This window comes from Aeromonas sp. s12 (assembly GCF_040907925.1).
Classification (GTDB): Bacteria; Pseudomonadota; Gammaproteobacteria; order Enterobacterales; family Aeromonadaceae; genus Aeromonas; species Aeromonas veronii.
On sequence record NZ_JBFOCT010000022.1, the window covers coordinates 230,405 to 312,000 of the forward strand.

Annotated in this window: 68 protein-coding genes and 1 other annotated feature (1 of these 69 cut by a window edge); of the genes, 27 read left to right on the forward strand and 41 right to left on the reverse strand. The window is 59.1% G+C overall.

Going from position 1 to position 81,596, the window contains the following annotated elements:
- The 4 genes from AB5Y67_RS10775 to apbC form a co-directional block, all read right to left on the reverse strand.
- Positions 1–216 carry the 5' end (the start) of an inorganic phosphate transporter gene (locus AB5Y67_RS10775; protein ID WP_021230067.1) on the reverse strand. 1,254 nt of this gene lie to the left of the window's left edge, so only the first 216 of its 1,470 coding nucleotides appear in the window; its start codon is at positions 214–216; the stop codon falls past the left edge of the window.
- Positions 217–593: 377 nt separating this feature from the next.
- Complete coding sequence (dcd, locus tag AB5Y67_RS10780) at positions 594–1,175, reverse strand: dCTP deaminase (RefSeq protein WP_005336719.1); 582 nt, start codon at positions 1,173–1,175, stop codon at positions 594–596.
- Positions 1,176–1,237: 62 nt separating this feature from the next.
- On the reverse strand, positions 1,238–1,882 hold the full coding sequence (udk, locus tag AB5Y67_RS10785; protein ID WP_005345570.1) for a uridine kinase: 645 nt from the start codon (positions 1,880–1,882) through the stop codon (positions 1,238–1,240).
- 110 nt (positions 1,883–1,992) lie between these two features.
- Positions 1,993–3,075 carry an iron-sulfur cluster carrier protein ApbC gene (gene apbC / locus AB5Y67_RS10790; RefSeq protein ID WP_139733261.1) on the reverse strand — a complete coding sequence of 361 codons (1,083 nt, stop codon included), beginning with the start codon at positions 3,073–3,075 and terminating at the stop codon, positions 1,993–1,995.
- A gap of 186 nt (positions 3,076–3,261) precedes the next feature.
- Here apbC and metG point away from each other — a divergent pair, with 186 nt between their 5' ends.
- A complete protein-coding gene (gene metG / locus AB5Y67_RS10795) occupies positions 3,262–5,295 on the forward strand; it encodes a methionine--tRNA ligase (protein ID WP_041202234.1) in 2,034 nt (677 codons plus the stop codon).
- 137 nt (positions 5,296–5,432) lie between these two features.
- On the opposite strand, the gene AB5Y67_RS10800 is transcribed toward metG, so the two are convergent.
- Positions 5,433–6,299, reverse strand: coding sequence for a CHAD domain-containing protein (locus AB5Y67_RS10800; RefSeq protein ID WP_150389077.1), 867 nt, complete (start codon positions 6,297–6,299; stop codon positions 5,433–5,435).
- Between the two features lie 15 nt (positions 6,300–6,314).
- Entirely contained in the window at positions 6,315–6,587 is a 273-nt protein-coding gene (locus AB5Y67_RS10805) for an acylphosphatase (protein ID WP_005336733.1), read from the reverse strand.
- A gap of 82 nt (positions 6,588–6,669) precedes the next feature.
- Here AB5Y67_RS10805 and AB5Y67_RS10810 point away from each other — a divergent pair, with 82 nt between their 5' ends.
- Positions 6,670–8,100 carry a methyl-accepting chemotaxis protein gene (locus AB5Y67_RS10810; protein ID WP_199427965.1) on the forward strand — a complete coding sequence of 477 codons (1,431 nt, stop codon included), beginning with the start codon at positions 6,670–6,672 and terminating at the stop codon, positions 8,098–8,100.
- A 129-nt stretch (positions 8,101–8,229) separates the two neighbouring features.
- On the opposite strand, the gene AB5Y67_RS10815 is transcribed toward AB5Y67_RS10810, so the two are convergent.
- Entirely contained in the window at positions 8,230–9,798 is a 1,569-nt protein-coding gene (locus AB5Y67_RS10815; protein WP_190973241.1) for a flagellin, read from the reverse strand.
- 295 nt (positions 9,799–10,093) lie between these two features.
- Between AB5Y67_RS10815 and AB5Y67_RS10820 the strand changes: the two genes are divergently transcribed.
- Both AB5Y67_RS10820 and AB5Y67_RS10825 read left to right on the forward strand, forming a co-directional pair.
- Positions 10,094–11,287: a class I SAM-dependent methyltransferase gene (locus AB5Y67_RS10820; protein ID WP_199427966.1), complete on the forward strand. Its 1,194-nt coding sequence runs from the start codon at positions 10,094–10,096 to the stop codon at positions 11,285–11,287.
- 348 nt (positions 11,288–11,635) lie between these two features.
- The gene (locus tag AB5Y67_RS10825; RefSeq protein ID WP_199427967.1) at positions 11,636–12,820 is read left to right on the forward strand and encodes an acyltransferase; all 1,185 of its coding nucleotides are present in this window, start codon (positions 11,636–11,638) and stop codon (positions 12,818–12,820) included.
- Between the two features lie 34 nt (positions 12,821–12,854).
- Here AB5Y67_RS10825 and AB5Y67_RS10830 read toward each other — a convergent pair whose 3' ends face one another.
- On the reverse strand, positions 12,855–13,283 hold the full coding sequence (locus tag AB5Y67_RS10830; protein ID WP_150389073.1) for a GNAT family N-acetyltransferase: 429 nt from the start codon (positions 13,281–13,283) through the stop codon (positions 12,855–12,857).
- Positions 13,284–13,688: 405 nt separating this feature from the next.
- Here AB5Y67_RS10830 and selD point away from each other — a divergent pair, with 405 nt between their 5' ends.
- From selD to AB5Y67_RS10845, 3 genes are read left to right on the forward strand one after another with little or no spacing between them, the layout of a single operon-like run.
- Positions 13,689–14,726 carry a selenide, water dikinase SelD gene (selD, locus tag AB5Y67_RS10835; protein WP_064336017.1) on the forward strand — a complete coding sequence of 346 codons (1,038 nt, stop codon included), beginning with the start codon at positions 13,689–13,691 and terminating at the stop codon, positions 14,724–14,726.
- Positions 14,723–15,838 (forward strand): tRNA 2-selenouridine(34) synthase MnmH, encoded by a 1,116-nt coding sequence (gene mnmH / locus AB5Y67_RS10840; RefSeq protein ID WP_199427968.1) that lies wholly within the window; start codon positions 14,723–14,725, stop codon positions 15,836–15,838. Before selD ends, mnmH begins: the two co-directional genes overlap by 4 nt.
- A 22-nt stretch (positions 15,839–15,860) precedes the next feature.
- Positions 15,861–16,505 (forward strand): MBL fold metallo-hydrolase, encoded by a 645-nt coding sequence (locus tag AB5Y67_RS10845; RefSeq protein ID WP_199415807.1) that lies wholly within the window; start codon positions 15,861–15,863, stop codon positions 16,503–16,505.
- An 809-nt stretch (positions 16,506–17,314) separates the two neighbouring features.
- On the opposite strand, the gene rnd is transcribed toward AB5Y67_RS10845, so the two are convergent.
- From rnd to AB5Y67_RS10880, 7 genes are all read right to left on the reverse strand, one after another.
- On the reverse strand, positions 17,315–18,427 hold the full coding sequence (gene rnd / locus AB5Y67_RS10850) for a ribonuclease D (RefSeq protein WP_058059758.1): 1,113 nt from the start codon (positions 18,425–18,427) through the stop codon (positions 17,315–17,317).
- Between the two features lie 108 nt (positions 18,428–18,535).
- A complete protein-coding gene (fadD, locus tag AB5Y67_RS10855) occupies positions 18,536–20,212 on the reverse strand; it encodes a long-chain-fatty-acid--CoA ligase FadD (protein ID WP_085942148.1) in 1,677 nt (558 codons plus the stop codon).
- Between the two features lie 198 nt (positions 20,213–20,410).
- Positions 20,411–21,289: an alpha/beta fold hydrolase gene (locus AB5Y67_RS10860; protein ID WP_199427969.1), complete on the reverse strand. Its 879-nt coding sequence runs from the start codon at positions 21,287–21,289 to the stop codon at positions 20,411–20,413.
- Between the two features lie 8 nt (positions 21,290–21,297).
- Entirely contained in the window at positions 21,298–21,813 is a 516-nt protein-coding gene (locus AB5Y67_RS10865) for a Slp family lipoprotein (RefSeq protein ID WP_021230054.1), read from the reverse strand.
- A 119-nt stretch (positions 21,814–21,932) separates the two neighbouring features.
- Entirely contained in the window at positions 21,933–22,634 is a 702-nt protein-coding gene (tsaB, locus tag AB5Y67_RS10870; protein ID WP_180349466.1) for a tRNA (adenosine(37)-N6)-threonylcarbamoyltransferase complex dimerization subunit type 1 TsaB, read from the reverse strand.
- Positions 22,635–22,724: 90 nt separating this feature from the next.
- A complete protein-coding gene (locus tag AB5Y67_RS10875) occupies positions 22,725–24,644 on the reverse strand; it encodes an ATP-dependent DNA helicase (protein ID WP_139461532.1) in 1,920 nt (639 codons plus the stop codon).
- Between the two features lie 67 nt (positions 24,645–24,711).
- On the reverse strand, positions 24,712–24,957 hold the full coding sequence (locus AB5Y67_RS10880) for a hypothetical protein (RefSeq protein WP_005352171.1): 246 nt from the start codon (positions 24,955–24,957) through the stop codon (positions 24,712–24,714).
- A gap of 187 nt (positions 24,958–25,144) precedes the next feature.
- Positions 25,145–25,269 (forward strand) — a sequence feature (His leader region).
- A gap of 28 nt (positions 25,270–25,297) precedes the next feature.
- On the opposite strand from AB5Y67_RS10880, the gene hisG reads away from it, so the two are divergent.
- From hisG to hisIE, 8 genes are read left to right on the forward strand one after another with little or no spacing between them, the layout of a single operon-like run.
- Positions 25,298–26,194 carry an ATP phosphoribosyltransferase gene (gene hisG / locus AB5Y67_RS10885; protein ID WP_151285979.1) on the forward strand — a complete coding sequence of 299 codons (897 nt, stop codon included), beginning with the start codon at positions 25,298–25,300 and terminating at the stop codon, positions 26,192–26,194.
- A gap of 12 nt (positions 26,195–26,206) precedes the next feature.
- Positions 26,207–27,532 carry a histidinol dehydrogenase gene (gene hisD / locus AB5Y67_RS10890; RefSeq protein ID WP_199427970.1) on the forward strand — a complete coding sequence of 442 codons (1,326 nt, stop codon included), beginning with the start codon at positions 26,207–26,209 and terminating at the stop codon, positions 27,530–27,532.
- Positions 27,529–28,599: a histidinol-phosphate transaminase gene (hisC, locus tag AB5Y67_RS10895; protein WP_199427971.1), complete on the forward strand. Its 1,071-nt coding sequence runs from the start codon at positions 27,529–27,531 to the stop codon at positions 28,597–28,599. Before hisD ends, hisC begins: the two co-directional genes overlap by 4 nt.
- Before the next feature lie 15 nt (positions 28,600–28,614).
- Positions 28,615–29,724 (forward strand): bifunctional histidinol-phosphatase/imidazoleglycerol-phosphate dehydratase HisB, encoded by a 1,110-nt coding sequence (hisB, locus tag AB5Y67_RS10900; RefSeq protein WP_199427972.1) that lies wholly within the window; start codon positions 28,615–28,617, stop codon positions 29,722–29,724.
- Positions 29,724–30,365, forward strand: a complete 642-nt coding sequence (hisH, locus tag AB5Y67_RS10905; protein ID WP_199427973.1) for an imidazole glycerol phosphate synthase subunit HisH — start codon at positions 29,724–29,726, stop codon at positions 30,363–30,365. Before hisB ends, hisH begins: the two co-directional genes overlap by 1 nt.
- 5 nt (positions 30,366–30,370) lie before the next feature.
- Positions 30,371–31,132, forward strand: coding sequence for a 1-(5-phosphoribosyl)-5-[(5-phosphoribosylamino)methylideneamino]imidazole-4-carboxamide isomerase (gene hisA, locus AB5Y67_RS10910; protein ID WP_199427974.1), 762 nt, complete (start codon positions 30,371–30,373; stop codon positions 31,130–31,132).
- Positions 31,132–31,905 carry an imidazole glycerol phosphate synthase subunit HisF gene (gene hisF, locus AB5Y67_RS10915; protein WP_199427975.1) on the forward strand — a complete coding sequence of 258 codons (774 nt, stop codon included), beginning with the start codon at positions 31,132–31,134 and terminating at the stop codon, positions 31,903–31,905. Before hisA ends, hisF begins: the two co-directional genes overlap by 1 nt.
- Positions 31,898–32,548 (forward strand): bifunctional phosphoribosyl-AMP cyclohydrolase/phosphoribosyl-ATP diphosphatase HisIE, encoded by a 651-nt coding sequence (gene hisIE, locus AB5Y67_RS10920; protein WP_199427976.1) that lies wholly within the window; start codon positions 31,898–31,900, stop codon positions 32,546–32,548. Before hisF ends, hisIE begins: the two co-directional genes overlap by 8 nt.
- 39 nt (positions 32,549–32,587) lie before the next feature.
- On the opposite strand, the gene AB5Y67_RS10925 is transcribed toward hisIE, so the two are convergent.
- Positions 32,588–34,078 (reverse strand): P-loop NTPase fold protein, encoded by a 1,491-nt coding sequence (locus AB5Y67_RS10925; RefSeq protein ID WP_368207716.1) that lies wholly within the window; start codon positions 34,076–34,078, stop codon positions 32,588–32,590.
- 354 nt (positions 34,079–34,432) lie between these two features.
- On the opposite strand from AB5Y67_RS10925, the gene AB5Y67_RS10930 reads away from it, so the two are divergent.
- Complete coding sequence (locus tag AB5Y67_RS10930; RefSeq protein WP_199427978.1) at positions 34,433–35,722, forward strand: sensor domain-containing diguanylate cyclase; 1,290 nt, start codon at positions 34,433–34,435, stop codon at positions 35,720–35,722.
- Positions 35,723–35,808: 86 nt separating this feature from the next.
- Here AB5Y67_RS10930 and AB5Y67_RS10935 read toward each other — a convergent pair whose 3' ends face one another.
- The gene (locus tag AB5Y67_RS10935) at positions 35,809–37,431 is read right to left on the reverse strand and encodes an acyl-CoA synthetase (protein WP_199427979.1); all 1,623 of its coding nucleotides are present in this window, start codon (positions 37,429–37,431) and stop codon (positions 35,809–35,811) included.
- A 667-nt stretch (positions 37,432–38,098) separates the two neighbouring features.
- Between AB5Y67_RS10935 and AB5Y67_RS10940 the strand changes: the two genes are divergently transcribed.
- Entirely contained in the window at positions 38,099–39,625 is a 1,527-nt protein-coding gene (locus AB5Y67_RS10940) for a YfcC family protein (protein ID WP_199427980.1), read from the forward strand.
- A gap of 62 nt (positions 39,626–39,687) precedes the next feature.
- Here AB5Y67_RS10940 and AB5Y67_RS10945 read toward each other — a convergent pair whose 3' ends face one another.
- Entirely contained in the window at positions 39,688–39,876 is a 189-nt protein-coding gene (locus AB5Y67_RS10945; protein ID WP_005345660.1) for a hypothetical protein, read from the reverse strand.
- A 501-nt stretch (positions 39,877–40,377) separates the two neighbouring features.
- Between AB5Y67_RS10945 and AB5Y67_RS10950 the strand changes: the two genes are divergently transcribed.
- Entirely contained in the window at positions 40,378–40,917 is a 540-nt protein-coding gene (locus AB5Y67_RS10950) for a glycine zipper 2TM domain-containing protein (protein WP_199427981.1), read from the forward strand.
- A gap of 116 nt (positions 40,918–41,033) precedes the next feature.
- On the opposite strand, the gene xdhC is transcribed toward AB5Y67_RS10950, so the two are convergent.
- The 11 genes from xdhC to mocA form a co-directional block, all read right to left on the reverse strand.
- Positions 41,034–41,519: a xanthine dehydrogenase iron sulfur-binding subunit XdhC gene (gene xdhC, locus AB5Y67_RS10955; protein ID WP_064338009.1), complete on the reverse strand. Its 486-nt coding sequence runs from the start codon at positions 41,517–41,519 to the stop codon at positions 41,034–41,036.
- Positions 41,516–42,394, reverse strand: coding sequence for a xanthine dehydrogenase FAD-binding subunit XdhB (gene xdhB / locus AB5Y67_RS10960; protein ID WP_064338010.1), 879 nt, complete (start codon positions 42,392–42,394; stop codon positions 41,516–41,518). The genes xdhC and xdhB overlap by 4 nt, the downstream gene beginning before the upstream one ends.
- On the reverse strand, positions 42,387–44,705 hold the full coding sequence (gene xdhA, locus AB5Y67_RS10965; protein ID WP_368207719.1) for a xanthine dehydrogenase molybdenum-binding subunit XdhA: 2,319 nt from the start codon (positions 44,703–44,705) through the stop codon (positions 42,387–42,389). The genes xdhB and xdhA overlap by 8 nt, the downstream gene beginning before the upstream one ends.
- 393 nt (positions 44,706–45,098) lie before the next feature.
- Complete coding sequence (locus AB5Y67_RS10970) at positions 45,099–46,400, reverse strand: NCS2 family permease (RefSeq protein WP_180343373.1); 1,302 nt, start codon at positions 46,398–46,400, stop codon at positions 45,099–45,101.
- Between the two features lie 396 nt (positions 46,401–46,796).
- Positions 46,797–48,113, reverse strand: coding sequence for a guanine deaminase (gene guaD / locus AB5Y67_RS10975; protein ID WP_151285969.1), 1,317 nt, complete (start codon positions 48,111–48,113; stop codon positions 46,797–46,799).
- Between the two features lie 52 nt (positions 48,114–48,165).
- A complete protein-coding gene (locus AB5Y67_RS10980) occupies positions 48,166–49,689 on the reverse strand; it encodes a nucleobase:cation symporter-2 family protein (RefSeq protein ID WP_151285968.1) in 1,524 nt (507 codons plus the stop codon).
- Positions 49,690–49,784: 95 nt separating this feature from the next.
- Positions 49,785–52,682 (reverse strand): molybdopterin-dependent oxidoreductase Mo/Fe-S-binding subunit, encoded by a 2,898-nt coding sequence (locus tag AB5Y67_RS10985; RefSeq protein WP_270819650.1) that lies wholly within the window; start codon positions 52,680–52,682, stop codon positions 49,785–49,787.
- On the reverse strand, positions 52,679–53,455 hold the full coding sequence (gene ygfM / locus AB5Y67_RS10990) for a molybdopterin-dependent oxidoreductase FAD-binding subunit (RefSeq protein WP_270819649.1): 777 nt from the start codon (positions 53,453–53,455) through the stop codon (positions 52,679–52,681). Before ygfM ends, AB5Y67_RS10985 begins: the two co-directional genes overlap by 4 nt.
- An 80-nt stretch (positions 53,456–53,535) precedes the next feature.
- Positions 53,536–54,864, reverse strand: a complete 1,329-nt coding sequence (gene ssnA, locus AB5Y67_RS10995; protein WP_270819648.1) for a putative aminohydrolase SsnA — start codon at positions 54,862–54,864, stop codon at positions 53,536–53,538.
- Positions 54,865–54,894: 30 nt separating this feature from the next.
- Entirely contained in the window at positions 54,895–58,005 is a 3,111-nt protein-coding gene (gene ygfK, locus AB5Y67_RS11000) for a putative selenate reductase subunit YgfK (RefSeq protein WP_270819647.1), read from the reverse strand.
- Positions 58,006–58,324: 319 nt separating this feature from the next.
- Positions 58,325–58,972 (reverse strand): molybdenum cofactor cytidylyltransferase, encoded by a 648-nt coding sequence (gene mocA, locus AB5Y67_RS11005; RefSeq protein WP_223849298.1) that lies wholly within the window; start codon positions 58,970–58,972, stop codon positions 58,325–58,327.
- Between the two features lies 1 nt (position 58,973).
- Between mocA and yqeC the strand changes: the two genes are divergently transcribed.
- Together yqeC and yqeB are read left to right on the forward strand one after the other, a co-directional pair.
- Positions 58,974–59,822: a selenium cofactor biosynthesis protein YqeC gene (gene yqeC, locus AB5Y67_RS11010; protein WP_150389053.1), complete on the forward strand. Its 849-nt coding sequence runs from the start codon at positions 58,974–58,976 to the stop codon at positions 59,820–59,822.
- Between the two features lie 27 nt (positions 59,823–59,849).
- Positions 59,850–61,442, forward strand: a complete 1,593-nt coding sequence (gene yqeB, locus AB5Y67_RS11015) for a selenium-dependent molybdenum cofactor biosynthesis protein YqeB (protein ID WP_199427987.1) — start codon at positions 59,850–59,852, stop codon at positions 61,440–61,442.
- A 71-nt stretch (positions 61,443–61,513) separates the two neighbouring features.
- On the opposite strand, the gene AB5Y67_RS11020 is transcribed toward yqeB, so the two are convergent.
- Positions 61,514–62,437 (reverse strand): DMT family transporter, encoded by a 924-nt coding sequence (locus AB5Y67_RS11020; protein WP_157160733.1) that lies wholly within the window; start codon positions 62,435–62,437, stop codon positions 61,514–61,516.
- 262 nt (positions 62,438–62,699) lie between these two features.
- On the opposite strand from AB5Y67_RS11020, the gene AB5Y67_RS11025 reads away from it, so the two are divergent.
- The 4 genes from AB5Y67_RS11025 (at position 62,700) to AB5Y67_RS11040 (ending at position 67,021) form a co-directional block, all read left to right on the forward strand.
- Positions 62,700–63,821: an ABC transporter substrate-binding protein gene (locus AB5Y67_RS11025; RefSeq protein ID WP_199416310.1), complete on the forward strand. Its 1,122-nt coding sequence runs from the start codon at positions 62,700–62,702 to the stop codon at positions 63,819–63,821.
- A 99-nt stretch (positions 63,822–63,920) separates the two neighbouring features.
- Positions 63,921–64,973: an iron ABC transporter permease gene (locus AB5Y67_RS11030; protein ID WP_199427988.1), complete on the forward strand. Its 1,053-nt coding sequence runs from the start codon at positions 63,921–63,923 to the stop codon at positions 64,971–64,973.
- On the forward strand, positions 64,966–65,742 hold the full coding sequence (locus AB5Y67_RS11035; protein ID WP_199427989.1) for an ABC transporter ATP-binding protein: 777 nt from the start codon (positions 64,966–64,968) through the stop codon (positions 65,740–65,742). Before AB5Y67_RS11030 ends, AB5Y67_RS11035 begins: the two co-directional genes overlap by 8 nt.
- A 55-nt stretch (positions 65,743–65,797) precedes the next feature.
- Complete coding sequence (locus AB5Y67_RS11040) at positions 65,798–67,021, forward strand: MFS transporter (protein WP_199427990.1); 1,224 nt, start codon at positions 65,798–65,800, stop codon at positions 67,019–67,021.
- A gap of 153 nt (positions 67,022–67,174) precedes the next feature.
- Here AB5Y67_RS11040 and arcC read toward each other — a convergent pair whose 3' ends face one another.
- The 5 genes from arcC to ygeW form a co-directional block, all read right to left on the reverse strand.
- Positions 67,175–68,107: a carbamate kinase gene (gene arcC / locus AB5Y67_RS11045; protein ID WP_199427991.1), complete on the reverse strand. Its 933-nt coding sequence runs from the start codon at positions 68,105–68,107 to the stop codon at positions 67,175–67,177.
- Between the two features lie 56 nt (positions 68,108–68,163).
- A complete protein-coding gene (gene hydA, locus AB5Y67_RS11050; RefSeq protein WP_199427994.1) occupies positions 68,164–69,585 on the reverse strand; it encodes a dihydropyrimidinase in 1,422 nt (473 codons plus the stop codon).
- Between the two features lie 114 nt (positions 69,586–69,699).
- Positions 69,700–70,917: a YgeY family selenium metabolism-linked hydrolase gene (locus tag AB5Y67_RS11055; RefSeq protein WP_199427992.1), complete on the reverse strand. Its 1,218-nt coding sequence runs from the start codon at positions 70,915–70,917 to the stop codon at positions 69,700–69,702.
- Positions 70,918–71,027: 110 nt separating this feature from the next.
- Positions 71,028–72,227, reverse strand: a complete 1,200-nt coding sequence (gene dpaL, locus AB5Y67_RS11060; protein WP_064338026.1) for a diaminopropionate ammonia-lyase — start codon at positions 72,225–72,227, stop codon at positions 71,028–71,030.
- 137 nt (positions 72,228–72,364) lie between these two features.
- The gene (gene ygeW / locus AB5Y67_RS11065; RefSeq protein ID WP_042080838.1) at positions 72,365–73,552 is read right to left on the reverse strand and encodes a knotted carbamoyltransferase YgeW; all 1,188 of its coding nucleotides are present in this window, start codon (positions 73,550–73,552) and stop codon (positions 72,365–72,367) included.
- Positions 73,553–74,164: 612 nt separating this feature from the next.
- Here ygeW and AB5Y67_RS11070 point away from each other — a divergent pair.
- Positions 74,165–74,758: a hypothetical protein gene (locus tag AB5Y67_RS11070; RefSeq protein WP_064338028.1), complete on the forward strand. Its 594-nt coding sequence runs from the start codon at positions 74,165–74,167 to the stop codon at positions 74,756–74,758.
- 41 nt (positions 74,759–74,799) lie between these two features.
- On the opposite strand, the gene AB5Y67_RS11075 is transcribed toward AB5Y67_RS11070, so the two are convergent.
- Positions 74,800–75,804 (reverse strand): Wadjet anti-phage system protein JetD domain-containing protein, encoded by a 1,005-nt coding sequence (locus tag AB5Y67_RS11075; RefSeq protein ID WP_064340037.1) that lies wholly within the window; start codon positions 75,802–75,804, stop codon positions 74,800–74,802.
- A gap of 212 nt (positions 75,805–76,016) precedes the next feature.
- On the opposite strand from AB5Y67_RS11075, the gene AB5Y67_RS11080 reads away from it, so the two are divergent.
- Both AB5Y67_RS11080 and AB5Y67_RS11085 read left to right on the forward strand, forming a co-directional pair.
- Positions 76,017–77,258, forward strand: coding sequence for a triacylglycerol lipase (locus AB5Y67_RS11080; RefSeq protein ID WP_064338029.1), 1,242 nt, complete (start codon positions 76,017–76,019; stop codon positions 77,256–77,258).
- A 479-nt stretch (positions 77,259–77,737) separates the two neighbouring features.
- Positions 77,738–77,941, forward strand: coding sequence for a hypothetical protein (locus AB5Y67_RS11085; RefSeq protein WP_005352285.1), 204 nt, complete (start codon positions 77,738–77,740; stop codon positions 77,939–77,941).
- Between the two features lie 79 nt (positions 77,942–78,020).
- Here AB5Y67_RS11085 and AB5Y67_RS11090 read toward each other — a convergent pair whose 3' ends face one another.
- The 5 genes from AB5Y67_RS11090 to AB5Y67_RS11110 form a co-directional block, all read right to left on the reverse strand.
- Complete coding sequence (locus tag AB5Y67_RS11090) at positions 78,021–78,851, reverse strand: hypothetical protein (protein WP_064338030.1); 831 nt, start codon at positions 78,849–78,851, stop codon at positions 78,021–78,023.
- 49 nt (positions 78,852–78,900) lie between these two features.
- Positions 78,901–79,404, reverse strand: a complete 504-nt coding sequence (gene def / locus AB5Y67_RS11095; RefSeq protein ID WP_064338031.1) for a peptide deformylase — start codon at positions 79,402–79,404, stop codon at positions 78,901–78,903.
- Positions 79,404–79,886, reverse strand: coding sequence for an N-acetyltransferase (locus tag AB5Y67_RS11100; RefSeq protein WP_064338032.1), 483 nt, complete (start codon positions 79,884–79,886; stop codon positions 79,404–79,406). The genes def and AB5Y67_RS11100 overlap by 1 nt, the downstream gene beginning before the upstream one ends.
- Positions 79,887–80,025: 139 nt before the next feature.
- Complete coding sequence (locus AB5Y67_RS11105) at positions 80,026–80,523, reverse strand: DJ-1/PfpI family protein (protein ID WP_368207726.1); 498 nt, start codon at positions 80,521–80,523, stop codon at positions 80,026–80,028.
- Between the two features lie 20 nt (positions 80,524–80,543).
- Complete coding sequence (locus tag AB5Y67_RS11110; protein WP_019706001.1) at positions 80,544–81,491, reverse strand: IS30-like element ISAs2 family transposase; 948 nt, start codon at positions 81,489–81,491, stop codon at positions 80,544–80,546.
- Between the last annotated feature and the right edge of the window lie 105 nt (positions 81,492–81,596).

Sequence of the window (81,596 nt, forward strand, 5' to 3'; positions counted from 1 at the left end):
CACACCCAGACCGCCGAACATGACGCCAAAAAAGTTGAAGATCCCCGATGCAACGACCGCCAGGTGAGCTGGCATCGCCTTGGTATAGATAACCGTTGCTACCGCGTTGGCGGTATCGTGAAAGCCGTTGATAAATTCATAGGCAAGCACAAAAAAAACGGCCAATACCAAACCGATTGACCACCACAAACCCAAACCACTAAACATTTCAAACATAAAAAAAAGCCTGTTTATGAGTTGCGGCGGATTATGCCAGATGGCGGCCAACACCATAGCCACCATTGAAATATTTCAGCCATAAAAAAAAAGAGCTTTTTGGAAAAAAATATCCTAGAGCCAGTCTTCATGCGGCTTGCCATCGATTAATTAAAGCCATCAATGATTGCGGGAAAGGGCAAAAATAGCTGGCAATTAAGCCAATAATTTCTTTTTTATGACGTTTTTATGACAGAAAAACGGGCAAAAGTGGTGATAAAACGTCCCAGCCTCACCAATCTCATCCGACCAGCACCATCAACCCCATATCCGTTTGATTCCAGATGCAAAAAGGGAGCACCTTGTGCTCCCTTGAATCGTTGCCGTGTTGCCAGTTATCAGTCCTGATTGATGCGGCTGGCAACGGCGCCCTGCTGGCTCTTGTACTTGGCATTTTCCCGCTTGTTGTAGGGGCGGGCCGCGACGCCGGAAAGCATCTCGAAGTTCAAGGCGCCGATCTTCATCTTCGGGCGCAACGCCAGCGGCAGTTTGCCGCCGTTGTAGAACTCCAGCACGATGCGACCGGACCAACCCGGATCGATCCGGTGCGCCGTCACGTGCACCATCAAACCCAGGCGTGCCAGTGAAGAGCGGCCATCCAGCCAGCCGACGATATCGGCCGGCAGGGTGACGGATTCGTAGGTCACCGCCAGGGCCAGCTGACCCGGGTGAAGGTAGAAGGCTTCGCCATCGGGGATGTGGATCTCGTCACTCATCACCCGATCGATGGCATCGGCCATCTCGCTGCTCGGGCCGCTCAGGTCGATATAGGGCGCGGTATGATCGCGAAACACCCGAAACTCGTTACCCAACAGCACATCGACACTGACACCACTGATCCGCTCTACCCCGGGCCGTGGCTCAATGACGATCTTGCCTTCATCCAGATGGCGTTCAATATCGGTATCACACAGACGCATGGGCGACTCTCCTGACAAATTGTGCTTTTAAAAAAGCCGGGCATCACCCGGCTTGTTTCATCTTAACCAATCAACATGTGGCGAATACGCGCCTTGAGCATGTCGATGGCGATGCGATTCTTGCCACCACGGGGCACGATCACATCGGCATACTGTTTGGACGGCTCGATAAACTGCAGGAACATCGGACGCACTGTCTTCTGGTACTGCTTGAGCACGGAGTCCATGGTACGGCCACGCTCCTGCACATCACGCACCAGACGGCGCAGCAGGCAGATATCGAGCGGGGTATCCATAAAGATGGAGGCATCCATCAGATCCCGCAGACGGCTATCAGTCAGCAGCAGGATCCCTTCCAGAATGATCACCCGGCGCGGCGCAAACGGGGTCACTTCGCTCATCCGGGTATGTTCGGTGTAGGAGTACTGGGGAATGGCGACCGCATCACCTTTGACCAGCTGGCTCAGGTGCTGTACCAGCAAGTCGTGATCCAGCGCGTTGGGGTGGTCATAGTTGGTCTTGACCCGCTCTTCCATGGTCAGGTGGGTCTGATCACGGTAGTAGCAATCTTCGGTGATCACACCAATCTGACCTGCGCCCAGTTCGGCCACCAGCTCTTCATAAATGGTCTGGGCTATAAGACTTTTGCCAGACGCAGATGCGCCCGCAATACCGATGATCACACACGAATGTTGAGTATCAGACATGACAAATACCTAAAAGAGAAGAGCAGTGGGGATGGTTTAAACCGATCCATTATATAAAAAAGGGTGGGTCATGCCCACCCTCAATTCCCTTTCAAGTGACCGACCGCCGATTATTCATCCAGCGCCATGGCATAGAGGGGGGTCGCAATCGGTTTTGCGCTGAAAAAGAGTTCAGCACCAACCCTGCGCGCCAGCTTCAAATAGGCCTGAGCCAGGCTCCCTTCCGGTGCGCCGAACACCGTCGGACAGCCATCATCCATGTGTTGGCGGATGTCGATGTGCAGCGGCAACTGGCCAAGCAGCGCCACTTGATACTGCTCTGCCATCTTCTGACCGCCACCGGTACCGAACAGCGGCTCATGGTGACCGCAGGCGCTGCAGACGTGATAACTCATGTTCTCGATGATGCCGAGCACCGGCACATTGACCTTGTTGAACATGGCGATCCCCTTGCGGGCATCGGCCAGCGCCACATCCTGCGGGGTGGTGACGATCACCGCCGCCGAAGTCGGCACCTGCTGGGCCATGGTGAGCTGGATATCGCCAGTGCCCGGCGGCATGTCTACCACCAGATAATCCACCTCGCCCCAGCGGGTCTCATGGAGGATCTGCGCCAGCGCCTTGCTCGCCATCGGGCCGCGCCAGATGGTGGCATCCTGCTCGGAGACCAGATAGCCGATGCTGTTGCTCTTGAGGCCGCAGGCCATCACCGGCTCCATCAGCTTGCCGTCATGGCTGACCGGGCGCTCTGTGAGGGTGCCCATCATGGTGGGAATGGAAGGGCCATAGATATCGGCATCGAGAATGGCGACCCGCGCCCCCTCTCTTTGCAGGGCCAGCGCCAGGTTGACCGCAGTGGTAGATTTGCCCACCCCCCCCTTGCCGGAAGCAACCACGATGATGTTGCGAATGCCCTGCACGGCATTGAGGCCCTGCGCCCGCGGCATGCTGGCGACGTCAATCTCCAGTGCCCAGTCGATACGGGCGGCGCCGGTGGCGCTGCGCAGCCTGGCATCGTAGTTCTCTTTGAGCTGATCGAGCAGCGAGAGACCGGCAAACGGCAATACCAGCCGGATAGTAAGCCCCTGACCCTGATTGATGATCTCGCGAACGAATCCGGCATCCACCAGATCCTTGTGCCAGCCTGCTGGCTTAAATTCGGCGAGGATCTGTTTTACTGAATCAATCACCATTAACTCCTCATTATCTTGTCATTATCTTGAGGTGAACGGTTACCGCACACAAATCAGTGGCTTGCCTGCCATCATAACGGCAGGTGCTGCCAAGGTTGGCATAGCCACAACCCTAGGCAGGCTACCCCCAATTCGGGTAACATGCACGGCACTCTATCATCCCAACAAGCACATCAAGAACGTAATATGGCAACTGATCCTCGTAAAATGCTGGTAACCTGCGCCCTCCCCTATGCCAATGGCTCCATCCATCTTGGCCACATGCTGGAACATATCCAGGCCGATATCTGGGTTCGTTATCAGCGAATGCGCGGTCATCAGGTGCACTTCATCTGTGCCGATGATGCCCACGGCACCCCGATCATGCTCAAGGCACAGCAGATGGGAATCACCCCGGAAGAGATGATTGCCGCTGTCTCCAAGGAGCACCAGGCCGATTTCGCCGGGTTCAACATCAGCTTTGACAACTATCACTCTACCCACAGCGACGAAAACCGCGAGCTGGCGGAGCTGATCTATGGCCGCCTGAAAAATGGTGGCTTTATCAAGAGCCGCACCATCTCCCAGCTGTTCGATCCGGAAAAATCCATGTTCCTGCCGGACCGTTTCGTCAAGGGAACCTGCCCCAAGTGCAAATCTCCGGAGCAGTATGGCGACAACTGCGACAGCTGCGGCGCCACCTACAGCCCGACTGAGCTGATCGATCCGAAATCTGCCGTCTCCGGCGCGACTCCGGTAATGAAGGACTCCGAGCACTTCTTCTTCGACCTGCCGCAGTTTGAAAAATGGCTCTCAGAGTGGGTGCGCGGCTCCGGCGCCATTCAGGAAGAGATGGCCAACAAGATGCAGGAGTGGTTCGAAAGCGGCCTGCAGCAGTGGGACATCACCCGTGACGCCCCCTACTTCGGTTTTGAAATCCCCGGCGCCCCGGGCAAGTACTTCTACGTCTGGCTGGATGCCCCCATCGGTTACATGGCCTCTTTCAAGAATCTGTGCAACAAGCGTGGCGACATCGACTTTGACAGCTACTGGAAAGCGGACTCCGACGCCGAGCTCTACCACTTCATCGGCAAGGACATCGCCTACTTCCACTGCCTGTTCTGGCCGTCCATGCTGGAAGGTGCCAACTTCCGCAAGCCGACCAAGGTCAACGTACACGGCTATGTGACCGTCAACGGCGCCAAGATGTCCAAGTCCAAGGGCACCTTCATCAAGGCATCCACCTACCTGAACCACCTGGATCCGGAGTGCCTGCGTTACTACTACGCCGCCAAGCTCAACAGCCGCATCGACGATCTGGACCTGAACCTCGAAGATTTCGTGCAGCGGGTCAACGCTGACGTGGTCAACAAGCTGGTTAACCTCGCCTCCCGCAACGCCGGCTTTATTGCCAAGCGCTTTGGCGGCAAGCTGGCAGCAACCTGCGCCGAGCCAGAGCTCTACGCCGAATTCGCCAACGCCCGTACCGCCATTGCCGAGGCTTATGAGAGCCGCGAGTTCAGCCGTGCCATCCGCGAAATCATGGCGCTGGCCGACAAGGCCAACCGCTATGTGGATGACAAGGCTCCCTGGGTCATCGCCAAGCAGGAAGGGGCTGACGCCGAGCTGCAAGCTGTCTGCTCCGTCGGTATCAACCTGTTCCGCGTACTGATGGCCTACCTCAAGCCCGTCATGCCGCTCTTGGCCGAGCGTGCCGAAGCCTTTCTGGCCGAAACCCTCAGCTGGGATGGCATCGAGATGCCGCTGGTCGATCACACCGTGGCACCGTTCAAAGCCCTCTTCTCACGCATCGAGCCGGCGAAGATTGAAGCCATGATCGAGGCATCCAAGGAAGACTTGGCCAAAGAACAGGCACCGAAAGTGAGCGGCCCGCTGGCTGATGATCCCATCAGCGAAACCATCACCTATGACGACTTCGCCAAGATTGACCTGCGCGTCGCGCTGATCAAGAAGGCCGAAGCGGTACCGGAAGCCGAGAAGCTGCTCAAGCTGCAACTGGATATCGGCGGCGAAACCCGTCAGGTGTTTGCCGGTATCAAGTCCGCCTACAACCCGGAAGATCTGGAAGGCAAGCTGACCGTGATGGTGGCCAACCTGGCGCCGCGCAAGATGCGTTTCGGCATGTCCGAAGGCATGGTGCTGGCTGCAGGCCCGGGCGGCAAGGATCTCTGGATCCTGGAGCCGCAGGAAGGCGCCCAGCCTGGTATGCGCGTCAAGTAAGCGTATCGCTGACTGCGACCACAGCCAGATAGAAGAAGAGAGGCCAAACGGCCTCTCTTTTTATGTCTCGCATTTGTGGCTTGGAGAATTTTGTAGATGCTGGTCGTGGATAGCTGCCGCAGATTGCGGCCTCGGGGCTATCCACCACCGGGATTCGCGGGCGATACATTTTGTTCTGAATACCTGATCACCCGACTTGGCATGTCATTCATGTTGTGGCCTGCCTGCATCGCCAGTTTGAGCGCCACCAGCTCCGCCTGCTGGCAGTCCAGTTGACGCAAACGGGCGGTGATCTTCCCCTTCAACTGCTGCCGCAGTTTCGTCTGCTTGCGGGTGTTCCCCTGCTCTGCTCGCAACCTCCGCCGCCATTGACGCCAATCCTGCAACTGGCCAAGTCGCTCCTGCCAGTGAGTCAGGGTGCTCAACCAACCGGGATCCCCACTCCCCAGATCCAGCAACAGTTCCACGCCATAACGGGCCTGCTTGATCTCGAGGCGCAGCCGATGCCAGCGGCGCAACTGTTGCTGACGGGAGCTGGCAGATTTCCCAACGCAGGGAATAGGTTCATCGAGAGCGCTCTGCGCCTCATCAAGGCGCAGGGCCAGATGCTGCTGATAGAGGAACGCCAATGCCCGCGCATCCAGCACCTGCGCCACCGCCGCAAGCCAGCGGGCCAGTCGCCTCGACAACAGGGGCACGCGACAGGCCGATTTGTGGGTATTGCCCGTACTGGCAGGCGGCTTGCAAAAACGCTCGGCGTAGACCTGCGCATCCCGCAGCGCCGAAAGCCGCCCGACCGAGCGCAGCAGACGCCGCTCCAGCTCGGGATGATAGGTGAGTGGCCGCCACAGGGCGAGCAGCGCCAGCAAGCGGCGCGCTGCGATACGGTAGCCATGTACGGCCGGTTCGCTGGCCTCTTCGCGCACCGCTCGCGCCGCCTCCTGATAACGGGCGACCCAGCTTGTTGCCTGAGTCAGCAACAGACCTTCCTTGTCAGCGTCCATCTCGTCTCCGCCCCTTCAGTTGGTGTGAAAGCCCTGACCGGTGGGCGGCAGCGCCTCTTCATACTCCATCCGGGTCACTCTGGCGGTGCGCGGGCCATGCTCCAGCCAACCCAGCATCATCTGCACCTCCTGCGCGGGGCCGCTGATGAGGATCTCCACCGAACCATCCTCCAGGTTGTAGGCATGGCCCCGCAAACCCAGTTGCAGCGCCCGCTCACGGGTGAAATAGCGAAATCCCACCCCCTGCACCTGCCCCCACACCCGAATGACAAACGATTGCTCTCCCATTTCTCACACCTTCTGCTTAAGAAAAAAATTCCCGAGACGATAATGTGCCCGACACTCTATCTCTGCAGGATGCAGCTCCATTATGAAAGAAGTTAAATTCCGGTGGGTTGACCGCTATCTCATTCACCTCACCATCAGTGAAAAATTCCATATCGCGTTCTGGTTACCTCTCTTCATCATCGCCTTTCTCAGCTGGTATATGCTGGCGGCCAGCCATCAGCAGGAGATCTCCCTGCGGGTAGCGCAGTTGCAGCAACGGGTCGAGACCACGGCGCAGCTGGTCAGCCAGCAGCCAACTCTGGTGTTGCCTGCTGACCTGCGTCTGACCCGGCAAGGCAGCAACGGGTTGCAGCAGCAAGGAGATCACTACCTCTTTAGCGCGCCAGCAGGTCAGGCAGGCTACGTCACCGGTGAGCTCGATACCGGCAACCTCTCCATGTGGGAGGGTCAGGGCTCGACCCTGCTCCTCATCGGCGCGCTGGCCGCCCTGATGGCGCTGGTGATCCACTACATGATGACCTTTGTCTCCGGTGCGCTCTACTCCACCAACAAGGCGCTGCAAACCGTGGCGGACGGGGATCTCACCTTCCGACTCAACTTCTTCCCGGTGCGGGACGAGTTCTCCACCCTGGCGGGCAGCATCGACCGATTTACCGACCGCCAGCACCAGATCGTCAAACTGGTGGAGGAGTCTGCCGAAGCGCTGACCCTGGCCGCCGACGAGTTTCGTGACCATGCCCGCGAAGGCGAGACCATGGCGCGTTCCCAGCGCCAGCACATGGATTCACTGGCCACTGCCATGGAGCAGATGTCGGCAGCGATCCGCGAAGTGGCGCGCAATGCCAACGACACCCTGCAGCAGACCCGCCAGTCGAGCGAAGAGGCAGCCAATGGCGCCAACCGGGTAGCCCGCACCATCGAAGCGATCCGTACCCTGGCCGACGAGATTGGCAACGCCTCCGGCGCGGTCGAGCGGCTCACCCACAACGCCAACCGGATCAACGAGGTGGTCAACGTCATCAACGCCATCTCCCAGCAAACCAACCTGCTGGCCCTAAACGCCGCCATCGAAGCGGCCCGTGCCGGTGAGCAGGGTCGCGGCTTTGCGGTGGTAGCTGATGAGGTGCGTACCCTCGCCAGCCGTACCCAACAGGCGACGGTAGAGATCCAGCAGATGATCGAAGAGCTGCAGACCGGTACCGGCGCGCTGAACGAGATCATGGAAAAGACTGTAGGGCGCGCTGCCAGCAGCCAGCAGCTCATCAGCGAAGTGGGGCTCGATATCGAAAAACTGAGCAACCACAGCGATGCGGTGCTGGAGATGAGCACCCAGATCGCTACCTCGAGCGAAGAGCAAAGCTCGGTTGCCGCCGAGATCACCCACAATCTCGATCAAGTGCGCCATGAGGCGGCGCAGGTGGAGGAGTCGGCCAGCGCCTCGGTGGCCGGCACGCAAGGGCTCAAAGCCACCGCCAGCGAGCTGACCCAGGCACTCAAGGGGATCACTCTCTGACGCTGCCGAATAGCATCCGGCAACAAGAAGCAATAAGAAAAGAGGCCACCCATTGGGTGGCCTCTTTGTCTTTATGGATAGTGACCATGAATGATAGCGACCAATTGCTATGCCGGCTGGCAGTCCCGCTCAGGATTGCAGCAAACTCAGGGCCGCATTGGGGCGACTGTTTGCCTGACTCAAAATCGAAGCACTCGCCTGCTGCAAGATTTGGGTGCTGACCAAGCGCGCCGATTCCACAGCCATGTCGGCATCCCGGATCCTTGAGCGGGCAGCGCTGAGGTTCTCATTGGCATTGGCCAGATTGCGTACCCGTGAATCCAGCGCATTGGCTTGGGCACCGAGCCGAGCGCGCTGAACACCCAGCTGTTTCATACCCACATCCAGGGTTTTGATGGCCCTGCTGGCGTTGTCTTCACTAAGAACATCAATATTATCAACGGTATATTTCTTCTTGTCCTCTTGATAAAAGCCAAGCGCATGCAAGCTGGATCCCTGCATATCAATATTGGAATACTTGTCGCCTGATGAGCGCAGCTCCATCTGACCGATATACGTCGTCGATGTAACATCGGGTAACAGAGAGCTCAGAGAGGAACTACTGATCACCGGAGGCGCCGGTGGTGCTGGTTGCGGAGGGGGGGTTGTGCCATTGGCCAGCGCAAGGCTGTTGCCCTGAGCGCTATGCATGGTCAATGAATTGCTGGCGGGATTGCTGTTGTTGGAGGCACTCACATAAAAACCCAGACCTGCCGATTGCGCAGTACTGTTGATGCGTTGAACCACGGTTGCCATGATGGCACTATTTTTTGCTGTCGGATTGACCGGATCCCATCCGGTCATATCAATGCCTGTGGTCAAATCCACAGAGTGACCCGCCACATCGATATAGGAGGGTAATGCGGATAAATCGACCGCGGAGGCGACAGAAAATGGCAGTTGTTGCGCTTGTACCGGCCCCTGATTATTGGGAAAGGTGGTGCCATTAATATCTGCCACGAACGCTTCCAGGGTTGAATAGTCCTTGTCAAAAGTGACGCCATTAAGGGTGATAGGCTGAGATGAAAGCTTGAGATCAGCAATGTCATACGCCCCTGGCTTGCTTCCTGCCGGACTGCGCGCTCGCCACTCCATCTCCCCCAGATTTTTGGTCTGGGCATTGAGATCGGTAATGACGGTATTCTGTCCTGCATAGGCACCGACCAAGAAGATACCTTCGTAACTCCCCGCCAGCAGATCCTGTCCGGCAAACCGGGTACCTGTGGCAATCCGGTCCATCTCCAACTGCAGTTGCTTGAACTCAGCATTCAGGGCTACGCGATCCTCTGCCGTATTGGCACCGCTTCCCGACTGCAGTGCCAGGGTGCGCATCCGCTGCATCAGGTTCACCGACTCATCAAGCGCCCCATCGGCGACGTTGATCACCGAGATCCCATCATTGGCGTTGCGAATAGCGGTGTTGGTCCCGTTCACTTCACTGGTGAGGCGATTACTGATCTGCAAGCCTGCAGCATCATCAGCGGCACTGTTGATGCGCAAGCCGGATGAGAGTCGTCGATATACCGAATCCAGCATGTTGGATGATTGACCAAGATGGCGAGAAGCATTGAGGGCAGAAATATTGGTAGCGATGGAGAGGGACATGGACAGCTCGATACAGGAAAGATTCAAAATGGTCTTCCCCACTATCGACATCATCAAATGACTCTTTAGCGAAAATCACTATAAAGTAAGGTTAAAACGCTTTATTGACTACATTGTGCACACATATCGACCAGGGCTGAACAAAAAAAACAAGCATAACCAACTGTGGCATATAAGATAAACAGCGTGAAACGCCAACATTGAGATTCTGCAAATCTTGCATATGCAACACTCGGGCGTTGTCCAGACGTACAATTCGTCACTCTGCCATATACCAGCAAAGGCTGGCTTAGCCGCAATATTGCACATAGAATGTGGCCCCTTTTCTTTCTACCATCGGCAAACATCCATGAGCGCTTACATCTATCTCATCAAAGGCCGCGAAAAATCCCTGCTGCGTCGCCACCCCTGGATCTTCTCCAAGGGGATTGAGCGGGTTCAGGGCAACCCCATTGACGGCGATACCGTCGAGATCTATGCCAACGATGGCAAGTGGCTCGCCCGTGGCGCCTGGTCAGGCAGCTCCCAGATCCGTGCCCGGGTCTGGACCTTCGACAAGGATGAGACCGTCGATCTCGACTTCTTTATCCGTCGTCTCAAATATGCGCAGGAGTCTCGCGATCCGCTGATCAAGCGTCAGGGTCTCACCGGTTATCGCCTCTGCGCCGCCGAATCCGACGGCCTGCCGGGTCTGACCATCGACCGTTATGCCGATTTTCTGGTGTGCCAGATCCTCTCTGCCGGTGCCGAGTTCCAGCGTGAGCTGATAACGCAAGCACTGCGAACCCTCTACCCAGAGTGCAGCATCTATGAGCGCTCCGATGTGGCAGTGCGCAAGAAGGAAGGGCTGAAAGAGCGCACCGGTGTCATCTATGGCGAGACCCCGAACGAGCCGGTGGTCATCGAGGAGAATGGCGGCGTCAAGATCCTGGTGGATATTCGCAACGGCCACAAAACCGGTTTCTATCTGGATCAGCGGGATAACCGTCAGGCGGCAGCCAAGTACACCGAAGGCAAGCGGGTGCTCAACTGCTTCTGCTACACCGGCGGTTTTGGCGTCTATGCCCTCAAGGGCGGCGCCAAGGAAGTGGTCAACGTCGATCTCTCCCAGAATGCGCTGGATATTGCCCGCCAGAATGCCGAGCTGAACGGGCTGGATACCAGCAACACCCAGTTTGTCCGTCACGACGTGTTCAAGCTGCTGCGGGAATATCGTGAGAAGGGCGAGAAGTTCGATGTCATCGTGCTGGATCCGCCCAAGTTTGCCGAGAGCAAGGCCCAGCTGCTGGGTGCCTGCCGCGGCTACAAGGACATCAACATGCTGGCGTTCCAGCTGCTGGCACCGGGTGGCGTGCTCTTGACCTACTCCTGCTCCGGCCTGATGGAGCAGAGTCTGTTCCAGAAGATCGTTGCCGATGCGGCGCTCGACGCCGGTCGCGATGCCCAGATCCTGGAGCTGCTCTCCCAGGCCTCTGATCACCCTATCGGTACCGCCTATCCGGAAGGCTTCTACCTCAAGGGGTTGGTGGTACGCGCCCGCTGATCGGTCGTCATCTTCCCTTGTGATCAATCAGGCCCCTTGCGGGCCTGATTGTTATGCATCGCGCCGTATAGGCCTGAGCCTGACGCTCGCCCCGATTCCCCCTCTCTACTTTATTGGTGTCTCCTCTCTTCCTCTTTCCCTACCTGCTCTCCACAGCTTCTCTGTTTAAATTTCTTTGCACAAAAGCTGCACATTTATGATTTAAATCACACCCGTATGACTCTCTTTTCCGTAGTGTGATCCCGCCTGCGGCAGCCAAGCCGGGGCAACCGCCCCATCAGGATTGATGGACGGTACAACAACAAAAATCGATGTCAGGCCAAGCTGAACATCACAAGGGATCCCGTTATGAATCAATCATTGCCGCTGTTAACGCCGCTGCGGGGCATCGCTGCCCTGATGGTGGTGCTGTTCCATGCCCGCTTGCTGCTCTTTCCCCAGTGGATGGAGTCGATCGCAGGCCACACCCAACTCATCGAGAACGGCTACCTCTGGGTCGATCTGTTCTTTATTTTGAGCGGCGTGGTGCTGGCACATGTCTATGGGGAGGCCTTCACCCGCACGCCCCACACCGTGGGCTATGGCCGCTTTCTCTGGCTGCGGCTGACCCGCGTCTACCCCCTCTATCTTGTGACCCTGCTGTTGCTGGTTAGCTGGGAGCTTTACAAGGCGCGGCACGGGGTGGGCTTCTACGCTGGCCCCCTGTTCAAGATGTGGGAGTGGGAAGGGATGCCGCCTTTCGGTTCCCCCTTCACCCCGGCCGAGGCGCTACCGATCGCCTTCCTGCTGCTACAGGTGGTAACCGATCACGGGTTGACCTGGAACTTCGCAGCCTGGTCGCTCAGCGTGGAGTGGATAAGCTACCTGCTGTTCCCGCTGCTTATTCCGCTAGCGGTGACCCGCAGTCGCTGGAGCCATCTCGCCCCCCTGCTGGCGCTGACGGTGCTGGCCTTTATCGTGCACAGTCGCGGCACCCTGGATGTCACCAGCGGCGCGCTGGCGGTGGGACGCGGGGTGAGTGAATTTGTGCTCGGCCTCTGGCTGCTGCCGAGGGTCAAGGCCGCGCAAGGCTTGCCCATGATGAAGCATGATCTGCCGCTGCTGGTCGCCTTTGTGCTGCCCTTCGCGCTGATGCAGTTCACCATGACGCCGCAGCTGACCCTGCTGCTGATCGCCTCCTACGTGCTGCTGATCTGGATTTCAGCCGCCCAGGGGGAGCGCCAGAGCCCGCTGCTGCGCCTTTTGGATAACCGCTTCACCAACTGGCTGGGGGATCTCTCCTACTCCATCTACCTGCTCCACGCGCTGGTGCTGCTCACCGGCTGCGAGCTCATTCATTATCTGGCGCCGGGGCTCACCGAGTGGTGGTATGGCCAGACCAACCCGCTGCTGGGGGCTGTGGCAACCTTGCTGATGCTGGCGGTGCTGATCGGGCTCTCTTTTTTAAGTTACAACCTGCTGGAGCGGCCACTACAACGGCGCCTGCGCCGCTGGGGCAAGTCACGGCAACCGGCGCTGGAGCGGGCCGGATAAGCTAATCTCGCCCTATCTGGATGAGTTGACGGTTTTATGCCAACTCATCCGGCACCAGTTCATCCAGACTGCTCATCACCCAGGCGCTCGGGTGCTGGCTAAATCCGAGCTTGGGGTAGTACGCCACCGCCTGCGGTGCGGCCAGCAGGATCAGCTTGCAGCCGGGCTGCAATTGCAAAAACGTCTCGCGAATAAGGGCTTTGCCAATCCCCTGCCCCTGCACCGACTCTGCCACCGCCAGATCCGAGAGGTAGCAGCAAAAATGAAAATCGGTCACTGAGCGGGCCACCCCGACCAGGGTCTTGCCCTGCCAGGCGGTGATCAGCAAATTGGCGTTATCCAGCATGCCCTGCAGGGTGGCCGGATGGTCCTGCGGCCGTCTCGCCCCCAGCGAGGTCTGCGCCAACAACGCCGCAAACTGCACCGTGGTGATGGGGTGGTTAACCAAAAATATGGTGGTCACTAAGCTCTCCTGTTGTAGATCGACAGTTGCGTGCTGTTGGTCTCTTTGACGTTCTCTTTGCTGCATCTGTACTGCAATCAATCAGCCTGCGCCGGATCCAGACCGATGACAGGCAAGTGCGGGCAATTCCCTGCTGTTTATGTGAATTCCTGTTCGAACCCCAAGGGGCAAATGTGGCATAATGCCCCGTCCTGTGGCCCTCGGCGGGGCTGCGCTGGCGCACCTTGTCGCCCTTTTCTTCCCCGTCCGGCCTGGCGGTCCTTCATAACTGCCAGTCATCGCTGCCCCTGTTGGCACCGAGGCCACCCATATTTGCGGCTTCTTGTCTTCCTCTCTACAAGGCCGCCCATTGACCAAGACGGCTCCACAGAGCCTCTGCTCTGTTTGCAAATAAAAGGGGTAAGTATGTCTTCCATTCGTCTGACCCAATACAGCCACGGCGCTGGCTGCGGCTGCAAAATCTCTCCCAAGGTACTCGACACCATCCTCAAGAGCCAGATCCCGGGCTTCAACGACCCGACCCTGATCGTTGGCAACAGCAGCAAAGATGACGCGGCCGTGGTCGATATCGGCAACGGTCAGGGCATTGTCTCCACCACCGACTTCTTCATGCCCATCGTCGATGACCCCTTCACCTTTGGCCGCATCGCCGCCACCAATGCCATCAGCGATATCTACGCCATGGGCGGCAAGCCCATCGTTGCCATCGCCATCCTCGGCTGGCCCATCAATACCCTGGCGCCGGAAGTAGCCCAGCAGGTGATCGACGGCGGCCGTCAGGTGTGCCACGAAGCGGGCATTTCGCTGGCCGGCGGTCACAGTATCGATGCCCCAGAGCCCATCTTCGGCCTCGCGGTTACCGGTATCGTGCCCCTTGACGCCATCAAGCAGAACGACACTGCCAAGGTGGGTGACACCCTCTATCTGACCAAGCCCCTCGGTATCGGCATCCTCACCACCGCCCAGAAGAAGGGCAAGCTGAAGCCGGAACACGAACAACTGGCCCCCAATGCCATGTGCACCCTCAACAAGATTGGCCAGCGCTTTGCCGAGCTGCCGGGTGTCCACGCCATGACCGACGTCACCGGTTTTGGTCTGGCTGGCCATCTGCTGGAGATGTGCGAAGGATCCAATGTCAGCGCCCGCCTCGACTTCAAGGCGCTGCCGCTGCTGGACGAGGTGGATTACTACCTCACCGAGGGCTGCGTCCCGGGCGGTACCCTGCGCAACCACGACTCCTACGGCCACAAGCTCGATGCCATGGACGATCGCACCCGCAACATCATGTGCGATCCGCAAACCAGCGGCGGCCTGCTGGTGGCCGTGGGGAAAGAGAGCGAAGCCGAACTGCTCGCCATTGCGCGCGAAGCTGGCCTTGCGCTCTCGCCCATCGGCCAGATCAAGCCCCTTGAGGGCTCCCGCTTTATCGAGATTGTCCAATGAGTGAATTGCCACTGGCCACGGACTACGCCCAACTCTTTTTGGACGATGTGCCGTTGATTGATGTGCGCGCCCCCATCGAGTTCAAGGAGGGGGCCTTCCCCTGCTCGACCAATCTGCCCTTGATGACAGACGATGAGCGCGCCCAGGTGGGGACCTGCTTCAAGAAGCAGGGTCAGGCCGCCGCCATTGAGCTTGGACACAAGCTGGTGGGGGGAGCAGTACGTGCCGAGCGACTCGAAGGCTGGCTGGCGCAATTGCGCCAGCAGCCCGATGCCGTGCTCTACTGCTTTCGCGGCGGCCTGCGCTCGCAAACCGTACAACAGTGGCTGGCTGATGCGGGGGTGACTCGCCCCCGCGTCGCCGGTGGCTACAAGGAGCTGCGCCGCTTCCTGATCGACACCCAGGACAAGGCCTCTGCCGAGTGTCACTGGAGCGTGCTGACCGGCATGACCGGCTCCGGCAAGACCCACATGCTCGATCAGGTGGCCCAGGCGCTCGATCTGGAGGGGCATGCCCATCACAGGGGCTCGTCGTTTGGTCAGCTGCCCGGCGGCCAGCCCAGCAACATCAATTTTGAAAACAACATGGCCATCGAGCTGCTCAAGCGCCGCCATCAGGGCGAGCATGCCTTTGTTGTCGAAGATGAGAGTCGCCTGATTGGCCGCTGCTGCCTGCCCCTCTCCCTCCATGAGGCCATGAGTCAGGCACCGCTGGTGGTGGTAGATGTACCGCAGATCGATCGCGCCGAGCAGATCCGCGAAGATTACGTGCACGATCTCTGGCTGCGCTATCAAGCTATGTATGGCCAAGAAGAGGGATGGCCGCTGTTTGCCGCCTACCTCACCGATGCGCTGGCCCGCCTCAAGCGCCGCCTCGGCGATCAGGCCCACCGTGAGCTGGATGCCCTGATGCAGACCGCTCTCACCGAGCAGGAAAAGAGCGGTGATACCGCGCTGCATCTGGCCTGGATCACCCTGCTGCTGACCCGCTACTACGACCCCATGTATCTCTACCAGCTTGGCAACAAGCAGGAGCGCATCGTGTTTCGCGGTGACAAACAGGCCTGTCTCGACTATTTCGCCGAGCAGCATGCCAGCGCGCTGCGCGACTGACCCATCCCAAGAGAGGAACTCTATGTTGAAATTCGAGGTGATCCCGGTCACCCAGTTCGCCCAGAACTGCTCCCTCATCTGGTGTGACGAGACCCATCAGGCCGCCCTGATCGATCCGGGCGGCGAAGCGGACAAACTGCTGGCTGCCATCGCCAAGCGCGGCCTGACCCTGACTCATATCCTGCTGACCCACGGTCATCTGGATCATGTGGGTGCCGCCGCTGCTCTGCGGGAAAAGACCGGCGTCGCCATCACCGGCCCTCATAAGGAAGACGTCTTCTGGCTCGATATGCTGCCCCAGCAGAGCCAGATGTTCGGCTTCGCCCATACCCCCGCCTTCACGCCGGATCGCTGGCTTGAGCAGGGTGACAAGGTGCAGCTTGGCCAGTGCGAGCTGGATGTCTACTTCTGCCCCGGCCACACCCCGGGCCATATCGTGCTGCTGAGTCAGGCCGAAAAACTCGCCTGGGTGGGCGACGTGCTGTTTGCCGGCAGCATCGGCCGCACCGACTTCCCCCGTGGCGATCACGGTACGCTGATCAAGTCGATCACCGAGACCCTGCTGCCGCTGGGCGACGAAGTCGTCTTTATCCCGGGCCACGGCCCCAGCTCCACCTTCGGTCGCGAGAAGGTGAGCAACCCCTACCTGACCCAGCCTATCTGGTGATCAAAAAAGGCAGCGGTGTTCCGCTGCCTTTTCCTTTTTTCTGAAGTCCTCATTGCTATAGGTACAAGCGAGTCTTTATAATTCACCATGATTTGTCTCTGACCATCAAAACTTGGGAACAAAAATGTATCTTGCTTTAGCTATTGCCATATTGTTATTTATTTTTTTCCTGAAGAAGTCACGAGCCAGATATAGAATCAGAGATTACAAACGCCCAACAATCATTCATGGGATAATAATACTACTCGTTAATATTGCATTTGAAATAATATATAGAGCTGAGTTTGTCCCCATTCAGGCCAGTTACAGCAGCTTACTAACCTATGTACTGCCTCAAGTTATATACTACCTATTGTTGATCACCATTTTTTTAGTTATGGCATATAGATATGGTTTTTTCATATGGCCAGATGATAGAAATGCAATAAATAGACAGCATACAATCAATATCCCTATGTGCTTCTTGTTGACTATTTTTATAGTATGCCCATCTGCCATGCGAAATGGAATTATTGAAGCATCACCATATCTGCATGTTTGCAGTCTTATTGGTAGCGGACTTACCTCTATCTATCTTGTAAGAATTTTCACTATCAAGTTTAACAAGACAATTAATGATATATAACTTTTATTGCCAACACAGTCACGAAAAATAAGCTCGTTTATTTCGAACTCTTGTTCTTGAGCCACAATTATTTGATAAGCGACCGCAAGATATTCTGACATTTTAAATCTTAAATATCCCCTGAAAATAAAAAAATCCCCACCCGAGGGTGAGGATTGATTTATAGGTGCAACCGTCTGGTGGCTTATTGTGCCAGCAGGTGACCGACCAGCTCATGACGCCACCCTTGCAGCAGCATCGGCTTGTCGCTGCGAGCCCGCTCTTCGTCGTTCATCCGCCAGCTCCAGGTGAAGTACTGGTGAATGATCTTCTTGCTGGCAATCAGCTCGGGCGGAATATTGCTCGCCTTGGCCTTCTCTTCCACCATGGCTTTGATGCGCTTGAGCTCGGCCTTGTACTGGGGGAAGTCCACCAGCCGACGAATGGGCTCGGGCCAGCTGTCAGGATCGCTCTGCTGCGCCTTGGCGACAATATCGAGCATCCGCTTGCCGTGGATCTTGATCTCGATGGGCGAGAGGCCGAGCTCGTTGAGATCCCGCAGGGAGGCAGGACGACGCTCTGCCACCTTGAACAGGTGCAGCTCTTTGACCACGAAGTTGAGGGCCAGATCCCGGCGCACCGCCTCTTGCTGGCGCCAGGCGGCCAGCTCACGCAGGATGGCGAGCTCGCGGCGCCCCAGTTGCCAGGCGTTGACGATGTCAAGATATGCCTGACGGGGATCGCTACCCTGGGTCTTGCGGGCGGAGTGGTTTTGGCACTCCTGCTCGAACCAGGCAAACTTGCCGCTTTCCCGCAATTTGGCCATCACTTTCTCGTAGAGCGGCATCAGGTAGAAGACATCCGCTGCCGCGTATTCGAGCTGACGCGGCGTAAGCGGGCGTGCCAGCCAGTCGGTGCGCGCCTGATCTTTTTCCAGCTCGACCCCGAGGAATTCATTCACCAGCGCACCAAAGCCGACCGAGACGCCGTAACCGAGAAAGGCGGTAGCAAGCTGGGTGTCGTGCATCTGGTTGGGCAGGTGGCCAGCCTGATGCTGGATAAGCTCCAGATCTTCGCCAGAGGCGTGCAGGATGGCGATCTGCCCTTCCCTGCCCAGTCGTTGCCAGAGGGCGGAGAGATCCAGGGTAAGCGGATCCAGCAGCGCCAGATGCTCGCCGTCATAGATCTGGAACAGGCCAAGCTGGGGGTAGTAGGTACGGGTGCGAACGAATTCAGTATCGATAGCCAGGGGAACGTCGGCCAGAGAAGCGAGATACTGCTCAAGTTCGTCTTGCTGAGTGATAAGTTGATAGTGCATCTGTGCCTGCGCGGTTGATCAGGGCCAAAAAGAAAAAACCGTGGGATGACCCACGGTTTTGCATAACGACGGTGCTGGTTTGCAGAGGCTTCTGCAGCCACAGTCCGGTTATTGCTTGGCAATCTCCTCGTCGCGCAGTACGCGGCGCAGGATCTTGCCCACATTGGTCTTGGGAAGTTCGTCACGAAATTCTACCAGTTTCGGCACCTTATAGGCAGTCAGATGTTTGCGGCAGTGGGCAATAATCTCGTCCTCCTGCAATTTTGCATCTTTCTTGACCACAAAGATCTTCACCAACTCGCCGGAGACCTTGTGCGGCACACCCACGGCGGCCACTTCCAACACTTTCGGGTGCAGGGCAACGACATCTTCGATCTCGTTCGGATAGACGTTGAAACCGGAGACCAGGATCATGTCCTTCTTGCGGTCAACGATCTTGAAGAAGCCCTGCTCGTCGCACACCGCGATATCACCGGTACAAAGCCAGCCATCCTGCATCACTTCGGCGGTCGCCTCGGGACGCTGCCAGTAGCCCACCATCACCTGCGGGCCGCGCACCTGCATTTCGCCCGGGGTGCCGAGGGCGTGGATCACCTGACCGTTGTCATCTACCAGACGGATCTCGGTAGAGCAGACCGGCAAACCGATAGAGCCGTTGTAATCAGTGAGGTCGTAGGGGCAGACACTCACCAGTGGCGAGCACTCGGTCAGACCATAGCCTTCCAGCAGCGGAGTGTCGGTCAGTGTCTTCCACTTCTCCGCAACCGCGCGCTGCACCGCCATGCCGCCGCCGATGGTGAGCTTGAGCTTGTCAAAGGCGATCCCCTGAAACTCTTCGTTGTTGACCAGCGCATTGAACAGGGTGTTGACCCCGGTAATGCAGGTGAAGGGGTACTTCTTGATCTCTTTGACAAAGCCCGGAATGTCGCGCGGGTTACTGATCAGCAGGTTGTAACCGCCGATACGCATAAAGAGCAGGCAGTTCACGGTCAGGGCAAAGACGTGGTAGAGCGGCAGCGCGGTGACCACGAACTCCTTGCCGCGCTCCAGCATGGGGCCGTAGACGCCGAGGCACTGCTCGACGTTGGCAATCATGTTGCGATGGGTCAGCATGGCCCCTTTGGAGAGGCCGGTGGTGCCACCGGTGTACTGCAGGAAGGCGAGATCGTCGTTGGTGATCTCCGGCTTGATGTACTGCAGGAAACGCCCCTTGGAGAGGGCCTGACGCATGGTGGTGGCGTGGGGCAGATTGTATTTCGGCACCAGCTTCTTGACGTACTTGACCACGAAGTTGACCAAGGTGCCCTTGGCCAGCCCCAAGTTATCCCCCATCCGGGTCAGGATGACGTGCTTGATCGGGGTGTCGTAGACCACCTTTTCCAGGGTATGGGCGAAGTTGGAGACGATGACGATGGCTTTGGCACCGGAATCTTTGAGCTGATGCTCCAGCTCGCGCGGGGTATAGAGCGGGTTGACGTTGACCACGATCATGCCGGCGCGCAGGATGCCGAACACGGCGATGGGGTATTGCAGCAGGTTAGGCATCATCACCGCAACCCGATCCCCTTTCTCCAGCTTCAGCTCGTTTTGCAGGTAGGCAGCAAAGGCGCGGGACTGCTCTTCCAGCCGGCGGTAGGTGATGGTTTGGCCCATGTTGACGAAAGCGGGCTGATCGGCAAACTGGGTCACCGAGGATTCGAACATCTCGACCAGGGAGCTGTATTGGTCTGGATTGATCTCGGCGGGGACCCCTTCCGGATAACGTTTCAGCCAGACTTTTTCCACAAACTTCTCCTGCATAACTAGCACCTGTGCGCTCACTGTGTTGCCTCCATCCCGGTTCACATCCATTTTAATCGGTTGTTTTAAGCTGATGCTCTAATGCCGCACATATTTACACAGCGCAACATCAATTAACAGCAAATTAACAACAGAAAAATGTGAGGGAGAAAACAAACCTGGAATTATTGAAAGCTGGCGATTCTACCGAACTTGACAAAACTTTACGATACAAACGGCCGTATCAACCGAATTTTCCATATGAAAATGGTGGTTTCCACCCAATATGACCCTCTGGATCTGCTGGAAGGCATCCTGACGGGCCTGCCATTGGGCTTCAAGCGCAGCAAAGCCCTGCTCCCCCTGAATCAACAGCACAGGACAACGGATAGCCGCCATCAATGCACGAGCCTGTCCTTCACTCATTCTCAGGGGCGACAGATCCCGCAAACGGGGGTCGCTGCGCCAGTGCCAGCGCCCTGCCCGCTCTTCAAGCTGCCGCTCACAGATAAGACGCACCGCCTGCGACGTGATATCCGCCACTTTGCAACGGGCGGCGACAGCCTCATCGATGGAGGCAAAGCCGTTGGCACTGCGCTCCCGAGTGCGACTGCGGTTTAAAATCGCACGTCGCAGCTGGGCAGGTACCTCCTCATCGGGCTGGCTCAGCGGCCCCAGCCCCTCCAGCATGATCAACCGCTCCACCTGTTCGGGGAACACCCCGGCATAGGCCGAGGCGATCAACGCCCCGAGGGAGTGACCGAGCAGAGTGAAGCGCGACCACCCTGCCGCCTGCACGATCTGGTAGAGATCGTCCAGCCAGTCGACAAAGACATAGGGGGTAGTTTTGTGATCGGAGTGACCGTGCCCCGGCAGATCGACACAGATGAGGTGAAAATCCCACAGATGCGGCGCCAGCGGCAAGAAGCTGGCGCTATTGTCGAGCCAGCCATGCAGGGCGATCAGCAGGGGTTTGCCCTGCTGAGCCTGATCCGCGAGTTGATTCTCAAGCAGGGCCACCTGCCGACCATCTGCCAAGGTGAGCAGACGTTCGTGCAGAGTGCTTTTGATGCTGTTGATCATGGCAAGCCTTAACGACGCAGCGGCCGTCTCGGCCAGAAGGGATCATAGAAGGGGTCGTAGAAGTAGGGGTCCATATAGCGCACCTCCACCTCCTTGACTGGCGGCCACAGCTTGCTGCCCGTCACATTGAGCACAGAGAAGCGGTACTTGTGCTCGCCAATCTGGCTATCAACCGGTTTGCCTATGGTGCCAAGCACAGTCAGGCTGCGCCCCTTGGCGTAGAGGGTCGGATCGACAAAACCCTTCATGATGGCCAGAAAACGGCCCGGGCTCTGCTCGGTCTGCTCCGGCACACCGTTGGACTTGAGCGGCAGATAGACCACTTCAATAACGCTCTGATCCGCTTTGTTGTGCACCGCCGAGATAACGCCGCTCCAGCGGGCCGGTTTGCCCTCCATCCCGCCAAGGGCTGGCTGATAGGCCACCAGCTGGTTTTCAGGCTCATAAGCCAGCTCTTTGGGGACCGAGCTGCAGGCCCCGAGCAGCAGAGCCAGCGCCCCGACCACCATAGTGCGTTTCATCATATCGCTTCTGTTATTACGCATCATGTCACTCTCCTGTTGCCAGCGTGGCCCGTCGGGCTTCCCGCTGGTGTTGCAGCTGATGAGCGGCAAGAGCGACATGACGTCAGGTGCTCCTGCCCTTATTCGCGACCCGGCAGTTTTTTCCAGGTCACCTTGTCACGCAAATAGACCGGCGTCGCCTGTTCAACCGGCACCGCCTCCCCAGCCAACCAGGCCGCGCGGGCCAGCGGCAACATGTCTTCTGCCGCCGGGAAGCGCACCTGGCTCACCGCCAGCTCATCGGCCAGACCACTCAGGGTCTCGCCATAGGTTTCAAAGCCGGTGCCGACGCAGGTCACAGGGCCCGCCAGCTTGCCACGGACGTCAACCAGTGCCGCAGGCTCGCTCACCACCTCGTCCCCCACCAGCTGCATGCGGCCATCAATTAGCTCATAGCGGCCGAAATAGACCTCGTTCATCCGCGCATCGATAGCGGTCAGCACCTGCTGGGCGCCATCCAGTCGATAGGCGCCTTGCGCCATGGCGGCCAGGGTCGAGATGCCAATCAGCGGCACACCCGCACCAAACGCCAGACCTTGCGCCACACTGATGCCGATCCGAACCCCGGTAAAGGAGCCCGGGCCGCGGCCGAACGCGATGGCATCGAGGTCACTCAAACTTATCCCGGCATCCTCTAACACAGCCTGAACCATGGGCAGGATTTTTCGGGTGTGATCCCGTGGCGCCTCCTCCCAGCGGGAGAACAGCTTGTCACCCACCAGCAAGGCGGCGGAGCAGGCTTCGGTGGCGGTATCAACGGCCAGGATCTTCAACTCGTTCATGCTTTCCAATCTCTATAAAATCAGTCAATTACATAACCGGCAAGCGAGATATGCTCACCCGTTGTTCAAATCTGTTAGCTGGCGGCACACTTATTCACCGCGTTCAGTGCGATCGAAAAAACTCCCCAACGTTCCCAACTCCCGGGTGCGAGGGATGGCGGGCAGACTCTTGATAAAGGTGGCGCCGTAAGGCTTGTTGACCATTCGTGGATCACAGATCACCAGCACTCCGTGATCAGTGCGATCACGAATAAGCCGCCCCACCCCCTGTTTGAGGGCAATCACCGCCTTGGGCAACTGCAGCTCGGCGAAGGGATCCCCCCCCTTGAGCTTGCAATCATCCACCCGCGCCTTGAGCAGCGGATCATCAGGGCTGGCAAACGGCAGTTTGTCGATGATAACACACGACAACGCCGCCCCTCGCACGTCGATCCCCTCCCAGAAACTGCTGGTCGCCACCAGCACAGCGCGGCCATTCTCGACAAACTCCTTGAGCAGCCGCTGCTTGTTGTCCTCCCCCTGCAGCAAGACGGTACGGCCAATCTCCCGGCGCAGCACCTCGGCCACCTGACGCATCACCTGATGGCTGGTGCAGAGGAAGAAACAGCCCCCCGGCGTCTTGTTGATAAGCGGGATCATCAGATTGGCCAACTGCTCGCCACGGCCAAAGGCGTTGGGCTCCGGCAGATAGCGGGGCACACAGAGCCGCGCCTGCTCGCCATAGTCGAACGGACTGTCGAGGATCAACTCGGCGCTGCCCGCCAGCCCCAGCTCGGCCTTGAAGTGATCAAACCGCATATCCACCGTCAGGGTAGCGGAGGTGAAGACCCAGGCCACTTCCGGTCTTTGCACCTCGGCACTGAATCGCTCGGCCACCGACAGCGGCGTCAGATTGAGGGTGAAATGAAGCCGTGAGCAGTCGTACCAGTAGGAGAAACCGGTCTGGTTGACCGCCAGCACTTCACCCAGGCGGGTGCGCAGTTCACTGATTCGCTCGAAGGCGTGATCCAGCTGCTCGCCCCGGCCGAGAGCGAGTTTCAGCACCTCGTAGCAAAGCCCGATGGCGTCGTTAAGACGAGCCAGAGCCTGCCCCCAGAGCGGCTGGCGCAGCATGTCGCGGGTATTGCCGCGACCGCCATCCACCCCGAAGGCCAGACGCAGATCCTGACTGGCGATAGCGAGCCGGTCCGCCGCCTTGCCGAGCTGGGCCATGTCGTGGGCCTCGGCCCGATAGGCCAGCTGGATATCCTGCGCCAAATCCTGAATCGTTCGGCTGCCTACCGACTTGCCGAAGTAGTTGGTGGCGATCTCCGGCAGCTGGTGCGCCTCGTCAAACACATAGACTTGCGCCTCCGGCACCAACTCGCCAAATCCGGTGTCTTTCACCGCCATATCGGCGAAGAAGAGGTGATGATTGATCACCACCACCTGGGCATCCATGGCGCGGCGTCGAGCCACCACCAGATGGCAATCGTCGTAATAGGGGCAGTCGCGACCGAGGCAGTTGTCGTTGGTGCTGGTGACGTGGGCGAGGATCTCGGCGTTCTCCTGCAATCCCGGAATATCCCCCACATCGCCGTTATCGGTAGCGGTGGACCAGGATTTGACCTTCACCAGATCGTTCAGGATTTCAGGCTTTTGCAGATGGGATTCGCTCAAGAGCCGGTTCATACGCTCGATGCAGAGATAGTTGCTGCGCCCCTTGAGCAGGGCCACCGGCGGGGTGTAGGAGAGCGCCCCTGTGATGGTCGGGAGATCCCGATAGAAGAGCTGCTCCTGCAGGTTCTTGGAGCCGGTGCTGATCACCACCCGCTTGCCGGATTCCAGCGCAGGGACCAGATAGGCGTAGGTCTTGCCGGTACCTGTTCCTGCCTCCACCAGCAGACGGCCACCACTCTTGATGGCGCGCGCGACCGCTTCGGCCATCTCCAGTTGGGGAGCGCGGGCTTTGAAACCGTCGATATGGCTGGCCAGAGGGCCATCTGGCTTGAACAGGGTCTGGATGGTCAAAAGGGCGTCCCGCAGCAAAAGCGGCCATTATGCCAAAAGCGCGGCAAAAGCGGGACAGATAATCTGCCTAGACGAACAGATCGATCTGATGCTCGGGGTCCGGCTTGTGATCGTCCTCCTCTGCCTTGGGCTGATCACGCTTGGCGGGCGTGCTATACGCCTGCTGGCGCTGCTGGGAGTCACTGTTGTCAGTGCTGGTCTTGCGCAGCTGGTGCTTTTTGCTGATCTGATTTACTTCCCGCTTGATCTCTTCGCTGCCGGGCGCAGCGGGCGCCCGGGGCAAAATGGGGAACAACAGGTCCTGGCTGGGCATGATGGCGACTCCTGCAGGGGTTATTGTCTAGTTATCGACCAGAAAACCGTTTTCGCCACTTTAATCGATCAAATCACATTTTCGGGTTGCATTTTCTGTCAAGGCAGGTAGTTTAAATCAGGCGTCAATTACGACATCTTATTTTGTAAAGGATTGATTACATGAAGTTCACCACCCTGAAGACTCATCACCACCACCATCATCCCGACTAGTCTTTCAGGAGGTTGACTGCTGGAAGACACTTAACTGGTGACTTCCAAAAGGACCGCAAGATTCATAAACCCTCGGAAGCACCCACTTCCGAGGGTTTTTTCGTTTTTGACTAGAAGGAAATCGAGCAATGGAAACACAACGTCTGCGTATCGCCATGCAAAAGTCCGGTCGTCTGAGCCAGGACTCCCAAGCCCTGTTCAAGAGCTGTGGCCTGAAAATCAACCTGCGCGAGCAGCGACTTATCGCCCATGTCGAGAACATGCCCATCGATATCCTGCGGGTGCGTGATGACGACATCCCGGGTCTGGTGATGGAAGGGGTGGTCGATCTTGGCATCATCGGCGAAAACGTGCTGGAAGAAGTGCAGCTTATTCGCGCCTCACAGGGCCTCCCCTTCGAGGTCAAAACCCTCAAGCAGCTGGACTTTGGTGGCTGCCGCCTTTCGCTGGCGGTGCCGGAAGATGTGAACTACACAGGGCCAGCGAGCCTTGCCGGCAAGCGCATCGCCACCTCCTACCCCGGGTTGCTCAAGCGCTTCTTTGACGACAAGGGGCTCGGCTTCAAGAGCGTGATGCTGGGCGGCTCGGTGGAAGTGGCGCCGCGCGCGGGTCTGGCTGATGCCATCTGCGATCTGGTCTCCACCGGTGCGACCCTGGAAGCTAACGGCCTGAAAGAGGTAGAGGTGATCTACCGCTCCAAGGCGGTGCTGGTACAGGCCCCCAACCCCTTGTCCGATGCCAAGCAGAAGCTCATCGACAAACTGCTGCCCCGCATTCAGGGGATGCAGCAGGCCCGCGAGAGCAAATACATCATGCTGCACGCCCCCAAAGACAAGCTCGATGCCATCACTGATCTGCTACCGGGTGCCGAGCGCCCCACCATCATGCAACTGGCCGGTGACACCAATCAGGTGGCCCTGCACGTCGTCTCCAGCGAGACCCTGTTCTGGGAGACCATGGAGCAGCTCAAGGCCCTCGGTGCCAGCTCCATTCTGGTGCTGCCCATCGAAAAAATGATGGAATAAGGAAGGGATATCATGCAGACCCTGATCTGGAAGACCCTTTCCCCCGCCCAGCAGGCCGACGTGCTGACCCGACCCGCCCTCAATGACGAGGCCGATATCGGCCTCGTGGTACGGGATATCATCGCTGCAGTGCGTAGCCGTGGCGATGAGGCCCTGCGCGAGCTGAGCCAGCGCTTCGAGCGCGCTCCCCGTGAGCGGTTGCGCGTCAGCGAAGATGAGATTGAAGCCGCCTGCGCGCGGCTGGATGACAACATCAAAAATGCCATCGAAGCGGCCATTGCCAACATTCGTACCTTTCATGCCGCACAAGTGCAGCCGGTGGTACGGGTGGAGACCCAACCCGGGGTGGTATGCGAGCTGCGCACCCAGCCCATCAGTCGGGTCGGCCTCTATGTGCCGGGGGGCAGCGCGCCGCTCCCCTCCACCGTGATGATGCTGGCCATTCCGGCCGCCATAGCCGGTTGCCGTGAAGTGGTGCTCTGCACCCCGTCTCCGGCGAGCGACGAGATCCTGTTTGCCGCCCGCGCCTGCGCCGTCGAGAAGGTGTTCGCCATCGGCGGCGCCCAGGCCATCGCGGCGATGGCTTACGGCACCGAGAGCATTCCCAAAGTGGACAAGATCTTCGGCCCGGGCAACGCCTATGTGACCGAAGCAAAGGGGCAGGTTTCCCGCGACTGGCGCGGCGCTGCCATCGACATGCCCGCAGGCCCCTCCGAGGTACTGGTGATTGCCGACGAGAGCGCCAACCCGGCCTTCGTGGCGGCTGATCTGCTCTCCCAGGCCGAGCACGGCCCCGACAGCCAGGTGGTGCTGGTGACCACCTCGCCGCTGCTGGCCGATGCCATCGCAGGGGAAATAAAAAGCCAGCTGGCCAAATTGAGCCGCCGCGATATCGCCGCGCAGGCGCTCGGCAGCAGTCTGGTGATCCTCTGTGACGATCTGGCCGAGGCGTGTGCCATCTCCAACGCCTACGCGCCGGAACACCTGATCGTGCAGACCCGAGCCCCCCGCGACCTGCTGGATAAACTCGAGAACGCCGGTTCCATCTTTCTGGGAGCATGGACCCCCGAGTCGGTCGGCGATTACGCCAGCGGCACCAATCACACTCTGCCCACCTACGGCTATGCCCGCACCTGCTCCAGCCTTGGCCTTGCCGATTATCAGCGCCGCTACACGGTGCAGGAGCTGAGCGAGCGCGGCATTCAGGGCCTTGGCCCTATCGTCGAGCGTATCGCCCAGGCCGAGGGGCTCGATGGCCACAAGAACGCCGTGACGCTGAGATTGAACGCCCTGGCCGCCGCGCCCCAGCCAACAGCACAGCAGAAGGATTTGTTATGAGTATTGCCAATCTGGCGCGCCGCGTGGTGCGGGCCCTCACCCCTTATCAATCTGCCCGCCGCATCGGCGGCAAGGGCCACGTCTGGCTCAATGCCAACGAAGCACCGCTGGCCTATCCCTTCACCATCGAGGGGAGCCGCCTCAACCGCTACCCCGAGTGCCAACCGGCCGAGGTGGTGAACGGCTATGCCGCCTATGCCGGGGTCAATCCGGATCAGGTGCTGGTGAGCCGCGGCGCCGACGAGGCCATCGAGCTGCTTATTCGCACCTTCTGCGAAGCGGGTGAAGATCAGATCCTCATCTGTCCGCCCACCTACGGCATGTACGCCATCAGCGCCGAGACCTGTGGCGTCGGTATCGTCGAACAGCCGCTGACCGCCAGCCGCCAGCCGGACTGGCCCGCCATCGCCGATCGCCTCAGTGACGTGAAACTGGTTTTTCTCTGCTCCCCCAACAACCCCACCGGGGATCTGGTGGGGCGTGACGGCCTCATCGCTTTGCTGGAAAAAGCCCGGGATCGCGCCATCGTGGTGGTGGACGAGGCCTATATCGAGTTCTGTCCCGAGGCATCCGTGGTGGATCTGCTGGCCCGCTTCCCCAATCTGGTGGTGACCCGCACCCTCTCCAAGGCTTTTGCCCTGGCGGGGATCCGCTGCGGCTTTACGCTGGCAAGCCCCGAGGTGATCGCCATGCTGGCCAAGGTGATCGCCCCCTATCCCATCCCCGAGCCCATCGCCCAGATCGCGGCGCAGGCCCTCTCCCCCATGGGGCTGGAGCTGATGCGCGAGCGAGTGGTAGAGCTCAATAAGCAAAAAGCCGCCTTCAAGGCAGAGCTGGCAACGCTTGCCTGCGTAAGGGAAGTATTCGAAGACAAGGGCAACTTCGTGCTGGTGCGCTTTGTGGATGGCGCCGCCGTCTTTGCCGCCATGAAGGCCGCCGGCATCATATTGCGGGATTTCTCCAGCAAGCCGGGTCTGGACAACAGCATTCGCGTCACCATCGGCTATCAGGGCGAGATGGATGCCGTGCTGGCGGTACTGCGTGATCTGCCCTCTCCCACTTTGTAAGACAAGGATGTAGCGATGAAGACCCCGTTTTTGTTTATCGACCGCGACGGCACCCTGATTGAAGAGCCGGTGACCGACAAGCAGGTGGATAGCCTCGCCAAGCTGCGCTTCGAGCCCATGGTCATTCCGGTGCTGCGCGAGTTGCAGGCCGCCGGCTACGTGCTGGTGATGGTGACCAATCAGGATGGGCTGGGCACCGCCAGCCTGCCGCTGGAGAACTTCCAGCCACCCCACGACCTGATGATGCACCTGTTTGAATCGCAAGGGGTGAAGTGGGAACAGGTGCTGATCTGCCCCCACTTTCCCACCGACGGCTGCAGCTGCCGCAAGCCCCACCTCGGGCTGGTGAAAGAGTACCTCGCCTCGGGTCGTATCGACTTTGCCAACTCCTTCGTTATTGGTGACAGACAGACCGATCTGCAGCTTGCCGAGAACATGGGCATTGGCGGTATTCGCTACCACCCGCAGGATCACAACTGGCTCGCCATCCGTGATCAGCTGTTATCCAAAGGCCGCGTAGCCTCGGTGGAACGCTACACCAAGGAGACCCGTATTAAGGTGGCCCTAGATTTGGACAAGAGCGGTGGCAACCAGATCGCCACCGGTATCGGCTTCTTTGATCACATGCTGGATCAGATTGCCACCCACGCCGGTTTCCAGCTCAAGCTGAACGTCAGCGGTGATCTGCATATCGACGATCACCACACGGTGGAAGACGTCGGACTGGCGCTGGGTCAGGCACTGCGTCAGGCCCTTGGCAACAAGCGCGGTATCGGCCGTTTCGGCTTCGTGCTGGCGATGGACGAGGTGCAGGCGGTGATCGATGCGCGCCCGCTGACCGAGCAGGAGGTAAGCACAGCGCTGGACTTGAGCGGTCGCCCCTACTTCGTGTTCGACTGCCCGAGCGGCTTTGGCCGCGACAACGTGGGCGAGATGGCCACCGAGATGGTGCCCCACTTCTTCCGCTCTTTGTCGGACGCCATGGCCATCACATTGCAGATGAAGGTGGGCAGCGGCAACACCCACCATCAGGTGGAGGCGCTGTTCAAAGGCTTTGGCCGCGCCCTGCGTCAGGCTATTCGGGTGGAAGGGAGCGAGCTCCCCTCCAGCAAGGGAGTGCTGTGATGGATGTGAGCAAGCAGAAGCTGGTCATTATCGATACCGGCTGTGCAAATCTGGCCTCGGTCAGAATGGCGTTCGAACGCCTCGGCGTGCAGCCGCTGGTCTCAAGCGTGGCGGCCGATATCGAGCAGGCGGACAAGCTGATCCTGCCCGGTGTCGGCACCGCGGTGGCCGCCATGAAGAACCTCAATGAGCGGGGGCTGGTGCCGCTCATTCGCGCCGCCAAGCAGCCGCTGCTGGGCTTTTGCCTCGGCATGCAGATGCTGGCGGAGGCCTCCGAAGAGAACATGAGTGCCGATGGCAGTGAAGGCGATCTCATCGACTGCCTTGGCATAGTGCCAGGCAAGATCCGGCTGATGGAGGTGGGTAACCTGCGCCTGCCCCATATGGGCTGGAACCAGATTGAGCATGACGAGACCCATCCTCTGCTCAAGGGGATCCCGAGCGGCAGCTACTTCTACTTCGTGCACTCCTATGCGCTGGAGGTGACCGAAGCGACGCTGGCGACCTGCGACTATGGCCAGCCGTTTACCGCCATCGTCGGTGGGGTTGCAGAGCACAGCAACTTCTTCGGCGCCCAATTCCACCCGGAGCGCTCAGGCGCAGCCGGTGCCCGTTTGCTGCAAAATTTTCTGGAGCTGTGACTAGCATGATCATTCCCGCAATTGACCTTATCAACGGTCAGGTAGTTCGCCTCTATCAGGGGGATTACGAGCAGAAGACCGAATACAGCAGCAGCCCGCAGGCCCGCTTCGATGAATATGTCTCTCAGGGAGCGGTGCAGCTCCATCTGGTGGATCTGGACGGTGCCAAGGATGCCAAGGCGCGCCAGCTGCCCCTGCTGACCCAACTGCTGTCAGCCACCGAAGCGCCGGTGCAGGTCGGCGGCGGCGTGCGCACGGAACAAGATGTTGCAGATCTGCTGGCCGCCGGTGCCAGCCGGGTGGTGATTGGCTCAACCGCCGTCAAATCCCCGGATCTGGTAGCGAGCTGGATGGAGAAATATGGCCCCGAGCAGATCGTGCTGGCGCTGGACGTCAATATCGATACCCAGGGCAATCGCCATATCGCGGTGGCGGGCTGGCAGGAGAACAGCGGCGTGACCATCGAAGCACTGATCGAGCGCTTCCTCCCCGCCGGGCTCAAGCATGTGCTCTGCACCGACATCAGCCGTGACGGCACCCTGGCTGGCACCAACGTCGAACTCTATCGGGATCTCTGCGCCCGCTACCCGAGCGTCGCCTTTCAAGCCTCCGGCGGCATTGGCGGCATCGCGGATATCGAGGCGCTCAAGGGCTCCGGCGTCAAGGGGATCATCCTTGGCCGTGCCCTGCTGGAAGGCAAATTCTCGGTGGGTGACGCCATCGCCTGCTGGCAAGCCCCCGCATCTGATACCACAGGAGGCAACTGATGCTGGCAAGACGCATTATCCCCTGCCTCGACGTGAAAGATGGCGTGGTGGTCAAAGGGGTGCAATTTCGCAACCACGAGGTGATGGGCGGCATTGTCGAGCTGGCGCGCCGCTACGCCGAAGAGGGCGCTGACGAGCTGGTGTTCTACGATATCACCGCCTCCAGCGATGCGCGGGTAGTGGACAAGAGCTGGGTAAGCCGGGTAGCGGAGGTGATCGATATCCCCTTCTGCGTTGCCGGTGGCATCAAAAGCGTGGAAGATGCCCGCCAGATCCTCGAATTTGGCGCCGACAAGGTCTCCATCAACTCTCCGGCCCTTGCCGACCCGACTCTGATCAGCCGACTGGCCGAGCGCTTTGGCGTGCAGTGCGTGGTGGTGGGCATTGACTCCTACTTCGACGCCGACACGGGCTACTATCAGGTCAAACAGTTTACCGGTGACGAGAGCCGCACCCGCACCACCGCCTGGCACACTCTCGACTGGGTGCAGGAGGTGCAAAAGCGCGGCGCGGGCGAAATCGTGCTGAACGTGATGAATCAGGACGGCATGCGTCAGGGTTATGATCTCGACCAGCTCAAGCTGGTACGCAGCGTCTGCAAGGTGCCGCTGATCGCCTCCGGCGGCGCCGGTGCCATGGCGCACTTTCGCGATGCCTTCACCCTCGCCGATGTGGACGGGGCGCTGGCCGCCTCTGTGTTCCACAAGGGCCTTATCCCCATTCCCGAATTGAAACGCTGGCTGAAAACCGAAGGAGTCGCCATCCGTGAATAACTTCTCTGAAAATGCACAAACAACCGCCAGCGCGCGCCCTCTTGCCGAGCAGCTCGACTGGGAAAAATGCGATGGCATGATCCCCGCCATCGTCCAACACGCCGCCAGCGGCGAGGTGCTGATGCAGGGCTTTATGACCCGCGAGGCGCTGGAAAAGACCCAGACTACCGGTCAGGTCACCTTCTTTAGCCGCAGCAAACAGCGGCTCTGGACCAAGGGTGAAAGCTCGGGCAATGTGCTCCAACTCGTGGCCATCAGCACCGACTGCGATCAGGACTCCCTGCTGATTGCCGCCAACCCCGTCGGCCCCACCTGCCACAAGGGCACTACCTCCTGCTTTAACGGCCACCCGCTGCCCCCCCTCGGTTTTCTGGCAGAGCTGGAGCAGGTGCTGGCGGCACGCAAAGGGGCCGATCCGGCCACCAGCTACACCGCCAGCCTTTACGGCAAAGGCACCAAGCGCATCGCCCAGAAGGTAGGTGAGGAAGGTGTGGAAGTGGCGCTGGCCGCCATGGCCAAGGATCGGGAGGAGCTCATCAACGAATCCGCCGATCTGCTCTACCACCTGACCGTGCTGCTGCAAAACGAAGGGCTGGTATTAAAGGATGTGGTACAGCGGCTTTATGAGCGGCATAATAAATAAATTTTCTTATTGATTAACGGGCTATTTGGCCCGTTAATCTCATTCAAATGAGATAGCTAACTCAACCCAGCTTCTATATACCGACATATCTAATCTGGATTTTTCATATAGCTCTGCATTTAAAATGTAATACTTCAAAGCCTCGCTATGCTCATCTCTAGTAAACCGAGGATGTTGATCAATTAAAATTTTATTTTGACCTAATAAATGAGCAGATGCATTATCGTGTTCACCAAGATAACCCCAAAGATAGTCTCTAATTAAATTTTCAATTTTAATACTATAGTCGCCAGCAACAAATTCGACTCCCTGTACTGTTCTCATCGAGAGATCTATTGATCCTTGCAGTTCATTTAATGCTTTTGGCTTTATTTCCTGCATTTTTACACTTTCCAGTTTCTGTCTACTTCTTGCCATTGTGATTATCATTTCATAATCGGATGGTTTTATCTCATGTAATGCAAGCATATAAGCCAAGAAGACTACATTAATATCGTCTTTCTCTAAATTTAAAAGTACCAATGTCATACGGTCAATTAACTTCTCAGTACTTCGCAAAGATAAGTGGCATGCATCAGATATAGATGACAATACTGTGGTAATAGCTTCTATATTTAACCCTTTAGGCCAGACCTTATCAAAAGAATGATCTACAAGTACACTATTAGATAAATTACTTTCTATAAAATGTCGTTTTGAGCCAGCTAACAAGCTAAAGCGCCTACTAAAAAAACGACTTAAATATGTATGTGCATCAAAATCAGCGCCGTAAATCACCTTCACTGCATGTTGCAACTGCTCGGTATCCGTTGCCAATACAAAAACAACTTTGGGAATGTCAAATATATGCTTTATTGTTTCCAGCATTTCTACCGCATAGGAGGGGCGGCAGCGATCCAGTTCATCAATCAAAATAAAAGCGGGATAATCAAGCTCTCCATTACCTAATCCAACAGCACCTTCAACCCATTGCCTTATCTCTTGTTTAAGATACTGAATAGATTCATAACGCTCTTTGTGATTACTACAAAGCGTATCAACCAGCCTGTCTGCGTCTTCTCCTTCCACAGAAAAGTCACTATCTTCCCATCCAGCTTTTTTAATGGCTGACTTGAGCACCAATTTCCCGCCCACTTTGAGTAAACCCAATAGTTTGGACTTGATGCCATCAGGTATTGCTACCTTATTTCCTGTTGCATCTCTCAATTGATCGATAATCGATGAAATCACCGTCAATAAGGGATCATCGGAAAAGTCCTGCTGCCAAGCATCGATATAGACAGTGGGATAGTGCGCTTTCAGCTCCATATACCAGCGCTTGATAAACCAGGTTTTACCCGCGCCCCACTCCGCATTGAGATTGAGCACATAGTTGCGCTGCTTGCCTTCGGCGGCCAGGTAGTTGGTCAGAAACTCTGCATAGCGGGCACGATCAAGCCGATCGGCACTCAAACTCTCTTCGCTACCCGCAATGGCCCCCGGCCCGTCCCACTGAACTGCGTCATCCCAATTAAACGGTGCCACTGCCATCTCGTATCTCTCCATATTGCGTTGCTGAGGATGATATCAGGGGCACAGTGAAAATAGTTTGATTAAAGACCTGTTTGTTGCCCTTTCTACCGCTCGGAGTGGCGCATTTGATTGCCGGGCAATTTCTCTGCTGCTGGCCCACGATGCCGGGCCGATATGAGTGGGACGGTTATCTGAATAGCAACGGACTCAGTTGATTTCCTTTGACCACACCAACGATGACAATCGTGTGACATGGCGCAGATCCTGCGGAAATAAACGCGAAATATGGCCTGTGAAGTGCTTAATTTAAACAGTTGGTACATATATTCGCGCTGTATACAACGACGCCCTTAACCAAGGATGGTTAACTCCATGAAGGATGAACCCTTCTCCATTCGATTACAGCATGAGCTGGATCACCTCAAAGCCATCTTCAACGAGACGGACGCCTACATGTTCACCAAGGATCTGGCGGGCCGTTACACCTATGCCAATCAAGCGGTGCTGGATCTCTTTGGCTGCACCCTCGCCGAGTTGCAGGGACAGGATGATCGGGCTTTTTTTGATCTCGAATTCTCGGATGCGATTCAGCGCAACGACCAACTGGTACTGGAGCAGCAGCTTGCCCTCGCCCAGGAGGAGATCAACTACCTCAAATCCACCGGGGAAAAGCGCTGCTACTGGACTGTTAAAAAGCCCATCCATGACAAGGATGGCAACCTGATCGGCCTGTGCGGCATCTCCACCGATATCACCGAACACAAGTTGATCGAAGCGCGGCTGGCGGAGCAGCACCAGTTGCTGGAGCTCATCCTCGCCAACGTGGATGCCCATATCTATATGAAGGACAGCCTGCACCGCTTTCTCTACGTCAACCAAAAGGTCGCCGATCTGCTTGGCCTTCCTGCCGAGCAGATCATCAACCGGCGCGATGACGAGGTGATCCCGGCTGCCAGCGCCTGCCAGCTGTGGCGGCTGGACAACCGGGTATTCGAAACCGGCGAGCTGCAAGCCGGAGAAGAGACGCTGACCGATATCGAGGGCAATCAGCACTACTACTGGTCGGTCAAGGTGCCCTTTCTGCTGGGGGATGGCACCCCGACCCTGATCGGTATCTCCTCCGATATCACCGAGCTGCACCAGCTCAAGGAGCAGCTACACCAGCAGTCGGTGCGCGATGGCCTCACCGGTCTCTACAACCGCCGTTTCTTTTTCGAAATGTGCGAGAAGAACCTCAGTCTGGACATGCGCCACCACCTCACCTCGGTGCTGATGGTGCTGGATGTGGATCAGTTCAAGTGCATCAACGATCGCTTCGGGCATCCCCTTGGGGATAGCGCGCTAATGCATCTGGGCAGGGTGATGCAATCGGTGCTGCGCAGCGAAGATGTGTTGGCCCGCATCGGCGGTGACGAGTTTGCCATCTTGCTGCCCAACACCACCCTCTTGGCCGCCGCATCCCTAGCCGAGCGGCTGCGCCTGCAGGTGATGCAAAGCCCGCTGCCCCTGCCCGATGGGGATAAGCTGGTCATCACCATCAGCGCCGGACTGGTGGAAAATGGCGAAGGGGAGCTGATGGAGAGCCTCTACGCCCGCGCCGATCAGATGCTCTATCAGGCCAAACAGAGCGGCCGCAACTGCGTTGCCTGCAAGGCTCCCTAGCCACACCACGGGAGGGCCAGCAGCCCTCCAGACCCCTTGTATCTCCCTCCTATGAATGGCTGTGCTGGCTCCTTACGAACAGGCCGCTACCCCAGCTGTTTGCGCAACACGAATTTTTGCACCTTGCCGGTCGAGGTTTTCGGCAGCGGGGTGAAGATGATGCGTTTAGGGGCCTTGAAGTGGGCCATCTGCTCCCGGCAAAAGGCGATCAGCTCCGCCTGGGTAGTCTCTCGCCCCTCTTTCAGTTTCACGAAGGCGCAGGGCACCTCCCCCCACTTCTCATCGGGCATGGCGATCACCGCCGCTTCGTCCACATCGGGATGGCGATAGAGCACATCTTCCACCTCCAAACTGGAGATATTCTCCCCGCCGGAGATGATGATGTCCTTGGATCTGTCCTTGATCTCCACATAACCATCCGGGTGCCATACCGCCAGATCGCCACTGCGAAACCACCCCTCCGCCATCGCCTCGGCACTGGCCGCCGGATTTTTGAGATAGCCCTTCATCACCACATTACCGCGCAGCACTATCTCCCCCATGGTTTTGCCATCTTTGGCCACCGGTTCGCCGCTGACCGGATTGATGACCCGCATCTCCCCCTGCAGAGGCGACGCAACCCCCTGGCGCGCCTTGAGGCGGGAGAGCGCAGTGGCATCCTGCCCCTGCCAGCTTCTTTGCGGTTCGCACAACACGCAAGGGCCATAGGTTTCGGTCAGGCCATAGACGTGGGTCACAGCGATCCCCATCGCCTCCATCCCGGCGATCACGGTGGCGGGGGGCGCAGCGCCAGCGGTCATCACCTTGATGGGGTGATCCAGCCCCTGCTTGAGCGCAGGATCGGCATTATTGAGCATATTGAGCACGATGGGCGCCGCGCAGAAGTGGCTCACCTTGTGCTCGTGCAGCGCCTCATAAATGGCGGCCGCCTGCACATGCCGCAGGCAGACGCTCACCCCGGCGGTGGCCGCCAGCGTCCAGGGGAAGCACCAGCCGTTGCAGTGAAACATCGGCAAGGTCCAGAGGTAGACGGGATGTTTGGGCAGCTCCCAGGAGAGCACATTGTTGATGGCGTTGAGGTGGGCACCACGATGGTGATAAACCACCCCCTTGGGGTTGCCGGTGGTGCCGGAGGTGTAGTTAAGGGAGATAGCCTGCCACTCATCTTGCGGCAACCAGCCGGGCTCATCGCCGTTACCAGTGGCAATAAAGGTCTCATAGTCGAGGTCACTGACAAGCGCCCCCTCCCGGTAGAGGGGATCGTCGATGGCGATGACCAGCGGTTGGCGCTCCAGCAGATCCAGCGCCTTGCGCACCACGGCACCAAACTCCCTGTCCACCAGCACTACCTTGCTCTGGGCATGCTGGAAGATAAAAGCCATCGACTCGGCATCGAGCCGGGTATTGATGGTGTTGAGCACGGCGCCGCTCATGGGCACCCCGAAGTGCGCTTCAAACATCGCCGGGATATTGGGCGCAACGATGGAGACGGTATCCCCCTCCCCGATGCCGCGAAGCCTCAGGGCCGAGGCCAGCTGGCGGCAACGGCGGGCGGTCTCGCCCCAGCTCTGGCGCAGCGGGCCGTGGATCAGCGCCGGATAGTCGGGATAGACCCGCTCCGCCCGCCCCAAAAAGCTGATGGGGGTCAGGGCCTCGAAATTGGCGGCGGTTTTGGCAAGGTCGCGCTCATAGATGTTCTGCACTGTCATCGGATTCCTTCCTCACAAGTGGCACAAAACGGGCTGTTCCGGGATGATTCAGAGATCAGCAAGCGACATGGGCATCCTGCCCGTTACTGGTCTCTTATGGGGATGACAGCCTAACAGTGAGCCTGCGGCGGCAGGTATTAGCAAAACGTCTTAGACAGGGGCAGCCTGCTGCCAACAGAGGCCCCTGTTTTCGTTGCAAAAAAAATATTTCATTACGGGAAAGCGTGCCATTTTTTTCACAAGCTGTTTTTGGCGAATAGCGAAAAATGACGATAACGGAATATTATTCCGTCAAAACTGCTTTATATGTCATTTCATTCATCTCGGCACGCACTATTTTCATGACCTTTATTTAAGGTAAACCGCATAAAACGAAAGCTGAAATAGTTATTGCATAACAACTTTTATTTCATATCAGCTGTTAAATCCATGGAAAATAAATTTTGTGAGCCATCCCATAAAGCGAGCATGGTGAGATGTTCATCAAGCCGCGCACGGGTTACGGTTACAACGTGAAACAATCTACCGGATGTTCAATATCAGGCCAGATTTCTCGCCAATCACTACGCAATCCACAGTGAATTCGCGTACCTTGGATGTATGACGCAGAAACCCTATCGACCCGATATTCCGCCGAGCCCAAACCTGCTTTATCAAGGAGCATTTTATGTGTGCCGTGCCGAATACCACACCACGCAGACAATTCCCTACTGCATTTACCATTCTGTTTCTTATTATGTTGCTGGCCATTGCGCTGACCTGGATAATTCCGGCGGGCGCCTATGCCAAACTCTCTTATAATCCGGCCAGTGAAAGCCTGATGGTCAATAGCCCACAGGGGGAAATAAGCCGACTTCCCGCAACCCAGGATGCCCTGGCAAAACTCAATATCAATATTGCGGTAGAGCAATTTACCAACGGCACCATCCGCAAGCCCATCGCCATTCCCGGCACCTATGCACGGCTGGAGCAAGCACCCAAGGGGCTCGGTGACGTGGCGGTCAGCATGGTCAAGGGCACCATAGAGGGGGCGGATATCATCGTCTTTATTCTGGTGCTCGGGGGGCTGATCGGCGTCATCAACAAGACAGGAGCCTTCAGTGCGGGGCTTGTCGCCCTCTCACACAAGACCCGGGGCAACGAGTTCCTGTTTGTGGCGCTGGTCTGCTTCGTAATGGCGCTGGGAGGCACCACCTGCGGACTGGAGGAAGAGGCGGTCGCCTTCTACCCCATACTGGTGCCCATCTTTCTGGCGCTCGGCTATGACTCCATCGTCTGCGTAGGGGCCATCTTCCTCGCCGCCTCCATGGGAACCACCTTCTCCACCATCAATCCCTTCTCGGTGGTAATCGCCTCCAATGCCGCCGGCATTCCCTTTACCGAGGGGCTGATCTTTCGCGCCATTGGCTGTCTGGTGGGCACCCTGGTGGTGATCGGTTATCTCTACTGGTACTGCAAGAAGATCAAGGCCACCCCGGCCTTCTCCTACACCTATGAGGACAGAGAGAGCTTTCGCGCCCGTTTTCTCAAAGAGGGCTCTATGGACGAAGGGGTGCCCTTCACCCTGCGCCGCAAGATTATTCTGACCCTGTTTATCCTCGCCTTCCCATTGATGGTGTGGGGCGTCTCCATGGCCGGTTGGTGGTTTCCGCAAATGGCGGCCTCCTTCCTGACCATCGCCATCATCATCATTTTTATCTCGGGTCTCAAAGAGAAGGAGGCAGTCGAGGCCTTTACTCAGGGGGCGTCGGAGCTGGTGGCGGTCTCCCTCATCATCGGGCTGGCACGGGGGGTCAATCTGGTGCTGGATCAGGGGATGATCTCGGACACCATTCTGGCCTACGCCTCCGATCTGGTCTCCGGCATGCACGGCGCCGTGTTCGCGGTGGCGCAGATGCTGGTGTTCACCCTGCTGGGGCTGGTGGTGCCCTCCTCCTCGGGGCTCGCAGTGCTCTCCATGCCCATCATGGCGCCGCTGGCGGATACTGTGATGATCCCCCGCTATATCGTGGTGTCGGCCTACAACTGGGGGCAATACGCCATGCTGTTTCTGGCCCCCACCGGACTGGTGCTGGTCACTCTGCAGATGCTCGGCATCCAGTTCAACAAGTGGGTCAAGTTCGTGCTGCCCATGGTGGGCTTTGTGCTGGGATTTGGCGCTCTGATGCTGGTGGCGCAAGTGATGTTGGCCTGATAGGCCTGTGATACATGAGTGACAACACCCCGTGCCTGGCGCGGGGTGTTCTTTTGTCAGTCTTAGTGGCGCACCCGCCCCTGCTGGCGAAAGCAGTAGAGCTTGAGGCTGATGTCGGCGATATCGGCAGGAAGCTCCTCTCCCTGCTCGGCCAGGGGCCGGTAGAGGGATGAAAGCAGACGTTCGGCCTGCTGCACCGTGATGATGTTGGCCTGGATGGCCGGGGTGATCCAGCTGGGTAACATTGACATATCTCCCCCTCGTTAATCCGGTGATCTCGGGTGAACCTCTTCATTTCAGGTCTTACGCGGTTGTCTGCCGACCCGTTCACCCTTTGCTTCACTCAATCAAAGCAAAATGCTTGCCGTGATCTCTTATCGGCTAACATCCGATGGGGCTGGAGCCATTTATCAACCACTTGCGTGGCCATCTCAACGAACAGAGCCCTTGTTCAAGACCTCCCTTGACCTGTCCCCGTCAGCACTTTGCCACTCTGGCATTCTGCTCACCGCCCGCCTTGCAAATTGCGACTCGAATTGCCCCTTATCACAAAAGCAAAGCCCGCCATGCGTCGGAAACTGGTCACTTTTAGTCCGTTGTCGCCAAAGCCAGACACTTTTTCATGGTGGCTGTTTTTTGACCTTGCCAGCGCCTGTCGCAGGCCCATCCCCCTCGCCTTGTCCGGCCAGCCGGTTGTGACAAGATGACGCCAGATTGGAACAGCCCGTATGGGTATGCAGGAGAACAACAAGATGAACAGATCCATGATGGCAGGTATCGGTATTGGCATCGCCTCGGCCCTGGCACTCTCGGCCGCGGCCAGCGGCTCCCTCTTTACACCACAACCCACCTTTGCCGAGGTGATCGCCAGCAAGCCGATCACCGAGACCATCAAGACTCCCCGACAGGAGTGTCGCAACGTCACCGTGACCCACCGCAAGCCGATACAGGATGAGCACAAGATCCTCGGCACAGTGGTTGGCGCAGCGCTGGGTGGCGTGGTCGGCCACCAGTTTGGTGGCGGCAGTGGCAAGAAGGTGGCCACCGCTGCCGGGGCAGTCGCGGGTGGCTATGCCGGTAATCAGGTGCAGGGCAATATGCAGGCGGGCGATACCTACACCACCACCGAACAGCGCTGCAAGACGGTGCAGGATACGAGCGTCAACACCATAGGTTATGACGTGACCTATCGCCTCGCAGGTCAGGAGGGGGTGATCCGCATGAAGCAAGCCCCGGGCGCCACCATTCCGGTCAAAGATGGCAAATTGGTGATCGACCAGCCAAAAGTGTGATTTCTCCTGACCCCACTCAGCAGCAGGCCCGCCTCTTTCGAGGCGGGCCTGTGTTTTTGGGCGGCTTGATTTCCTTTTTTCAAACAACGGCACTCAGGCTCATTGCGCCCAGTCAGTTACCCCTTGCAGCACTTTTTCACCGCCCGCACAACGTTCTGATACCCGGTGCAGCGGCACAGATTCCCCGATAGCCCGCGGCGGATCTCCGCATCGGTCAGCGGACGGCGCTCGGTCTTGTCGAGCAGGGCGGCGCTCGCCATCACAAGGCCCGGGGTGCAAAAACCGCACTGCACCGCCCCCTCATCGATAAAGGCCTGCTGTACATCGGAGAGTACATTCCCCTTACGCTCCCCCTCCACGGTGCGAATGGATTTGCCATCGGCCCAGACCGCCAGATAGAGGCAGCTGTCGATGGCAGTGCCATTCACCCGCACGGTACAGGCGCCGCACTCACCGACACTGCACCCCTCTTTCACACTGATCAGCCCCTGCCCACGCAGGAAGTGGAGCAGCGACATGGTGGGCGGCACAGCATAAGAGTAAGGTTTGCCGTTGATCTCGCACTGGATCTCCACGGCGGGACAGCTTTGCGGTTGCATCATAGGATCTTCCCTCCGGCACGTTCGACTGCGCAGGCGACCACCCGCTGCGCCAGGGTTTTGATAAGGTGCAGGCGAAACTCCTTTTCTGCCCGCCAGGAGGAGCGCGGCGCCACATCGGCTACCACCGCCTCGGCAATCGCTGCCAGTGTGGCGCGAGTCAGGGGTTGCCCTTCGGCCGCCGCTTCCGCGTGAGGGGTGCGCACCGGCGTCGGTGCCGCCACGCCGTAAGCAAGCCGCAAGCGCTTGAAGTGGCCATCCTCAATCTGGCAGTAGGCGGCGCAGCCGATGGTGGCGATATCCATGGCATCGCGCATGGCGTACTTGAAATAGTGGGAGCCCACATGGGGGTGTGAGTCCGGGGCAAAGTGAAACGCCACCAGAATGTCCGCCGGTTGCAGCGCCACCTTGCCAGGGCCGGTGTGAAAACCGGCGATGGGGATGCGGCGTGTGCCATCGGGCCCCGCAATTTCCAGCTCTGCTTCCAGCGCGACAGTCGGCGCTGCCGAGTCTGCACTGGTGGCGCCATTGCAGATATTGCCGCCATAGGTGGCAACGTTGCGGATCTGCGGGCCGGCGATGGTGGCAGCCGCTTCCGCCAGCATCGGCAGGCGGCGCTGTACCAGTTCGTTCTCGATGAGCTCGGTAAAGGTGGTGCCGGAGCCGATGCGGATCGACCCATCAGGCAACTCGCACACCCCTTTGAGTTCGGGCAAGTCGTGAATATCGACGATATGACGATAGGCTGCGTTGAGGTGATGCAGCTGGATCATCACATCGGTGCCACCGGCCAAGAGACGCGCCTCAGAGTCGGCCTGACGCAGGGCGACCGCCTCGGCCACACTGTGCGCCTTGTAGTAACGGGCAATATCAAACATGGTGTTGCTCCTCCCCTGCTCCCTCGCCAATCAGACCCGCCGCGACAAACTCCCGAAACAGGGTTTTGGGGGTGATAGGCAGCTCGTTGATGGCGACGCCGGTCGCCATGCGGATGGCGTTACGAATAGCAGGGCCCGGCGAGATGATGGGCGGTTCCCCCAGGGATTTGTGGCCATAGACCGACTGGGGTTCATAGGTCTGCACGAAGTCGCACTCAAGCTCTGGCAAATCCAGCATAGTGGGGAACTTGTAGTCGAGCAGGTTGGGGTTGCGCACCACGCCGCTCTTGGTGTCGATGGTCATCTCCTCGAACAGCGACCAGCCGATCCCCATCCCCATGCCGCCGTGCACCTGCCCCTCCGCCAGCTGCGGGTTGAGGATCTTGCCTGCATCGTGCAGGTTGATGATGCGATTGATGGTCACCTTGCAGAGATCGATATCAACGCTGAGATCGACAAACGTGCATCCGAAACTGGGCGGGTTGGTGGTGGTCTTGTGGGAGACCTCGGAGGTGATCTGGCCGCCGATAGTGAGGTGGTAATAGGCGTTGACCGACACCTCGGCGACGCTGATCAGCACCTTGTCCGGCGCACCGGCCAGCACCACGTAGCCGTCGATCAGGGTCAGCGACCCTACATCCTGATGGCAGAGCTGGGCCGCCAGCGACAAAATGCGGGCCCGCAACTGCAGCGCCGCCTGATGGATGGCGGGGGCTGCCACATAGCTCTGGCGCGAGGCGAACGAGCCAGGATCATAGGCGGTGATGTCGGTATCCTGAGTCGAAATGACCCGGATCTGCTCAAACGGGATTCCCAATGTCTGGGCCGCCATCTGGGCAAAGACGGTATCCGACCCCTGCCCTATCTCGGTGGCACCGATCTGCAGATTGACGGTGCCATCCTGATTGAGCAGCATGCGGGCGCCGGCAATTTCGACCCCCACCGGATAGGTGTTGGAGCCGTAGCTAAAGCACGCTACCCCGATGCCACGCCGCACCCGGCTGGCAGGATCCTGCCCCAGACACTCGGCCTTGAGTCGATCCCACTCGAACATCTCGCGGCCACGCAGCAGGCAGTCCGGCAACCCGGCGCTGTAGATGGTCTTCTGGTTGACCTGATTGACGTCCCCTTCCCTCGCCACGTTGGCAATGCGCACATCAAGCGGATCCAGCCCCAGTTCGGCGCAGGCGTCATCCAGCATGCATTCAAGGGCAAATATCACCTGCGGCGCGCCGTAACCGCGCATGGCACCGGCGGTGGGCAGGTTGCTGTAGAAGGTTTTGGCGTCATAACCGAAGGCGCTGCGCGGATAGAGGTAGCTGATCTTGTTGGCCCCTGCGCTGGCGATGGAGTGGCCGTGGGAGGCATAGCCGCCGGTGTTGGAGAGCACGTCGAGCTGATACCCCCTGAGGGTGCCATCCCGGTTGATACCGAGGGTGCCATCGATGGCAAAGCCATGGCGGGTGCGGGAAGCAAAGAAGCACTCCTCCCGGCTCAAGGTAACCTTGACCGGCACACCGCCAAGCTTGTAGCTCAGAAACGCCGCCATCGGCTCTTCCAGCACATCCTGCTTGTTGCCAAAGCCGCCGCCCATGTAGGGCTTGATCACCCGCACGCTGGACCAGGGTAGGCCGAGGGATTTGGCCACCCGGCTGCGCACAATCTGGGGGATCTGGGTACTGCTGACCACTATGATGTGGTCCGGCTGATCCATATAGGCGTAGCAGGTCACCGTCTCCAGATGGCAGTGCTGCACCACCGGCGTCTGATAGTGCGCCTTGAACTGCAGATCCGCTGCTGCGATTGCCTGTTCCGGCTCACCCGCCCGGATCTGGCTTTGCCGCAGCAGGTTGCCATTCGGATGGATGGGATAAGCATCCTCGGCCAGCGCACTGTGGGCATCCGTCATCACCGGCAGCGGTTCGTAGGTCACCTTGACCAGGGCGGCAGCCTTCTCGGCGACCAGCGGATCGCGCGCCACCACGATGGCGACCCCATCACCAAAGTGACGCACATGGTCGGTGAGCAGACGCCGGTCTTTCACATCCCGTTTCGCCTCATCGAGAGACCAAGCGTGACCGGCGGTGCGAAAACAGGTGGTGGGCACATCTTCATGGGTAAACACGGCTTCGACCCCGTGCAGCGCCAGCGCTTCGGTCGCATCGATGGCGAGCACCTTGCCGTGGGCAATATTGCTTCTCACGTACTTGGCGTGGCGCATCCCGAGCATGATGTTGTCATCTGTATAGCGGGCGCTGCCGGTCACCTTGGCCTCGGCATCCACCCGCTTGAGCGGTAATCCTATGGACATATGCAAGTCCTTTTTCGAATGGAAAAATCTGGAACCGGCATAAAAAACAGCAAGATATGCGCCTGTTTCCCGCCATCGTCAGGAGAATGGGGAGAAGTGTGAAGGGGATCCCATCTAGCCCGCTTTTGTTGGCTCGCAGCGACAAGCCAGGGGCAGCCCCTGAGCAAACGGGGCACATCAGCGGTGAAAAAAGCGGCAGAGCGAGGAGAGCAAGGGTGGGAGCCTATCAATCTGGTAGGGGGATTTATCAAAATGGTATCGCGATGAGACCACCCAACTACGGAGACGACCGAGACGTGATAGCCAGCCAAGACAGGCTGAGCAACGCAGACATAAAAAGCCGCAGGCATAAAAATGGGACCGCCAGTGCGGCCCCAAACGGGCGGGTTATCCCTAAATAGCCCATCCTCCAGCATAAAAGAGCACCAGTGCCAGGGCGATGACCACGGTGCCGACGTTGAGTTTGTGCCACTCCTTCGAGCAGATGCGGCCGATCACCAGCGAGCTGAAGCCAAGCATGATGCCGGTGACAATATTGCAGGTGAGCACGATAAAGACAGCGCACACCAGCCCGGACATGGCCCCGACAAAGTCATCGAAATCGAGCTTGGTGACATTGCTCAGCATCAAGAGCCCCACATACATCAGGGCCGGTGCGGTGGCATAGGCGGGCACCAGATAGGAGAGCGGTGAGAGGAACAGCATCAGCAGGAAGAGGCCGCCGACCACGGTCGCGGTCAGGCCGGTTTTGCCCCCCGCCGCCGTGCCCGCGGCCGATTCGATATAGACGGCAGCCGGAGCCGCCCCCACCAGACTGGAGAAGATGCTGCTGACCGAGTCGGCACTGAGCGCCTTGCCGCTGTTGATGATATGACCATCCTTATCGAGCAGGTTGGCTTGGCCCGCCACGGCGCGGATGGTGCCTGTGGCATCAAATACCGCCGTCATCACCAGCGCCAGCACGCTGGGCAGCACCAGCGGCGAGAGGGCCCCCATGATATCCAGACTGAAGATGAGGGACTTGCCCTGATCGTCCGAGAGGCTCGGCAGGGCGAACAGTCCCTGATACTTCACCGCCGGATCGAAAATCAGGCCGAAGATTGAGATGGCGATGATCACCAGCAGGATCCCCCCCGGTACTCTCAGCTTCTCCAGCCCGAAGATCACCGCAAGGCCGATCAGGGACATAATGACCGGCATGGAGGTAAAAGCCCCCAGCGCCACCGGCAGCCCCTCCAGCGGGTTCTTGATCACCAGCCCCACCCCGTTGGCAGCGATAAGCAGCAAGAAGAGACCAATCCCGATGCCGGTACCGTGGGCAATTCCCATCGGCAGGTTGTCGAGTATCCAGCTACGCACCCCGGTCACCGAGATGGCGGTAAACAGCACCCCCATCAGGAAAACGGCCCCCAACGCCACCGGAATGGGGATCTGCTGCCCCAGCACCAGACTGAAGGCAGTAAACGCCGTGAGGGAAATAGCGCAGCCGATGGCCATCGGCAGCTTGGCCCAGAGCCCCATCAAGAGCGAACCGAAACCCGCCACCAGACAGGTGGCCACAAACACGGCGCCGGGAGGAAAGCCCGCCTTGCCGAGCATGCTCGGCACCACTATCACCGAGTAGACCATGGCAAGGAAGGTGGTGAGGCCCGCCAGAACCTCCTGTCTGACATTGCTGCCCCGCTCGCTGATCATAAAGTAGCGATCAAGAGCCGTGAGCGGCTGTTGCTTTGGTGCGCTCTGGCTGGCGTCATCATTGGCCAGCTGTTCCACGCTGTTTGTCCTGCTGTTTGCTTGGGTCATACCCAACTCCTTCACACGCGCCTGAATGTTCCATGACGAAATGGCGACAGGATCTGCGGATCTGCCTCGCGCCAGTCTGATGAGAAACAGGCGATGGTGGCAGAAGATGCGACAGACAGACCAGGGCAGGCAGCCTTGACTCAAACGTTTGCCTTGCTGATCAAAAAAACCGGGCCATTTCACGTTCTATGCGGGGAGATCCCCTGTGGTGCGGCAAGACTGGCCTCCTGTTGGGTACGCCAGCCGCCGTATTCGTCGGGGCTGCGCCGCGGCAGCCCACTCCAGCCCCTACCCCCGTTCATGCACCAGTTGGCCATCCACATAGGTGCGGTAGATGGATCTGTCATCTCCCAGGGTCAACAGCACAAAGAGCTTGTCCCGCAGGGTGGTGGAGTTGTCATAACGCAACTGCTGCAGCGGGGTGGCGACCGGGTCGAGCACCACGAAGTCCGCCTCCTTGCCCACCGCAAAGCTGCCGATCTTCTCATCCAGCCCCAGCGAATGGGCGCCGCCCAGGGTGGCCAGATAGAAGGCCTGATAGGCCGAGAGCCGCTCACCCTGCAACTGCATCACCTTGTAGGCCTCGTTGAGGGTCTGCAGCATATTGAAGGTGGTGCCCGCGCCGATGTCGGTGCCCATCCCCACCTTCACCTGCTTGCGCCACGCCTTGTGCAACTTGAAGAGACCGCTGCCCAGATAAAGATTCGATGTGGGGCAGAAGGCGATGGTGGAGCCGGTCTCTTTCAGGCAATCCCACTCCTGCTCTTCCAGATGGACGCAGTGGGCAAACACACAGTTGTGGCCGGTCAGGCCATGCTGGTGATAGACATCGAGATAACCCTTGTGCGCCGGAAAGAGGGATTTGACCCAGGCGATCTCGTCCTTGTTCTCGCACAGATGGGTGTGCAGATAGGTGGTGGGAAACTCTTCGCGCAGTCGCCGCGCCATCGTCAGCTGCTCGGGTGTCGAGGTGGGTGCAAATCGTGGTGTGATGGCATAGAGCAGGCGACCATTGCCGTGCCAGCGCTCGATAAGCTGCTTGCTCTGCACATAACTGCTCTGCGCGGTATCGAGCAGATAATCTGGCGCGTTGCGATCCATCATCACCTTGCCGGCGATCATCCGCATATTGATGCGACTGGCCGCCTCGAACAGGGCATCCACCGACTCGGGGTGAACGGTGCCGAACACCAGCGCCGTGGTAGTGCCGTTTCGCAGCAACTGCTTGATAAAGAAGGTGGACATCTCGCGGGCATACTCGAGATCGTTGTAACGCCGCTCGGCCGGGAAGGTGTGGCGGTTGAGCCACTCCAGCAGTTGCTCGCCATAGGCCCCCACCATCTCGCTCTGGGGATAGTGAATGTGCGTATCGACAAAGCCCGGCACTATCATCTTGCCGCGGTAATCGCGCACCCGCACCTCGGCCGGAATGCGATCTTTCCCCTCCTCCCACTCACCAAACCAGTCGATGCAGCCGTTGCGAATGATCAGCAGGCCATCCTCGATAAGGCGCGCGTTGGACTCAATCTCCTCGGGCTGATCCACCACCCGGGTAATATCGAAGAAGCTGCCGCGTACCGCTTTGACAGAGTTGTCGTTTTTCATAACCGTTTCCCTGTTTTGCTTGTTCTGTTGACGTTTTTTGCCGGTTTAACCGTCAGATCCGTTCCACCTGTGGCGCCACCGCCTGCCCGGGCACTGGCTCTGGTGAACCCTCCCCCTTGCTGGCCGATGGCTGGCCCGCACTGCGGGCGGTAAAGATCACATCCGGCTTGTCGCTCAGCTGGATCACCTCCACCGCCTCGGCATCCCTGACGGCCGCCTTGCGCTTTCGGCTTTGCGGCAACACCAGATTCATGATGATGGCGGTGATGCCGCCGGCGCAGATGGGGTTCTCCACCAGCATGTAGATACCCGCTGGCAGCACCTTGAAGACGTTCGGGTCATAGGAGACACCGAGCCCAAGACCCAGCGAAGTGGCGACAATCAGGGTCTCCCGCCGATCGAAACCGTGGCTGATGATGATGCGACCACCGGCGATGGCGATCATGGAGAACATGATGACCATGGCGCCCCCCATCACAGGTGACGGTATGGTGGTAAAGAAGCGCCCCACAACCGGGAAGAGCCCCAGCAGCACCAGAATAACGGCGATAAACTTGCCCACGTGGCGCGAGGCCACCCCGGTCATCTGGATGACGCCGTTGTTCTGGGCAAAGGTGGTGAGCGGCAGGGAACCGAGGGCCGAGGCAATGACCGAGACCAACCCGTCCGCCAGCACGCCGCCGGAGAGCCGCTTTTGAAATTCAGGCCCCTGAATATCCCGGTGGGAGACCATGGCGGTGGCGGTGATGTCCCCCACCGCCTCCAGCACGCTCAACAGATAGATGGTGCCCGCTAACATAAAGGCGTGAAAATCGAAGGAGAAACCGTACTTGAACGGGATCGGCACCGTAATAAGCGGCAGGTTCTCAAGGGCGGAGAAATCCACCATGCCGAGCATCAGGGCCACCGCATAGCCAACCATCAGACCGATGGCGATGCCGCTCATCCGCAGCAGCGGGCTTCGGCTGCAGTTGAAGGCGACGATGACGCAGAGCACCAAGAGCCCCAGCCCGATGTTCTCATATTTGCCAAAGGTACCGCTGCTCATGGCGGAGAAGCCGCCGCCAAAGTCGATGATCCCCACCTTGATAAGGCTCAGGCCAATCATCAGCACCACCACACCGCTCACGGTCGGGGTGATCACCCGCTTGAGGTAGGGCAGCACGAAGGAGGAGCCCATCACCAGAAAGGCGCCGACAAAAGAGACCCCGAGCAGGGTCGAGACGATCAGCTCCTCGTGGATGCCATCTTTTTTCATGGCGCCGCCGAGGGCGATCATCACGGTCACGAAGGAGAAGTTGACCGACTGGATGGAGAGCAGCCCCGAACCTATGGGGCCATAGCGGTTTACCTGCAGCCAGGTGCCGATACCGGAGGCGATCATCGCCATGGAAACCAGATAGGCGGTGGTCTCGGTGGAGAGGCCCAGGGCGCCGCCGACGATCAGCGCCGGGGTCACCATGGGAACAAAAATGGCCAGCAGATGGGTCACTGCGCCCATCAGGGTTTGATAAAACGGGGGTTTGTCTTCCAGCTCGTAAATGAGATCCGAGTGCTTGCGTGTTGTTTTAGACATCGTATTTGTCCCATCACACAGAATGTAGGCGGAGTACTCATTCCACCGTCAGGCGCTGGGGGCGAGCTGGCGCCCGCCCCTCACCTTTTCTTTTGTTATGCCGACACTTTTTGCTCCAGCTTGCCCAGTTCGCGCAGGATCTGCTCCGGCGTGAAGTGCCACTTGCGCAGCCAGACACCGCAGGCATCGTGGATGGCGGTGGCGATGGCGGGCGCGGCCCCGTTCACCCCGATCTCCGAGATGGACTTGGCGCCGTAAGGGCCGACCTTGTCATCACTCGGTACCAGGAAGGCCCGGAAGTCGCGCGGAATATCGCCAATCTTGGGCGCGCCATAGCTCTTGAGGTCCCGGGTGAGCGGGATGCCCTTGCTGTCGTAGCAGATCTCCTCGCTCATGGTGTGGCCGATGGCCCGCATGGTCGCCCCGTAGATCTGGCCGAGCGCCAGTTCCGGGTTGATGGGGGTACCACAGTCGAGCAGAGCGTAGAACTTGTCGAGCCGGATCTCGCCGGTTCTGACGTTGACCGCCACCTCGGCGAAGTTGGCCCCATACGGGAAGGCAAGCTCAGAGGTGATGTAGCTGGCAGTGCCCACCAGAATGCCGAAGCCGGTACCTGTCTCCGCTTTGTGGGCCAGCTTGGCGAGGCTCACCTCCCCCTGCTTGCCGCGCACGATCCCCGGGTGAACCAGCTCCACATCCTCCACCGGCTCGCCCAGCATGGCGGCGCCGTGGAACAGGATCTTCGCCTTGAGGTTCTCTGCCGCCATCTTGGCCGCATTGCCGGAGAAGCAGGTACCTGACGAGGCGTAGGCCCCCTTGTCGAATAGCGCATGGTCGGTATCGCCAGAGATGACGTGCACATCGCTGAGCGGGCAACCGAGCACCTCGGCGGTCAGCTTGGCCACCACGGTATCGAGGCCGGTGCCGATATCGGCGCCACCGGAGTGGACGATAAAGGTGCCGTCCGATTCCAGCTTGACCATGCAGTTGGCCTGATCGATATCGGGGATCCCCGATTTTTGCATGATGATGGCGACGCCACGACCGATGCGCCAATCCCCGTCGGCGGGTTTGGGACTATCCCAGGCAATCAGTTCGCGACCCTGTTTGAGGATGGGTTCGAGGGCACAGCTGGCCGCATGGGGCACCGAAGTGGGCATCTTGCCCTCGCCGATGGCACCCAGCACCTTGAGGATGTCCCCTTCGTGCACCCGGTTGTGCTCCACCATGTCAAGCTGATCGATGCCCAGTTTCTCGGCAAGTTCGGCAATCGCCATGGTCAGGGCAAAGTTGCCCTTGGGAGCGCCGTAACCCTGATAGGCCCCGGTCGGACAGATGTTGCTGTAGTAGGTGTTGACGGTAAAGCGCACGTTGTCGCACGGATAGAGCGGCAGGGAGAGCGCCGGGCCGTTGCTCGGCACCGTCAATGAGTGGTTGCCGTAAGGGCCGGTGTTGGCGCGAAAATCCATGTCGATGGCGGTGATGGTGCCATCTTTTTTGGCCCCCACTTTCACCTTCACCTTAGCCACGTGGCGGGAGGTGTTGCTGATGAACTCCTCTTCACGGGTGTAGCGGAAGGTGACCGGACGGCCGGTGACCTTGGTCGCCCAGGCGCACACCTCTTCCAGCAGGATATCCTGCTTGGAGCCAAAGCCGCCCCCTACCCGCTCCTTGATCACATGCACCTGGTGCTGCTTCATGCCGACAATGCGCGCCACCTGACGGCGCACGTGCCACGGCACCTGAGTGGATGCGTGAATAACCAGACGATCCCCATCCATGTAGGTGAAGCAGATGTGCGGCTCGGTCGGGCACTGCTGGGCCTGGGTCGATTCGTAGGTGCGCTCGACAATCTCGTCCGCCTCGGCAAAGCCTTTGGCCACATCGCCGATCTGGCCATGGACGCTGGCGGCCAGGTTCTCGTGCGGGCGGGAGCCGATGGGGAAGTTGATGATCATGTGCTCGTCACCGCGACGTACCGAGCTGGCGTTCTGCTGCTCGAGATCCGCCGGCGCCCCTGCCATGTAGACGATGGACTCGTCGTGCACCAGGGGTGCGTTGGGAGCCATCGCCTCATCGATGTTCATGACCGCAGGCAGCACCTGATATTCGACCTCGATGAGTTTGAGCGCAGCCAATGCGATGGCTTCGCTCTCGGCCACCACGGCGGAGACCCGGTCACCGACGTGACGCACCTTGCGGCTGAACATACGGCGATCGAGCGGTGACGGCTCGGGAGCACTCTGACCACCCGGTGTGTAAAACACATCCGGGCAGTTGAGGTGGGTGATAACATGCACGACGCCCGGCAGCGCCTCGGCGCGGCTCACGTCGAGTTTGGTGATCACCGCATGGGGATGGGGACTGCGCAGCATCTTGATGATCAGCGCATCCTCAGTAACCCGATCCTCCACGTAGCAGGGCTTGGCCTGCACCATCTTGGCGGCGTCCACTTTCGGACAGCTCTTGCCGATATGGCGCAAATCGTCGCGAAACTCGGGAGCGATCTGGCACAGGTAATCGGGATCCTTCATCCGTGAACAGGCAAGCTCGATGGCCTGATAGAACTGCTGATAACCGCCATCGCGGTGAAACAGGCCCGAGAGGGCATCGTCGATTTGATCACGGGTGGGCTCGGGGTGGCGATCAAGCAGGTCGGTGACGATGAGCGCGGCGGCCGGATCGTTGTAGCCGGACTGCACCACCCCCACGTCCACCATCGCCTGCTGTACCAGACTGAGCTGGTTCCAGCTGCCGAGCGACTCGGCGGTGCGCACGTCGGATCCATCCAGCTGGGCGGCGATCAGCAGGGAGGCGTTGATCACCTTGCCGTTGAAGAGAATGGCATCTGAGCCGGCAAAGCCAAAACCGTCGTCGCTGTTGCGCACCGAGTGCATCCGGCACTGGTTGAACAGCACCCGCTGGGCATTCTCGCCAGCCGCGGTGATGACGGTGCGCAGGGCACCGTTCAGGGTAAAGTTGAGTTCCATCATGCTTGCACCTCCTGCTGCTGGCAGTCCACCAGCAGATCCGCTACCACTACACCGGTGATATACCGCTTGTAACTTATGCTGCCCGCCAGATCCTCACGGGGCGAAATCAGCTCACTCACGGCGGCCTCCAGCGCGGCATCGTGCAGATCGCGGCGCTCCAGATCCCGCAGGCGCATCGGCTGCGGGGTGACGCCAGCGACGGCCACCCGCATCTCGCCAATGCTGTCGAGGGCCACCGCGGCGGTCATCACCGCCAGGCCATCGGCATTGCGGCTGATGCGGCGGGTGGTGCAGCGCAGTTCCGGTTCCGGCAGCACCACTCCCAGCACCAGGGCATTGCGCTGCCCCGCCAGATAGGCGTCGATGGGTTGCAGCAGGTTGTTTTCAAGCACTACTACCGCTTCGAGCACCAGCAGCACCGGCAGCAAGGGGGAATCCTGCTGCTGGCAGGCAATCTCGCCGCCGATGGTGGCCTGATTGCGCAGATGGCGGGAGTAGACAAACCCCAGCGCCTCGCACAGGGCGGCCGGGGTACGGGGATCATCTTTCAGGGTCTGCAGGGTAACGGTAGCGCCGATATGGAGCTGGCCGTGCTGCTGCTCAATCTGGCCAAGTCCGAGCTTGTCCAGCGAGATGGCGACCTTCTTGTCGGTGCGGGTCGGGGCTGCGTTGAGCTTGCTGCCGCCCCCCATGTAGACGGCGTCGTTGCCAAAGCGGGCCTTGAGTTCCAAAGCCTGACCCAGTTGCTCGGGTCGGAAGAATTGCTCAATCATGTGTCGTCCTTACTCTTGCTGCCCGCCGCCGGGAAAATCCACAAGGCGGGCAATTCAGTCCAAACGTGCGGAGGGTGGCCTCAGGCCAGCTGATCCATCCGTTGCCACAGGCGGCTCGCCACCTTGCTGGCCTGCTGATAAATGGGCTCGACGTCAAAGGCGAACTCGCGATCCTGATAGACCATGCGCCCCTCGACCATCACGCTGTTGACGCTGGCAGAGCCCATGCCAAAGGCGAGATGGCCGCCGAGGTTGCGCGGTGCCAGCGGGGTCGGTGCGGCGTAGTCGCAGATGGTGAGGTCAGCCTTGTAACCCGGCTCCAGGCGGCCAAATTTAGCGCCGAAGTTGCGCTCCAGCAGGGTGTTGCCGTTCCAGAGGAACCGGGCAAAGCTGTCGGGCCAGAGCGCTCCGCCGGCATCCTTGTGTTTGAAGTAGGCGAACTTGAGCTCTTCGAGCATGTCGGAGCCGATACCATCGGTGCCGAGCGCCAGATTGCGATACTCCGGCAGGTGCATGTTGTAGCCCACGTGGTTGTTCATGTTGGAGCGGGCGTTATGCACCAGGAAGGCATCGCGGCTGTTGAGCAGCTCGATGTCAGCCGGGCTCAGGTAGATGCCGTGGGCGATCAGAGTCTTGCTGTCGATAAGGCCAAACTCGTCCAGCCGGGCGATGGGCTCCTTGCCATAGTGGTGGTGGCCGTGGGCCATGTCGTAGCGGTCTTCCGCCACATGGATATGCAGACCACGACCGGTGACCTGCCGCGCTTCGCGCAGCATGGCCAGCCCCTCGTCGGGTACGGTGAAGGGTGCGTGAGCGCCGATATGGGCCTCCACCAGATAGGGTTCGTTCCCCTTGGCTTTGGCCGCATCGATCTGTTGGGCAAAGAGGATGTTCTCCTCCACCCCGGCCTGCAGCTCGGCGAGGCCGCCGTTGCGATCCGTAGTCTCGAAGCAGGTCATGCCGCGCAGACCCGCCTCCACAAACCCTTTGCGCAATACATTCAACGATCCCTTGATGAAGTTGGGCGACGCGTGGTGGTCGATCACCGCGCTGCAACCGCTCTTGATTGCTTCCAGCGAGCAGATGAGGCCGCTGTAGTAGAGGGACTCCTCATCGAGCGCCCGATCGAGCCGCCACCAGAGGTTTTTCAGGGTGGAGATAAAGTCCGGGCAGGGGGCGATGTTGGCCATGATCCCCCGCGACAGGCCTGAGTAGAAGTGGTTGTGGGCACAGACGATGCCCGGCATCACCAGCTTGCCCCCCATCTCCCGATAGTTGGCCTCCGGGTAGAGGGCCCGCAGATTGGGCCCCACCGCTTTGATAAGGGTGCCTTCGATGGCGATATCCACCCCTTCCAGCACCCGGGTCGGCTCCAGCTGGACGGCGGTGACGTTCTTCAGAATAAACATGGTGTGCTCCTTCGCTTATTCGTTGTTCGTTCAGGCCTCGACGGCCCCCAGCAGGTATTGGTGATGAGCGTGGACATGGCTGATGATGCGGCACATGTCGCCAAGGGCCGCTGGCGCATCCTTGATCCGGCTCTGGGCGTCGATGGTCAGGCGATAGGTCTCGCCATCCTGACGCACCCGCAGTTCGCCACCATCCGCCAGATAGAAACCAGGGTTGCGGCTGTTGTCGAAATCCTCGGGCAGGCTGAAGATGGTGACCTTGTCCTGATAGGGCTTGCCCTGCCACGGGCAGAACTGGGCGCAGTTGCCACATTCGTTGCAGTAGGCATCCAGGTGCAGGGTCTGGAACTGGTCTTTGAAGCCCGGCACCGCGATGGCGACGTTGGCCCGGTTGGGGCAGACATCCACGCACTTGCTGCAGAGGTAGTTGCACTCGAGGCAACGGTGCGCCTCTTGCGCCACGAAGGCATCGCGCTCGTTTTTGTCAACCATGGTGACGGCGATGCTTCCCTTGCGGCGGTAGATCTCATCCTTGCCCGACGGCTGGATGGTCACTTCACTCTGCTGGCTGGCTATATGCTCGCGAGAGAGCACCAGATCCGCGGCGCGGCGGGCGCCACCGATGGCACCGACGATGGAGGACGGGCCGCTCTGCACGTCACCGATAAGGAAGACGTTGCGACGGCTGGTTTCGCCGGTCTGGCTGTCCACCTCGGGCCAGCCATCGCTGCCCAAGGGAATGCCCATCGCTTTGAGCACCTCGCAGTCAGGCTGCTCGCCGATGGCGGTGATCAGCGCATCCATCTGCATCACTTCGGTCTGCTCGGTGGGCACCGGACGGCGGCGGCCCTGCTCGTCAGGATCCCCCAGCGCCATCATCCGCACGACAAGCTTGCCATCTTTGTCAAAGCGCTCTGGGTTAGTGAGGAAGCAGAAACGCACCCCATCTTCTACCGCTTCCAGATACTCCTCGCGATAGGCGGGCATCTCTTTTTCGCTGCGACGGTAGATCACGGTCACATCGCTGACACCCGGCACCTTGAGGGCGGCGCGGGCGCAGTCCATGGCGGTGTTACCGGCGCCGATCACCGCCACATGGCGGCCCAGCGGCAGCGGTTTGCCCTGATTGAAGCTGCGCAGGAAGTGGAAGGATTTGTAAATCCGCTCGTGACCCCCTTCGAGGCGCATGCCACCGTTCTTGTCGGCACCGATGCCGACGAAGACATAGGTAAAGCCCTGGGCGTGCAGCTTGTCGATGGTGAGCGCCGGATCGCAGCCAAACTCGAACTTGACCCCGTGGGCGGCGACAAAGTCGATATCGTGCTGGATAAGCTCGGCCGGGATGCGGAACTCGGGGATGATGTGTTTGACCACGCCACCGGCATCCGCTTCGCGCTCGAACACGGTGACCGGATGGCCGGCACGGGCCAGGAAGTAACCGGCGGAGAGACCGGCCGGGCCGGCGCCAATGACCGCAACCGGGTGCTTGTCACCACTGCCTGCCGGTTTATGCCAGCGAGCCTTGTACCCTTCCCAGCCCAACTCGAGGGCCACTTTTTTCAGCTCGCGGATATTGAGCGCGCTGTCGTAATCGAGACGGGTGCAGTTGTACTGGCACTGGTGATCGCAGATATGGCCGGTGATGGCGGGCAAGGCGTTGCGCTGATAAATCAGCTCAAGGGCCGCGACATACTCCCCCTCGCCCATCAGGCGAATGTACTCGGGGATATCCTGATGCACGGCGCAGGCGGTGACGCAGGGCGCTACGTAGCAGTCGGTCAGCGGCAGGCCGCCACCCACTTCGATGCGATCGTCGGACTTCCACTCCTTCTGGGTGTAATCCATGGTGAGGGCCTTGGCGGCAAGCGCTTCCAGCTTGGCCACATCCACCCGACTCATGCCCCAGCTATCGGAGGCATCGATCTCTTTGAGGCACTCCAGCTGGCGCAGATAGCCACCCGGTTTGAGCAGGTCGGTGGCCATGGTGATGGGACGAATACCAGTCTCGAAGATCTCGGCGATATTGAACTTGCTGGCACCACCGGAGTAGGAGATGGGCAGCTTGCCATCGAAGGCGCGAGACAGCACGGCCGCCACGTTGATGGAGAGCGGGAACAGCGCACGGCCGGACATATACATCTCATCCCCCGGCAGCGCACCTTTGCGGTTGATGGTGCCCAGGGTGTTGGTCAGCTTGACCCCGAAGGTGAGCCCCTTCTCGACCCCCAGCGCCATCAAACGGGTCAGCATCGCCTTGGCCTGCTCCAGCTTGAGGTCGTGATCGAACGACTCTTCGCTCAGGCCAATGTAATCAAAGCCACAGGTATCGAGGATCTCGCGCACCCGCGGGTAGCCCAGCAGGGTCGGGTTCAGTTTGACGAAGGTGTTGAGCCCCTTCTCTTCCAGCATGTAGCGGCAGATGGCCTCAATCTCGTTCGGTGGGCAGCCGTGCATGGTAGAGAGGGTAACGCCGTGAACCAGATTGGCCGGGATGTGCTCCACCAGCTGTTGCAGGCGATCGCGGCGCGCCCCCAGTCCCAGCTCGGCGATAAACTGCTCGTCGGCCACGAGGTCACGTACCACCTGCTGGTACTCGGCAAATTTCGGATTGCTGCTGGCATCCATCAGGCTGTGGATGAACTGCTGCATCGGTGGCTGTTTGATGCCATCGAGGTTGTAACCCACGCTCATGTTGAAGATGAAGGACTTGGCCTCTCCGTCGAGACGGGGGTCGAACACCTCCTCCAGCAGATAGAGGGCAAACCAGGCCTTCAGATACTCGTCAAACGCCTTGGGCAGGGTGAACTCGGTAGACCACTCGGTGTTGAAGCACTCGTCTTCGGCGTCGATGCAGGGCTTTTCCAGTTCGAGACGGTCCAGGATCTGCACCGTCTTGAGCTCGATAAAGCGCCCGCCGGTCAGCCAGGAGGTGACGATGTTCTGGGCCAATTGGGTATGGGGGCCGGCTGCCGGGCCGATGGGGGTCTCGCAGGTTTCACCGAACACCTTGATCTTGCGCTCGTCCTGCTTGCGATAAAATTGTGCGGCGGGAATACCGAAAATGCTCTGACTCTCTTTATATTCCGCAAAAATACGGGTCAGAAGGTTCTTGAAGGGAACGGGTCGCATAATATCGCCCATGGCTATCTCCTTGCAGCTGTTCTGCCCATTGGCAGCATGAATAAATGGGGTATCCCGCACGGGTGTTCCCCCTTGGCAAGGAGAGGAGCAACAATCAGGCCACTACAGTTACAAAACTATTTTTTACGGTAAAAGCGTGAGGCAGCTCCAATTAATGGAGAGAATTTACGATGCCACCATTATGGGTATTGCGAGTAGTTATCAATCACTCTGGAATTTACTTAATGAGCAGTTCAAAAAGAACTCACCCTATCAGATCAAGTGCGAGAAATATCACTTTGATACGCCATTTATCTCCCCGTTATCTTTTTAAACTGGGTTATTTCGTGGGCTCGCTCTCATTTTCAAGAATACCACCCAGCAGCGCCTGATAGCGCTCCGGAGTATCCACATCAAACAGGATGGCGGGGCTGTCAACGGGCACCATACGGTGCGGATGCCCTTGCAACCAGCGTCGTACCGACGGCTGCACCGGGGCTGCAGCCAGCTCGTGGGCAAGGGATTTTGGCAGCAACACCGGATGGCCCGCCTCCCCCTGCCAGGTGGGAAAGAGAGCCTCACAACCCCGTGCCTGCCAGAGCTGTTGATAGACCTCGCGCGGGATACAGGGGAGATCCCCGTGGCTGATAAAGAGGTAGTCAGCGTCACTGGCCGCCAGAGCGCAGCGGATGGAGCTGCCCAGCCCCTGCCGATAGTCGGGGTTGTAGACGACAACAATATCCGGCCGTGATCCGTAGCGCGCTTGAAGCTCCTCGCCACGATGGCCCACCACCAGAATAACCCGCTGACAAAAGGCCAGGGCATTTTTGAGACTTGCATCAAGCATTGTCCCCTGGCAATAAGGTAGCATCATTTTCCAGGTGCCCATTCGGGAAGATAAACCCGCCGCCGTTATTATACAGTCACACTGCACCTGTTCCTGGCAACGTTGTTTTCCACTCCCTTCGATATTTATTTTGGTCGTCATTATGTCGCACCCACACGCTGTTGCTGTCGCATTTCCAGATATAGATCCGCTATTAAACCCGCTCACCAAAAATATTGATAGCCATACTACCTTAATTAGCCTCTGCGGGGCCGGTGGAAAAACCAGCACCCTGTTCAGGCTGGCGGAATATTTTTATAAACAGGGTAAAAGGGTGCTAATTACCACCACCACCAGGATGTTTCTGCCTGCCCCGTCACACTATCGGGAATTGATCCTGGAAGCCGATCCCGTCCGCCAGTTGACCCGCTGTCAGCAGCTGCCCGATGAACCGACTCTGGTCGCCCTGTTCAGCCATATCGATCAGGCCAGCGGCAAGGTGGCGGGCCCCACGCCCCAGCAGATTGATCTCATCAAGGGGCAGCAGCGCTTCGATCTGATCCTGGTCGAGGCGGATGGCGCCAATCACAAGTTATTGAAAGTGCCCGCTTTGCACGAACCTTGCATTCCCCAGAGCAGTGATTGGGTGATCGCCCTGACGGGAGGTGCCATGGTGGGGGCCAAGGCCGACCCGCAGCAGATCCACCGCTGGGCAGAGCTTCAGGCCCTGTGCGGGATAGAGGCCGGTGCCCCGCTCGACTGGGCCCTGTTTCACCAGCTGCTCTCCCACCCCGAGGGGCTGTTCAAGGGCACCCCGGCCAGGGCGCGCCGGATCTGGTTTATCAATGGGGATTATCAAAATGAGGCGTCGTGGCTCGATGAATTGATAAAGCTGCATAGCCGCCACCCCGAGATCCACGCCATCTGGCAGGGGGCGGTTCGCGAACCACAGCCCATTCGCCTCGCACTCGGTTACTTCGCTCAGGATGAGGCACAGCCGCCTCGCCCATGATGGTTTAAGGATAAGAAGAGGTACCTTATGAATCTTTTTGCACACGCAGCCCGACTGGAACAGGAGAACACTCCCTTTGCCATGGCCCAGATCATCGAGAGCCGTGGATCCACGCCTCGCCATCAGGCCCAGATGCTGGTAATGGCCGATGGCCGGATCCTCGGCACCATCGGCGGCGGCATGATCGAGCGGCTGGTGATCGAGGAAGCGATAGCCGCCATTGCCGAGCGCAAGCCGCGCATCTTCCACGGCCGGATGGCCCGCAACGGCGAGCATGCGGTCGGGTCGGATTGTGGCGGCGCCATGTCGGTCTATATCGATGTCTATGGTCTGCGCCCCCGGCTGGTGCTCATTGGTGCTGGTCACGTCAACCGGGCGCTGGCACATGCTGCGGCGACTCTGGGTTTTGATATCCATGTGGGCGACTGTTTTGAAGGGAGCCTCAACCCCGATCACTTCCCCGCCGGCACCCATCTCAAACAGGCCGATACCATCAGCGCGGTGATCGAGGCGCTGGCCATCGAGCCCGCCAACTTCGTCATCATCGCCACCAACCATCAGGACAAGGAGGCGCTGGAGCGGCTCATCAACCGCCCCCTCGCCTATTTGGGGCTGCTCGCCAGCAAGCGCAAGGTGCAGACCTTCACCCAGGCCCTGCGCCAGCAAGGGGTGAGCCACGAACAACTGCAGCGGCTGCACGCCCCCATCGGCTACAACATAGGTGCCGAGACCCCCGAGGAGATAGCCATCAGCATCCTCGCCGAGCTGCTGCAAGTGAAAAACGGCAAATCGGGTGGGCTAATGCAGGATGACGTGCGCCTCAAGCGGGATCAACTGGTGGTGATGCGCGGCTCCGGCGACATCGCCACCGGCGTCGCGTTGCGCCTGCACAATGCCGGCTTCAAGGTGGTGATGCTGGATCTCGACAAACCCACGGTGATCCGCCGCACCGTCGCCTTCGCTCAAGGGATGTTCGATGGCGAAACCAGGGTCGAGGGTGTGTGCGCCAAGCGGGTCGAGAGCGTTGAGCAAGCGTTCGAGCAGCTGGATCGGGGCGTCATTCCGCTACTGGTTGACCCCGACTGCGCCACCCTCGCCGAGCTCAAGCCCCGCTATCTGGTGGATGCCATCCTCGCCAAGCAGAACCTCGGCACCCACAAGGAGATGGCCCACATTACGGTGGCCCTCGGCCCGGGCTTTGAGGCGGGGCGCGACTGCGATGCGGTGATCGAAACCAACCGTGGCCACCATCTGGGCCGAGTCATCTATCAGGGCCCCGCCCAGCCCAATACCGGCATTCCCGGTGTCATCGAGGGGCACTCCGCCCGCCGGGTGGTGCGCGCCCCCGTCGCCGGGGTGATGAAGAGCATTATCAAGCTCGGTGATCTGGTGCAGGAGGGAGATGTGATTGCCCATGTAGGGGATGCCCCCATTATCGCGCCCCTCTCCGGCATGGTGCGGGGGCTGCTCAGTGATGGCATTGAAGTCCCGGTCGGCTTCAAGATTGGCGATATCGATCCGCGTGGCGAGCGCGCCGATGCCTCCACCGTCTCTGACAAGGCGCGCGCTATCGGCGGCGCCGTGCTGGAAGCCATGATGCATCTGGCTCAGCGCAGATAAGAGAGTGTTCTTAAAACCAGAAGGGCCCGCCATGATGGCGGGCCCTTTTTATTTCGTTGCCAGCAATCGGCTCAGCCGTGCTTGATGCGGGTCTCCCCCGCCACCGATACCACGGAGCGCTTGCCCTTGCGGCTAATCACCAACAATGCCAGCACAATAAGGGCGATACCGCTCCCCTCCACCGGCCCCGGATTTTCGCCGAGCAGCCACCAGGAGAGCAGCACACCGGTCACCGGCACCGCCAGGGTGCTGAGGCTGGCAATCCCCGCAGGCAGCTTTTTCAGCACAAACAGCCAGAGACTCCAGGCGATGGCGGTGGCGAAGATGGCGCTATAGGCCAGCGCCCCCATCACATAGGGCTGCCAGTCGATGGGGCGCTCCGGCACCAGCGCCGCCACCAGTGTCATCACCAGGGTGGCGTAGATCATCTGCCAGGTGGTGAGGGACATCAGATCCACCGAAGGGTGGCGGGCATACATCCGCTTGGCGATGATGGCGCTGATCCCCCAGCAGATGCCGGAGAGGATCGCCAAGAGCGCACTCTTGAGGGATTCAAGGTGCAGCAGCCAGGGCTGGATCACCAACAGCAGCCCGCAGGCCGCCACCCCGACCGCCAGATAGTGCAGCTTGCGCATCCGCTCGCCGAGAAAGAGCGCCGCGAAGATCACCACCCAGAACGGCATGGTGTAACTCAAAATGGCCACCTTGCCCGCCCCGCCGCTGATCAGGGCCCACTGGGCCAGCCCCACCATGCCGCAGGTCTGGAACAGGGCGATGGCCAAGGTATAGCGAAACGGGGTGGGCTTGAGATAACGGCGGCCGCGCAGGGCCAGCACCAGCAGCAAAACCAGAGATCCGCACAGGCAGCGCAGGGCGGTGAACTCGAAGGCCCCCGCGTAGAGCATCACCTGCTTCATCACGATCCAGCTGTAACTCCAGATAGCGGTGAGCAGGATCAATCCCACCAGCGCCGCCATATTGATCTTTGTGCTCATTACTCTGCCTTTTTGGCGCCTGTGCGCCTGCATGCCGGGCTAACCAGCCCCGAAAAGTGCCATCTTACTCTTGTGGGGGCCGACAGCCCAAACGTGCACGCCCCCTGAAGAGGGGCGTTGGCGAAGAACCTTGCCAAGGTGGGCCTCGAACGACCAACACGCTATATACGTCCCTTATCTGACCCCTGGTAAAATCGATTGCCACCATTAAACGCAAATGCTAATACTTCTCACCCCAAAATCCGTTTAAGGTTTTCACAAGATGTTTCGTCACCCCCTGGCAAAGTTGCTGCTGCTCGGTCAGCTCGCCCTGATGAGCTGGATGGCGCAGGCAAATCCCCCGGTTGAAATAGAAGATGTGATGGGCCGCAAGGTCTCCCTCAGCCTGCCGGCCAGCCGTATCGTGCTCGGTTTCTATCCCGAGGATTATCTGGCCGTGGCCGGTGAAGGCGGCGCCGATCGGCTGGTGGGCATGTCCCGTGGCTGGTTCGTCAAATCCCGCCCCGCCATCTGGTCGCTCTATGTGGCCAGCCTGCCGCAACTGGCCAAGGTGCCTGACCTTGGCAATGTGCAGGATCAGAGCTTCTCCATCGAGAAGACCCTGGCGGTCAAGCCCGATCTGCTGATCCTGGCGAAGTGGCAATATGAGGCCCTCGGCCCGGATCTGCCACGCTTCGAACAGGCTGGGATCCCGGTGGTGGTCATCGACTACAACGCCCAGACCCTGGAGCGCCACATGGCGAGCACCTTGCTGCTGGGCAAGGTGACAGGTCAGGAAGCTCGTGCCCAACAGATGGCCGACGAATACAAGGCCAAGATTGACATCATCACCTCCCGCATCGCCGCCGCGAAGCGCCAGCCCCCTCGGGTCTATATCGAGCTAGGTGACAAGGGACCTGCAGAATACAGCTACACCTATGGCAAGGACATGTGGGGTGCGATGGCCCTACTGGCCGGGGGTGACAACGTCGCGGCTCCCTTCGTCGAGCGCTGGGGCCCCATCCATCCTGAGCAACTGCTGGCGAGCAAACCCGAGGTCATCCTGATGGCTGGCTACGAGAGCGTGAGCAGCGCAGAGGCGATGCAGGTCGGCCAGGATGTGTCGGCCGAGACGGTGCGCCAGCGCCTACAGGGCTTTGCCGCCCGCCCGGGCTGGAGCGAGTTGCCCGCAGTGCAGCAGGGTCGTCTCTATGCGGTCTATCACGGCGCCACCCGCAGCATCATGGATGCCGCGCTCATCGAGTTCATGGCCAAGGCCCTCTACCCGGATCTGTTCCAGGATCTCGATCCACTGGCCACCTATCAGGGCTTTTACCAGCGCTATCTGCCCATCCGTCCCCAGGGCACCTTTATGCTGGGCATCAAGCCGGGCAAGGCAAACTGAATCTGGTCGTTCGGGCTCTGCCTGTCTAGGCAAAGCCCTCTTAATCCCTCTTTCACCCTTGTGGGCGCCTCTCATGGCGCCCGTTTCAGGATTGTCATCATGAATGATTTGGCTGCCCTGCAGCAGACCCTCGCCCGCCAGCGGCAACGGGAGCGCCGTCGCGGGCACTGGCTCCTGTTGCTCACCCTGGTGCTGTGCATTACCCTGGTGCTCGACATCGCCACCGGCCCCTCTCTGCTGCCACTGGGCAAAGTGGTCGATGCCCTGCTCACCCCCGCCCAGGCTGATCCCATGACCCGCACCATAGTCCATGACATGCGCCTGCCCATCGCCCTGATGGCGCTGGTGGTCGGTGCGGCGCTGGGCCTTGGCGGCGTCCAGATGCAGACCCTGCTGGACAATCCGCTGGCCAGCCCCTACACCCTGGGGCTCGCGGCGGCAGCGGGGCTCGGTGCCGCACTGGCGCTCTATACCGGCGGTCTTGGGCTCCCTCCCCTGATTGCCATTCCGGCTGGCGCCTTCATCCTCTGCATGTTTGCCGCGAGCCTTTTATTTGGCCTGGCCATGATGCGCCATGTCAGCAGCCAGACCCTGATCCTGGCGGGCATCGCCCTGCTGTTCCTGTTCCAATCCCTGCTCTCCCTGCTGCAGTTTCTCTCCTCCCCCGAGCTCAACCAGCAGATCCTGTTCTGGCTGTTTGGCAGCCTGATGCGCACCACCTGGGACTCCCTGATCATCACCGCCGCCGTCACCCTGATCTGCACCCTGCTCATCTACCGGGATGCCTGGGCCCTCACCAGCCTTCGCCTCGGGGAAGCCCGCGCCCGCAGCCTCGGGGTCAATGTCGACAGACTGCGCATGAAGACCCTGATCCTGGTCGCCCTGCTCACCGCCACCGCCACCAGTTTCGTCGGTGTCATCGGCTTCGTTGGCTTGGTGGCGCCCCATATTGCTCGCATGTTGGTGGGGGAGGATCAGCGCTTTTTGATCCCGCTCTCGGCCCTGTGCGGCGCCTGCATGCTCTCGGCGGCCTCGGTGCTCTCCAAGTCCATTATTCCGGGGGCTCTCTTTCCCATCGGCATTGTCACCGCCCTGATTGGCGTGCCCTTCTTCATCTGGTTGATCCTCGGCAGGGGGCGTAAACGTGCTTGAAATATCCCGACTCTCCCTCTCCCTCTCCCTCGGCCAGCAGACCCTGCTGCGAGATCTCAGCCTCACCCTGCATCCGGGTCAGGTCCACGTGATCATCGGTCCGAACGGGACCGGCAAGACCTCCTTGATGCGCGCCCTCTTTGGTGAACTGACCCCGGATAGCGGCGACATCCGCCTGGGGGGCCAGAGCGCCCGCCAGATGACGCAGGCCAAATGGCGCCAGCAGTTTGGCTACATGCCCCAGAACATCCAGCTGGAGCTGGACTTGAGCGTCATCGAAGTGGTGGTACTCGGTCGCCTCGACAGCCTCTCCATGCGTCTGGCGGACGAGGACATCCTGGCTGCAGGTCGCGCCCTGCAGGCGCTCGGCATCGCCCATCTGGCGGATCGCCCCCTCTACTCCTTGAGCGGCGGCCAGCGACAGATGGTACTGTTCGCCCAGGTGCTGCTGCGCGATCCCCGCATCATGATGCTGGACGAGCCGGTCAGCGCCTTGGATCTGCACCACCAGATGCAACTGATGGAGCACCTGTGTCAGCAGACCCGCGAGCAGCAGTGGATCACCCTGGTGGTGCTGCACGATCTCAACCTCGCAGCCCAATTTGCCGATCAGCTGATCGTGCTGGCAGGGGGCGATCTGCAGGCCTTCGGCCCCCCCGCCCGGGTGCTCGACGCGGCCCTCATCGAGCGCCTCTACCATGTGCCGGTGGAGATAAGCCACGATCAGAGCGGCATCCCCTTCCTCAGAACCGTTCGAAAGGCCTCATGACACAGCGCTGCGCCCCCCCTGCAACCACCTACCCACGCGCTGGCGGGAGGCGCACATGAACGGCGCCTCCTACTGGCGGGACTGGCAGGGCATGAGCCCGGCTGCCCGCCTGCTTATCACCAACGGGCTGGCCTTCAACCTCGGCTTCTACATGATGATGCCCTTCCTCGCCCAGCACATGGGTAGCGGGCTGGGTCTCGCCGGTTGGGCCTGTGGCCTGGTCATGGGGATGCGGGTCTTCAGCCAGCAGGGGCTCTTTCTCTTGGGGGGCACCCTTGGGGATCGCATCGGCTATCACCCCGCCATCGTCTGGGGCTGCCTGGTGCGCTCCATAGGCTTCGTGTTGCTCGGCTGGGCCGAGTCCCTGCCCATCCTGCTGCTGGCCGCCGCCCTCACCGGCTTTGCGGGGGCCCTGTTCACCCCTTGCGCCCAGGCGTATCTTGCCAGCGAATGCCACAACCCGAGCCAGCGTCAGCGCGCCTTTGCCCTGCACAATCTCGCCAGCGAGGCGGGCATGCTGCTCGGGCCCCTGGTTGGACTGACACTGACCCAGCAGAGCTATACCCTGACCGGCTTGTTGGCGGCGAGTCTGTTCGCCCTGCTCGGCGTGCTGCAATACCGGGTGCTGCCCAAACGCCCGGTGAGCCACCAGAGTCCGCGTGGCGCCATTTTGCGCCAATGGAGAGAGATAGTGCGCCAGCGCCCATTTATCGTGTTTACCCTGCTGGCGGGCAGCTACCAGATCCTGTTCCACCAGCTCTATCTCGCCCTGCCCGCCCATATCCAGAGTCTGCCGGATGCCACCCACCTGCTCGGCGGCGTCTTTACCCTCTCGGCGGTGATCGGCGTCCTGCTCCAGCTACCAGCCTCCCGTCTGGTAGAGAGGCACCTGGGAGTGCCGCTCGCCATGGGGTTGGGTATCGGGATGATGGGCTTGAGCTACCTGGCTCTACCGCTGCTGGCACCTTGGCCGACGGCAGGCGTGTTGACGCAGGTAGCCCTGCTATCGCTCGGATCCATTCTCTGCTTCCCACTCTTTTCCGCCCAACTGCCCCGATACGCCCCTCCCGAGCAGCTCGGCAGCTACTACGGCTTCTATGCCAGCGCTGGCGGCTGCATGGCGCTCTTTGGCAACCTGCTCATCGGTTTTATGTTGGGGGATGCGGGCAGCCACCCCGCCACAGTCATCTGGCTGCTGCTGGCGATGATTGGTTTGCTCGCCGGTATCGGCCTCTACAGGTTTCTGCCATCCACAAAAACCGGTTGCCACTCCAACTAGCCCCATTGCCACTCCCACAGAGCGGTTCATCTGGCCTGCAGAACACGATCGACAGTGATGATCCGTCACCGCCATCCCAATAAAACTGAGTGTGGAGCCAAGGCTCCACACTCTATCAGGGGGCCGGATGCCCCTGCGGGTCAATACGCATGATTACAAGCTGATCACGGTACCGGTCTTGCCAGCGATCCCCTCGGCTGCCTTTTCCAGCAGGGTGATGAGGGATTTTCGCCCCGGCAGAGATGTGGCAAACGAGAGCGCCGCCTCCACCTTGGGCAGCATGGAACCCTTGGCAAACTGCCCCTGTGCAATAAAGCTGTTGGCATCGGCCACGCTCAGCTGATCGAGCCACTGCACATCGGGCTTGCCGAAGTTGATGGCGACCTTCTCTACCGCGGTAAGGATGATCAGCATGTCGGCGTCGATAAGCTCCGCCAGCTTGGCACTGGCCCAATCCTTGTCAATCACCGCACTGGCACCGCGCAGGTGATTGCCTTCGCGCAGCACCGGAATGCCGCCGCCACCGACGGTGATCACCACCTGACCAGCGGCCAGCATGGCAGAGACGGTCTCTTTCTCGATGATGTCGACGGGTTTGGGGGAGGCCACTACACGGCGATAGCCGCGACCGGCGTCCTCTTTGAGCCGCTCGCCCTTGGCCATCAGCGCCTCGGCCTCCTCCTTGCAGAAGAAGCCGCCGATGGGCTTGCTGGGGTCGTGGAAGGCGGGATCATTTTTATCCACCTCAACCTGGGTCACCAGCGTGGCGACCGGCTTGTGGATGCCGCGTTCCAGCAGGGCTTCGCGCAGAGCATTTTGCAGGTCATAGCCGATATACCCCTGACTCAGAGCCACGCAGACCGACATCGGCAGATGGGGGGACTTGGGCTCGTGGCGGGCCGCTACTTCGAACGCCTGCTGGATCATCCCCACCTGCGGCCCGTTGCCGTGGGTGACCACCACCTCGTGCCCTTGGGCGATCAGGTCGGCGATGGTGTGCGCCGTGCTCTGCACCGCCTTCATCTGCTCGGGCAGGTTGTTGCCCAGAGCGTTGCCCCCCAGGGCCAGTACGATACGCTGTTTCATCTTGTGCTCTCCGATGATAAGGGTGGGCCGGTGTCATACCGACTCTGTTGTTCTGTCTATTGCTGTGCTGATTGCTGTTCTCTGACCGCTTCGCCCAGCAGTGGATCAAAGGGTGCTCTGGCCAAAAACCGGCCATGCCCCCGTTGTCCGGTAAACTCGCCGTCGCGAGCGACTATCTCGCCGCGACTGAGGGTCATCCTGATCTGGCCGGGGCAGCGCATCCCCTCGTAGGGGCTGTAGTCACCGTTGTCATGCAGCGCGGCATGGCGGATCAGAGTCTCGCCACGGGGATCCATCAGCACCAGATCGGCATCAGACCCCGCTTGCAAGTTGCCCTTGCGCGGCCAGAGGCCAAACAGGCGTGCCGAATTGGCGCTGGTGAGGGCCACAAAGCGCGACGGCGAGATGCGCCCGCCCAATACCCCGTGGGCAAACAGCAGCAGCATCCGGTTCTCGACCCCGGGCAAGCCGTTGGGGCAGCGGCTGAAATCGCCGCCTGACAGGGTCATGCGCTGGGCGTGGGAGAAGTTGCAGTGATCGGTCGCCACTGTATCGATGTCGCCCGCAGCGATACCGACCCACAGCTTGTCCTGCTCGCGGCGTGAGCGCAGCGGCGGGCTGAGCAGATAGTCGACTCCGTTCTCCCAGTAGTAGCAGGAATCATCCAAAAGCAGATATTGCGGGCAGGTCTCCACCCAGACCGGCTGACCCTGACGACGCGCCAGTTTCAGATACTCCAGTCCCAAGCCATTGGAGAGGTGGACGATATAGAGTGGCGCATTGCCAGCGAGCCCCGCCAGATTGATCATCCGGGCCACCGCCTCGGCTTCGCACTCCAGCGGGCGGCTTTGCGGGTGATACCAGGGCTCATGATGGCCAGCGGCCAATAGGGCAGCCCGGCGCGCCGCGATGGCGGCATCGTTCTCGGGATGGACGGTGGCGAGCGCCCCCACCTCCTTGAGGCGGGCCAGGGCGCGCAGCACGTCGTGATCACCCAGCTTGTACTGGTAGGTGAGATAGAGCTTGAAGCTGCTGATCCCCTCCTCCTGCACCATGGCGGCCATCTCGTGGAGGATGGCGTCATCCACATGCTGGACAACGCCGTGAAAACTGTAATCGATAACCGCCTGATCGGCGGCATAGTCGTGATAGCGGGCCAGCTGGTGATGCAGATTGCACCCCGCCGGGCCAAATCCCATGTGGTCGATGATGGTGGTGGTGCCACCACAGGCGGCGGCACGGGTACCGCTGAAAAAGTCATCGCAACTGCGGCCAATCCCCACATCGATGTTGAAGTGGGTGTGGACATCGATGCCACCCGGCATCACATAGCAGCCGCTGGCATCGATCACCTCGGTTTCGCCATCGGGCTGGATATCGGCGGCACGGGCGCGGATCACCCCGTTTTCGATCAGCAGATCCTGACGATATTCACCCTGCGCATCGACCAACACACCGTTTTTGATCAGCCGTTTCATCCCCACCACCTCGAACATCACTTCAAACAGCAAAACCCCGCCTCAACACAGACGGGGCACTTGCCACACTTGCGACAGCCGGGCGGCGATGGCAGTCACCACCCGGCAGCCCCCTTACTTGTCCAGCTCGGCCAGATAGAGCATGGGGATCACGGCGTACATGGCGGCGCACTTGACCAGATGCTCTTTCCAGGTCTTCTCGTTCGGCGCGTGGGCTTCCGGCTCTTTACCCGGGCCAAAACCGATGACCGGAATACCGTGGCGCCCCATGATGGAGACCCCGTTGGTCGAGAAGGTCCACTTGTCTACCACCGGCTCCTTGTTGAACAGCTCGCGATAAGCCTTGGAGAGGGTTTTGACGGTGATGTGATCCTCTTCCACCTTCCAGGTCGGGAAGTAGCACTCGGTCGGATAGACCAGACCGGTATAGGCCGGACGGTCGTACTGGTACATGGAGACCTCGGCACCGGCGGCTTGTACCGCTGGCAGGGCGCGGATCTCATCCAGCGCACCTTGCCAGGTCTCGCCCCAGGTCAGACGACGGTCGATGGAGACGGCGCAGCTATCCGCCACGGCGCAGCGGCTTGGCGAAGTGAAGAAGATCTCGGAGACGGTCAGGGTGCCCTTGCCGAGGAAGTCATCGTTGCCAAGGTTTTGGCTCAGCTCCTGCAGCTCGCCAAGGATGGGGCCCATCTTGAAGATGGCGTTGTCACCGCGCTCCGGCGCGGAGCCGTGGCAGCTCACCCCCTGCACTTCCACACGGATCTCCATGCGGCCACGCTGGCCACGGTAGATCTGGCAGTCGGTGGGCTCGGTACTGACCACAAACTCGGGGCGGATCTTGCTCTGCTCGATGATGTACTGCCAGCAGAGGCCATCGCAATCCTCCTCCTGCACGGTGCCGGTCACCAGCAGGGTGTACTGATCTTCCAGCCCCAGATCCTTGATGATCTTGCCCGCGTAAACCATGGAGGCCATACCCCCTTCTTGGTCAGATGCACCGCGGCCACCGATGATCTCGTGATCTTCCATCCCCTCATAGGGGTCGAAGGTCCAGTTGGCGCGGTTGCCGACACCGACGGTATCGATGTGGGCATCCATGGCGATCAGGTGCGGGCCGTGGCCGATATAGCCCAGCACGTTGCCCATGGGATCGATCTCAACCTTGTCAAAACCAACCTTCTCCATCTCCTGCTTGATGCGCAGCACCACGCGCTCTTCATTGCAGCTCTCGCTCGGGATGGCGATCATGTCGCGCAGGAACTGACTCATCTCGGCCTTGTACTGGTAGGCCTTCTCCAACACCATTTCAAACGGAATTTGCTTGCTCATTGTGATTCTCCATAACAACTGAGAGTGCGCGGCCTGTTCGTCGGCAGCGCCCTGTGCCCGTTACCGCGCCCCGTTGGCGAGGCGCGATCAGTTCTTTGATTTGTGGTTGCTTACTCGCAGGCCGGGTGTTTGCCTTCCCACACCACTTCCCGGTAGTGGGTCACATCGGTGTCCCCTTCGGTGTTGATGATCAGCACTACGGAGTCGCGACTTAGCCCCAGACGTTCCATCAGCGCCGCGCGATCCGGGTGGTGGCGCACCGCAGCCAGCACGCCGGTGCCGACCGAGCCGGACTCACCGGAGATGATGCGGGGGTCATTGCCAAGGGGGTTGCCCAGCACCCGCATGCCCAGCGCCGACACCTTGTCGTGACAGGAGATGAACTGGGTGGTGCAGCTTCTGAGCAGCGGCCAGCCGAGGGGGTTGGGTTCGCCACAGGCGAGACCGGCCATGATGGTGCGCATATCGCCCCCCACGTTGACCATCTCCCCCGCCACACCGGAGCGGTAGATGCAGTCGGCCTGATCCGGTTCGACCACGATACTGTGCAGGTTTTTCGCCCCGAAGCAGTCCACCAGATAACCGAGCACACCGCCCGCCAGCGCCCCGACCCCGGCCTGCAGCAGCACGTGGGTCGGCTGCTTGATGCCCATGGCCTGCATCTGCTCGACCGCTTCGTCGGCCAGAGTGGAGTAACCCTGCATGATCCAGGTCGGGATCTTGGTGTAGCCCTCCCAGGCGGTGTCCTGCACTATGTGCCAACCGCGCTCTTCGGCCATCTTCATGGTCAGGCGCACGGTGTCGTCGTAGTTCATGTCGGTGACGATGCACTCGGCACCGAGATTGAGAATGTGGTCAACCCGCTCCCGGGCCGAGCCCTTGGGCATGTAGACCACCGCATGCTGACCCACCTGCTTGGCGGCCCAAGCAACGCCGCGACCGTGGTTGCCATCTGTGGTAGTGGCGAATGTCATCGGCTCCTTGATGGTGCGTTTGATGAGATCGAAGGAGAAATCCTCGATGGCCACCCCATATTTTTCACAGAGCAGGTTGGCGATGGCATAAACGCCACCCAGCATCTTGAAGGCATTGAGGCCAAAGCGCTTTGACTCGTCCTTGACCAATATATTTTTCACCCCGATATAGGCGGCCAGAGCTTTCAGGTCGCACAATGGGGTCGGTTCATAACCGGCCAGTTTTTTATGAAAAGCGCGAGCCTTTTGTGCTTCGGCGCGAGAAAACAGCGGAGATGGCTCGGCGGTAAAAAAGCGGTTATCGGCAATATCCATCTTCAAAGAAAATTGGGACATGCTTACCTCACTAGGCGTTACCTGACAAAGAGCTGCCTCGCCGGGAGATCCGTTATTCAGATGCCACGGGGAGAAAACTCGAAATAATGGATTCGACAGCGTGGGCAGGATGAATATTCACCCTGCCCTGCCGTTATTTATTTCACCCGCTTTTGCGCCTCTTTAATCAGATTTTCCAGGGTTTCTGCCGGGGCGGAGAATTTACGGGCCATGATCATGGCGGCGATAATATAGGGCTTCCAGCTCGCCTCTTTGTAAGTGGCGATACGGTATTTCTCGAATACCCCTTCGGTTACTTCCCCTTCCTTGCAGGAGACACCGGAAATATCGGCGGGCAGGCAGTGCATATAGAGCGCTTCGCCACCCTTGGTGAGCTTCATCATCTCCTCGGTGCAGTGCCAATCCTTGTGCTTGGCGTTCTGCTCAAGGCAATGTTTCTCCAGCTCTTTGAGGCCAGCGTGGTCATTGGCGCGCAGCAACTCGGTGCGCCGCTCCATCACCTTGTAGGGGGCCCAGGACTTGGGATAGACGATATCCGCATCCTTGAACGCCTCTTCCATGGAGGTGACCTGACGGAAGCTGCCGCCAGATGCCTTGGCATTCTCTTTGGCTACTTCGATCACGTCCGGGATCAGGTCATACCCTTCCGGATGGGCCAGGGTCACGTCCATACCGAAACGGGTCATCAAGCCGATGATGCCCTGCGGCACGGAGAGCGGCTTGCCGTAGCTCGGGGAGTAAGCCCAGGTCATCGCAATTTTCTTGCCCTTGAGGCTATCCAGGCTGCCGAAGTGCTCCTGCAACCAGGCGAGATCAGCCATCGACTGGGTCGGGTGATCAATGTCGCACTGCAGGTTGACCAGCGCCGGACGCTGGGGCAGTACGCCCTTCTCGAACCCTTCATCCAGTGCGGCGCCCACTTCGCGCATATAGGCGTTGCCGGCACCGAGGAACATGTCGTCACGAATGCCGATGGCATCGGCGCAGAAGGAGATCATGTTGGCCGTTTCACGGACGGTCTCACCGTGGGCGATCTGGGATTTGCCCTCGTCCAGATCCTGCTGGGCCAGACCGAGCAGGTTCAGCGCAGAGGCGTAAGAGAAGCGGGTTCGGGTGGAGTTATCGCGGAAAACCGAGATACCGAGCCCGCTATTAAACAGTTTGGTGCAGATATTTTCGGCGCGCAGGGTCTTGAGTGATTCGGCCAGTTTCAATACCAGCTCCAGCTCCTGAGGGGTTTGCTCCCAGGTCAGCAGAAAATCTTTTTCATGCAAGTTGGATTTGAGTGCTCTGATCTCTTTGATTAATTCGTTAACTGCTTTCATCGTTCGCCCCAATCATTGGATGAGATATGGATAGCTCCCCTTTCACTCACGATGTCACCAGCATCCCGGTTGTGGGTGAGCGCGTCGGTTAGCGTCGATATGAGGCAATCAATAACCGTGCCAAACCAATAAAATGCAGGCAGATATTAATAAATGACGAAAGTGTGTGATGCCACCCACAAAATCAGTGGCTATTTCAGCGGTTTATTCCATAAAAGGATGGATAGGGTGGCCAAGCGATAAAATAGCCGGGTGATAATAATCAGAGGCGATATCTCGGCATCGGTGAGAATTATCATCAAAGGTCAGTTTCAGGGGCTGAAATGATATCAGCGGGGTTGCCGTTATCATTATGATAATGCCGTGCAGTGACTTGCTCTTTTGTTACCACCTCTTCTGCAGAAATGTCACGGCCATTTAACCTCCCTTGCACTCCCCGCCCGTATCGCCTCTCGCCTTATCTTCCGATCACATTGCTGGGCGCGGTTGGCCCAAGGTGCTAACGTGAATACGCCAGCTGCGCATCTGTCTCGGATGCTCAGAAGAGGCCGACGTTCACTGCCGCAACTGCGCGGATGAACCTGCATGACTTACATCTTTGAGGGATTATCTATGTCCAGGAATGCTGCTCTGCTCATCACCCTGACCCTGCTCGGGATCGCCCCTGCCCACGCCATCAGCGCCAAATATGCCGAGCAACTGGAGCGTTCCGGCTGCACCCAGGTTACCGAGGCGCAGGGCTGTGACATTCGCAAAACCAAAGCGGAAAATGCCAAGGCGGGATTTGGCGCGGCCGCCCCAGCCGCGGAGGGCGGTCTGAATCTGAGCTATGAGCAGAAGCTCGAGCGCTCGGGCTGCACTCAGGTGAGCGAGCTTAATGGCTGCGATATCAACAAAACCAAGGCTGAGAACGCGGCTGCCGGTGTTGGCAATGCTCCGGCCGCGGCAACCAGCGCCAGCCCCTATGCGGGCAACTGGATCGCCACCTTCCCCCAAACCGGCGCCACCGTGGCCAATATCCGCATCGATGGCAAGGATCAGGTGTGGGTCAACGACAAGAAGGTCAATGCCAAGAAATCCGATGGCGCGCTGGTGTTCAAGGATGGCATGGTCATCTACACCATTCAGGGGGATCGCCGCATCAAGGGTGAAGATGGCTGGGTCGATAATGATGCCGGAACCAAGGGGCCCATCAACGCCAAGTAAACAGCTGACCACGAAATGACGGGGAGCGCGGACTCCCCGTTTCACCCCTGATTGCCCATCTCTTCCAATGACCAGCTCCGCCAGTGAGGGGCCAGAATCAATACCTCCTGCTCCAGCCAAGTCCCGTCTGTGAACAGTTTATCGAGCCAGGGGACGTCTGCCGGCGAGCCATGATCATCGACCTGATCGGCCTGCGTCGTCACACGCCAGGGCACCTTGCCACTGCCCGCCGCAAAGGTGCGTACCGGACGGGCATAGTGCTCCAGATAAGGCTGCAGCTCACAGGGAAGCCAGAGCATGGCAGGACGATTTAGCTCGCGCGCCAGCTCGATGGCAATATCGATACCCCGTTGATCGAGATCACCGAAATGGGCCCACTGCACGCCCGCAGGCAGCAGCGGGATCAGCTGTTTGGCCAGGGTGGTATTGCGACCGGGGGCAAAGAGCAGCAGTTGCCCGGGTTGCAGCGGGTAGTCGACGAAGGCCCCCTTATTCTCCACCGTAATAACCCGCTCCCCTTGCCAGCCGATGGCCGCCAGCGTGCCCAGAGTCCGCTCCGGCAACGCCAATTCCTCCAGCAGTGCCATCATTGCCGTCATATCGTGCAGCTGACCCTGCCGATCGACCAGTGAGAGCGGTTCGAGGGTACGGATGCGGATCACCTCATCTTGCGTGAGCGACAAGTCCGCAAGCTGTGGCGCGGCAAGGGATGCTGATCGCGGATGCTTGCTGTCCCCATGCCAGAGGGCATAAAAGCAGGCCTGATTGAGCCGTGCAGGCAAACTCACTCCCAGACGTTGCAGATGCTCCCCCTTGTCCGGTTCGGGGGGCGCAGCCCGTGCCAGTTGTCCGGTCAGAAAAGTCCGCCCCGCGTCGGTCAATATATGACGGGAACTGCGCCCAACTGACTCGACTCCACCCAAAGCCTGCAGCAACTCCTTCAACTCGCGGCCATGCCGACTCTCAAGGGAGCAGCCCTTCTCGTTCTGGCTATCGAGCAACCGTGCACACAAATCCTGTACCCGCACCTCATTAAACAGCGACATCATCACCTCTCCATGTGGCTTCATATGACGAAGTAGAGGTGATTTTCCCTGTCATTACCGTGACCGGCTTCGCAAGCGGTTCTTATCAGCCCCGCCATGCATGGCCCGTTACTGGTAAACCCGCCACAAAGGGCGCAAGCTGGTTTGATATAGAGATACGCTGCGCTCTTCGCGGCACGACAACGCGATACCCGCTTCCACAAGGGCTTGCCATGACCGACGCCACAGACCCATCGCCATCCTCTTCCTGGCATCTTTCGGATATCCGCGAACTGGCGCACCTGCTGACTCTGGCGCTGCCCGCCGCGGTAGAGATCACCGAAGCAGTGCATCAGGCGGTACTGAGCGGTATGGGGCTCAAGGGACGGGATGAGGGAAAAACAGCCGGGATCACCGGGCTGGTCTACAAGGGGGTACATGGCACCGCCAACAACCTAAGCAGCGGCATCAACCATCTGCTCAGCCGCCTGCCAGCCACACCGCCGCCCCACAAGATCCCCGAAACCCCGAAACGCGCGGCCCTGATCGCCACGCTCAACGGCGTGTTGGGGGACAAGCTGGTCGAACACCACAATGCCCTCGCCACCCCCATGACCCTGCGCTATCAGGGCAAGCCCCTCGATTGGCAGGCGATGCCGGAGGATCTACCCCGCGAGGGACGGGTGCTGCTGATGATCCATGGCCTCTGCATGAACGATCTGCAGTGGCAGACCGAACATCAAGGCAAACCGGTCAATCACGGAGAGCAACTTGCCGCCGCGCTTGGCTATCAGCCTCTTTACCTGCGCTACAACTCGGGCCTGCCCATTACACAAAACGGGCAGCAACTTGCCCTGTTGCTGGAGCAGTTGCTCGCCCACTGGCCGGGAGAGCTCAAAGAGATAACGATAATGGGCTACAGCATGGGGGGACTGGTTGCACGCAGCGCCTGCCACCATGCCAACCAGGCCGGGCTTACCTGGCTTGCGCACCTTGCCAACCTGATCTTTCTCGGCACACCACACCACGGCGCACCGCTCGAACATGCAGGTCACTGGCTGGAGCAGTTACTGCCCGCTACCGCCTACAGCGAACCCTTCGTCAGACTGGCGCGGCTGCGCAGTGCTGGCATCAAGGATCTGCGCCACGGCAAGGTGACCGAGACGCTCGCCCAACCCGACCTTGCCGCGCCCTTGCGCGATCCCCGCGTCCCACTCCCCTTGCCCTGCAGCGTCAACTGCTATGCCATTGCCGCGACCACTGCCACCAAGCGCAGCCTGCTGGCCGACCGGCTGATTGGCGATGGACTGGTGCCGCTACGCAGCGCCCTCGGTCAGCACAATGAAGCGCGCCATCAGCTGGCTTTTCTTCCTGCCCATACCCTGATTGTCTATCGCACCAGCCATATGGCCCTGCTCTCCAGCCCGCAGGTTGGCCAGCAACTGCTGCGCTGGCTCAGCCCCTTGCAGTTATAGCGAGCTGGCTATTAAAGCAACAGAGTGCTGGTTCACAAAGGAGCCCTGTGGCACTCTGGGACGTCAAAGGGAAGACCCACACTGACACCTCATGTGTCCTCACTGCAAAGGAGCGCCACCGATGGCCAAAGCAAGCAAGAAAGAGATCAAGAAGAAGATCGCCGCTCGTCTTGAGAAAATTGCCAAGCATGAAGGCAAGATCAAGAAGCTAAAGAAGGCCCTGAAGTAGGGCCCATCGCATAAGAGAAACCGCCAAAAGGCGGTTTTTTCATCCCCCTTTCGCCCCTTTACCATCGTTTTGATACCAATGGCCTTGATGTAAACGCCTCAAGCGCACCTCAGCAGAACAACCCGACTGAAGCCACGCACGTTCTCACCGCTGATATTTGGTCTAACAGCGCCAATCGGGCGCCGCGCGTGCCCATGCCAGCAACTACCTTCAACGGAGTGTTTGATATGAGCCAGCAGTGGAGCGCCATATGTACTCTTACACCCTCACCTTCAAGGAAGATGTCGATCGCCTGACCGCCCCCGAGCAGGAGATCACCTTGCAGAGCCCCGCTCAGGCGGGGGATTTTATTATCCTCTCCGACGGCAGCCGCCATCAGGTGATGTTTGTCACCCACCGCGCCCACTACAGCAGCCTCTATCTCGATAAAGGGGTCAGGGTGCCGCAAAGCTAGCGAAGCTCATTCTTCAGTTTGCGAAAGCAAAAGAGCGGCACCTGGCCGCTCTTTGATAAGTCGTGATATGGCGTTGGCGTCACAGCACCTTGATCACCGGTTGGTGCACTATCTCGACGTCATCTTTATAGACCACCAACTCACCCGGTGGCACGCCTCGCTCACCCAATACGGTGACAACGCACTCGTAGCGATAGGGGCCGCTCGTGAAGAGATAGGTATGATTGCCCCCCGTCCCCTCCACCCTGACGGTGCCATTTTTCAACACCAGATCCGGCTTGTCGGCGAGCGTCTTGCCCTTGGCCCAGGAGGCGTAGCGATAGTGGCCATCGTCCAGCTCGTCGATGCGGATGGTAAATTTCTCGGTCTGCCACATCAGCTCGGGGCTCTTGTACTCCCGCACACTGGGATGCAGACCACTCTTCTGCCTGGCGATAAGCTCGGCTTTAAATTTGGCGGCCTGCGCCGTCTGATGATTGATACCGATCACCTTGCCATCAAAATCCATCCAGACCTCGCCACTGCCGAGCATAATGCCGCGCCACCCCATGGTCTGCCAATCCTGCCCGACCCGTGATGTAGCGATGCTTTTTAATATGGCGTCATCAAATACCTCATCAAAACGGGTCAGCATCTCCGCCGGGGTTTTGATGGCGGGAATGGGATGCTCCTGCTTGAAGGGGTACTTCATCTGGTTGGCAAGGGCCTGATGATCCCGGGCTTCTGCCGCATCGACCAACTGCTGCACAAAGGGGCGATATTCGGCCGGCAGTTGCTCTTCATCGGCTGATACAGTGAGAGCTACCCACAATGTTCCCAGCAACAGCAGAGCCTTCAGCCCATAACGTCTCCGCACCTCATTGCTATTGCGGCCAAACAGTGCCCTGACATTCCATCTTGCCACTTTCATTCTGCCTGCACTCCACATTACTAAAACGGCCAGCCACTATCCGCAAACATTAGCTGGCGGACTTGAGAGATTTTTTAACTCGTTTGAGTGCCATCTGCCGCTTGAGCGGTGACAGGTAATCAATGAACAAGTTGCCATCCAGATGATCAATTTCATGCTGCATGACAATGGCCAAAAAATCGCTGCTTTCAATCGTAATCGGATTGCCTTTTCGATCCAGTGCAGATACCACCACCGAGCTGTAACGCTCGACATCCGCATAATAATCCGGCACGGAGAGACAACCCTCTTGTCCAAGCACCTTGTCAGTACCGCTTATCACTTGTGGATTAATCAAAACCAGCGGCTGATCCCTGCTCTCGGACAAGTCGATAATAACGACGGCCTCTTTACGCCCGACTTGAGTCGCGGCCAAGCCAATCCCGTTTTCCGTCGCATACAGGGTCTCCAGCATGTCATCGATCAGCCCCTGTACGGCAGCGATATCCTCAACCCGCTCGGCCTTGAGCCTCAATTTGGGGTCGGGAGCCGTCAAAATATTCAAAATTGCCATCACAACTCTCCATTAACCACTTTTTTCAATCCGAGGTCACAGCCCAACGGCCGGGACATGGAGACAAACGCCTGATCCTCTTCAACCACGTTGTAACCAAGGCGCTCATAAAACCGTATCGCCCCATGGTTCTCTGTGAAGCTGGACAAGGTGACCCGGCATTTCCCCTCACGCTCAGCCTCCTGATGAAGCCGTTCCATCACGGCAGCGCCAAGCTGCCGCCCCTGATACTGAGGGAAAATGATCAGCAGATGGACATGCTGGGCATCCTCATATGGCTTGCTACATAACAAACCAATGCGTTCTCCCCCATGCAAGATCCACGAAAACCATTGCGGCAGATAGGAGCTGGTTATCCGTTCACGTTGAAATTGGTCATCCCAGCCAAAGAGCGCCTCAACATAGGGAAAAATCCCCTGTTTCACGGCAGTAAAGACCTGATCAAATTCATTTTGCGACACATCAATCAGCTCAATATCCATCTCATTCCCTGCTCAAGCCATATTGAAAAAAATAAACAAACTGATAAATTATTAAGACATACTGATAGCCAAAAAGATCTACCCTGAGCACTCAATATAAAGCACCAAGCTATTTTTACTTCAACAAGAACTCGTACATTTAGCAGATGCCACCGTCGAGAAACCCCATCCCCTCTTTAATTTTTTCTAGATTGGCTTTTGAGGTAAGCATCTCCACGACAAGAAACGCAACGTTTATTGCAGTGGACGGGCTACGTGAAGTGATAATATTCCCATCGATAACGATAGGTTGATTCAGTACCTGTACACCATACTCTTGCATCTGTTGTTGCCGTTTCTGACTCAGATGATAAGTCGTACCATTGCGACCACTTAGCACACCACTTTTGGCAATAGGCAATGCCCCCACGCACACCGAAGCAACAACTTTTCCCTTGGCATCAAAATCTTTAATCCATGCCAATAGCCTTGGGTCATATGCATCATCATAAAAGCCTGCACGGCTCATACCACCCGGTATTACTAGGGCATCAAACTCTTCGATATCTATTTCATCAAACAGACATTCCGGTTCGATCGTAAAATTCCATGCACATTTAACTCGTTGGTGAAAACCAACTGTAGTTCGCGAATTCAACTTCGAAGTGCGACACTCGCCTATGCCGCCTGACGGTACTCTTCGAATACCTTGACAGGCTGCCTGAATCCGAGACATTTCCGAGGTCGTAGGTTGAGCCACTGCTCCGCTCTCCTGACATCCTCGTCCGTGACCTCTCTCAGGTCTGTTCCCTTTGGGATAAACTGCCTCAACAGCCCATTGCTGTTCTCGTTCAGACCGCGCTCCCACGAAGAGTAAGGGTGCGCAAAGTAAGTCTCGGCACCCAGCGCTTCCTCTATCGCCTTGTGTTCGGCAAACTCGCCGCCGTTGTCAAAGGTGATGGTATGCACCTGCTCGATGTAGGGAGTTAACATCTCGATTATCGCATCCCGCACCACCCCAGCCTGTTTGCTCGCGACCCGCTTGACCAGATAGAGCCGGCTCTTGCGCTCCACCAGGGTGACCAGTGCACCTGTGCCTTGCTTGCCCAGCACCGTGTCCGCCTCCCAATCACCGAGCCGCTCCCGGCTATCGACGATAGCCGGCCGTTCATCAATAGAGCGGGCTTCCTTGATGGGAGAACGCAGGCTGCTCGCCCCCTTGCGGTAGCGCTTGTGGCCCTGGCGCAGATGGCGGTACAACTGGCCACCCCGGGCTTTGTCGGCGGCCACATGGCGGTATATCCACTCGTGACTCACCATGAGGCCTATCTGCTTGCCCACCGCGCTTATCTGCTCCGGGCTCCACCACCAGGCGAGTGTCAGCTCGACAAACTGGATGACATCGGCAGATAGCCGAGATTTGGCCGCACTGGCCCGTCGGTGGGTGGCGTGCTGATGCGCATTGTCTGGCTGGTAGCCCTGCGGCCCGGCGTTACGACGCAGCTCCCGGTAGAGGGTGGAGCGATGAACGCCAATGGCGCGTGCGGTGGCAAGGATGGACATCCCCTGTGCGCGAAGCACCGATAACTGGTATCGTTGCCCCTCGGTCAACTGCTGATAGCTCATGGTGATACTGCTTTTACTTTGGCGAGCAGAAGGGTACCACCAATCAGCAGTTGGCCACCTCTCGCCATTCATCCATGAGTGTCGCACTTATTATCTGAATTCCCG

What these genes read in the sequence shown, in the direction of transcription:
- dcd (WP_005336719.1), bottom strand. Translation starts at nt 1,175, where the DNA reads ATGCGTCTGTGTGATACCGATATTGAACGCCATCTGGATGAAGGCAAG.
- udk (WP_005345570.1), bottom strand. Translation starts at nt 1,882, where the DNA reads ATGTCTGATACTCAACATTCGTGTGTGATCATCGGTATTGCGGGCGCA.
- apbC (WP_139733261.1), bottom strand. Translation starts at nt 3,075, where the DNA reads ATGGTGATTGATTCAGTAAAACAGATCCTCGCCGAATTTAAGCCAGCA.
- metG (WP_041202234.1), top strand. Translation starts at nt 3,262, where the DNA reads ATGGCAACTGATCCTCGTAAAATGCTGGTAACCTGCGCCCTCCCCTAT.
- AB5Y67_RS10800 (WP_150389077.1), bottom strand. Translation starts at nt 6,299, where the DNA reads ATGGACGCTGACAAGGAAGGTCTGTTGCTGACTCAGGCAACAAGCTGG.
- AB5Y67_RS10805 (WP_005336733.1), bottom strand. Translation starts at nt 6,587, where the DNA reads ATGGGAGAGCAATCGTTTGTCATTCGGGTGTGGGGGCAGGTGCAGGGG.
- AB5Y67_RS10810 (WP_199427965.1), top strand. Translation starts at nt 6,670, where the DNA reads ATGAAAGAAGTTAAATTCCGGTGGGTTGACCGCTATCTCATTCACCTC.
- AB5Y67_RS10815 (WP_190973241.1), bottom strand. Translation starts at nt 9,798, where the DNA reads ATGATGTCGATAGTGGGGAAGACCATTTTGAATCTTTCCTGTATCGAG.
- AB5Y67_RS10820 (WP_199427966.1), top strand. Translation starts at nt 10,094, where the DNA reads ATGAGCGCTTACATCTATCTCATCAAAGGCCGCGAAAAATCCCTGCTG.
- AB5Y67_RS10825 (WP_199427967.1), top strand. Translation starts at nt 11,636, where the DNA reads ATGAATCAATCATTGCCGCTGTTAACGCCGCTGCGGGGCATCGCTGCC.
- selD (WP_064336017.1), top strand. Translation starts at nt 13,689, where the DNA reads ATGTCTTCCATTCGTCTGACCCAATACAGCCACGGCGCTGGCTGCGGC.
- mnmH (WP_199427968.1), top strand. Translation starts at nt 14,723, where the DNA reads ATGAGTGAATTGCCACTGGCCACGGACTACGCCCAACTCTTTTTGGAC.
- AB5Y67_RS10845 (WP_199415807.1), top strand. Translation starts at nt 15,861, where the DNA reads ATGTTGAAATTCGAGGTGATCCCGGTCACCCAGTTCGCCCAGAACTGC.
- rnd (WP_058059758.1), bottom strand. Translation starts at nt 18,427, where the DNA reads ATGCACTATCAACTTATCACTCAGCAAGACGAACTTGAGCAGTATCTC.
- AB5Y67_RS10860 (WP_199427969.1), bottom strand. Translation starts at nt 21,289, where the DNA reads ATGATCAACAGCATCAAAAGCACTCTGCACGAACGTCTGCTCACCTTG.
- AB5Y67_RS10865 (WP_021230054.1), bottom strand. Translation starts at nt 21,813, where the DNA reads ATGATGAAACGCACTATGGTGGTCGGGGCGCTGGCTCTGCTGCTCGGG.
- tsaB (WP_180349466.1), bottom strand. Translation starts at nt 22,634, where the DNA reads ATGAACGAGTTGAAGATCCTGGCCGTTGATACCGCCACCGAAGCCTGC.
- AB5Y67_RS10880 (WP_005352171.1), bottom strand. Translation starts at nt 24,957, where the DNA reads ATGCCCAGCCAGGACCTGTTGTTCCCCATTTTGCCCCGGGCGCCCGCT.
- hisG (WP_151285979.1), top strand. Translation starts at nt 25,298, where the DNA reads ATGGAAACACAACGTCTGCGTATCGCCATGCAAAAGTCCGGTCGTCTG.
- hisD (WP_199427970.1), top strand. Translation starts at nt 26,207, where the DNA reads ATGCAGACCCTGATCTGGAAGACCCTTTCCCCCGCCCAGCAGGCCGAC.
- hisC (WP_199427971.1), top strand. Translation starts at nt 27,529, where the DNA reads ATGAGTATTGCCAATCTGGCGCGCCGCGTGGTGCGGGCCCTCACCCCT.
- hisB (WP_199427972.1), top strand. Translation starts at nt 28,615, where the DNA reads ATGAAGACCCCGTTTTTGTTTATCGACCGCGACGGCACCCTGATTGAA.
- hisH (WP_199427973.1), top strand. Translation starts at nt 29,724, where the DNA reads ATGGATGTGAGCAAGCAGAAGCTGGTCATTATCGATACCGGCTGTGCA.
- hisA (WP_199427974.1), top strand. Translation starts at nt 30,371, where the DNA reads ATGATCATTCCCGCAATTGACCTTATCAACGGTCAGGTAGTTCGCCTC.
- hisF (WP_199427975.1), top strand. Translation starts at nt 31,132, where the DNA reads ATGCTGGCAAGACGCATTATCCCCTGCCTCGACGTGAAAGATGGCGTG.
- AB5Y67_RS10925 (WP_368207716.1), bottom strand. Translation starts at nt 34,078, where the DNA reads ATGGCAGTGGCACCGTTTAATTGGGATGACGCAGTTCAGTGGGACGGG.
- AB5Y67_RS10930 (WP_199427978.1), top strand. Translation starts at nt 34,433, where the DNA reads ATGAAGGATGAACCCTTCTCCATTCGATTACAGCATGAGCTGGATCAC.
- AB5Y67_RS10935 (WP_199427979.1), bottom strand. Translation starts at nt 37,431, where the DNA reads ATGACAGTGCAGAACATCTATGAGCGCGACCTTGCCAAAACCGCCGCC.
- AB5Y67_RS10940 (WP_199427980.1), top strand. Translation starts at nt 38,099, where the DNA reads ATGTGTGCCGTGCCGAATACCACACCACGCAGACAATTCCCTACTGCA.
- AB5Y67_RS10945 (WP_005345660.1), bottom strand. Translation starts at nt 39,876, where the DNA reads ATGTCAATGTTACCCAGCTGGATCACCCCGGCCATCCAGGCCAACATC.
- AB5Y67_RS10950 (WP_199427981.1), top strand. Translation starts at nt 40,378, where the DNA reads ATGAACAGATCCATGATGGCAGGTATCGGTATTGGCATCGCCTCGGCC.
- xdhC (WP_064338009.1), bottom strand. Translation starts at nt 41,519, where the DNA reads ATGATGCAACCGCAAAGCTGTCCCGCCGTGGAGATCCAGTGCGAGATC.
- xdhB (WP_064338010.1), bottom strand. Translation starts at nt 42,394, where the DNA reads ATGTTTGATATTGCCCGTTACTACAAGGCGCACAGTGTGGCCGAGGCG.
- xdhA (WP_368207719.1), bottom strand. Translation starts at nt 44,705, where the DNA reads ATGTCCATAGGATTACCGCTCAAGCGGGTGGATGCCGAGGCCAAGGTG.
- AB5Y67_RS10970 (WP_180343373.1), bottom strand. Translation starts at nt 46,400, where the DNA reads ATGATCAGCGAGCGGGGCAGCAATGTCAGACAGGAGGTTCTGGCGGGC.
- guaD (WP_151285969.1), bottom strand. Translation starts at nt 48,113, where the DNA reads ATGAAAAACGACAACTCTGTCAAAGCGGTACGCGGCAGCTTCTTCGAT.
- AB5Y67_RS10980 (WP_151285968.1), bottom strand. Translation starts at nt 49,689, where the DNA reads ATGTCTAAAACAACACGCAAGCACTCGGATCTCATTTACGAGCTGGAA.
- AB5Y67_RS10985 (WP_270819650.1), bottom strand. Translation starts at nt 52,682, where the DNA reads ATGATGGAACTCAACTTTACCCTGAACGGTGCCCTGCGCACCGTCATC.
- ygfM (WP_270819649.1), bottom strand. Translation starts at nt 53,455, where the DNA reads ATGATTGAGCAATTCTTCCGACCCGAGCAACTGGGTCAGGCTTTGGAA.
- ssnA (WP_270819648.1), bottom strand. Translation starts at nt 54,864, where the DNA reads ATGTTTATTCTGAAGAACGTCACCGCCGTCCAGCTGGAGCCGACCCGG.
- ygfK (WP_270819647.1), bottom strand. Translation starts at nt 58,005, where the DNA reads ATGGGCGATATTATGCGACCCGTTCCCTTCAAGAACCTTCTGACCCGT.
- mocA (WP_223849298.1), bottom strand. Translation starts at nt 58,972, where the DNA reads ATGACGACCAAAATAAATATCGAAGGGAGTGGAAAACAACGTTGCCAG.
- yqeC (WP_150389053.1), top strand. Translation starts at nt 58,974, where the DNA reads ATGTCGCACCCACACGCTGTTGCTGTCGCATTTCCAGATATAGATCCG.
- yqeB (WP_199427987.1), top strand. Translation starts at nt 59,850, where the DNA reads ATGAATCTTTTTGCACACGCAGCCCGACTGGAACAGGAGAACACTCCC.
- AB5Y67_RS11020 (WP_157160733.1), bottom strand. Translation starts at nt 62,437, where the DNA reads ATGAGCACAAAGATCAATATGGCGGCGCTGGTGGGATTGATCCTGCTC.
- AB5Y67_RS11025 (WP_199416310.1), top strand. Translation starts at nt 62,700, where the DNA reads ATGTTTCGTCACCCCCTGGCAAAGTTGCTGCTGCTCGGTCAGCTCGCC.
- AB5Y67_RS11030 (WP_199427988.1), top strand. Translation starts at nt 63,921, where the DNA reads ATGAATGATTTGGCTGCCCTGCAGCAGACCCTCGCCCGCCAGCGGCAA.
- AB5Y67_RS11040 (WP_199427990.1), top strand. Translation starts at nt 65,798, where the DNA reads ATGAACGGCGCCTCCTACTGGCGGGACTGGCAGGGCATGAGCCCGGCT.
- arcC (WP_199427991.1), bottom strand. Translation starts at nt 68,107, where the DNA reads ATGAAACAGCGTATCGTACTGGCCCTGGGGGGCAACGCTCTGGGCAAC.
- hydA (WP_199427994.1), bottom strand. Translation starts at nt 69,585, where the DNA reads ATGAAACGGCTGATCAAAAACGGTGTGTTGGTCGATGCGCAGGGTGAA.
- AB5Y67_RS11055 (WP_199427992.1), bottom strand. Translation starts at nt 70,917, where the DNA reads ATGAGCAAGCAAATTCCGTTTGAAATGGTGTTGGAGAAGGCCTACCAG.
- dpaL (WP_064338026.1), bottom strand. Translation starts at nt 72,227, where the DNA reads ATGTCCCAATTTTCTTTGAAGATGGATATTGCCGATAACCGCTTTTTT.
- ygeW (WP_042080838.1), bottom strand. Translation starts at nt 73,552, where the DNA reads ATGAAAGCAGTTAACGAATTAATCAAAGAGATCAGAGCACTCAAATCC.
- AB5Y67_RS11070 (WP_064338028.1), top strand. Translation starts at nt 74,165, where the DNA reads ATGTCCAGGAATGCTGCTCTGCTCATCACCCTGACCCTGCTCGGGATC.
- AB5Y67_RS11075 (WP_064340037.1), bottom strand. Translation starts at nt 75,804, where the DNA reads ATGTCGCTGTTTAATGAGGTGCGGGTACAGGATTTGTGTGCACGGTTG.
- AB5Y67_RS11080 (WP_064338029.1), top strand. Translation starts at nt 76,017, where the DNA reads ATGACCGACGCCACAGACCCATCGCCATCCTCTTCCTGGCATCTTTCG.
- AB5Y67_RS11085 (WP_005352285.1), top strand. Translation starts at nt 77,738, where the DNA reads ATGTACTCTTACACCCTCACCTTCAAGGAAGATGTCGATCGCCTGACC.
- AB5Y67_RS11090 (WP_064338030.1), bottom strand. Translation starts at nt 78,851, where the DNA reads ATGAAAGTGGCAAGATGGAATGTCAGGGCACTGTTTGGCCGCAATAGC.
- def (WP_064338031.1), bottom strand. Translation starts at nt 79,404, where the DNA reads ATGGCAATTTTGAATATTTTGACGGCTCCCGACCCCAAATTGAGGCTC.
- AB5Y67_RS11100 (WP_064338032.1), bottom strand. Translation starts at nt 79,886, where the DNA reads ATGGATATTGAGCTGATTGATGTGTCGCAAAATGAATTTGATCAGGTC.
- AB5Y67_RS11110 (WP_019706001.1), bottom strand. Translation starts at nt 81,491, where the DNA reads ATGAGCTATCAGCAGTTGACCGAGGGGCAACGATACCAGTTATCGGTG.